Raw genomic sequence first — 100,360 nt, forward strand, 5'->3', positions numbered from 1 at the left:
GCAAATAAACTCACCACCCAAATCTGCTTTTTTAAGCACTATATTCAATCGATAGTGTTTACCAGATTCAACTTTGTCTGTGTGTGGTGCTATTTCACTTCCTTGTGGGAATTTAAGCAAATATGTATCAAATTAAATTGGCCACGTAGCACCACAAATCAACATTTTATCGTAGCCTGATTTTTGTCGGCCTCGCTCCCAACAAAATAATTTACTCAAAAAAAACATACAATCCCTCGAAACAGCTAACAAGCTGCAGGTTAACTCGTTTTTTATTTTTATTGATAAACAAACCATAGCCGAGTTCATATTTTGATTCAATCGATTATTGTATTTTACGTGGGATATAAAAGAGAGTTTTAATGGTGTTTTGATTGGCGTTTTAAAAGACATTATGGTGGCTATAATTACCTAGCAAATCAAAATATAGCCACCCGTTTTACTTTAATGCTTATTTAAAGCTTATTTAATCGTTACCTTTGCATCACTTACCCATGTTTCAGTTATAGCTTCATCATTTTTATCAACTAAATACGCGCGTATGTTCACCGGATTGTTGTTAGCTTGTTTGTAGTCAAACGCTAATCGCCATTGGTTTGTACCAACTACCGGATAAACTCCAATAGGTTCTAGTATTTCACCGTTGCTGGCTTCAACTATCGGCTTTATACCACTTTTGTTATCTAAGCCTTTAAATACTGGACCTTCAAAATCAATCACCATTTTGTTAACGCCTTCAGGAATTGGCTGGCCGGGAATTCCGCCTAAGCCTTGGCGAGTATTTACAACGCTTGCAAGGTTTTTTGATTTTGGATCGAGTGGACGCCACTCAATATCATAAGAAAAGGTAAACTCATCACCTTTGCGCGCCTCTTTTTCGGGCACCCAATAGGCCACAATGTTGTCAAACGTTTCATCTTTTGTAGGAATTTCGATTAACTGTACTGCGCCTTTGCCCCAATCGTCAGTAGGTTTAATCCACGCTGATGAACGCTTATTGTAAAATACGCCGTCGTCTTGGTAGTTATTAAAGTCACGATCTCTTTGGATTAAACCAAACCCTTTTGGGTTCTCATCAATAAAGCTATTGGTCGACACCGACTGAGGATTATTTAATGGGCGCCAAACGTATTGACCCGATCCTGTGTGAATAGCTAAGCCATCGCTATCGTGAATTTCAGGGCGCCAGTCTTTAGCTTCTGTTTTATCTTTTTGTGAGTACCAATACATACTAGTTAGCGGTGCTACACCTAAGCGTTCAACATCGGCGCGCATATACAAATTTGCCGTTACAGAGGTAATATGGCCTTTAGCTTCTTTGTTATCTTTGCTTAAACCAAATCGATAAGCACCAGTGATAGAAGGCCCTTCAAGCAATGCCCAAACAGACACACTTTCACCTTTTTTCTCTGCGGGGCCAATCCAAAATGCAGAAAAGCGCGGGAATTCTTCTGGCTGATTCATACCCGTATTAATTGCAATACCTCGGGCTGACAGTCCATATTGCCCCTCTGGCCCGTCGGTACGAAAATAAGACGCACCTAAAAAAGATATCCAATCTGGTTTCATATCTGGGCGCATTATTCTAAAGCCTGCAAATCCAAACCCTTCTGGGAGATCGTGAGCAGGGCTGTCATCAGGCATATTAAAAACGTCATTACTAAAAGGTACATTTTGAACCTGATTTTTATCGTCTCTGATGTAAATACTTACTGGCTCTGGAAAATATCGGCCAGGGTAAAATAATTGTACGGGCGCCTTTTTTCCACTTGGATATAAGGTTTCATCTTCTTTAAAGCGTATTTTCCAGTGTTCGTCATAGGTAATTTTATCGATTAACTCCGGCGCTGGCACCTTAGTTGGCGTATAGGGCTTTTCGGCTGAGGCTTTTGCCAGCGCTTTTAAGTCTTCGAATGAAAACTGCGTTTTATCTACTGCTTCTGTCGCGTAAGACGACATCGAAGTGCTAAAAATAATTGCGATAAATAACTTTAATTTCATAAAAAGAATGTCCAATAAATTGAGTCAAATAAAAATGGGAACGCTGCACGAACGTATGTTTAACTTAAAGTTCTGTATGGATATTACGTGACGTAATATGAACTAGCGTTTACTAAGGTATTGTTATTTGACTACAGGACCTCCCATAATTAATTTGTTTTTACGGGAATTAATTTTAAGGGCGATTGCGCGCGTTTAATGATATCGCTGAAGTGAAAATAAACGGAAATAGCGCAGTTTATTGGACGAAGCCGTCAAGAGGTATGGATATATTTAGATTTTAGTTGCCCACTATTCCAAGGCAAATACTTGTAGAGTGGCTGGTTTTTCTATTCGTTGTAGTTACATAGTTGATTTGGGCTAAAGCGTATTATAAGCAGTAAAAAGTGAAGGGTAAGCCTATATAGAACTGTGGTATTTAAATTGATAAGGATTACATTTAAGTGTTGAAAAACAAAGAGGCTCACCACTTTTAAAATTTGCAATTAATAGCTAAATTTGACTAGTCGTCCACCTCAGGGCGTGTTGTTACGTGTTTGTTCATCGTAGCTAAAAGATCTTCTTTACATTTATCAGGTTTCAACGACTCAGGGTTGAAAATTATGGCAAGTACTTTATCAACATATACATAGATTGAACCATTAACTTCTTCGATATGCTCTACAACATCCCAGTCATAAAAGTTATAACCATATTGGTGGATTTCTTTTATACCATCAGCGCTTATTTCAAACTCTTTAGGACCAATCATTATTCCATTTTCATTTGGTGTAAAACATTGTGCAATTTTCACTTCCATAAATTTACTGAGAGCGACGTAAATAAAAAATAAAATGGATAATGTGAAAACAGAAAAGAACAACTTATTTTCTATTCCGCCAGACTGAAACTGAAAGAAGGACATAAAACTAAAAGTTAGCACCAACCAAAGACACACATTTTTAAGCATGGGTATCCATGTATAGGATTTCAACACCTTAGATGCTGTGTGAGCGTAAAAAGCGTCATAGTCGGCTTTAGATGTTTTAATTTTAAGATTCAAAAGATTCTCCATAATCTGAGATACGTATAATTAGCCTGTAGATTAACTCGTTTTTTATTTTTTATTGATAAACAAACCATAGCTGAGTTCCTATCAACTTAAAATCAATTTACCCATGCATTTATTGACCGTAATATTCCGCTTTTTATTTTAAAGAGAATCAGGCTTAATAAAGCCAAGTTGTTTACCATTCTATAATTGATAATTTCCGTAACGGTTAGAATAAGGTCACCCTAACTGCCCTTCATCATTAGTCATTCAAAACGCCTTTAACTGTATTATTTTTTTAAGACGTTTTTTAATGACCTTTTGCTCGCAATAAAGCCCGATAAAACCACCAACAGCAATTGAAGCCACAACCAACAACCAATATAAAGAGCTGTTAGATTCCTGAATACCCGAAATATAAAGGTATAAGTTGAACGGGATAATAAAAAATAAGCTACCTAGTACTTTAATGAATTCCCTAAAAAGCTCTGTATCAGACTTTGCTTTGTCGATATGAGAGTTAATAGTTTCATTTGATATCTCATTTAGCTCTGGGTATGTTTTTTGTAACCAATTTAAATAATTCAATTATGCATCCTTGTATTTTTATATCTAGTACTGCCTTAAATAGGCAAAATATATTTGCTAAAGTAAGCGACATAGCAGTAAAAACCAGATTTTTTTTGTTCTGCTTTACGACTTGTTATACGTTTTTACTACTCACTATTAGATTACAAGCTATCACCACATCAGATCGGTAATACTCTACAATTTCAGCTAACTCTTTATCTGATTTAACTAAGAACTCAGCGGAACATCTTTCTCTAACATGAATTAAAGGTAAATGATCTGTATCAGATGAAATTACACCAAATACATGAAACTCAGTATTCCAGCATTGACCATACTTTTTATTTCCAATTTGACAAAGATTCATAACTATATTTAAGTAATCATCATCGCTTTCAAGTAATTTGGTAGCAAGTCTAATTGCATCATCAAACATTTTATTTACACCGAGCTTTAGAAGCGTATAACGAGGCTGTAGAATAGCTCTAACAGCCAAATAATAGTAAGTTAAAATAGAGACGCAGAAAAATGTTATTTGTCCTAGTTTATTACTTGTTATAAACCATTAACTACCAAATTCTCGGCTAACAATTGCTGCGGGGACGATATCTTCTGGTAGATCACTAGAAGCCTTTTGAGCAAAGTCACCAGCCATACCAAATACTTTGTCAACTGGATCGACTTTCACTCCGTTTTCGACAGCTAACTCCAGAAGTTTCTTGCCGATATCGTTACAAGAACTAACCCAGTTTTTTGGTAATTTCCCCACAGTGATTTTAGGCTGACAAACTAGTTTAAAAGTTTCTTTACCTTCTTGTGTTTGAATTGAAACATCAACGAACCCACTTTTATATGGGTTAGCGAATACACTAGAACTAACCAGAATTATTGCTCCGACAAATATTTTTTTCATGACACTTCCTTATGGTTTATAACGGGCCTATAGATTGGCTCGTTTTTTATTTGTTTTTATTGATAAACAAACCATAGCTGAGTTCCTATTTTGGTTCAATCTTTTACTGTATTTTACTGTATTTTACTGTATTTTACTGTATTTTACGTGGAATATAAAAAGAGTTTGGTGTTGTTTTAATTGACGTTTTGGAAGGAATTACTGGAAAATTTGGTGTGGGTGTTTTTTTACTCTGATGGGCAAAATATATTTGTTAAAATAAGTGATGCAGCAGAAAAAACCTAGCAGTTGAGGATCATCATAACGTTGGTAATATTCCACTTTTATTTTAAAGGAAGTTAGGCTCAATGAAGCCGAGTTATTTACCATTTTTTAATAAAAATTGTTGTCGTCTATCGGGCTACCAATTACTACTTTCATCTTGTCAATACAGCTCAGACTTTTGCGTGATGCACTTTCATGGATGTAACCTAACTCACTGCTATAATTGATAATTAACGTAAAATTTTGAATGGGTGTCATCCTAACTTTGTGCCACCTCACGTAGAAATTTTTAATAAAAACAAACCTAACCCGCCGAATAAAGTTAAAAATACCACCAACATTATAATCAGCGTTTTGGATTCACCTAATGATTGCATTAATCCCATTTCAGTCGGTAATACTTGCTCAAGCAGACTTGGCTGTTTAATTTTGTTTTTTTGACCTCTATCCATAATACACATTCCATATAGAATTAATACTGCTAACGAGCCTGTAAATTAACTCGTTTTTTATTTGTTTTTATTGATAAACAAACCATAGCTGAGTTCCTATTTTGGTTCAATCTTTTACTGTATTTCACGTGGAATATAAAAAGAGTTAGCTGTTGTTTTAATTGGTGTTTTGGAAGGTATTACGGGAAAGTTTAGTGTGGTTGGCTTTTTACTCTTTCTTTCATTGTAGCTCAGCTTTTTGCGTGATTCATTTTTATAAAACTCACTTAACCCGCTGCTTTAATTTATTATTTATGTAAAAGCTAGAATGAATCTCATCCTAACTCTTTAGCTTTTTTTAACTCTATTTTTGAAACGTAAAATACAATACCAGCAACAAGGCCTACTATAGAAAATAAAAACAATTGTAAAAAGCTATATCCATAACCTATTAACGTAATTGAACCATTTTCGACCAATACCTTACCATTAATAATTGAGCTATCTAAACCTGAAGGGAAAACAAAAAAGAAAGAAACTAAGCAAGTAGATACAACTGAAGATTTGAGCACTGTATTTAGCGAATAACCACAGCTTTTAGTGATAAATTTATAAATGGGAAATGCTGTTACTAGAACCAAAATTAGAACAACTATTAACGTCCAAATAAATATACCAAAAGGAATAATAGTAAATTTCATTTCAATTGCCATTGGCGCTAAAAATGCAACAACTAAAGAGGCTAAAATAAAGCTAAATATTGTTCTCAACTCGAAACCTTCTTAGAAAGCTAACGCCTGCCATAACCGATTTGTGGCGCTCTTGCACAAATCCGGTTAATGGTTTTGTTATGTAACGTCACCGTCAAGTCCAAATTTTTTCCTGTTCAAAACTAGCGCTGCCAGCACAGTTACTCCTAACACTGTACCAACAGGGAACATGAAGAGTAACAATGTTGAATATATTATTAGTGCCCAAAAAAGCCACTCAGTTCGATAGTTTAAGCCCACAACGGAAAATGTTAAAAAGCAAAGCGCAACTAAAAATAAGATGACCCCTGTTACTGTAGACAAAGCTGTTGATGACATTTCTTCTTGTGATATTTTAGGTTCATTATTTCCAAACAGCGTTATCTCTTGAAATGAAGAGGACATAATTAAATACGAATCAACAATTCCCCAAAGTGGTGCCCAGAAAAGCAATAATCCCAAAACTGCGACGTATTTCCCTATAGTTTCCTTGTTCATCATCTCTCCTCACGTAGTTACATAACGAGCCTGTAGATTAACTCGTTTTTTATTTGTTTTTATTGATAAATAAACCATAGCTGAGTTCCTATTTTGGTTCAATCTATTACTGTATTTTTACGCAGAATATAAAAGAGTTAGCTGTTGTTTTAATTGGCGTTTTGGAAGGTATTACTGGAAATTTAGTATGGTTGTCTTTTTTACTCTTTCTTTTCATCGGCTAGTCGCGGCAGGAAAACCTAAAAAAGTGGCTATTATTGCCTGTATAAGAAAGCTTATAGTGATCATAAATTGTATGGTGAAGAATGGTGTCATGTGGGTTCCTAAAATGGTTTGAAATTAGAAATTGACACCATCGTCACTTGTTATGATAATTTTTCCATAAGCAATAAAAACTGATCAGATAACTCTCTTCGTGAAATACTTTCCGAAGCAGAGATGCTCCAGCTCGTCCCAAGTACAGTATCTATAACAGGGTATGCATATGTATACCCATCCGGATTTTTCCTAGCTGGTTCAAACTTTGCTAGAGGAACACGCAACCGTTCAAATTTATGCTTAAGTATCCGAATTTCTTCTTTAAATGGTACTAAATCAACATCATCTCCACTATCCGAAAACTGAGACAAGGTTCTTATAATCTCATATGCACCTAGTACCCATAGATAAGATTGAGCTAAATGAGGGCCTAAATCCCCCATAAAAGCAGATGGTTTTCCATTAACAATATTTTTATCTTCCACAACTAACTGTGCATCAATTAATGCGATACCTTGATATGGAACTATCATAAGTTTATGAATACGATCTAATGTGTTTTGGCACTTTATCCATTTGTTTTTTCTGACTAAATCCGTACTTTTCTGAATGTCTAGAAGCTGTTTAAGCTCATTATTACTAAGATCCATAATTTACTCCGCAATTATCATAACAGCTTATTGACAACACTCTGGGGGTTATAACACCCAAAATGGCGTATATTACATTGTTTAATAATTCCACTAAATAACTTTAATGTAAACAAGTGATTAGGCATGTTATAAAAAGGTCTTTGTTATTTTTCACCAAAACGATTTTTAATGATGTTATCGGACTATATTAAAATAGCTATTTATATAAACAGTTGGTTCTGTCAGTTAGCTTTATTTATGTAGTTACCTTTACAACCATAAGTAACATACGTACGAATACCAAACGCTACACAAAAGCTTATTGAGGCTTACTTATACTGGTTTAGCATTGCTATACGCTTTAATAGTTGGCGTTTAGCCTTATCTGGTGGAAAAACTCGATTATAAAACAGAGGAAAAAGTAATAGGAAGATTTTGGCTTTATGTATTTAGCGCGTAATTAGCTAAAGCATTGGTTAGATAAGCGAGCCATAAACATATTGATTGATACAGGCTCGCTGAGGTGTTTATAATAAAACGAATGAGTCAGGTGTTTACTTTACATCAAAGTTCACGTGGTCAAAGTATGGATTTTTCTCACGCGCTTTAAGTATACTAATTGTAGTGAGCACAATGAGTTGCAGCTCGCTATTTACGTTAACAACTATGCATTCGTCTCTATTAGCATTGCGTTTTGTGTCAGTTGCTATCCCGCATACACCATCGCCATTTTTTAATATAAGCTCAATGCTTAAATGGTGCATACAGGCAATTTCGATGTAATCGTATTGGTTGCAACTGATCATAACGTCCTCTTTATTTAGTCGGTTTAAATAGCATTAAAAAAGCAATAACAACAAGGTTGGCTATATACCAAAGATCTTTAATTACAAACTGCCCTAGGCGCTCCAATAAAGTGGAAGAACTAAATGCACCGGTTGCGGTAATTAAGAATGTTTGGGTCATCATAAATACGCTTAAACACGCTAAGCCACTTACAATAATTAGCTTTTTATTCTTTAAAAATAGCCCTAAGCCCAATAACACAGCAAATAATACATCAAACCCGCCAATCACGTTAGATGTACCTTGTACGCTAAATACCGTGTATAACCACGACATAAACGGTGAGGTTTCTACTAAACTTACAATGCCTTTTGCTTCAAACTCGTAAAACTTCATGCCGCCGATCCACAGTAAAACCATAGCAACCGGTATAAAGTTTAAAAGTACGTGTTGTTTGTCGGTAAGTTTGTCTTTATAAAATAAAAACAAATATAAAGGCACTACAGCAAAGTATTTAATTATACCCTGCCCGCTACCAATGATTGGAAAGCCGCCTAGTTGCGCCATCCAACGGTTGCTGGCAAATAAGGTAAGTAATGCAACTAAACTTATAATTGCTGCAAGTAAAAGTGCTGGCGTAGGTTTCATTAGTTTAAAACGAGCGAGCACGGTGGCAAACGCTAAAGCAATCATAAATGAGCCACTAATTAAACCTAACGCAGATACAGACATTAGCGAATCAACGCCGTAAAAACTAAACGTAGCCGTTAACGTATTAGGGTTTGCTCCTAACGCAAACGACAAGCCAAGTAACAAAAAGCTACTCGCTAATAAAAAAGTAATCACGTTGTTGGTTAGTTTTAAGTTCATTGTATTTCCAAGTATTCGTTAAGACTTACAAAGACCTTACTAGTCGATAAAACAATTCAAGCTAACTCTTAAAAATATAAGAGTTGATTAAGCACAACGTAAGCTCTCATAGGGTAATGTGATCAATCACTTTAGTTTATGATTTATTACCTCTTTATTAATAAAATCAAATAAGTCTAATATTCATATGATGTGCGTCATCTTTTTTATTATTAAATGAAGTAGAATAACGTCGCCTTTTCAATAAACAGAATGCATGTATTTCTAAAACTTAGGGACATTTTAATGAAAGGTACTGATATTCGAATTACCTCTGGACTGATTTCTATAGCCATTGTTTTATTACTTTGGTTTGCTGTACCGCCTCCGCAAGGTGTTACCGAAAACGCATGGCATTTGCTCGCTTTATTTATTGGTACTGTAGTTGCCATTATTGGTAAAGCAATGCCTATCGGCGCCATTGCTATTTTAGCTATAACCTCTGTTGCGTTAACTGGCGTAACTAATGACAGTCCATCTGGTGCTATTAAAGATGCATTAAGTGGTTTTTCTAACTCATTAATTTGGCTGATTGGTATTGCTATTATTATATCTCGGGGGTTAGCTAAAACCGGTTTGGGAAATCGTATTGGCTATAATTTTATTTCTTTTTTTGGTAAAAAAACTATTGGTATTGGCTATGCCCTCGCGCTGTCTGAACTTGTTATAGCGCCTGTGACGCCAAGTAATACCGCGCGAGGCGGCGCTATTATTCACCCAATTATGAAGTCGATAGCAACAAGCTTTGGCTCGTCTCCTGAGGAAGGCACATCTCGTAAAATTGGGCACTACCTTGCTTTAGTTAGCTACCATATAAACCCTATTACATCAGCTATGTTTATTACCGCCACGGCTCCTAACCCTCTAATTGTAAAGCTTATTGCAGATGCTACTGGTGCAAATATTAGTATTACTTGGGGTACGTGGGCGCTGGCAGCGCTTGTTCCTGGTTTGCTATGTATTGCCCTTGTGCCTTTGGTTGTTTATGCCATTTACCCACCTGAAGTGAAAAGTACACCCGATGCTAAAACCTACGCAGAATCTAAATTAACTGAAATGGGCCCAATGAGTTACGGCGAAAAAATAATGGTGGGTGTTTTTGCTATGCTGCTTATTTTATGGGCCGGCGTGCCTGCAATGATTTTAGGGGCTGACTACGCAGTTAACACAACCGCAGTGGCCTTTTTAGGTTTATCGGTTTTATTAGTGACTGGTGTATTAAGTTGGGACGATGTACTTAAAGAAAAGTCTGCGTGGGATACCGTTGTTTGGTTTTCAGCATTAGTAATGATGGCCACTTTTTTAAATAAACTAGGTTTGGTAACGTGGTTTTCAACACTTGTTGAGAGCAATATTGCGCAACTGGGTTTTGACTGGATTGTATCGGCTATTATATTGGTAGCTGTGTATTTTTATGCTCATTACTTCTTTGCCAGTACTACAGCACATATTACTGCTATGTTTGCCGCATTTTACGCCGCAGGTTTAGCGCTTGGCGCTCCACCTTTATTTTTAGGTTTACTGTTAGCTGGCGCTTCATCACTCATGATGTCGTTAACACATTACGCAACTGGCACATCTCCCATAGTGTTTGGCTCAGGCTATGTATCATTAAAAGATTGGTGGGTAATGGGCCTTATAATGAGTATTATTAATTTAAGTGTATGGGGAATTATCGGCGGGCTTTGGTGGAAAGCACTTGGGTATTGGTAGTGCTGTGTATAGGTAGTAATGTCTTTGTTAGCTTAACCAGCATGTTTAACTCTATGCGCTTGTTTTAGTCGTACCTAATTAAAAGCGTTATAGCCCTAAAAATATAAACTTTAGGGCTATAATAAGGAAGCATTAAAGCTTTAGAAATGACTCGTAATTACCATTATTGATAAAGATAATTACGAGTACTACATGCAAACGCGGGCTACTCGTAGCTAAAATTAGTCGCTTTGATCTCTGAAGTCTTTTTTTCTGAAAATAGTTAAATGCCAACCCCAATGCAAAGAGCCTAATCTTAAAAAGATAGTCGTGAAAAATGATCCTAAAATACACCAAATGTAATCTACATTAAGGCTAAATAAAGCGGCATAAACTGCACCACCCGCTAAACACGCAGAGGCGTAAGGTTCGCTGCGCATAACCGTTGGCACCTCACGGCAAATTACATCACGTATTAAACCACCAAATATGCCTGTAGTAATACCCATGGTAATCGCGACCACCATGCCGGAGCCATTAATGAGTGCTTTCTCTATCCCCATAATATTAAATAGCGCCATACCAACAGCGTCTACCAATAAAAAGTAGTAGTTATTAACGCGCGGTAAGTATCGAATAAATGCAATTGTTGCTATAACGGCCCCGTAGGTCGAATATAAATACTCTGGAGTGGCAATCCAAAATACCGGTTTGTTTAAAAGTATATCTCTGAGGGTTCCGCCCCCTAGTGCTGTAACGGTTGCAACCACTACTACGCCAAAACCACTAATGTTTTTTTCATACCCAAGCAATGCCCCTGCAACAGCAAAAAATGCGACACCGAGTAACCCTAGTACCATAAAGTATTCAGCAGTCATGGTAATTCCTTTTTAAAATTTATAAGGAGTTGTATCAACTTACGTGCCAAAAAAACGAGTGAATACAAATAAATTTATAATTTAAGCAATTGAAATTTATAAACTTATTATATGTATTAAAAAACATTAGCTATGTGATATTTAGAGAAGGCTTAACAAGAGTAATTATTTTAATTATGGGTAGTTTTTACACGTTAAAGTACAGAGGGATTTTGTTACAAAGTTGCAGTCGAGCACTTTTAAATCTTAAGCAAAAATTAAATGAGCAATAAAGCTATTACCAATATCACAAAAATAATAGGCAATATTGTATGTTGCCAGTTTTGCTCTTTATTTTGATTATAGAGTGTTTGCATTGAGCTTTTATCATTGTTAGTAAAACTATGCTGGCACTGCTTACAGTTTTGGGCTTTTATGCTCACCCAAGTACCACATTTAATACATGCGTAACGCCTTGACAGTTTATCAAACTCGTTTGTTTTTATAAACATTCTCATGTATCACCTCATTGATTTTCGCTGCGGTAAGAAAACCAATGAATAATATATATGTTGAGTAACAAATTAAAGAAGCCGCTAGTGCTAAAATTAGCTGTGTGTTGTTTTTCATAATCATCCTTGGTTACTAGTCAAAAAACAATCGGTAAGGTTTTTTTAATTATATTACCAATTTAGTGAAATACGCCATTTTGTAACTTTTGCTAATCAAACTTAAATCCGGGTCATTTTTTTGCCTAGGCAAAGCTGCCATAATTAATATCCTGATTAATCTACATAACTCACTTTTGTTCCCGCTAAATGATCATGTAAACATCGTTTATCTTTTCCAAATATAAATAATGGATTAACAAAACCAGCTATAAACTGACCTACCGAAGGGACTAGTGATAATAGTTGCATAGAAAGCATGCGTTTAAAGTAAATTGTAGTAAAGCTTGCTTGTGTACCGTCTAAATTTTCAATACGGATAGACATTAAAGATTTACCAATTGTTTGTCCGCGTTGGTACATAAGGTAACCATGAAGCACTAACGTGCTTAATATGCCATAACCTAGCAAACCTGCAGATAAAGTAAGTGTTGGTTGGCTTAAACTACCAAACCCTACGAGCATGAATACAGGTACAAAACAAACAACACCTAAAACGCCATCAACAATAGCAGCTACTAGCCTATCTGAGCGCGTTGCTTTTTCTCCTGCTACTTTTGATACAATATTTTCAGATGGGCTCTGTGCTTCTCGCGTTTTAATTAAGTCGTCTATTTCTTTTGCTCGTTCTGGGTAGGCTTCGCGATCTATAGCTCTCGCTGATGAGTAAAGCTCATCTAAAGTGTAGGTAGAAAAATCTATTTCAGAGTCCATGAAAAAAATCCATATAGCGTTATTAAAAAGTAATCTAACACAATTAATTTAAGCTATTCAATTATTTAAGATTATCAAATAAAAAAGCTACTAAAAAGTAGCCTTTAATTATTAATTAAATACCATTCAATTTGCTGTTAAAAATGCCATTTAACTAGCAAGTTTGGATTATGTTCGGTTTGACCATCTACACCAAATTTATTTTTCCAATAAACATACTCAATACCAACATCAAGACGAGTGGTATCGAAGCCGAGCATAGGTGCAATATTGTATTTAATCTGTGAGGTAAAGTTAAAGCCGCCTTCACTTTTACCAAACATTGTGTCGGTGCTATCTACAATATCTAAAAAGCCATCGTATCTAAAGTTACCTTTGTTATAGCCCCACGTGACTGTTATTTGGTTATTATCTTCACGTTGAATGCCTATATCATCTTGAAAACGACGATAATAAGCCACATTAAAATATTGAAAGCCAGGTACATCAAGTGATACACCGCCCCCTAATAAATAGTTATTTTGATCCGTATCTCCCGAGCCATACTCTGTTTGTAGGCCTAAAAACACCTCTTTAACAAAGCTGTTTTGTGGCTTGTAAAGGGTTGGGTTTATGTTTAGCTCCCCATACACTTCATCGGGATTACTTAGTCTATCCATAAAAAAGAACGTACTACCCCAAGTATGTCCCGACGCATGTTCTATAGTAACAACACTTCTATCGTCTTCCTCCCCTGAAAATGGCTCTAGGTAGTCGGCCCCTTTCATTGCGGTAATACTAAAATCAGACCAAAGCTCTTTAGCCGAAACACCTGTTGAGCACATTGTAATTGCAGTTATAAGTGCTAGTTTTTTTATTGTTTTAGTGTTCATTTTAATTCCTTTATTTTTATGAATCTTAGTTTAGTTAAGATGATCCGTACTTGCTGAGTAATTTTCTGGTAGTACCAACGTCATTATTATTGCGGTGATACCCGACACCGTCACTGCGCTACCGAATATGGCAGTAACCAACTTAGGTGCGTTTGTAAACAACTCTGGTACAAAACTAACACCTAGCCCTAGTCCCAAACTCACCGCAATAATAAGTAAGCTTCTGCGATTTATTTTTTCGCTGGCTAGTATTTTGACCCCTGCGGCTGCTACGGTGCCAAACATTACAAGCGTTGCACCGCCCAAAACGGGTTTAGGTATATTTTGTAATACAGCGCCAATCACAGGAAACAAACCAAGGATGATTAAAATACCGCCGATCCACAGGCCTATGTACCTGCTGGCAACACCTGTTAGCTGAATAACCCCGTTGTTTTGACTAAAAGTAGTATTTGGAAAAGTGTTAAATAAGGCCGCAATCATCGAGTTAACGCCATCACCTAGAATACCACCGCGTATGCGTGCTAAGTAAGTAGGCCCTCTAACAGGTAACTTAGAAACAGCACAATTGGCAGTAATATCGCCTGTCGATTCAATTGCAGTAATAAGGTATAAAAAGCCAAAGGCTATAAGCGCACCAAAATCTACACTAAAACCGTACTTAAACGGTATTGGCATGGCGATTAAATCAAACTCGCCGACTTCAAATTTGGCTATTCCTAATATAACGGCCAGTATCCAACCTACTATCATGGCTACAACCACGGCAGTTAGCCTTACCCATTGATTTTTACTTGCATTAAGCAGCACCACTAGAGCAACAACCGAAAAACCAACAATTAGGTTACTTGGTGAGGCAAACTCGTCAGGCTTATTAGTTAATAGCCACTGGCCGCCGCCTATGTCGGTCATACCCACTTTTATAAGGTAGACGCCTATAGTGGTAATAACCACGCCGGTAACAACAGGCTTAATTACTTTGCCGAGTTTTTCTATAAAAAAACTAATAAATATCTCTACAAAGGCCGCTAAAAAACACACAGCAAAAATAGTAGCGAGTACTTCATCGTTATTGCCACCCGTAGCTTTAACAGTAAAGCCTGTGGCCAAAATAGTGCCTAAAAAAGCAAAACTGGTGCCTTGCACACATATAAGTCCGGAACCAACAGGCCCTACTCTGCGCGCTTGTATAAACGTACCAACACCCGATACAAACAACGCCATACTAATTAAATATGGTATTTCAGCAGCTAGGCCAAGCACCCCACCAATAATAAGTGTGGGTGTAATAATGCCTACAAAGCTTGCGAGTACGTGCTGTAGTGCAGCAAAAAATGATTCAGTTAGCCCTGGTTTATCATCTACCGCGTAAATTATGTCTTCTGAAATAGCTTCTTGGTTTGACATGGTCAATATCCTTTTAGCGCTTAAACTTGGGCAAGGTATTAACGCCCTGCCCTATTTTAATTCAAATACGTCTGCGTTTATTTAAGCTGCCCTTCTACGCCTTCAACGTAAAAGTCCATGCCGAGTAAGGTTTTATCATCAATAGTCTGCCCAGCTTTTGTAACCAGCTCACCTTGCTGATTTTTTATAGGGCCAGTAAATGGATGAAATTCACCTTTACCAATTTTCTCTGAAATAGCATTTACTTCACTTACTACATCACTTGGAATATCTTTACTTAGCGGCGCTAAGCGAGTCATCCCTGAGCCTATCCCTTTCCATATATCTTGCGATTGCCATTTATCGTCAAGTACTTGCTGTACGCGCTCTGCATAAAATTCATCCCAGTGATGAACCGCTGCCGTTAAATGTGCTTTTTTACCGTATCCGCTCATATCTGAGTGGTAGCCAATAGCGTAAATACCAGCGGCTTGCGCAGCTTGCAGTGGTGCAGGCGAATCAGTATGTTGGGTAATAATATCAACGCCTTGATCTATTAGGCTATCGGCAGCTTCGCGCTCTTTACCCGGATCAAACCAGCTATTAACCCACACTACTTTTACTTTTGCATTAGGCTTTACTGAGCGCAAGCCAAGCGTAAATGCATTTATACCGCGTATTACCTCCGGAATAGGAAACGCAGCAATATAACCAATGCTGTCGGTTTTACTCATGTGCCCTGCAATAACACCTGTTAGGTAGCGTCCTTCGTAAATGCGATCAAAGTAAGTGCTTACGTTTTTTGCACGTTTATAGCCTGTGGCATGCTCAAACTTTACATTAGGAAATCGTTTAGCCACTTTAAGTGTTGGGTTCATGTAGCCAAACGACGTGGTAAATATTAAATCGTGCCCGCTTTTAGCTAGTTGCGTAATAACACGCTCAGCATCGGCCCCTTCTGGTACGCTTTCGACAAAAGTAGTTTCTATTTTGTCGCCAAACTTTTCTTCTAGGTAGTGGCGGCTAGAGTCATGTGTATAAGTCCAACCGGCCTCACCTATGGGGCTTACATATACAAAGCCAACTTTTACGCTATCTTTTGCAATAGCAGATGCGCTTATGCCTAAGCTCAATGCAACCCCGAGTGCTGTTATAAGTTTTTTCATTGTTATTCTCCGTGTTATATTTTTAATATCCTGTTGAAGCAGGTGATTTGCCTTATTGATTTTGTAATTAATTTAATGACCCTTGTGCCAAGGTTTACCTAGCCACATGGGTTCGTACATTTTTAATTTTTGTTTATTTTTACTGAGCATAATCAGTACTATAAGCGTTGCACCATAAGGCAACATGGCTAATAAGTTAGACTCCACAGCCCACCCAAAAGCCTGTGCCACTAAGTGCATAATGCTGGCAAAGCCAAATAAATAAGCGCCAAGCATTACGCGCTCAATACGCCAGCTTGCAAACACCACTAAAGCAAGAGCTATCCAACCTCGCCCTGCCGTCATGTTTTGAGTCCAAAGTGGTGTATAAGCCAACGACAAGTATGCGCCCGCAATGCCAGCCAGTGCGCCGCCAAACATTACGGCTAAATAACGTGTACGCATTACAGGTAATCCTAAGTTATTACCCACACTTGGGTTTTCGCCAATAGCTCGTACTGCAAGCCCTGCTCTGTGGTATTTAAAAAACAAATACGCACCAAGCACTAAACCCCAACTTAAATACACAATGGCGTCTTGCGAAAATAGCGCTTTGCCTAAAACTGGAATATGCTCAAACCCTGCAATTGCTAAAGTAGGTAACGCGTTAATAGTTTTTCCCTCATAGTCGGCACCTAAAAATGCCGAAAGGCCTGTGCCAAAAATAGTCAGCGCCAAACCTGCCGCTACTTGGCTAGCATTTAAATTAAGTGCTACAAAAGCAAAAATAAGTGAGGCCATAACCCCGACCAAAGCTGCTACCGTAAAACCAATAAATAGGTTGTCGCATTGATACATAGTTATAAACCCTGCCACTGCCCCAAGTAGCATCATGCCTTCTTGCCCTAAATTTAAGGTACCGCTTTTTTCGCATACCATTTCACCCAGCGCCACCAGCAATAAGGGGGTGCCTGTACGAATAGTGGCGTATAAAATATTAGTAATTACATCTAATTCCATGATTTAAGACTCCTGTGCAATATGTATTGGCTGCGCTTTTTGTTGTTTAAATGGCAGCGAAAATCTAAGGCGATAAGTAATAAGCACATCGCACGAGAGTAAATAAAACAGCATTAACCCCTGAAAAATACCGGTTATAGCGTTAGGTAATCCCATGTTAATTTGCGCAAGTTCACCTCCCATATAAATAAGCCCCATTAATAAGCCCGCAAACGTAATTCCTACTGGGTGGAGTCGCCCTAAAAAAGCAACAATAATGGCGGCATAGCCATAACCGGGTGATATTTGCGGAACCAACTGCCCAATAGGCCCAGCTACTTCTCCCGCTCCAGCAAGCCCCGCCAAGCCCCCGCTAATAACTAGCACTCCGGCAATTAATAATGCTCGCTTGTAACCCGCCATTTTGGCCGCGGATGCATCAAGCCCAAGTACTTGTATTTGAAAGCCTATAAAGGTTTTACTAATAAAAACCCATGTGGCGCATAGCGCTAATAACGCAAACGCCAGGCCTAAGTGCAATCGAGTACCGTCGAATAAAACAGGTAATAACGTACTATCGCCAAACAATGCACTTTCAGGAAAGTTATAACCGTGAGGATCTTTGAGTGGCCCATGAACAGCCCACAGCAATACATTTACTGCTATGTAGTTGAGCATTATGGTGACTAAAATTTCATTGGTGTTTAAACGCAGCTTCATAAAAGCAGCAAGCCCCGCCCACAACATCCCACCTGCAATACCAGCGAGTAATGTAAGTGGCATTGCAAAAGCACTTGTTGAATCAACAAAGTTAACGGCTACAGCACTTGCACATACACCACCAATAAGCAGTTGCCCTTCTGCGCCTATATTCCAAACCGATGCTCTATAACAAAGCGCTAAGCCATAGGCGCATAGCAAAATAGGAATGGTCATTACAAGTAGCTCAGTTACACCATACCAATCGGCAACAGGTGCTATAAGCAATGTATACAGGGCATTTAGAGGATCATGCCCTAATAAGGCAAACACCACGTAACCGGTTATTAATGTGAGTAAAATAGCTAAAACAGGAGAGAGATAACTCCAAGCCGGTGAGCGTTCAACACGTGGTTCTAACTTAATCATGCGAGTGCCCCTTGTGGTGTGTGTACTTTAGGCTGGTTATTAAAAACATCGCTAAAGTCGCCAGCCATCCACTGCCCTAACTGCACAAGCGGTACGGTATCGGTATTTAAAATAGGAGACAGTTTGCCATCACAAATTGCGCCAATGCGGTCGCAAATTTTATAAAGTTCATCTAAATCTTCTGAAATAACGAGTACCGCACACCCTTCGTCGCGAAGCTTTAAAATAGCTTCATGTATCGCCACTTGTGCGCCTATATCTACTCCCCAAGTAGGGTGCGACATAACGAGTAGTTTTGGGCTTTGCTCTACCTCCCGACCAATAATAAATTTTTGTAAATTACCGCCCGAAAGACTTGCTGCATGAGTGCGAAAACTTGGCGTTTTAACCTTGTATTTTGTAATGATTTTATTAGCAAGCTCAGTAATTTTTTGTTTTACTAAAAAGCCATTTTTAACCAGCCCATTATCAAAACTAGTAAGCAGTGCATTTTGTGCTAAATCCATAGTGGGCACGGCTCCCCGCCCAAGCCTGTCCTCTGGCACACATGCAAGCCCAAGGCGGCGCCTTTTTAGCGGGCACAGTGCATCAACAACGGTATTTTTAAATTTGATGGCGCTGCTACTAGCTTGAATTTGCTCCCCCGAAAGCACTTTTAATAACTCTTCTTGTCCGTTGCCAGCAACACCCGCAATCCCCACTATTTCGCCTTGCTGTACTGCAAAGTTAATATTTTTAAGGGGTGTTTCAAATAACGCTTGTGCGGCGGTGGTTAGATTATTAACGGTTAAAAAATCCGCAGCCCCCAAAGCTCTGCGAGTTTGGTTACTGATTGGCGTGTTGTCGCCTACCATCAGCCTGGCAATTGACTCACTAGTTTCGTTTTTAGGAATACAATGCCCGCTTACTTTCCCGCCTCTCAAAATGGTCGCACTGTCACATAACTCAATCACTTCGTGCAGTTTATGGCTAATAAACAGCACAGAGCAGCCTTCTTTTTTAAGTGACTTTAGGGTTTTAAATAATGCATCGACTTCTTGTGGAGTCAGTACTGAAGTGGGTTCGTCTAAAATAAGTAACTGAATATCTAATAATAAGCATCTAACAATTTCTACTCGTTGGCGCTCGCCAGTTGAAAGTGTTGATACCAGTCTATGGGGGTCTAATGGCATACCATAACGTGTTGATGTTTTTGTAATTCGACCCGCAAGCGTGCTGCTATGCCCTGCTAAATCACCTAACGCTAGTTCAATATTTTGGGCGACCGTAAGTGTTTCAAATAACGAAAAATGCTGAAAGACCATTCCAATGCCTAAATCACGCGCATCAGCAGGCTCTTTTATATTCATTATACGGCCATTAAAAAACATGTCCCCTTGGTCAGGTTTAACCACACCATAAAGCATTTTCATTAATGTGCTTTTACCTGCACCGTTTTCACCTAATAAGGCATGCACTTCACCATGCTTAATTTTTAAGGTTACGTCATTATTGGCTATACATCCGGGATACTGCTTTGTCATTCCCTGCATAGTAAGGCGGTATTTATTATTCATTATTAGGGCCTATTTGTACTTAATGAGCAATTTAGCCTACTCAAAACATCAACTGACCAACCGGTCAACAATGGCATGGTAACTGCAATATACTTACCAAGATGAAAAAGTATTTTTCTTACCCGTGCGCAAACAACAAGAAAAAACATACGCCAAGCCTTTATGTATCAGGGCTTTATAAAAATTAAGGGGGTCTGTGTGATTCAATTTTTATTAAATAACACGCCAATTGAAGTACAAGAATGTTCGCCAAGTCTCACCATTTTGGACTGGCTACGCACCAAAAAAGGGAAAGTGGGCACCAAAGAAGGGTGTGCAACTGGCGACTGTGGCGCGTGCACAATTTTAGTGGGTGAAGAGCGTATAAATGCAAACGGGCAAACTAGTTGGCAATACAAAACAATGAACAGCTGTTTATTGTTATTAGGTAATGCGCATGCAAAACATATAGTAACGGTAGAGGCTGTGACTACTGGCTTATACCCAAACTTAACCGATTTACACCCCGTACAACGTGCACTGGTGGAGTGCCATGGTTCGCAATGTGGTTTTTGCACGCCCGGTATAATAATGAGTTTGTTGGCTCTTTATATTAATGAGCCAACGTACCCTGGTAAAAAAGCGGTTATTCATGCACTTGGCGGTAACTTATGCCGTTGTACAGGTTATAGCCCTATATTACTTGCAGCCGAAAAAGCCTATAGCTATGAGCGTAAAGCTGAACCTTACTCAGCAATGGCCGCTCAATTTAAAGCATCACTTAATACGCAATATGATGACGATATTCCATTTTTAAAAAATGGTCCTCGCAAATTTTACTTACCACAAACTGCCCAACAGCTTGTTGAGCTAAAAGCGCTTTATCCTTATGTACATTTAGTTGCTGGTGGCACCGACTTTGCCATTGAGCTTAGCCAAAACATGCTCTTACCAGATGTAATTATCTCCCTTAGCCAAGTAAAGGAGCTTTGCACCTTGGCAGATAATAACGGTGAGCTACACATTGGTGCAGCACTACCTTATAGCCAATTTGTTGAGGTGTTTTATAACCATTACCCAGAGTCAAAAGAGCTATTTGAACGCTTAGGATCAAGCCAAGTACGTAACAGCGGCACGCTTGGTGGCAGCATAGGGAATGCCTCTCCTATTGGCGATCCAGCTCCTCTTTTAATCGCTCTTAATGCATCAATGGATTTATTAAGCAGCGCTGGTACGCGCACTATTAAAGTTGCCGACTACTTTATTGATTACAAAAAAACGGTTCTTAAAAGCGATGAAGTAATTAGCAAGTTCACCATCCCAAAGCGCCCAGAGTCACTAAAACTGGCATGTCATAAAATATCAAAACGCTTTGAAGACGATATATCTACCGTTTGTTTGGTACTTGCTATAGAGCATTCACAAAACATGATTACTCAAGCCCGCTGCGCTATGGGCGGTATGGCAGCTATTCCTAAGCGCGCGCAGCATATTGAGCAAAAGCTGATATCTCAATCATTACAAGTGAGCACTTTTATAGACGCAGCAACGGCTATTAACGATGACTTTACGCCCATGAGCGATGTAAGAAGCAGTGCGCATTACCGCACCACGGTAAGCAAAAACTTATTACAACGCATTGGTATTGAGTTTTGTGAGCCGCAAGCACGCAACAATAACAACATTGCCATTACGAGGATCTCACATGCGTCACTTTGAAATGGATAAACTAAAAGCGCAAGGTGGTAGCGTTGGACAATCTAAATATCACGAAAGCGCTATTAAACAAGTTTGTGGAAGTGCAAATTTTGCCGACGATAATCCTGAGCCTTACGGTTGCCTGCATGCCTACCCAGTGCTCGCCCCTGTTACAAGCGGCTTTATTAAATCAATTGATACAAGTCTCGCACTGGCAGTTAAAGGCGTTAAACGTATTTTATCGGCAGAAGATGTACCGGGTAAATTAGATATTGGCCCGGTATTTCCTGGTGATGTATTACTCACTAGCCATGAGATTCAATACCACGGACAACCTGTATTAATTGTCGTTGCCGACACCTATGAAATAGCGCGTCGCGCTGCACGCTTAGTGGTTATTGAGTGCGAGCAAACTACACCCATACTTGATATTAAAGAAGCCATTAGCAAAGAGCATTGGGTAAGGCCGCCCCATTCACTTAACCGTGGTAACAGCGAAAACGCCATTAATAACGCTGCCCACCAGCTTAAAGGCGAAATAAACATAGGCGGGCAAGAACACTTTTACCTTGAGGGGCAAATAGCGCTGGCGCAACCTGATAACGACGGGGGCATTCATGTTCAGTGCTCTACGCAACACCCTACTGAGGTTCAACACTTAGTTGCTAAAATTTTAAAAAAGCCATTTAGCTTTGTAAACGTAGAAACCCGCCGTATGGGCGGTGCTTTTGGCGGCAAAGAAACCCAAGGCGCACCATGGGCATGCCTTGCAGCTCTTGCAGTTTACCACCTTGGCTGCGCAGTAAAAATGCGCCTAGCCCGCAGCGACGATTTTAAATTAACCGGTAAGCGCCACCCTTTTTATAATCACTATCATGTCGGTTTTGACGAAAATGGCTTAATAGAAGGTGCCGACATTACCGTAAATGGGTTTTGTGGCTACTCCCCCGATTTATCAGATGCAATTGTAGACCGTGCCATGTTTCATGCCGATAACGCCTACTACTACCCAGCCGCCACAATTAAGGGTAATCGCTGTAAAGTAAATACCGTAAGCCATACCGCATTTAGAGGATTTGGTGGCCCGCAAGGAATGATTATGGGCGAGCTAATAATGGACGATATAGCCGCCAAATTAGGTAAAGATCCGCTTGAGATCCGAAAACTCAATTTATATAAAAAAGGCCGCGACACCACGCCGTATCATCAAACCGTAGAGCAACATATTTTAATAGATTTGATAAACCAGCTTGAGCAGTCGGGTGATTACTGGGCACGTAAAGAGGCCATTAAAGCCTTTAATGCCACATCGCCTATTATCAAAAAAGGCCTTGCGATGACGCCGGTTAAATACGGTATTTCGTTTACGGTACAACACTTAAATCAAGCTGGTGCATTAGTGCATGTATACAGCGATGGCTCAATACATTTAAACCATGGCGGCACCGAAATGGGCCAGGGGCTAAACACCAAAATTGCGCAAATTGTAGCCCATGGCTTTGGGGTCGATTTTAACGCGGTAAGTATTAGTGCTACGCGTACCGACAAGGTACCAAACACTTCACCAACAGCGGCCTCAAGCGGTACCGACTTAAACGGTATGGCGGCGCTAAATGCAGTAAACACAATAAAAGAGCGCTTAATTGATTTTATTACCGAGCACTTTGAAGTAGACAGCAACACTGTTGTATTTAAAGATAACCTCATTACTTTTAGTAAAGGGGAAATTAGCTTTAGCGAACTTGCAAATCTTGCTTACATGAATCGTATATCGCTTTCATCTACCGGTTATTACGCCACACCAAAAATTCATTACGATAGAGCCAAAGGCGAAGGCCGTCCGTTTTTTTACTACGCTCACGGCGTAGCACTCAGCGAAGTAGAAGTAGATACCCTAACTGGCGAAAACACGGTAACTCGCGTTGATATACTGCACGATGTAGGCAGTTCAATTAATCCAGCTCTTGATATAGGCCAAATTGAAGGCGCCTTTGTGCAGGGTATGGGCTGGCTAACAACCGAAGACTTACAATGGAATGATAAAGGCCAGCTTGCAAGCTTTGGCCCAGCCAACTACAAAATACCAGCCATTGGCGATACACCTGCCGAATTTAACGTCAATCTTTATAACTCAGCAAATCCAGAAACCACCGTGTTTAGATCAAAAGCCGTAGGCGAGCCGCCATTTATGCTGGCCTTTAGTGTATGGAGCGCGATTCGTAATGCCATAAGCAGTGTGGCTGATTACAAATACACCGCCCCATTGGATACACCCGCAACCCCAGAGCGAGTATTGAGTGCAATTGAGCAAACCGCTAGTTGGTTTAAGGAGCATCAACATGACTAATTTAAATGAGTCGTTTCAGGGTTTTCATACTCAAAACTGGGCGCAGGCTATAAACGAGCACGAACAAAGCGGCACTAATTATGTAATTGCCACGGTACTTGGCACAAATGGCTCAACCCCTCGCGGCACAGGCTCAAAAATGGTAATAGGCGGCGAGCATATTTACGACACCCTTGGCGGTGGCCACCTTGAATACGTAGTAATAGAAAAAGCTCGCGAACTACTTGCCAAAGGCGAAGCCGCCCAAGTAATAGAGCAATTTAACCTAGGTGCAAATTTAGGCCAGTGCTGCGGCGGGGCTGCCACCGTTATGCTTGAATGCATGCAATGCGAGCGCTTTACTTTAGATATTTACGGCGCAGGCCACGTAGCACAAGCGCTTATTGGTATATTGGCACAACTGCCTATTCGCATACGCTGGATAGATAGCCGCGCAGATGTATTCCCACAGGCTATGCCAACTAATGTAGTAAAAGTGGTTGATGAAGAGCCAACAGAACAAGTAAAGCGTGCGCCTAAAGCTAATAACTACTTAATACTTACCCATAACCACCAGCTCGACTTTGCACTCACCCAAGCCATTATTAAACGCGCTGATGCCAATTGGCTGGGCGTTATTGGCTCTGACACTAAAGCAAAACGTTTTAAACAACGCCTAGCACATCGCGATTTTACAGCCGATCAAATACAGCAAATGACCTGCCCTGTTGGGCTAAAAAATATTACGGGCAAATTACCAATGGAAGTGGCTATTTCGATTAGTGGACAGCTAATTGCCCTTTATCAGGCTATGCAAACCCAAGCGCCAAAACGCCAAGGCTTGCAGTGGCGCACACTAAAAAATGCCTTAATTAGCACCACGCAGGAGGAAGTAGGCGCATGAGTAGCTTACAAATAAATACGCTAAATGATGCACAAGCAAAACAAGCACTTGAGCATTGCTGCGCGGCCCCTAACTGGGTGGCAGCCATGGTAAAAGCAATGCCATTTAAAAGTGCTCAGCAGCTGTTTGAATGCGCAAAAAACATATGGGATAGCCTTGGCGAGAGCGACTATTTAGCTGCCTTCGAAGGCCACCCGCAAATAGGCGACTTATCAACCCTTGGCAAAAAATACGCTGCTACCGCACAAAAAGCGGGCCATGAGCAATCGGGTATGAGCAAAGCAAACGAAGCCGTACTTACCAAAATGATTGCCCTTAATAAAGAGTACCTGAGCAAGTTTGGCTTTATTTTTATTGTGTGCGCCACCGGTAAAACGGCCGAACAAATGCTTGAACTCATAGAGCAGCGCATACACAACACCCGCAGCACAGAGCTTGCTATAGCCGCGGGCGAACAAGCCAAAATAACAAAAATAAGATTGGAGTCATTGCTATGAATAAAAGTATGAACAAAAGCCCTATTACCACCCATATACTTGATACCTGCACCGGAAAACCTGCGGCAAACGTTGCTGTTAAGCTATTTAAACTTACAAATAACGAATGGGTACAACTAACCCAAGGCACAACCGATACCGATGGGCGAATTACCGACTGGCTAAATACAGAAGTAGAATTTGCAACCTATAAGCTAGTATTTGATTTAGATAGCTACTACCAAAATCAACCTACCCCTGCGTTTTACCCAGAGGCGCAAATAACGTTTAGATTACAAGATACTAAACATCACCATATCCCATTGTTGCTTAGCCCGTTTGGCTACTCTACATACAGAGGTAGCTAACTATGAGCACACAAAACAATAATAACTTAACAGTAATTTGTGCCGATATACTCGACTTTGTTGACGACCCTGCCATTGCTGGCGAAAGCGCCCATCGTTTTTTTGAAAAAGGCGCATTAGTTATCAAGCACGGCAAAGTAGTTAAACTTGGTTACGAGCACGACATACTGCCAACAATTGATAAATCAGCGCGTGTTATCCGCCACGATGGTAAGCTCGTTATGCCTGGTATGATTGACACCCACATACACTTACCACAAACCGAAATGGTGGGTGCGTACGGCGAGCAACTGCTAAGTTGGTTAACCGAATACGCGTTTCCGACAGAGAAAAAATTTACGTGTAAGCATTATTCAAAAGAGATCTCTAATCGCTTTTTAGACGAGCTGCTGCGTAATGGCACAACCACAGCCCTTGTATTTGGCACTGTGCACCCGCAATCGGTTGATGCGTTTTTTAAAGAATCACAAAAACGCAATTTACGGATGATTGCCGGTAAAGTAATGATGGACCGTAACTGTCCTGACGACTTATCTGATTGCGCGCAAACAAGCTATGACGAATCCAAAGCCCTAATAGAGAAATGGCACAATGTTGACAGGTTAAGCTACGCAGTTACACCGCGTTTTGCCCCCACATCAACCCCTGAGCAACTTCAAAAATGTACTCAGTTATTAGAAGAATACCCAGACACCTACCTGCATACACACTTATCTGAAAACAAAGACGAGTGCGAATGGGTAAAAGGGCTATTTCCAGAAGCCGAAGATTACTTAGGCGTGTACGAGCAAGCAAAAATGGTACGTAAACGCTCGGTATTTGCCCATAGCATTCATTTATCTGAGCGCGAGCTTTGCTGCCTTGCAGATAACAATGCAGCAATATCGCACTGCCCTACCTCAAACCTATTTTTAGGATCAGGACTTTTAAATTTAAAAGCCTGTGAAGAGCACGGCATAAACGTAGGCATGGGTACCGATGTAGGCGCAGGAACAAGCTTTTCTATGCTACAAACAGGTAACGAAGCGTACAAAATCCAGCAATTACAAGGTCAAAAGTTTTCAGCATTTAAAGGGCTGTATTTAGCAACTCTCGGCGGTGCCAGAGCACTTGATTTAGAAGGGACAATTGGTAATTTTGAAGCCGGCTGTGAAGCCGATTTTATTGTAATGGATTGTTCGGCAACTTCGTTTTTAAAATTTAGAATACAACATGCCAAAACCCTGCATGAAAAACTATTTGCAATGATGATGTTAGGCGACGACCGCTGCGTTGAGCAAACCTACATTATGGGTAAAAGCGTGTATAAGCGCGATGATAGCAATCAATTTTCAGACACCCGCTCACCGGTATTAGCAGAGGCTTAACTGTTATGGAAAACTATTTATTTGAGCTTGCTCATTTAGTACTGCGTTATTTTCATGTTATTGCTGGTATAGCCTGGATTGGCGCTTCATTTTATTTTGCATGGCTTGATAACAACCTACAAACACCACCGCAATGGAAAATAGATAAAGGCATAAAAGGCGATTTATGGGCCGTGCATGGCGGTGGCTTTTACGAAGTGGCTAAGTATCAAAATGGCCCTGAACAAATGCCTCATACCCTGCATTGGTTTAAGTGGGAAGCGTACACAACCTGGATCACCGGTATATTACTATTTAGCTTACTTTATTATGTTGGCGCCGATGTGTACTTAATTGATAACAGCAAAAGTGAGCTAAGTAAATTTGTAGCTATTGGCGCATCACTTGGTTTTATTGGCTTAGGTTATGGTGTTTATCGTTTATTGTGTAAAACCCCGCTGGTTGAAAACGGCAAAGTGTTTATTGCTGTAGTTATTGGTTTATTAGCTCTGTGGACTTTTGGGGTTGATCAATTATTTAGCGACCGCGCTGTGTATATTCATGTAGGTGCGCTTATTGGTACTTGTATGGTTGGCAATGTGTATCACATTATTATGCCAGGGCAACGCTATATGGTAAGTGAAGTAGAAGCCGGCCGTATTCCCGAGTCGCTCCCAGGACTAAAAGCCAAGCAATGCTCGATACATAATAACTACGCCACGTTACCTGTGGTATTTATTATGCTTAGCAATCACTTTCCTTACACGTATAGCCACAATTTTGGCTGGCTTATTTTAATTGCGCTGTTTGGTATTGGTATGTGGATACGCCATTACTTTAACTTAAAACATCAAGGCGTTAATAAACCTTCAGTACTTATAAGTGGTATTGCAGCATTTTTTGCCCTTATGCTAGCAATAGCACCTTGGCCCAGCAGTACAACAAATGCAGACGAAAACGCGCCTTTACAAGCAAGTATTACCGACGCACAAGCGTGGGATATAATCAGCAAACACTGTACGCAGTGCCACAGCGAAACACCTACCTCTGAGCTTTTTCAAACAGCGCCACTTGGCTTTAAACTCGACTCAATTGAACAGGTGAAAAAGTCGCAAGTACTTGTGCATACTCGCGCAGTAATAACTAAAGACATGCCACTGGCTAATATGACAAAAATGACAGACGCAGAGCGCGAAGCGCTAGGCTCTTGGCTCGCAGCGCTTAAAAAGGAGCAATAAAATGAGCGAGCAATTTAAAAACTACCCGCGCGATTTAATTGGTTATGGCCCAGATGTACCCCATGCAAATTGGCCCAATAAAGCACGTATTGCCGTGCAAGTGGTATTAAATTACGAAGAAGGCGGCGAAAACTGTGTATTACATGGTGATGCAGCGGCCGAAACGTTTTTATCAGAAATAGTCAGTGCTCCCCATGTAGAAGACCGCCATATAAGCATGGAGTCTATTTACGAATATGGCTCGCGCGCGGGCGTGTGGAGGCTACTGCGTTTATTTAAAAAATACGATATACCGGTCACCATTTTTGCAGTGGCGATGGCCCTTGAGCGCCACCCCGATGTAGCTAAAGCCTTTGTTGAAGCAAGGCACGAGATTGCAAGCCATGGCCTGCGCTGGATTAATTATCAAAATATAGATAAACAAACCGAGCGCGAACATATGCAACAAGCCATTGACGTCATTAAAAAGCTTACAGGTAAAAAGCCCAAAGGCTGGTATACCGGCCGAACTAGCCCAAATACCGCAGCCCTTGTAGTTGAGAATGGCACATTTTTATATGACGCCGACGATTACAGCGACGATTTGCCCTTTTACAGTATTAAGGAAGGTAAGCCACAACTCATTGTGCCCTACACGCTCGATGTAAACGACATGCGCTTTGCTGCCGTACAGGGTTTTAATGCAGGGGATCAGTTTTATAATTATTTAAAAGATGCCTTTGATATGCTTTATGAAGAAGGTGACCCAGAAGGTGAAAACACCCCAAAAATGATGTCGATAGGTTTGCATTGCCGCTTAATTGGTCGCCCAGGAAGAATAAAAGCATTAGCACGGTTTTTAGAATATGCCCGATCGCATGAGCAGGTTTGGTTTGCCACGCGTGAACAAATAGCCGAGCACTGGCTTAAAACTCACCCGTATAAAAAGCATAGTTTATATTTTTAAAACATAAAAAAGCCCAGCAAAGCTGGGCTTAAATTACTTTAGGAGTAGTGAAATTTATTCAAAAGAAACGGTGATGATATTCGAACACACATTTTCTGTTACACATAATTGGTAATCGTACGATGGTAATGTAGCTCCACGTACGTAATCACGGTAGCGTCCATTATCTGCAGTGGTATCAACTAACTCACCATTACGGTAAACGCTTAATGACTCTGCACCAACTTCTTCCCAGCTAAGTTCTACACGCATCGTACCTAGGCGTGTTTTGTTAGCGCGTTTTAAGTTCAGTTCAAGGGTCACGTCACTTACAACAACGGTTTGGGTAAATGTATCTGTATTACCTTCACTGTCAGTAACAGTTAGTTCTACATCGTAACTACCCGATTGCGCATATGCATGCACAGGGCTTGAATCTGTTGATGTAGCGCCATCGCCAAAGCTCCAGCTCCATTGTGTAATGTCGTTATTGGCATCATTGCTTGTATCTACAAACGAGGCTGTTAAACCTTGCGTATCAACAGTAAAGCCTGCACGTGGCGGTTGTGCACTTACTTCGCCTATAGCGCTAAGCGTAAGTGACCAGCCATTAATATTACCTGTGTCTGCACCCGCTGTATCCACAGCATTTAACGTCCAGTCGCCTGTTGCTACTTCACTGTTAAATACGCTTGATGTAAATGTTTTAACAATATCATCTTCGCTGCCACCTTCATTACTCTGTAAAGTTACCTCAGAGCCTTGTGGTGAAATTAGCGTAAGGACTATATCGCCAGACCAAGTATGCGTAATATTTACATCAACAGAAGTACCAAAAACAGTTAAATCATCTGAAATTGTAATTACCGAATTAGCACCTTGTGGATCATTATCAGGAATCGCCACATTTTCTTCGCTAGTATAGGTGTAGTCATTTAAACCAGCAGGTTGAAGCATTAAGCTTACTGTTTTTTCTTTAACAATATCATCTGATGTTGCTGTAACAGTAAACTCATAATTACCCCATGGCGTATTTCCATTGGTCTCAACACTAAGCTGTACTGTTTCGCCAGGGCTTGCAGTTAGCTCTGATAAATATGCACCAGTAAGGCTAGATTCTAGTTCAAGCGTTACTTCACCATCCCACTGAGCAATAGAACCAATTTCAAACGTATAAGTTGCAGACTCACCAACTGTTATTTGTTGTAACGCTGGCGTCACAGACATTTTAAAGCTTGGCGTTGGATCGGCATCTAATAACGCCTGATTTGCGTTTAGGCGCGTGCCCGCAAGCGTTTTACCTTGAAGTGCAGCATTAGCGTCACCGCTACTCATTAGTAACGCTTTAAGCTCTGATGTTGTTAAATCAGGGTTTACTGACAACACAAGAGCAGCAACACCGGCAACATGAGGTGTTGCCATTGAAGTACCTGAGTAATTTGCATAGCCATTACCCGGAACTGTTGACAAAATACCAGAGCCTGGTGCTCCCATGTCAACACTTGTCGCGCCCCATTGTGAAAAGTCTGATAAGTTATCATTGCTATCAGTACTGGCAATTGCTAATACACTCTCGTGTTCATAACTTGATGGATAGTGAGGGTTTGCATCATTATCAACTTCGTCATTACCAGCAGCAGCAACAAATAATATGTCAGCTTGCTCACTAACAGTCATAGCATCCGCTAACGCTTGGCTATAACCGCCACCGCCCCAGCTATTGTTTAAAACACGTAAGTTTACACCTGAGTTTTTAAGATTAACCATATAGTCGATACATTTTATTGCATCTGATGTTGAACCATTACCAGCGGCATCTAAAAACTTACAACCAACAATAGAAACTTCATGGTTTACACCCACAACACCTGTAGAATTATTACCGCTTGCACCAATAGTGCCTGATACGTGGGTACCGTGACCTTGGTCATCCATTGGGTCGCCAGCATCCGTAATTGCATTAATACCGTGAATGTCGTCTATGTAACCATTGCCGTCATTATCAATACCATCGCCTGCAATTTCGCCAGTGTTAACCCACGCATTGTCAGCTAAATCAGGGTGACTGTAGTCAACACCAGTATCAATAACACCAACTACAACATCGCGACTACCAATTGAGATTTCCCATGCTTCTGGCGCATCAATATCTGCATCGGCAATGCCGCCTGTTTGCCCTTCATTATTTAGGCCCCAAAGTTCATCAAAACGTGGATCGTTAGGTGTATTGGCAGCAATACTAACGCGGTAATCTGGCTCAACATATTCAATTGCTTGATGAGACTTTAAACGCTCAATAGCTTCTTTAGTACTCATGCCAGATACTTTAAATTTAGCAAGGCGACCTGAGAATAATGATGTGAAGTTATCATCAACTTCATCATTATTTAAATCTGTAATTTTTGCTTTAACCAAGCTTCGTGCTTGTTTACGCATTTGAGGTGTTGCATTTTTTTTATATTTAACAATAACAGAGTCACTACTTGCAGCTGCTTGTGGAAGAGCTCCTGCATCAGGTAATTTAGCCGAAGCCAAACAAGGTAGTAAAGCAAGCGTAATAATAGATAATTTTGTTTTCATTGTTCTATCCATAGTTGGGTTAGCTTAGAAGCACTAAGCGGGTTTGTTCACTATTTCAAGTACAAGGGATCACGTGGCAAGTTATAAGCAAACTAGTAAATACGATATTTGACAAGTTAAAAAGTTAAAAAGAATTAAAAATCATAAATTTTGACCAGTTTGGCTATAAAAAAAACACTAAACACAGTCATTTTAATGAACTGCCCCATTACAACCTTACCTATTATAGGGTCAAACTTTTTTACTGCTTTTGCTTGCTATTATATTAAAACCCACCAGTTACACACATAATCCAATGATAATAAAAGGTTAATTATTTGGTAAAAAATGATGATTTAAGAAAATGAAATAGGGGAATACAGTTAATGGGTGATTATGAATTTGAGCTTAAACTTTGTTAGTTCAATATTTATGACAAATTAAAACTTAATTATTTATAGTCACATATTACGCTTCACCTATTTCTAAAGTTACGCAAGCGGATCACAAAAAATATATCGGCACGGCATGCTGAAACAACAAATACCTTATTAAAACCTATAACATTTAGGGTATTTGATTTTAATATTTCAAGGAGAAAATAATGAAGTTGAATAAATCACTTTTAAGTTGTGCTGTTGCAATAGCAATGGGTACCAGCTTTGCCTCATATGCAGATACCGACAACAAATCAGCATCAAACTCAGAACTTAGTACAAAAATATCTATACTTAGCACCGCTAATTCAATGACATTGGCGCAATCGCAAAATAATAACACCGCGATTTTAATGCAAGAGGGAGATAGTAATACTATTGAGGTTTCGACTACTGGAAACGAGAACACAACAGAAGTTACTCAATTACAATCAGGTAATTATGTTGGCGTAACAACAATTGGTAACAACAACGAGCAAGTATATGCCCAAGATGGCGTTGCCAACGGTGTAATTACCGAAGTTACTGGTAATAATAATTACCTAAATGTTTTGCAAAGTGGCCAAGGCTTCTTTGTAAACAATGAAGCTGTCAACATGATTGTTGGTGACGACAATATCGTTGATGTAGAGCAAGGCACTGGTGGTCATTGGTTTTACAACTTAGATATGAAAGGTAATGGCAACGAAATCAGTTCATTACAAACAGGTGAGTGGCATGAAGCTGAATTAACCTCTGTAATGGGCGATCAGAATAGCCTGAGTCTTGAGCAAAACGGTTACTGGAATACTTTTAAGGTGAGTTCTTTACAAGGCAACGATAACGAGCTTGATATTGAACAAGACGGCGATCGTAATACTGTTACCTTCACTGATATTTTAGGCGATGCAAATGAGCTTTCAATTGAACAAGAAGGCAATACTAACGCAGTAACATTTGTAGCTGTATTAGGCGATGAAAACGAAATTGATTTAGACCAAGAAGGTTCTTTAAATACTATCGAATCAAACTTATTCGAAGGTCAAAACAACGAAGTTACAGTAACTCAGGTTGATTTAAGCAACTCAACAACTGTTGATATTATTGGTGACGATAATGAATTAACGGCTACACAAGTTGGCTTATTAAATGATGCTTACATGGGCGTTTTAGGTACCGATAACGAATTTATGATTAACCAAGTAGGTGAATCAAATTCAGCACACGTTGTTAACTTTAATGGGTCTGAAAATGACGTTAACGTTATTCAATCTGGCCAAGAAAACACTGCTGTTGTTGAGTCTTCATACCCTGATATATCTCTAACATCAAACGACAACGATATCGATATTATGCAAAATGGTTCTCAAAACGAAGCCATGGTTACACTTGCAGGTATTTTAGATAGCAACATGAACCAAATTGACCTAGCTCAAACAGGTGAAATGAACGTAGTTGATATGATGGTTGAAGGTAATGGCCACAGCATTGATATTTCACAAACTGGCGAAGGTAACTGGGTAGTTGGAATGGATCAACCTGCATTTTTAGTAGGTGGTGAAAACGTTTCGTTTAGCGTAACTCAAATGGGTAACGATAACATTGTTGAAGGCGCCGTAATTGGTTTCAACAGCACTGTTTCAGTGACCCAAATTGGTGACGGTAACGTGACTTCTATTACTCAAATGTAATTATTGAGGTTGGGGAGAGCAACTCTCCCCATTTAGTTATGCATAATAATAAAAACCATTACCAAGTATTATTACTTACGTTTTCTCTGTTATTAATGCCCGCATCTTATGCCGCTGAAGAGTTGGAGATTGACGGCCTACTACTTGATAGGAGTATTAGCCGCTTTGGTCATCAGTTCTATTTTGAGTTTTCTAATTACTGGCGAGATCTCCCTTCAACTGCAGGTTTTAACATTGAAATTAAAGAAACGGTCATTCCAAAAGCAGGCACAAAGCTGTCGTTAATAATGAATAACCAACTTGTTTACGCAACTTACTTAGGTAGACGATTAGAGCCTTTAAATGAGCGTGTGGAGCAGGCTGTTTATACAGTGATAGATGCAATGGCTCGCGAAAACATGGCAGTGTCAACACCCGATATGGCTAAAGATGGATGGTAAAATGAAAAATATAGCCCTTATAATAATAACAACATTAAGCTTTTCAGCAGCAGCAACTGAAATAATTTACACCCCAATTAACCCAAGCTTTGGTGGTAACCCACTCAATGCAAATATGCTGCTGAGTAAAGCCCAAGCTCAAAACAAGCATAAAGCACCGGTAGTAGAAAAAGGTTACGCTGAACAATTTCAAGAAACTCTAGAGCGCACCTATTTAAATCGTATGGTAAGAGAAATTACCGATATGGCATTTGGTGAGGACATAGAAGATAGCCTTTTCAATCAAGACTCCATATTTATGAGTGGCGATTATCAAATTGAAGTTATAACCAGCACAACCGATTCTATTACAGTAAGAATAACAAATATAATTGATGACACCGTGGTGATCATTGAAGTACCGAGGTTTGGATAATGTATAAACTACTAATAACAATAATATTAATAGGATTGAGCGGTTGTGCGAGCCTAGGGAACTTAATCCCACCATCGCAACAAAAAGCAGTTAGTTTAGAGCCAACCGAATTATTCGCAGATCTGAAAAACTTACCTAAACCGGTCGGGAGTATTCCTGTATCAGTGTACTCATTTAGAGATCAAACAGGTCAATATAAGCCACAAACTAACGTTAGCTCATTCTCGACTGCCGTTACTCAAGGTGCTAACTCAATACTCATACAAGCATTACATGAATCTGATTGGTTTACGCCGGTAGAGCGTGAAGGTTTACAAAACATTTTAACTGAGCGAAAAATTATTCGTGCAGGCCAAGCCGATAATCCTAACCAAGCTGATTTACCTCCACTAACAACCGCTAAAATCATTTTAGAGGGCGGTATCATAAGCTACGACACTAATGTAAAAACAGGTGGTTTGGGTATGGAATACTTTGGTATAGGCGCATCAGAGCTTTACCGCGAAGATGCTATTTCAATATACTTACGCGCTGTTGATGTTCGTACAGGACAAGTACTACTGAGTGTAGCCACCAGCAAAAAAGTACTTAGCCAAGAAATGCGTGCAGGCTTTTTTAGATACGTGAGCTACAAACGACTAGCAGAAGCAGAAGCAGGCTTTAGCGACAATGAACCTATGAGTATTTGTGTTACCCAAGCAATAGAAAAAGCACTCACAGATCTCATAACAAAAGGTATTGATAAAGGCTTATGGGCTAAAAAACCAGCATAAACTGACTTCCTAAATTAAATAAAGGCTACATATTGTAGCCTTTATAGGTTGTGTGATTAGTAAGTTGAAAGTACTTCGCTAACCCAACCCTTATAAAAAATCTAGAGGATAAATTTTTTACTTTAATAACTTTAATAATGTATTGGTGGCTTTACTCTTATTTAGCCATTGGCAGCAAAACCGATATATAGCGCTGCGCCCAATTAGCAAGCTCCACCCTGTTGCGTGAGTTAGTTTTTTTAAACGCACTGTATAAATGTGTTTTTACAGTGTGGTCGCTAATGTTAAGTTTATCAGCGATTGTATTGTTACTCGCCCCCTGTGCAATTAAATGAATAACAGACTTTTCTCGTTTTGTTAAATGATCGTAATCGTCCTGCTTTAATTCAATGTCGTCGTGTAAGCTATTAAACGACGATGCCACGGCTAAAATATCGTTAAAAGCTTTTGAAATCACTTTACGCGTAAACCACAGCTCGCCAGTATTAACACGAAGTAACCCTTTAAAAATATCTTCAGGTGGATCAGATTTATAAAAAACACCATTAAAATGGTTAAGCAATAAGTTTTGCTCGCACACATCTTCTTTATCAACATTAAAAATGACAACGCTATAGTGTTTAGCTAAACAAATAAGGTCAGTCGGAATAAGGTCTTGCCATTTGCTTTTAGCACCATCTATTAAAAACAAATCATAATTTGTGCGCTGCTCAGCTTTAGGAATAACCTCGTCCATTTTAATATCACCAAACAAAGCTTGTAGTGTTCTTAAAATAGCGGTGTAGTTGTGTGAATGAAAAGATGATTGAAACGTTGTTTTTACAAATACCGAGTTTTTATGGGGCATAAATTTCGTCCTTGAAACATTTACACTACATTACCTAAATCAAATACAACTTACAATGGGATTTTGATATTAAAATAAAGTTATCGTCTCTCATCCTAAAATAGATAAAAATCAATTAAATCAATGCAAAACCTTCATCAATTTTATTTTTAAAATTGCTTTTATAAGATAAATAACAGATCGGATTAGTGGCTTAATAACTTAAAAAGCCTTAAATATGCATTAGCCTAAACTAACTTTTAGGATCAATTATTCTATACTCGCTTTTAGTTTATTTAGCGCATCAACCGAAAAACCTCGATCATAAAAATATAAAATTTCGCCGCTGTTATTTATAAGTACCACACGTGAGTTATTTGGGCTTTGATTACCTGTAAACTTTTGTACCGCTTCACCATCTTTATAAATAGTGATTACCCCACCCCATAATTCTTTAGGGATGCCTTTGCGCATACCGCTGTCTATAAATGTACTAAACATGCGTGGTGCCATGCCGGCAATGGTTGGTAGTTCGTATGTAGGGAGCGTTACACCCGCCATATCTAAACCAATTAACCAACGGTCTATATCAAACTGACTATCTTGCTTGTACCCAATAAGCAGTAGTGTTTTATCTGCTTTAAAATCGCTGGGTATAGTCACCATGCTTTGCTCTAAACTTTCGCCGCTAATGCTTGGGAACTGCTTACCTGTTAATTGTTGGTTTGGGTACTGTGTTGTACATGCACTAAGTAATAAAAATGCAAAAGCACTTAATGTTAATTTGATCATAATAAACCTAATATTTATAAATTTCATAACGATACGTTTAGTATGGCAGCTGAGATCTAAAAATGCTGATTAGTTATATAATTTTTAAATTTAGACGCCGTCATGGGCTTACCATACTTCCAACCCTGTCCATAATGCACACCCGCCATTTTTAAAATAGCTTCTTGCTCAGTGGTTTCAATCCCTTCTGCCACACAGGTATAATTAAACTTATGCACAAGTTCCATAATATTTGGGATCATAGAGGCTTTTAAGCCCTCAGTTGCTATATCTTGAACAAACGTACGATCAATTTTAAGTTGATGAAAGCTCAAGTTTTGTAAGTTTCTTAAATTCGAATAACCCGTACCAAAGTCATCTAATGATAAGTTAAATCCCGATTCAACTAAGGTTCTAAAATGAGCATGCGCAATGCTTGTATCAAGGTACTCGTCTTCAGTTATCTCTAAACAAATAATAAAGCGTGAGTTGGTAAGCTCTGTAATTTGCGGCAGTAACGACACATTACCCAGCTCTACATCACACGGAAATATATTAAGCGACACTTTAAAGCCTTCTGGCAATAACTCTATAGAGGTTAACTCTTTTATTGTGGTAGCAATCATTGCCTCAGTAAAAGTCCAGGTTAAATTATTTTTTCTAATAACCGGAATAAACTCATCTGGAAATAAAGCACCGTACTTATCTTCAAAACGTGCAAGTACCTCGCAACCAATCAGCTTGCCACTTTGCAAACAAATAATGGGCTGGTAAGTCCAATAAAATGATCCCTTTTTAAGCCCTTTACGAATACGCTGATTAGTAGAGCGTCGTGCAGCAATTCTCGCATCAACTATTAACGCACTCGATATGCCCGCTAAACAGGTTAAAATTAACGAAATTATTAATAATAAGTGATTATTAGAAAAAAACAGACTCCAAGGCAAGTGCACTACTACACAATATTGACTACTTGTAGAACTGCAAACTGAGTTAGTTTCGTAAGGAAAGAAAACGCTGTTTTTTACCTGCTGGTACAGCCCCTCTTTACCTGCTAAATGATGCAAAGCATTTGGTGTTTTATAAATAACTTCCCAATCTGGCGCAGTAATTCCGATGTTGGTAAAGGGCGTGCTCTGCATAATTAAATTATAATCCCCTTGTCTGACTATAATTACCTCCATAGGGCGCTCACTAAATAATAATAGATAAAGCTCTGGCTCAAAACGAACCCTGACCTTCTCACCATCTCGAATAAAGTCAGGCTGTTTGTCGTTAATTGGTTTACTTAATAAGCCTGCACCAGTAGTGCAAACTAGCTGGTTACCTTTAAAAAAGCCTATATCAATTACATATTTTGCATCAAATAAAGCGCGGCGCATCTCAAGAAGGGTTGTGTTGTCACACTGCTTAAACGCAAGCTTATTTAATGGGGTAAGAATTCGACGCCTCTCTGCAATTGCACCTTCTACATGACCGAGAATATATTCAGCGTCTGACTTTGTTTGTGCTGTTAACTGCTGCGCTGCAAAATTGAGCAAAATAAAACAGCCAATTACAAAAACTAACCCTCCGGTTAAAACGGCTATAATAGATTTTTGTTGGTACTTTTTCATAGCATCTCGAAGTTGTTAATTTATATCACTACTTTATTAGATGATTGCATAAGTCGCATTAAATTCAAACAGATCGATTCAAGAATTATTGAACGAATTTTGAATAAACTGAGTGATTTTAGCGCTTACCGTTAAATGCTGATTACTTTCAAAGTGAATCCCATCACCGGCTGTTACATTAATAAATGTAGTAAAATCAATAAAAGTACATTTATGAGTAGCCGCAACGCTTTTGAATGCACTAGAGAGCTCTGTTGCTTTTATATCTGCACCTTCGTAAATACGCGAATACTGCTCGGTGATTCTTATTTTAGGTGGGCTAGCAATAATAATTTTAGGAAATTTTAAAGTACTACCTTGCTGATAATAAATATGTATTGAGTTAATTAAATCATTTAAGCCACCTGCTATTAAACTAGGTGTTAAATTAAAACGTTTTTTAAGATCGTTTGTACCAAGGGCAATAATAATAAAGGCGAGCTCATGCTTATCCAAATAAGGCTTTAGATAACTAACACCATTAAGCACGCCATCAAACGGTGGATTATGCACTAACGTGCGGTTAGGCTGCCCTGCCTCTATTACGTTAAAGCCACACCCTAAGTTTTTATTTAATAACGATGTCCAACGGGTATTTTCATCAAAGCGTTTTCCCGTTACAGGGTTTAAACCCCACGTATTAGAATCACCAAAGCAGAGAATATTTTTTGTCATGTTAATTATTAAAATGGATTGAGTGTATAACCCTGCTGTTGCAGCTGGGCATGTGCTGTCATCGCCGAAAGTGACATTTGCACACCTTCAATTAGTTGTTCTGGTGCTACTTTATAATGCGTAGCCGATTGCCCACATACATAAACCACGGTGTTATTGGCCAACAATTGCTTTATTAAACTTTGATTTTTGTTATCTGCTTTAAAACGTTCTTTATATTCACTATTAGCCAATACATCAACGCTAGCACTACCATGTACCACTAACGCTAATTGAATGTTATCTGGCTTTACACCGTGTGCTACATGCATATTAATAAAACGTGCAAGTGAGTTTATTGAATTGTTCTGCTCACCTTTTTTAGCGCCATCACCAACATCAAAGGCTATTTTGAATACCGTAGAGTCATTTATCTGAACATGCTCCGGGACACTATAAAAGTAACCAAAGTCTTTAATAAGGTTTTCATCCGCTTGCGAAAATGGGCTTATAAATAAAAGCAATAATAGGTATTTCATAAACAATCCTGTGTTTTAAATAAGTTAACCTATTTATAAAACTAACAGAAGCAAAGAAAAAAGGGCAGCTTATCATGCTGCCGATTGAGTGTTTTTATGATGGTGGTTAATAAACTGCATACCTAAATAGCTAAATGTTCGTTTAAACATTTCTACAAAAATATCAGGCGCTTCAAGCGATGATGCGTTTGATAACAACGAAAAATCTTTATTACGTAAAGCCCGTAACTTCGGCTTCAAGGTTTCGTCATCCATGTAATCTGTGATCCTATCTATAAATGACTTCATTTGTACCGTAGTGTTATACCAATAAACAGGAGACGCGAACACCCAATGGTCGTACTTTAAAAGTGCTTCAAATAGCGCGTAAAAGTCATCATTTTTATAGTTTTTGTCATAACAATACGGCGCAATTTTATAATCATCCAGACAAATTACGCGCACATCATTTTGCTCGGCAAAGCTATTAACATGGGCTGTGGTATTGCCGTTTTTTCGTGCGCTTGAATAAATAATAACAGTATTACGCTCAAGTTTTTGTTGCATTTAGTTAGCTCCTTTTTTAATGTGGTAGAAGCTTAAAACCTCAAGTTATATTGAGGTCAACTGAAGGATTAAAATAATGCCACTAGGACAAAAAAAATTAACCGAAGCTAACCTAACCGTTGGCTATGTAGCAAAAAGAAGTGGTGTAAAAGTATCTACTCTTCACTTTTACGAAACTAAGTTTTTAATTAAGAGCTGGCGAAATAATGGTAATCAGCGACGTTATAAACCTGATGTATTACGCCGTGTAGCTGTAATAAAAGCAGCTCAAGCGATGGGAATTACGCTCGATGAGATTAAAAACACCTTAGCTACCCTACCCGACAACCGCACACCAACAAAACAAGACTGGTCAGCACTTTCAAAACATTGGCAAGCGCAACTTGATGAGCGAATTGCGCATATGCAACGCCTGCGCGACAAAGTAGACGGTTGTATAGGATGTGGTTGCTTATCACTTAAAAGTTGCCCAATTTACAATAAAGATGATCATTTAGGCGAAAATAAAAGCGGCGCTGTGCTTTTAAATACATAGTCTTTGCCTGTATAAAAAGTTCTTCACTTTTGTATAACAAAAATAAATACCCCTCTTAGGCGTTGGGCCAACAACGCCTTAAATATAAAGGCTAACTACGCCTCATTATTGAGTTATTAAAGAAGGTTTTTTTAGTCCGTTTATTGGTAATACGTTACTTTGCTAACAAAATAGCCTCAGGTACTACAAAAACTCTCTATTCATTAATATAGAGCCATGCATATTGAGCCATGAACTCGCGTTTAACTTTTTCGCTAGATGATTTAATTAGACAGTTTAAAATAGCTTAAGTACCCTCTTTATTAAGTATTTAAGCTAAGCCATACTTAAGTGACTACTTGTAGATATAGGTAAATACATTAAAAGTATATTCAATACGAGTGGCTATATTGCTAACTGGTTAATTTTTAAGTATTCTTGTACGCCTAAAAAGGAAGCAATTATTCAAGGAACGAGCTGTTGGAACCAACTAGTCACATCCCAGAAAACAATAAAAAACCACCTATAGTTACTCAAAAATTTTCGCAAGCCCTTAAAACAGCTGATCATAAAGAACTGAAAAGCACTGGCTTTTGGTTAAATCAATTTTTTATGGTTATTTCTACTGTCTTTGGTGTTTATTTGGCGGCTCAAAGCGGCTTAGAGCAAGCACTTAAGTTTGATTCATTTAGCAAAATGGAAGATAACTACTATTTACGTACATCGCTCTATGACGAAGTTAATGATAACGCAAACACGGTAGCTGAGTATGCAGAACGCTTAGCGAAGAACCCACCAAAATCAGAAATGGAATTTTTTAAACCCACACTTGAGCAGTACATATGGAAAACCATGCAGTTTTCTCCTACTACGCTTGAAACACCGAGTAAATTTTTAACTAGAATACGTCGATTTTATTCTCGAGCTGATTTTGTCATAAATGCCGCAATAGATCGAAAAATATCAGCTAAACAGGCTTCTATCGAATTAGCAAAAATAACAAACTTAATTAAAACTCAAACACTCCCTGCATTAAAAAATAGCGCAAAACAATTAAAAATGGAATTACAGCAGAATGATATTTCTGTTGGTTCGTTAAAGGAACTTACAAATGCCAACTAAAAGCTGTCCACATTGTAAAGATCATCCACTAGAAGTAACCAATTATCAGGGTGAAGAAATAGATATTTGCCGTGAATGTGGTGGCTTATGGTTCGAAAAAAATGAAGTAAATCGCATGATTTCCGAGATAAATGACGGCCCAGAAGGTGATAAATTTGAAACTCACTTTGGTGAGCCATTGGGCGTTTCTGAGCTTGACTGCCCGGATTGTAAAAAAAATTTAGAACGTTTTCACTTACTGGAAGCTTTTCATACCGAAATTGATGTTTGTAGACACTGCGATGGTACTTGGATTGATAAAGACGAACTTGAAAGTGTTGAAAAAAGCCCTGAAATAAAAGCGAGTTTAGGCGAGCTAAATCAAAAAGTGAGTTGGAAAACCTACTTGTTCCAATTTTTAACGCAAATGCCTGTTGAATATAATATTAAACCACAAAAGACTCCTTGGGTAACTCGCGGCCTTATTGTTTTAAATACATTGATTTTTGCACTTTATTTTTTAAACCCGAGCTCGTTCAGCTATGTCATTGATAACTTTGCCATGACACCTGCAGATTTAAGCAAAGGTAATGAGCTATGGACTGTATTAACTTGCGTATTTTTACATGGTTCAATAATGCATTTAGTTGGCAATATGTACTTTTTATACATCGTTGGCGATAACTTAGAAGACGTGTTAGGCCATAAACGCTTTTTGTTATGGTATTTAGCCTGTGGACTACTCGCATCGTTTGCAAGCTACATTGTAAGCCCAATGTCTACAATTCCAGGCGTGGGTGCAAGTGGCGCTATAGCCGGTTTATTTGGCATGTATTTAATGTGGTTCAGACACGCAAGTCTTACTTTTATATTTATAATTTATCAGAAGAAGCTTTCTGCAGTATGGTTTTTTGCTATTTGGTTAGGATTTAACATTTTTGGTGCAATAACAGGCCCAGATGGCATTGATTATGGTGCGCATATTGGTGGTTTTATAGCAGGACTGATTATTGGTTATATTTTAAAAAGTAAAATATTAGAGCAAAACCCTATAATTCGTTTACTAAACCAAAAAGAAGCGCAACTTAAACGTTAATTAATTTAATAAAGTCATCAATAATAAATTGGTGACTTTATTAAATCTCACTACATAAACTTATAACTTACAGCGAGTATATACGGTAAAAAAATGTCCTGTGTTTTTAATCGGTATATCGTATGTTATTGGTTCTTTGGTAAGTTCACATTCTAAATCAATCAATTTATCAGCAAGTAAGTCCTGTTGCTCTGTAAAAACAGTACTTAAAATCCATAATACTGAATCATCAGCATTTTTATTTTTTATATGAATACTTTGCATTAAAGAGCTATTAAAAAACATGTTTGAAGGCTTTGAACTACGTATTGTTTTATTATCGAAATAAAAGTAACCATTGTTATCACTTTTGGCTTCATCAATATAAGTATCACCGTAAATCAGCTCTCTTGTCACTGTAACGCCTTGTTGAGGCTCACCATTGCTTAATAATCTGCCTTTAATAGACAACGACAACGTAACGTCTTGCTTGTTAAAAAGGCTAAACATATCTGCACATCCCTGCATTGGTATTAATAAAATAAGTGTTAAAGTTACACCAACCAACCTTGTAGTGATCATAAAAATCCCTTTCGTATTTATATTTGTACACATTTAGCTGCTTTGTGAGTGGTATTAGTTAATCGTTTGAGTGTTTAACGTTTATTCAAACGTAGTAAAAGATAAATATGGCATATGCTCCAGATTACTTTACAGAATTAAAAGCACTTTAATTCTACTATGCGATTAACTCATCGTTGATATATGACGTATAGGACGCGGCTGCTTAGCATGCAGGTTAACGATGCATAAGCAGGCGACTATTTAAGAGGAGAATATTACGCAGTAATACTTTTAATTATCAATCGTAAAACGGATATGAATTAGTAAAAAGCATAACGGTCGGTAATAACTAGCCGTATAATTTACTAAATAGTATTTTAATTTAATCTAAACCATTTAGGCCATCTTTCGCGGCGCGGTATAAAGCTTTTAAAGTGTCATCAAAAACACTTCTTATAAAGTTGTAAGTGAGCTCAACAGCACCCGTAATAACTTTACCTACAAACGCTAACATGTGCCCAAGTAACCCTAATGTTTGAGCCGCAAACGAAGCCGAAGCCTTTGCGATTTGACTAACTGTGCGAGAAAGCATGTCGTAGAATGTTAAGCTTGTTCCAATTGCAGCTTGAGCTGCAACTGCGCTGTAGTACCCTGCATCTTTTAATAACGTAATTAGAGCTGCATTTAGCTTATCAGCCCACTGAGATCCAAATGAAGCTTGATTTCTATCTTCAAACTTTAAGCGTACTGGAGTACTCAAAAAGTGGTTTGCTTTTACTGTTAAGTTATTCCAATCATTACTATTTGCTGTATTAATATAACCTGGTGTGCCGTTAAGCTTGTGAGCAGCGCCTTTTAAACCTTGCCCGTTATCAAGCCGAATTTCTTGCCCATTATAAGGTGCATGCGAAAACGGCCATAAAGGCACTTTAGCTACAGGATCTGCGCCGTGGGTACAACGATATATTTTATCGAGTCTTGATGTCGTCGCCCTTGAGAAAGGTTCTAAACCAACCCGAGGAGAGCCAAACGTATAAAGCTTTACGGGTAGAGAATATTCAGCTTTGATCCAATCTGCCGACAATGCGGCTAAAGCTCCACCTAAACTATGGCCAACCACATGTACACAGCCTGTCATTTTATCTCGGACATTTGCTGATACAAATTCTTGTATTGCAGGCTTCATAGAATAAAACGTTTTATTAAAACCCGCATGCACCATACTGCCGTTTGAACCACCACTTAAACCAAAGTTAGCATCCGTTAAACCATCACGTAAAGACGCTGTACCTCTTATAGTTATTACAGAATCACCTTGAAAATCCCCCTGCCCATGCCCCAATAACCCAAACCCAGTGCTCAAGCCAAACAGGTGAGAAAAAAAACCACCTGATATGCCTTGTACGGCGTCTTGATTTACACCAAAGTTAAAGTTACCACGTAAGGATGGATGTAAAGAGTTGTTTAGCAGCTTTGTGCTTTTAATACTTTTTGCTTTATAAGCAAGAGTGGCTATTTGTACAGCTTGTGTAGGTGTTAAAGTATTCATAAAATTCCCTTTAAATGAGTATGCTAAAAGTTAAATTTTACATGCGCCATAAATTGTAAAAACATGCTCTGGCGCCTCTTTAATAGGTATATCGTACGTTTGGGGTTCTTTAGAAATATCGCAAACTAAACCTTTAAGTAGCTCACTTAATGTATCGCTATCTTCATGTAGCGAAATAGTGACATACCAAAGAACAACGCCTTCAGGTGTCCCATTTTCTAAATAAACATGCTGAACCAATGATTCGTTATCAAACATGTTTGAAGGTTTAGATGTTTTAATTGTTTTTTCAGGAAAAGAAAAATGCCCATTATCGTCTGTTGTTGCTTCATCAGTATATTCATCGCCGTAAGTTAGCGTTCGCGTCACAACGGTATTAGCAACTGGCTGACCGTTATTTAATAGCTCACCATTTAATGATGCTGACAAAATAAAATTATGCTTTTTCGAAAAGCCAAACATATCTGCAAAAGCCTGTGTAGTAGTAAAAAAAACTAAGGTAATCGTCACTATTACCAATAAAAAAACCTTTAAACGCGATAAAAACAAAGCAAATACTCTCCCAAGCCTTAGCTATACATTACTTCAAGTATATGGCTATTTAATTACACTAATCATGCTCATACTAAAAAGTAAGTAAACATACTAAATACTGCATGTTTTTCAATCAAAAAACAATCGGTAATTTAATTATAAAATAGCGTATATATTAATTTACCAATACTACTAAACGCGATACCGCCCACAAGCAAAAAACCATATATAAAACTAATAGCACCAGCTGAAGGATCGCTCTTTTTATCAATTTCTATACATGCCGTGCACACAACAAAAAATATAAAAAAGTTAGCAATAACGCCTAAAATAAAAGCATTACCGAACAACGGCGATACGCCTACAAAAACGGCACTCAATAATATAAACGAGCCTGAAAGTGAATGTTTATTAAACCGGCTTTCTATTATTTTTATAGCTAATGTGGCTAGCATAAAAAGTAAAAAGTATAACGTTGGCCAAAACTGATAATATAAATAGTCCCAGTTAAAAAGATCACCTGAAGTTGATGAATAAGCTTGCTGGCCTAAGTCGGCCGGTGTGGCATTCGATGCATTTTCGGTAAAAAGATACGCTACCCCACCAATAATCCATTTTATAATCCAAAAAAATACAAAGCTGGCAACAGTAAACCCAATAGCGTCACCCCTTGTTAATCGCTTTTTAGCTTTGTGCTTTACAATAATAGCAAGCATTAAACCTAACAGGCATACACCTCCTAAATAAAGTACTGCCTGCCAAAAATTATCAGAGTAAAAAACAGCTAAACCTGGCGCGATAAATAGATACATAGCATCTTCATTATCTAGTGAACGGCTTGAAGTACTCTGCTCTGATTCTTTAAAAAGAGCTAAATATACAAATAAAGGCTGCAAAAACAGCATTAAAATACTCGTGGTAATAAGGCTCATACATCATCCTTAATGAGAAAAAACTAATGCAGCACACGTGCTGCATTAATATTAAAAATTGAGTGTGTAATTATGAAGGGTGTTATAAGTTTATTTTTTGAAAATATGTTTTAAGCTTTAAAAGCCCCGACTCAAGTTCAAATTTTTGTATTTTAGGATTTTTAAATTTAAACCCATTAGAAATATGGGTATTAATCATCGCTGCCATGCCCTCAAACCCAGCTGGCGCTGTGGCAACTAAATCGCTCAACAAAGGGTTTATAAGCACTTGATGCTCTTCTATTAAAGTTGGGTCTTCATATATATCGTAAACAAGGTTAGTTAGTGTTTGTTGGCTTTGTTGTTCCATATCATTTCTATAGCGCCTTAGCTTAGGCGTTTATAGCTCCTTTAAAAGTGCAATAACTTTAATGGTTTGTACTAATTATAAATAGTTTAAGTAAATGCTAATTTCTTAATTATCTAAAGAAATACCCGAATCCTTAAGTTGCTTTTCAAATATTTCTTTTCTAATTTCGTCATAATTACTTTCATCTAAAAAGCGTTTATGTTCAGCAGCCTTTTCTGAGTTGCCTAGCTCAGTGTAAATTAAATAAAGATCTTTATGAGTCCTTTGCACTCTCATTTTCTCTTTAACTTTATTAATATTATCAGTGAGGTAGCGATTATAAAGGTTTATAGACTGTGTTAGATCTTTAGTAACAAAACGTCCAGTACTGTATACATACGCTAAAGCTAAAATACCATCAGGATCGCCTTCTTCGGCATGCTTTTTTGCCTCAGCAACATAGCGGCTTCCATCACCTGTATGAAGACCTACCAATTCAAGAGCTTGCCAATTTCCCATTTTATAAGCTTTTTCACACCAAGCATCAAGTTCTTGAGGCGCATGCATTAAGCTTTTTTGACATTGGCGCATGACTTTATCTTGGGATAAGTTAGGATCATTAATATCAAGTTTAGGAAAAAGAGTCCCTGCCATCGCACCAAAACATATTACGGTAGTAAAAAGGAAAGTAGCTATTGTTTTCACCATTATAGCCCTTTCATATGAGCTGAATTTTCAGGTAAGTGAACCTGATAAGTTGTCACTGCAGATTTAAACGGGAAGCCCTCTCGGTAAAAGTACTTTTGCTTAAGCGCTTCTTTTTCATCAGAGTAACCCTCACAATCAGTTTGTGAGTAACAAACTGACCCACCAATAAAGTCGATAAATTTAATTTTTAAAATACCTTGCGCTTTTATCAGTGTGTCTAGGCCTTCTTGATAATTAGTAGATCTCACAGCGTGCCATCTATGCATAAAAGCAATAATTTTATTCTGCTTAGACGTATTTAAAATATTACTAATATTTTGTGTCCAGACCATATTTCTTATTGTATGGCTATTAAAACAATTTTCTGCGACTGAATTATTGTAACTACATGAAGCGTCAATCAAATCCATTTCATCTAAAGTTAAATCCAAAGCAATAATTTTTAATCCTAACTCTCTAGCCGCTTTAACTAGTTCACCATAACTATTTGGTACGCCGTAGCCCCAACCCCAGTTATCATTAAAATATTGCTGAATAACATTAAAGCCTTTACCAGTACGTTGATAAAAATCTATTTTCTCCTGCATAGATCTTGGTAGCATTTCGATTGCAAAGTGAGTAAACCCAAAAGCTTTCAATTGTCTAAGTGCTTTAATAGCCTCAAATTTATAAATAGCTGGGTTATGGCTAGATTCACCAAGCATCACTAAGCGTGCATTAGCGGCCATTGTTTTATAATTTACATCCGTGTTTATTTTATTCATTACCTATCCTTGTTTTTCATTTAAATTTTCAAAACACCATCTATAAAATTCAATAGCGTCATTATTTTCAGAGCTGTAGGGAGCAACTGCATATTCGTAGCTCATTGCAAATAAAAGCTCTTGTGCAGTGAAATTACAAACTTCACTTTTTAAATAACATTCCTTAACTCCACGCCATAATTGCATTGCGCGACTTACGTAGTCATCACCCCACTTTTCTTTAAATTGCTTGCTGGGGTTGTTTTTTAAAGTAAACGAAGCTACGTCTTGAAGTGTTAAGTGGGTCGTGTTTATACACATCATAATAAATAATCAGAACGCCTCTGTAAGGTATTTACTATTAAATTAATCGATTACGTCAATCTCTGTGCCAAATGGAACCATTAATGCTTTCTCCACCATATGCTCTACTTTTTCGTCATTTAGCCCCGACAATGAATCAAATAGAGTCTGACTAAACAGCAACGGTTTTTTAGCCTCATCCCTACTAAAATCTGCAAAAGGTGAATTGTCATAATTCTCTGACACTTTAAACCCTTTCAATTTACTTACTTGAAATTCAAGGCTTTTCAAATCACCTAGCTTTTTAACGTAGTCAGTTATCTCTTCATCATCTTCCGGAAAATGGTATAAAAAAACACCACCTTCTGGTAAGCGGTACTTTTTAACGCATTCATCGCAGTACCAAGTTAAATCATAACTATCATCTAGGAAATCGATTGCATATGGAATTGGCTTTATCTTCCTTTTGCTTGTCATGCTTTTTGCTAAATGACTACACACCTTTTGTGCTGTAATAAATTTATTTATCTCTTCTTTTGTAGGCATTATTTCTCCGTTATTGTCTAAGCAAAATATTAAAGCATCTTTTAAAATCGATTGAATGTTTTACTCTTCTATTAACACTACGATAGATTTATTCTGCTCAGCGGCGTCTCTAAACGTAACAAAGTAGCGATCGCGAACTATTTCATAAGCTTGCGGGTCGAGCTCACCAGCCCTATGCTCAACATCATCTACTAGGCCTTTACTTTCACTATTATCTATATCAACCTCAAAATACTTTTTTAGCAAAGGAAATAGGTCTTGCACCATCTCACTTGAAAAAAAGCCAAAAGAACCACTTATGTTAGCATCGGGGCCAATTAATTGATGAGGAAAATAGTTAAATGTACAAACTGGCAACAACCCTTGGCCACCTACCACTGCATCAAGTAACTCAATAGCAGGAATAAAGCCACGCATGTTTAGCTCTATAGATTGCCATCTAGTAGCTTCATCTTGGGTTATATCTAACAACTCTTGGTATTTTTGCTCATCACTTAAATTCAATGTTCTGGGATAAACATCTTCATCAACAATAAAAAGATTAATTACACTACTCATCATTACCTCTTAAAATTGGTGGGATAGATTTAATCATTAATTAGATATAACGGTAAATAAAGTGAATCAGTTTTACACTGCCAGCCATGCATATCTTTACCCAATTTAGCCATACTGAGCGCATTTAATGACATAACCGCATTTCCATCTTCTTTGAAGTCACCGTATTTACACTCATCAATGTGCCACGCAATTACTTTGTCAATGCTTGATTGCCATAATAAATCATCGCCAATGGTAAGACCTTTAATGGCCTCAATAAGAGGAACAATGCATTGTTGTACATCTTTATCTTTAGTTGATTTAGCCTCAGTAAGCGCATTTTCAATTTCTTCTTCCGGCAGTACTTGACCTGTGCCTATTTTAATTAATAGATGATCATATAAAAAAATAGCTTTCTTAGTCACGCTGCTGGTTGTAAAGCCATCTGCATGTTCACGTAATTTGCTTATTATTGATTCATCACCAAACAACAAAGCAACATTTAACTCACCTTGAATTGTCCACTCATTGTTGTGTCCTTTTAATTCAGGATCAAAGCCTGTTAAATACGCGAATGGCGCTGCTTTTTTTAAATAACACTTAGCTTCTTCATAATCTTCTAAAACGTAGTGTGCATATGCCAACTCTTGGTACTCTTCAGAAAGTATTTGTGCTGCTTCTTCTTTATCTTCTTGAGAAGCTAACGGATCGTTAATATCAGCAAGCCTGACCTCTATTACCATAGGTGAATCTTCAAAAAGTTCTTCAAATTCGAAATCATAATTATTAAGTTTTAACATTCTTTTTTTCCTTAGGAAGAGACTGTGATACACCGCCAACAATTCTACCGTCGACCTCTTCAGCTTCAATAACTAGTTTGGTAACTTTTGGTTTCTTTAGTTTTATAGCTTTCAAAAGATCTTTACCTAATTTATTCTTACCTTCGTATTTTTTAGATTTACTCATCGATTTCAAGCTATTTTTAACCCATTTATTCGTCATCTGGTCGCCTTTTTTTGCACCAGTTAACAATTTAGCACCAGGGCCTTTAGCTTCAACAACAAAGTACTCAATGACTTTGTTGTTTTCGTCTCGTTTAGCCCAGACCTGATCGACTCCTGGACCTGGTCCAAAGCCCATTTCCATTTTTGCTGGAGGTGGAGGGTCTGAAAACTCTTTTTCCATATACATGGAAGCACCGAGTTCACCTTTAGCCTCTGTAATCTTGGCTTTAAAAGCACCTTGCCTTCTCTTAGAATCACCTTTATCTATCGATTCAGCCAGTCGATCTTCGTAACGCTTTTTATAATCAGCAACTGCTTCTACATGCTTTTCAAGTGTTGTTTTTTCAGGCACCTTTTTTTCAGGTGGTCCAATTTTCCCTTTCATTAGTTTTTTTGTAAATAACAGAACTTTTCGATCTTCAATGTCAGAGTTATCAGGAACGTTCTCAATACCTCCAGCTTTCAACACATCAAATACATGCGTTAAACAACTTTGATTAACAGGATCATATAATGGTGTGTCCAAATTCTCTGGATTCCAATCAGCTCTATCGAGCGCCATGTCGCCTTCTCTAAGTAGCTGCCTTTGTAAGTCACTTGCTGCTAAAGCATTTGGTAATCTAATAGTCGTTTTTTCAATCGATTGCCCTGCAAAGTCTTCCTCATCGAAACCGATGATAAGTGTATTAGTTCTTGTGCCATCCTCTTCAATGCCACCATGCTGATGAGTTTTAGTGGTATCGAATTTTGTTTTAACTTGAATCGCAAAATGCATGTTTTTACCATGCCCAATTTTTATAATTGTGGCAGTCCCTTCCTTACAACTCAACCCAAACGGGTCCACCCAATTCACCGGGTTAGGTGCATATTGATAATGGTTTATCCCACCCACTAACCCTATTGGGTCTTGGTTTATAAAGCGCTGCTGTTTGGGGCTGTAGTAGCGATAACGGTTGTAATGTAAGCCGCTCTCTTCGTCTAAATACTGCCCCTGAAAACGAATTGGCTGAGTGAAGCTGTTTTTAGTATCGGCTTCTGGCTCTTGATTGGGCTCTTCGTAGCCATACACATCGGCTTGATTTTCCCACACCACTTCTGCTTTGTTGTTTGTTACAAAACGTGGGGTGTTAAGTTGGTCTAGGTGGTAGTAGTACACCTCACCTTGTTTAATTAGTGCTACTGGGTGAAATTGATTTGGCAGGTTGATATACCAGGTATATTCACCGTGTTGGCATTCGCCGATTAACTGGTCGTTATCCCAAATGTAGTCAATTTTACCGTGTTCAGTGTGCTTGGCAATTCGGCGACCTAATGGGTCGTAGTCGTATTGCGTGAGCGTGCCGTTGTTGTTAAAACATCTTAACTGATTAAACGCGTTATATTCGCGGCGAGTTTTAATGCCTTTACCAGTTTCGCGTATTTGGTTACCGAATTCGTCGTAGTAAAAGTCGCTGTCGCCAAAGTGTGTTAGGCGGTCGGCGTCGGTAGCACTGTTTATTGTGGTGTTGTTAGTGCCTTCATTGTTTACTACTGAGTCTGCGTTGCTACTATTTTCACTACTATTTGGCGCTAACTCATTGTATTCGCTATGGGTGGCGTGTGTTAAATCAATAGAAGAACTGGCTGTATGCTCATTACTGGCTGCATCATGTTCTATACCCTGCTCGCCTGTATCTCTAAGGTCTGCATCGCTTGTGTTTGATTGCACTGTTTGACTTTGCGGGTTACCAAAGCTATCCCACTGGTAGTGTGTGGTTGTATCAGCACCTGTTCTTGCCAGTGTTTGTTGTATTAACTGCCCGAGGCTGTTGTATTCAAAATTGATATTTTGGCTGCTTACGCCTTCGTTTTTACGGGCAATGAGCTGGTTTACGCTGTCGTAGTTATACGTACAGGTATCAAATAATGCTTGCGCTGGGTGAGTAAGCTGTTGCTGCGTTAAGCGGTTAAATACATCAAACTGTTGAGTAAGGGTAATGCTGTTACCAAACTGCTGGGTTTTAATATTACCTTGGCTGTCGTAACTTAATGTTACAAGCGGCTTTGCGAGCTCAACCTCTTTGCTGTTAGTTTGGAGTAAGTTAATACCGCTTAGCTGGCCAAACTGGTTGTAGCTGTATTTAAGCGTGGTTGAATCTGGCAGTGTCAGGGTTTGCCTTCTACCGTATTCGTCGTAGCTGTACTTTAGGGTATGTGCTTGCTGCTGGTTATTAACTTGCTCAGCGCACAATAGCCTGCCGCCTTTATCAAAGCGTTGTTTTAGTGTTGATTGCGCGTTGTGGGCGCGGGCAATTTTACCTTGCTTTGTGTAGCGGTAGTAATTGGCGTTATTAACGATATGAGCGTCGCTTGCAAGGCTTGCATGCTGCGCAGTTACACGGCCTAGGCTGTCGCGCTCTATTTTTACATGGCGTTTGTTGCTTTGTGTTACTGAGGCTAAGCGGTTACAGGCATCGTATTTATACTGCTGTAGCGTCCCATCAAACCCAGTTACTTGCGTTGGGTTTTCGTTAGCGTCGTAACTTATGCGGTATACGTGGCCGTCGCTTCGCTCAATGGCCGTTAAGTTTCGCTCTTTGTCGTATGTTAAATGCAGTGCGCTGCCATCGGGCTGAATAACACAATGCGGTTGGCTTAACCCTTCAAAGTGTTGCTCTGTGGTGTCGCCTTTGCTATTTTGCGAGCTAATTAATCGCCCAGCTTCATCGTAGCTAAAGTATTGATACTGTTTATTTTCAGGCTCTTTTTCATCAAAGGCAATTGTTTGTGTAAGCTGGCCGTGCTCATTGTATTTATATTGAGTGAGTAAGCCTGCGTTATTAAGTGTGGCATTTACGCGGCCTAGGCTGTCGTAGCTGTAACGTATTAGCTCATCGTTGTGGTGTTTTGCTAATAGCTCGCCTTGCTCGTTCCAAATAAACTTAGTGATTTGGCCGTTTTTATTAATATGCTGGGTTAACTGGCCGAGCTTATCGTAGCTGTATAACGTAGTGCGGCCATCGCCAAAGGTTTCGCTTTGTAATAAGCCAGCCACGCTGTATTTGCGCGTAATGGTTTGGCCATCAGGTAAGGTAGTTAATACACGTTGCCCAAGTTGGTTGTAGGCAAAATGTGTTTGGCTACCATCTGGCTGCGTTAGTGTTTCTAATTGGCCATAAGGTGTGTAGTTATAGCGCGTTGTACTGCTATCTGGCTTTATTTCACTGAGCTTTTGCCCTTGCGCATTGTATGTATATTGCCAAACATTGCCGTTAGGATCGGTATGTTTTACCAGTTTACCTTGTGCGTTATGTACAAAGTGCTCTTTATGACCGCGTGAGTCTATACAGGTTGTTTCGCCGCGCTCAAGGTTGTATTCAAACTGGTAAGTATAAGTGTTGTTATCGCCCCATTGTTTTATACATTTAGCACTCGGTGAATAGCTATCCCACTCAAAATGGTGGCTAAAGCCACTGGCTCGGGTACGCTTTGTTAATAAATTAGCGGCGTTGTAGGCGTAGCGCTCAGTTTCGTTTTGCTGATTAGTTGACTGAACAAGGTTTTTGTTTTCATCATACTCGTAGCTTGCAAGCAATGGCGAAAGTAATTGCTGTTTGTTATTTTTGTCAGTGTGGTACGCTGCTATTTTGCATAATAAACCTTGCGCGTTGTAGCTAATAATACAGCCACGTACTTTGTTTACTTCTATACGGTGTAGCCGCTCTTTTGCATCGTAATAAAACGCGATGCTTTGGCCTTTTTCGTTAATTATTTTTTCAAGCAACCACGCGCTTTCGCCTGGTTTAAAGGTAAGGTGTTGATCGTCTGGCGTTACAAGTACTTGCTTACCATTTGTTTGGTAATGTAGCGCAAGGTTACTACTTAACTGATAGCTTGATTGGCCAGGTTTTACCTTTTCAAATTTATGTTTAGCACCATGCTCGTCTTGGTACTCTAACCAGTAAGTCCCTTTTTGCTTAGGGCCTACTTTTGGTGGCGACAAGTAATGCTCACTAAGGCTTGCCATAAAATCATGGCGCCAACCATTACCCATTGTTGTGCACACATCAGCATGTGATGAGCGATACAAACGTCGCCACACTAATTGGCGACTGCCTGCTAGGGTAAAATCTATAAGCGGTAGGATTTCTTCGCCAGAGAGCATTGATACCGGATCTGAACGGCACTCTTGATTTGTAATTGACTCTTCGCTTGCAGTGCTATTACTTGCTCCACCCGTATTTTTAGCGGGCGCTTGAGAGGCGTTTTTACCTGAGGCTGTAGCGTTATTTTTATTGTTTGATTTTTTATTTCCAGCCCCACTGTTAGTGTTATCATTGACTTGAATTGAAGACTTAACTTTTTCACGGAAACATTTGATAGAACCAGCAGCAATCGCGACTATAAGTGAATTAGCAGTTTTACGTTGTCCGTCAGCTTTTGTTGCATCAGCACCTATACTTATAAGTAATTTAATAGCATCAAGACGTTTAGAGGGATCGTTTGTAAGCGTTTCACTTATCTGATCGACTAAATTACTTGCACTTACTGTATTATTAGTTACAACAGCTTCATAACCTGAAGGCGCCTTTGCAGCACCAGCAGTCAGGCAAATTGAGTAACTTGTTCCTTGTAAAACAACTGGATTACTTTGCATTAGTTGTGTACTTCCTCACTTATCCATAAGTATGATGCAGCCCCTTGGTGCTTTGCTTGTTCTTGCGAAATTATCAATGCATTTTTGCAATGACTTTCGATAGTGGGGCTGGTTGTTAATTGATACAATACCACTAACCCTTCAAGTGCACCTATTTGACCTAGCTTGTAACAAGGTAGCTCATATTGTGTATTCTCATTAATTAAATTACTGAGCAATTGTAACTCGTTTAACCATACTTCACTTTCTGGGTTAACACCGTTTCCTGGGGCGAAGATAATATCAATGGGCTGCTGGCTTTGATCAGCTAACCGAGTAAACATACCATTTAATTGATTATGTTTAATAAAGTCTACCGAGGGCACTATTTCATTGCTTATTTGCGCCCAACCTGTTGCTTGCTGCTCAAGGGTTGTAACTGCTCCACCAATACCCTGGTAACTATATTGCCCTTGCTTATTCGCTTTATAGATTGTATCAATCGCAATTACATTCACTTTTACCCATTCATTTTTTTTAGCCAAACCAACAGCAAAGTGCACACTAGACGCACCATAAAACAAAAAGTGTTGAGCATGCTCTGGATATAATTGCTGTAAACTACTTTGGAGCACCTGTTTAAGCTCACTCTGATACGACAACGCAGGTAAAAGCCAAATTAAGGGGGCATTTAAATTTTTTACTTGGCCCATCAACTCTTTTGATTTAACGATACAATCGTAAATACACACTTCCCAAGATTGCCAATTAACTTCACTCAAGCTACTTGTTTCGTCACCGTATAATAAATCGTCAACACTTTGAGCTGTTGGAAACGAAAAGTAATCAACCATTAAACTAAAAGCGTTCATACCGGTGCTCCAACGTTTACTCTTTTAGCATTAACATATTGATTATATGTGTATAAGTTAAAAACTGCTTGGCTGTATGAATCCATAGCAGACATTTGTATCGCATTTAAATGTTCATTCAATGCTTTACCAGCGAGTAACCTTTTTGACGATAATTCATTTTCGTAAGCTGGCCAGTTAAGCTGCAATTGTTGCTGAAAAGCTGTGAATGCTTGTAGATCACCGCTACAAGCTTGCATTTGTATTTCAAAGTTGACAAGTAAGTCTAACTTTTCACCTAAAGTACGTTTCATTAGCGCAACTATTTGCTCTGGCTTTTCTACTGTATGCAAGGCTGTATTAGCAAGCGGTATGAATTTTACAAAACCACTTTGCAGTAGCACTTGTAAAGTGCCAGCTACAGATAATATATTGCTTGCATGATTACTGACGGCGTTAACTTGTTCTGAACTAAGAGATAATAAAAAAAGTGACATTAACGGTGAGTTAACAAGCTCACATTGGTTAAGGTTATCAAAAATACCGATTAGTTTTTTTGTATCAGATTTACTGGTTACAACTAAAATATTCTTTATAGAATCGAGTGCCTGTTTTGATACTTTCGCTTTGGGGGTGTGCGCTAAAAGTAAAATAGTTATATCAATTAGAGGTATTAAATTAAGGCTATGTTGCTGAAGTAAAACCTTACATATGATAGATTTTTCTAATACGCTTAATTTGGGTTCATCAAGTAAGTCATTGATAAAATTAATATTTACGTTTTGCGGTAGGTTTGCCATTATTTCAACACAACCTTGCGCAATAACATTTTCACTGTAGCCGTCTTGAACAAAGTCAATAAGCTGCTCTAAAGTCGGTATTATAAATTCATGGCTTAAATTATTACGTTTAGCCTTTAACCAAGATGATTCTAACAGCCTTTTTTTTAACGATTTAACATACCCTACAGAAGTAAACGGACAAAGTTGAGCATTACTAATAATGAGTAATTGATCTTGGTGATTACTTATATAGTTAAACAGCAAATTAGCCACCGATCAAAACGGTAGGATTTCCAACAACAATTTTTCCGCCATGAGAGCTATCATCTCCCATTCTTGCTGCTGGTTTACCATTAATTTTAACTGAGCCAGAGCCTGTTTTAATACTGTCAGGTGGCCCTATACATACCATCATATCGCCTTTACGCGCTGCTGGCATACTTCCTATCAATACATTGGTCGAGCCTAAAACAATAGGGCCGCCAACATGAGGCACAGTACCTGTTGTTTTAGGACACACATGCATGTGACCAATTGTAGCTGCGGGCTTACCCATTTAGACTCCTTGTCTAGTTATATTTGATTAATGCTATTCGTATAATGGGATGATTAATAATTTACTTTGTTTTACTAAAAGCGATAACTCTTCAATTAATTCACTCTTAGTATAATCTGAAAGCGCCACCATACTTTGCATTGCATATTGATATAATACTGAAGTAACATTTTCACTGTTTAATGATGTATGCAAGTATATAAAAAACTGTTGAGCGTAATAGCCATCCATCGCCTTTAAATGATTTAATGCAGGATTTAGCAATGGATCATTTGGCTTGTTAATTGGTAAACATATTAAATGAGGCAAGCCATAACGACAGTATACAACGTGCCCGTTGTTATTTATGCCATTCCTAAGACCACTTTGAAAACTACTTATTATTTCCATAATCACACTAATTTAATTTAATTACACCAGCAGATAAAGTAATAGCACTGCCATCAACTTTTATATTACTACCTTTAATGTCTATATTAGTGCCTTCGATAGTTATATTGCCACTGCTACTCATTTTAATTTGTGCTGAGCCTGTTTTAATAACAATCTCATCGCCTGCTTCTATATTTAAAGTTTTGCCTACTTTTAAAGTATCGCCTTCACCAATATCAGCAAGACGGTTTTTAGCTACTTTTAGACTATCATTATTAGCAATTTCTGCTTTACGGTCATTACCTATTTCAATATTATGATCGTGATCGGTTTTGTCATTTTGATCATTTTTGACATAAAGCTGTTTATCTTTTTCGGCCTGTATATATACAAGCTCACTGCCTTTTTTGTCTTCAAACCTAAGTTCGTTAAAGTTATCTGCGCCACCTTCTTTAGTTGAACGCGTTTTAATACCGCTTTGCGTTTTCTCTGCAGGCAATGCATATGGAGGCATTAAATCAGCGTTATAAATTGCACCACTTATAATAGGCTGATCTGGGTCACCATTTATAAAATCAACTAATACTTCTTGGCCTACTCGGGGAAAGAAAAATGCCCCCCATTTTTTCCCGGCCCAGTTTTGTGATACTCGAATCCAACATGAACTCTTTGAATCTTTTTTACCTTCTCTGTCCCAATCAAATTGAACTTTTACACGGCCAAATTGATCTATCATTATTTCGTCGGCGCTATCACCGGTTACTATTGCAGTTTGCACACCATTTATTACAGGCTTTTTCTTATTAATTTGTGCTCTGTAAGGTATTTCTTTTGGTACACATTCAAAGTGATTTGAGTAAACTTCTTCTGCGGAGCCTTGTTGGGCGCCAGACTGATTTGGTACTGTTATTGATGTCATCATTGACGTAATAACAAATGTTTTACCTTCAAGCCTTGGGTCTTCATGCTTTTTAAAAGCAAATAGTTTACCAACGGTAAATGAACGACAATCGCTTTTACCACTAGATAACTTCATATCTCTTTGAAGCGACTCCAATTGCACCGACGCCATACTTGCTGCACGAGGGTGGCATTCAGATTCACCAGTATATTCAAATATTTCAGATACTGATTGAGTTGGCAATTCAGGGTTTGCTTGTTCGCCGTCAGGATATCTTGATGGCTGTTTAAAGTCATAACCTACACGTCTAAAGCTGCCTGGCGCTATGCTTAAACCACCTTGCCAGCGCGACACATGCGATTCACTAAGGTGACCTGTTGAATAAACTACTTTCGCCTCACCACACACTTCATAAGCTGTAATATCGTCAGCTAAAACTAATGTATGGTTACTTTTTGTGTGATCAAAAAAGTAAAAAATACCTTCGTGCTGAAGTAAGCGTTGAATAAAATCAAAATCAGATTCTTGATATTGAACACAATATTCATATTTAGGATAGGTTTTGCTCGTTTTATCTGAAAAGGCAACGTTATGTTGGCCAAATAAGTCAGCAAAAATATCTTTAATTGTTTTCTTTTGAAAAATGCGGCTGTTTTTACGATTTCGCATAGACGCTGCGAAAGGAACAATAGTCGCTTGATAATCTATATAATTTTTTTGCTCGTCAACATCAGCTGTACGACTACCATTTGAAACCAAATGACTAACAATACCGTGATAATAACGCTCACCACCGCCTTCTGCATTTCTTACTTTAATAGATACAGGTTTACCAACTAAATCTTCATGCGCTATTTGCTTTCCAATAGTGTACATATTGGCAGACATTACAAATAGATCTGACATTGCCTCTTGGGCAACAAAACGAGTTAAATAGAGGGCATCTTTACCAGCAGGGGTGCTAATTTGAATTACGTTTTTGTCTTGTGTTGCTTTTTGCATTCCTTGCTTTTCCTGTCCTAAAGATCAAAAAAAGCTCTGAGCAATGCCCAGAGCTACTATCAGGCAACAAATATTACATTTGTTGACCTTTAACACCGCTGTAACCGTATACAAGTGGAGCAGTAATGTTATTTTTGTCGTCTGTAGGAGTAACAGTCATCATCATTTCTGTGTAGCTGATAGTGATTGTTTCGATTGGACGATCGTTCTGTACTGATACAGAGTAGCTAGAAATCATTGCATCTGTTAGTTCGATTTTCATGATTTCTTCAACTTTATCACCTTGTTTAGTGATATGGAAAATAGCAGGTAAACCCTTACCAATTGTAGCTTCTTTGAAAAGATCCGGAGATGCTTTATCTTGAAGTTTAGTAATTGTTACGTCGCCTAAACGAGTCGAGCTAGATTCACGGTCCATTGCTGTACCAGTCGCTGAGCTAATTTCACGGCTAATATTCCAATCAAGAGATAATACTGTGATTAAATCTTTGAATGACTCAGCTGTAGTTTCGCCTTTGATTGAACCGTATTTTAAATATGTATTTGCTTGCATTTGATAATGCTCCTTTTAATTAAACAATGTTATCCATTAATACTGGATTATTTACTTTGGTTTCCCAAAATTCCTTTGAAATCATTATCTTTATAACAGCAATGAAAAGGTCTTCAGAATTCCTTTCCCTAGATGAAGACAATGTCTCAAAAATTCCATGTAGTTACCTAAGACGACAAAATTATAATGCCCTAAAACTAAAGAAACAACCTATAACTTGGTTATATTTTAATAAACTTTAATTTAGCTCAACTTCAAATTCATTATCTTTAACTAATAACGATATACTATTAACTTTATTACCTTCTACAACACTCGATAACAATACTTCTGATAATAAAGGCAATACTTTATTTTGCAATATAGTATGTATATTACGTGCACCAGAACCTGCATTGTGACAGTTAGCAATAATATACTCAATCACGTCATCTTTATAAGTAAGCTCTGCATCATAATGCTTTTTAACACGCTTAATTATTTTATTTATTTGAAGAGCAGCAATTTGTGTCAGAATATCATCACTTAATGGGATGTAAGGTATTACGTTTATTCGCCCTAAAAATGCAGGTTTAAATGATCCTAACAAGTCATCTTGTAATGCTTTTAATAAACCTTTAATACTTGGCTTACTTTCTTCATCTTCAAATAGGCTCATAGTGGTATCGGTACCCACGTTCGAGGTCATAATAATTATTGTGTTTTTAAAATCGATGTCTCGGCCTTCACCATCTTTAATTGTACCTTTATCAAACACTTGGTAAAAAATATCTTGAACGCCAGGATGTGCTTTTTCCATTTCATCTAGAAGTACAACACTATAAGGTTTTCTTCTTACGGCTTCGGTTAAAATTCCGCCTTCACCATAACCTACGTAACCTGGAGGCGAGCCAAGTAATAAAGAAACTTTATGCTCTTCTTTAAACTCCGACATGTTAATAATTGTTACGTTATCTTCGCTTCCATAAACCTCTTGGGCTAGTGAAAGTGCTGTTTCAGTTTTACCGACACCACTAGGTCCGGCAAGCATAAATATACCGTTTGGACGGCTTTCATCAGCTAATTGAGCACGAGACGTTTGTACAACCTTAGCAATTAAGTCCAGTGCATGATCTTGCCCTACTACACGCTGCTTCATTTGATTTGCTAGATTTAAAATGCCATGAATTTCATCTTCATGCATTTTACCTACAGGTATACCTGTCCAATCCGAAATTACTTGTGCAATTAACTCTTCATCAACCTGCCAATGCACCATATTGTGCTCAAAAGAAGCTAGCTTCTGTTTGCTCTCCTTTAATTTTTCTAGCATTTCAGTTGATGAGTCGTCACTTTGAGAATTAATAGACTCAAGCGCTTTATTTAATTCGGTAACAATTTCTTTTTCTACGATAAACTGCTCATTTAGCGGCTGTAGTTGCTTTTCAATATCCACTAACTCGACTTTTAAAAAGTCTAGCTGTTCTGAGTGATCTAATCCTGTTTTCTGTTCACGCTTTAACATCAACACTTGAGTTTCTATCTCGCTCAAACGGTTAACTAGTTGTTCAATCGTACTTGGCGTAGATGCTTGACTCATTGCAACACGTGCACAGGCTGTATCAAGCAAAGCGACTGCTTTATCTGGTAACTGCCTTGCTGTTATATAGCGATGCGATAAGTGAACGGCACTCTCTAGTGCTTGCTCAGAAATAAATACTTTATGATGATGCTCCATTACTGGAACTAGCCCACGCAACATTGCTACCGCTTTTTCTGGTGTTGGCTCTTCAACCTTAACAACTTGGAAGCGACGCGTTAACGCGGCATCCTTTTCAAAAAACTTTTTATATTCAGCCCATGTTGTAGCTGCAATTGTTCGTAATTCGCCACGCGCTAAAGCTGGCTTTAATAAGTTTGCCGCGTCGTTTTGACCAGCCGCACCACCACTACCAATCATGGTATGCGCTTCATCAATAAACAAAATCACTGGGTTAACTGCGTTTTTAACTTCATTAATTAAAGATTTTAAGCGGTTTTCAAACTCGCCTTTCATACCTGCACCAGCTTGTAATAAAGCTAAGTCGAGGCTATGAATTTTTACATTCTGAAGCACAGCTGGCACATCTTTTTGAGCGATTCTAAGTGCCAAACCTTCTACAACAGCTGTTTTACCAACACCCGCTTCACCTGTAAGTATTGGATTATTTTGACGGCGTCTTGTTAAAATATCGACCATCTGGCGAATTTCAAAGTCTCGCCCAAGGATAGGGTCTATTTTGCCAGCGAGTGCTTGCGCTGTTAAATCGACAGTAAATTGATCTAGACTCGGCGTTTTAGAATTTAAATTTGTTTGCGTTGTTGCACCTTGAGCCGATTGATTTCGCTCTTCTGACTGGGCGACAATTTCAGGCCAAGCATGTAATAACTGCCCTGGTTCTATTTTATTAAAAAGCTTACTACAACGAGTTACTAAACTAGAGAGCGTATCATCTTTAGTCAGTGTATAAATAACGTACGCACTACGTATTTGATTGTCAGTAAATTCAATACTTGTGCTCAACCATGATTGCTTTAATAAGCTAGTCACGTGAACTGATAAACTAGGTGAAGATTCACTGCCTGTTTTTAAAGACTCTAGTGAGTGATTCAGATCTTGTTGAACTTTGTCGATATCTATATCGAATGATCCAAATATAAGCCTAACGTCATCAAGTTTTTGTTCAATCATAGCAAGCAACCAATGCTCTAATTCAACTGTAAAATGACTTCTGCTATTACAAATTGCAACAGCCGCTTCTAGACTTTTTCTACAATCAGGACTCAATTTTTCAACTAATTTATTCAGTGTCATCGAAGACATACGCTGTTCCTTTTAATTTTAATTATCCTTTAAACGATAACTTAGTAGGGTTAGTGTTTAATGTATTTTTACGGGCGCCTAAAAAGCTATTTGCGCCAAGTTGGCAATCATTCTTAGATAGTGTTGCAGCTTCTAGCTCGTCAAAGTTAGATTCAATCACTAAACGAAATTGAACTGCATTTCCTACATAATCTTTAATTATTTTATTTGTTAATTCGAACAATGTTCCTTTTGGTAACAATGCTCTGGCTTTGCTCGGATCATTTGAAGAAATGTGAACCTCTATATTTGACGAAATATCCCAGACTTTATTTCCAATAACAGTATCAACACCTAGGCATGCATGTTGCCCTTCATAAAGAGTCTGACTTGCCAAACGTGTTTGTTCTTGTGGATTGAGATCGTGCCATTGACCAATCATTTGCTTAATCGTTACGTCACAGCCTAAATAAGAAGATAAAATACTTTTTAAATCAGAGGCATTTCTTATTTTACGACTATACAAGCCCGAAAAGTGAAGTTGGTGTTCGTTATAGCCACCGCTTAAAAGCCCTAGTATTTGTGTATAGGGGTCTTTGTTTTTATCTTTATTTACATGATTAAGAGATGGCTTATACTTTTTCCACGCTCTGTAATACAACGAAATTAGACGATGATTAAACATGTCATAAAAGTCACGCATCGTTGTGTCTTTGTAGCGAAGTCGCTGCATTACTAGTTCGCTATAAAACTGAGGTAAAGCGCCTGAGCATCCCGTTAATCCCATAAATGAGACCTGCATGTTTACTTTATGTAATCCATCTTCAAAACTTGTCTCTTCTAACTTGGTAATTGCATTACCTGGGTAGCCAAATTTTTGTGTTGCAGTAAACCTAATAAGCTCCTGCTTTGGATTGCTATCGTAACCAACATGTCTATGTTCTAAGCCATGCTTTTTAAGCTGGTTTTCTATTATAAAAACAGCCTTGTAAAAATCTATTTGTGATGCTTGAGAAATAATATGCTTAATCATAAAAGAGGACTATCGCCTACTCTAGCTGGCCATTGATAATATAATTCCTCTTGTTCTTTCAGTCTCAAGCTCACACGAGTAAAGCTATTAATTGCAGAAAACTGTGCAAAGAAATGATCAAGTATAGTCGCGAAGAAAAACATACCACTGCCAGAAAAATCATCATTAGCAAACGTTATTTCAATATCGCTTCCTGTTGCAAAACTTACTCTGCCACTTTGTACCACTCTTGCTGTTGATGGTTTAATTAAAACCCTATATATGTTATCAATCATGCCCTTAGTTTGTGGTGATGCTCTAAAATCATATAGTCGAAGTACTTCCTTCAACTTTTTACACGCGTCATCACCACTAAAAGCATCTAGTGTTAAATGATTCACTAATTGCCACCGGGTTGCATCAGCTAATATAGGTCTAACGGCATGAGTAAATGGAATTAAACACCGTATTTTTTTAATTACATCACCACGTTCAGGCATCAGTAAGCCCAACTCGTCATCACCAAAAGGCATACTGGCTGGTAAGTTTCTGTTGCTACAATTTGCACGTACGGTTAAAACTGTATTGCCTTCTCCGTAAGCCATTGCGCTATTCTCAAACGTAGCATCAACAAGTGACAAAAATGTTTCTGTGCCCGACTCAACATAGCCGCCTGCCCATGACGCCGTTTCTCTGCGAATATGCCAAAATAAATCATCGTGTCCGTGATATTTAGGGTGTGTTTGCCCGTAAAAAGGCGATACGACCTGCTTGTTACCTTTATGGTCAAAAGCGATAACTTCTGAAAGACCGATAACCTCTGAAATTTCTGAGTCCATGTAGCGCGGTGTTAATTTATACTCGTATTCACTTATTTCTGGACGTATTGGCTCTAACTCTTGCTCAAACATGTTAATAATTGGCGTACAGCCGAGTAAAAACATGCTCTTATCAACCTGCTTTTCAAGCTCTGCAGACTCAGTATCTAGATAAAAATATAAGGTACATTGATTCGATTTTTTTGGTAGTGAGGATTTAATTCCGTCTAATTCAAAAAACCTGAATTTTTCTGGGAAAGTAAAATTTTCAACCAATAAGCGATAACCCGCAGACGAACGCTTAGAGTAAGGGACAACAGCTTCATTCACATCAAAACCAACGGCTTTAAGTTGATTTTTGGATAAGTACTTAATCCCTTCTTCACCGTTATCAATAGCAATTCCGATACAATGCTTAAATAAAAGCTCGTAAACTTTTAAAGTATGATGCCATTGACCATTAATAAAAATGCGTAATTTTTCCAGCCCTGTTTCAGCAAGAGATACACCTTTGTACTCCCCTGTTAGCTCAAGTTTAAATATTGATTTAGCTTTTTCATGCCACCTTGGTTTTGGCGCCACAAATGGGCTGTTATCAAATTGAGCACTTGTGATTTCTACAGGCCATAAATATGTTTCATAACACGTCTGAAATTTACACTGCTTCATTGACTCCACGTTAGTTTCTACTTCACTGGCTCTGGGAATAACTATCCCTGTAGTAGATAGGTTTTCAGCTTCTAGCTTAACAATCGACATTGAAGGAATTGGAGCTTGATAATCAGGCAGCATTTGTCCTAGTAAAGCATCTGTTAGCTCTGGAAAACTGTCATCTAATTTTTGCCTGATGTTTGCTGTCAAAAAAGCGAATGATTCAATTAATCTTGATACATGAGGGTCTTCAATATGATCTTCACTAAGCTTTAAGCGCCCAGCTACCTTTGGATATTTATCGGCAAAATCTTTACCTAGATGACGCACAAATGCTAATTCACGATTATAATATTTTAATAATTCATCGTTCATAAAGATGCCTCAATAATTTTCATACCCAAATTAACGGGTTCAACTTCAGAGTCAAAACTAATAAATTCAGGCTCAGGGTCTGCGTATAAAAGTGCGTTTATTCTAAGGTTTAGTACGCGATTAATGGGGACTTCGTCGTCAGTAAATACTTCGACCTCAAGAAACCTAGGTTCAAACTTTAAAATTGTATTTCTAACTGTTTCACACAACAAAGTCCGCCCTTCATGAGAGCTCACTGACATACTAGAAAAATCTGGCAAACCATACGACAAGCAAGACGTTGCTAACTCGTCGTATTGTGATGGCCATGTATGCCATTGAATCCGAGCATTAAGCAGTGCTTCAATATCTCTTCGTACATTTTTCCTCAGTTCACTAATTGTTATTCCCTCTGTACGAGAAGGTGCATCTTGAAAGTCAGGCTCATCATCAATGAGCCTGTCTAAAATAGATGCTTGAAGCTGTTGTTTATGCTCAATCATAATTAATCAAATCAGACTATGCTGTTTCTAAAACGTTTATTTTTAAGTTCGGGATTGTAATTGCTTCGTCATCAACGAATAACATTTTCATTCCTTTACCAATAATAAATTCATCTTGTAATTCTTCCCAGTCAGATACTTGACCTAGCTTTTCTAGTTCACTATTTGAATTAGCGTATACAAGTGGTAAGTGCGCAGTACCTGAGGGACCACCATCTTTAATTGTAATTTCAACTCTTAGCCAAATACTTTCAAGTAGTGATTCATTAGGCTCAACTTTTAATGTTTCAATTTCATTAAAGTTAGCTAAATAAAATTCACCATTAGTCCCTAATACTTCTAAGTAAGGACCTAAACTGTCATCAAGGTCTCTAATTACTGAAGTACCACTTTGTGACGCTTGAACTCTCAATTCTTCCATTTCTTTTGCTAATTTTGCAGCTTCATCAACTTCATTTTCAAGTAGAGCAACGTGCATTCTCAAGAATATAGTATCTAACGCATCTGCATCATGAAACAACTTAGGAATGCCTTTACCTTGGTAAAAATCAACTCTTGATTGTTGCGCACGAATTAAATGGCGAAGATTTACAGCTCCCACAGCAAATTCAGGGTTCTTTTGAACCATGAAATCTAATTGTTTATCGGCTTTTTCAAGTTCGCCATTAATGCAAAGTAGTTCTGCATAAACACTTCTAATATCAAAATTTAGAGGTTCATCTTGAAGCTCCGTAGCGCAACAAGACAGTGCATCAGTGAGTTTCCCCTCACGAATTAAGTTATGTATTTTTTTCATTACTATTCCTTTATTTTATGATGAGGACTGAGCTCAGTAATTAATTTTATACTAGAGACCATCTGATCTAATTGAAAGTGTGGCTGTAACTGTAAAACAGAAAAATAATGACCTGGGTTGGCCTTGTTCTCACTCACTTTTATTCTTGCGTTACTTAATGGGTATTTACTTCGAATATGCTCTGAAGCTGAATCTGATGCTGTTGTGTAATTATTTATCCAAGCTTGTAAATCTCTCTCGCAAGCTTGTGCTGAAATGTAAGAACCAACACGGTCACGCGCTAATAATTTCAAATAATGGGCAAAACGCGATACGCATAAAATATATTGCAGCATTGATGATAAGCGAGCATTAATATTCGCAGCACTAGAGTCATAGTTTTTTGTTTTTTGCACTGATGCATTGCTATAAAAAACAACATGTTCAGTGTTAGTCACTGATGAAGCTGGAATAAAACCAAGTTCAGAAAACTGTTTTTCAAACTTACTTGTAACTAGTAAATTTAAAGGAGGCTTAGCCTCTTTTTGATATATATCATTTGCAAAACTATCGCGAGCAAGCCCTGTTACTAACCCTTTGGATATTTTTCCTGGTTCAATTCCTCGAATATGACCAAACCATCCACTTTCACAGTAAGCTCTTATTATTGTTGATACAAACTGATATGAGGCATTTCCCCAAAGCATATCGGTCTCAGGGTCGATAATTTGTTCTTTAAAATAAAAATCTTGATGGCGCTTACCATCATTACTATATGGTGGTCTAACTAATATGTGCGGCAACGTAAAGCCAACAAACCGAGCCTCTTCCATCTTTCGAAAGCTTTGCCATTTTACATATTCTGGTTGTTCAAAGTGATTAAAAAGATCTGAGTAATACCCTAAATCAGAAAAGTAATCAGCTCCAAACAAGTTAGGTGAAGCAGAACAAATAAATGGGGCAAATGCGGCGGCAGCTGTTCTGGATATTTCTTTAATCGTATCTATATCGTTATAGACAGTTCCTGCAGAACATGCATTTGTTATTTCGTAGTCACCTATTACAACTCCAAATGGCTCTCCACCGGCGCTGTCAAATTCGCTTTGATAAAGTACTTGAAAAAACAAGCTCTGGTCAAAGTCAATCGCTTTGTTAACATCTTTAGACAATGTTGCCCAATCACAATTAAGCACCTTAACTTTAACTTTATTTTCTTTATCGTATTGTTCGCTTTGCAGTAACAACCACCATAAATTACGCCAAGTGGCTTCTAATTTTTGAAAGCGGTTATCATGAATAATGATATTCAATTGATTTGATATGAGTTGGTCTAGTTCTACGATTACACGTTGTAGATACGGACCTAGGGATTCTTTATTCCAAGATATAGGAGAATCAGAAGAGCCTTCAAGCCATAATAATAATGCTTTATCAAGGTTTTTTTCATTTAAAAACCTGTCGAGCAAAGCTTCATTATCACTTATTCGAGACTGCGACTTTTGTTGAAAAGCGAAGTCTTGATTTATAAATGAAAACTCTTCGTGATTCATTCTACTGCATTATCCTTAACGCTTAAGATTGGTTAATTAACCAATCTCTGGAATTTTAGCTACAAGACGTAAAGAAGAAGTTAACTCTTCCATTTGCAGCCATGGTTTCAACCAAGCTACAGCATTGTAAGCACCAGGTTGCCCCGGGATCTCTTTAACAGATACTTTTGCATCAGCCAAAGGGTAACGTGCTCTGATGTCCTGGCCACCGCCTTCTGTCGCATTTACATACGATAGAATCCAACGGTTTAACCAAGATTCAACATCTTCTGCTTCCATGAAGCTACCGATTTTGTCGCGAGCCATAACTTTAAGGTAATGAGCAAAACGAGATGTTGCCATTAAGTAAGGTAGGCGTGCAGAAATTGCGGCGTTAGCTGTTGCATCCGGCGTAGAATAAATTTGTGGTTTTTGACAGCTTTGACCACCAAAGAACACTGCATAATCAGTATTTTTATAGTGACACAGAGGTAAGAAACCTAGTTTGCTTAACTCAGCTTCACGACGATCCGTAATACCAATTTCAGTAGGACATTTTAGATCTGGGTCGCCATCATCGCTAGTGAAAATATGTGTAGGAAGACCTTCAACTTTACCACCGCCTTCAGCACCACGAATTGCTGTACAGAAACCGTATTGAGCAAAAGCTTTTGTCATATTTGTAGCCATTGCGTATGCAGCGTTACTCCAACAATAATCATTATTATCAGTACTTACTGAACGACCATCTTTAGGCTCAACTTCAAATTCTTCGTAGTTAAACTCTTCGACAGGCTTAGAAGCTGCGCCGTATGGAAGGCGTGATAAGAAACGAGGCATTGTTAATGATACGAAACGAGAATCATCGCTGTCTCTAAACGAGCGCCATTTAGTGTATTCTAATGATTCAAATACTTTTTCTAAATCACGAGGTTTAGTTAGCTCTTCCCAGTTATCGAAACCAAATAACGAAGGTGAAGATGCTGCAATAAATGGACAAAAGCCAGCAGCAGCAACATTAGACATTAAGCTTAATGCTTCAACATCTTCTGGGTGGTTAGTGAATTCGAAATCACCAACTATAGTTCCATAAGGTTCGCCACCAGGTGTACCAAATTCAGATTCGTATATTTTCTTAAACGTTTGGCTTTGATCAAATTCAACGGCTTTACTTAAATCTTTATGAAGCTCTTTTTTCTTCATGTTTAAAACACGGATTTTAAGTGTGCCACTTGTTTCTGAGTTCATCACTAGGTGATGTAAACCACGCCATGAGCCTTCAAGCTTCTGAAATTGCTCACTGTGCATAACAACGCTTAATTGCTTTGATATTTTTTGATCGATTAATTGAATTGCTTCATTAAACGTCACAGTCATATTTTTGTTCCACTGAACTGTACCTTTTAAGGCTTCTTCAGTCAGTGTTTTAAGTAATTCTTCAGCTCGGCTTGCATCAGTCTGTTTTGTTGCACCAATGGCTTGCTCTAGTAAAGATGAACTTACTTCAGTAGTTGACTCTAACTCTGTACTTAATTGTTCTGTACTCATTTTTCAGTCTCCTCTAATTTAAGTTCCTTAGCAATAGAGTCTAAACTTGCAGTATTACTTAGCACTTCTTCTAAAACGTTTTCAAGCTCTTCTGAACGGTCAATTTTTGTCATTAAGTCGCGAAGCTTGTTGCGCGTTTCCATTAGCTTACGTAATGGCTCAACCTGGTTTACAACTGCTGCCGGCTCAAAGTCATCTATTGATTTAAAGTTAAGTTTAACGTCAAACTGAGAACCATCATCATTTAATGTATTGTCGACTAATAAATTAAGAGAAGGGCTCATGCGCTTTAAAACATCATTAAAGTTTTCACGATCTATCTGAATGAATCGTCTGTCTTTAAGTGGTTTTAAGGCATCAGCATTATCTCCTGAAAAGTCCCCCATCACACCAACAACAAATGGTAATTCTTTTTTAACCGCTGCACCTTCAGTTTCCACATCATAAGTGATATGTACTCTAGGCTTACGAACTCGTTTTAATTTATCATGGATACTCATTGAGAACTCCTTTTACTTATGTTTCAGTTTCGCTGATTTTAATGCCAGACAACTTAAAGTACCCAGTCCTAGCATCACTATCTGTAATTAATTCATTTAATAACTCAGGTAGCGACAATTCGCTCCATCGAATTACTTGTTCAATCGTGTATGACATTGGTGAATGAGGTTCTGTTTTTCTAAAAAAAGTAGCGATTTCTTTTAATTTTTTAATCGCACTTTCTCTAGAGTTAATCTCATTACTACTCGATTTTTCGATTAACACTTCAACCGAATTATCATCTCCGCCTGTATCAGTATCTTCTTCTTCCGCATTTTTTTCTGCTAAAGCAATTTCAGCAGCTTCCAATTTATCAGCTGCTATATGTTTAACTGCTGCAAGTGCAACTTCGAGCGCTTTTTTTATATTAGAAGTAGGCTGAGGTTGATCTGTAACTTTATCCATAACATCACTAAGTATCGAAAACTCCTCGATTGAGTCTTCAATATCTTGTTTTAGAGAAAGAAAAAATTCAGTACTCGTTTCTGCTGCGCTTTTTTCTATTAATTCAAAATCAACAGAACCTTGCGCTATTTTTTTCTCTCTTTTTTCCTCGTTTAAACGAGAAATGTCATAGCCTTGCTGGTATTCCCAAAAAGAAAAAGCATCTAAACTAACACTGTCAGTTAGGTAAATACTTTTGATCGGTATTATTAAAGTCCCTTCCCCAGCGGTTCCATTTAAACCAACTAGCGCTGAAACTTTATCTGAAATATCATCATCAGTATCTAAAGTTGGATATAAAGACTCAAAATGGTTTTCTAATAAGCTATAAGCAACTTTAAAACCAAATGCTAAACCCTTAAATCCATGAATACGACACAAGGCTTCTATAAGCCATGCTAAATATTCGATATCTTTGCTTTCAGTTTTTATAGCTTCGCTGCATTGTTCTAAAAGCGGTAACCAATCGCGTGAAAGCGATGAGATACCTTGCTCGTCAACCAAAGCATTACGTTCAGCAGCTCGTAACTGATTGCGTAAATCTTTTAAGGCATAATAAGTAGACGTAGGAGAGACATCTGAGCGAGGATCAATACCTGCAATCTCTGTGTCTGAAATAGGGGAGATATATTCTTCTAATAAAAACATTCCGTCGTCCTAATAATTATCCATAAAACTCTAATAAAGCAGAGCGGATTTCATATTACATTCTTTATATTAAATTACAAGCCCAGTTACAATTGTGTTTATACATTAGTTATTACAAATGTATAAACACAATTAGGGCATGAATACTTTAAACATAAAACTTTTAAATAGTGCTAATAAAACAAAAAACTAACTAGACCCTATTTTGTAAATAAGGGAATGGTTGCCTCATCTTGTATATTAAGTATTTCGCCATGGAGATTGTTTTTTGTTTCGTCATACTTAACTAAAATGCACGTTACATTATCTCTAGCGCCTCTAACTAACGATGAATGCATTAAAGCCATACCTGAGTCTATAATACTACTTGGCTCTAATGATAAGCGTATATCGTCATCTGACAATTCACCTGTAAGGCCATCCGAACATAAAAGAAATATATCACCTGTTTTAAGTTCGTTTTTAATTACGTCTACTTTAACTTCATCCATTACGCCGACTGCGCGAGTAATTACATTTGAAAGAGGGTGATCTTTTGCCTCTTCGATTGAGATTATTCCCTCATCAATTAAATCATTTACTTGACTATGATCGCGTGAAACTTGTTCAAACTTCCCATTACGTAATAAATAAGCCCGACTATCACCAACCCAAATCACATAGTACACTCCGCCCTTTATAAAAAGAGCCGTCACGGTACTACCAGCGGTTTTGTTATCTAAATATTGCGAACTATAGTTATTTAGTTGTTTATTAGCGTTCTCTATAGCGCTAACGATGTGAGATACATCAAGATCAACTAAATCAAGTTCCTGAACTTTAGCCCTAATAACATCAACAACTAATTGACTAGCGACTTCTCCGGCCTCATGCCCACCCATACCATCAGCAACAACCCATACGTTGTGACTATTAATTTCAACGTGAGCATCTTCATTTAATTGCCTAACAACACCTCGATGGGTAATAGCATAACTTGTACTAAATTTATTACTTATCACTGTTTTTTACCTGTGTATAATTCCATTCCCAGTGTTTCCATCGTCCATCTAACATAGCAGCGACCTGATTAACCGGTGGCAAGGCGGAAGTTATAACCACCATCGGCTTTATATTACATGACCCATGTGTCCACCAAACGCTATAATCGCCATGCTTTTTGTAGAATATGGCATGCATCGCATCTTGCAAAATGGTGTTGGTAAGCTCTGTGCCAGAAAACTCAAATGCTTCACCTTGTTTATTTTTGTCTAGAGAGTCAAAAAAATTAACTTGTTTCTTTTCAGAAGGAGCCATTTTGATAGTTTTTGCGAGCTCTTTTCTCCAAGAAAAAAGATCGACAGATCCATCTAGTACTTTTAAAACAGCGTCTTCATACTCTAAAGAAAATACACCAGAGTTTAGAACTTCAATCGGTGCATGGTCTGTATAACTCAATACAGTAAAAGGATAGTGCCTGCCAACGGCATCCATGCTTGGAATAAGTGTTCCCATCACTCCAGTATCACCAACTATATTTGAGCTCAAAGCAAAGTGCCATACAGGGCCAGTTAGATAATTATCCTGCCATATATCACCAAGCTGCTCCTTGCTGACAGCAATGGCAGCTTGTAGCCATTGCTCCCAGTGTTCAGAAAACTCTTTAGAAACATTATCTTGTACAAAATCCCCTAAGCATGGGACTTTGCCAAGGTAACCAATATTTATAATCGCGTCGGACATGAAAACTTCTCTACACTTGTATTCCAAAATGGGTGTCTAATTGACTTAGGCAATAACTCTACTTTTGCATTATTTCCCATAAGTGCAAAATGTAGCTGTAAGTCTTCTCGCGTTTTACTTCGTGTCGCACTCAGCTCATCTAGCATACGATAAAGTGACCACTCTCCAAGGTAAGTTGTATTCATAGAACGGCCACCGTTAGGAGGGGTAAATACAACACGAGTTTTGCTCTGCCCCGTTGCTCCAGGCCAAATAAAGTTAGTCACTTTCAGTGGACCATGACGATAAGTCATAGACTGTCCATCAATTTCTATCATTAAACTAGATACTGTACGGTCAAGTTCAAGTGGTCGTAACCCAAATTCAATTCTTGGTGTATCACTACCACGGTCAAAAAATGCAGTTTGGATCTGATAAGCATGCTCAAACATTTTTAGTGTTTCATTGCTGATACCAATGTCTTTTTCAAATTTCCATGGGCTTGAACTTATATCTACACTAGGTGCAACATAACTGTTGAAAAAGCTGTCTATCGTTCCATTTGGCCCAAAGAAGCGAGTAAAGTCTTTCATGTTAACTTCTTTATCTGCTTGTGGAGAAAATGGGTACCTTCCTACAATCGCTGCATTGTATTCTCGTAGAACTTTGCTTTTCCAAATTTCATTTAAGTGTCTGTTTGCACTATTTTTTGTGATATTACTCGTATCTCGGCTTATATCTAATAACCAGCTATTAAACGGGTAAGGTAAGTCACGGCTCTGAAACTCTAATTGACGGATAAAACTTGGCTTACTCTTTCCACTAATTTGATCTTTTATTGAGTATTTAAGTTGATCGCCTCTATCTAGTTTTGTTAAATAAATATTCAGTTCTCTCAAGTTTTTCTGAATATTATCTAACTGCTGTGCATCAATATTAATAACATCTTCAAATGCTTCTTCTACTTGATGACCAGGTAATTTAATATCAAACTTAGGGGCTTCATTAGGTAAAAAACGTTTAATTCTATTAGCCTTCGTTTGCATTGCTATTTCTGCAGCGTTAGCAGCAACTTTACCGGCTGCTTTTTGGTTTTCAGATACAGGTAGCTTTGTTAACTGAACATTTTTTTGCACGGCACTTATAATGTTTTTGATTGGAGCTTCTGAACCCGCTAATACATCAGTAATATTTACACCTTCCGATGGAGAGCTATATTGGTTAAGACTTAAATCATCCAAAAACGATTGCCAATAATATATATAATCTTGAAAATAACGTTGCTCTAATTTCTTCTCAATTTCATCTTTTGAAATATCATAAGTTCCCGAAGCTTCCTCACCATATACCCAACTACTGGCCATTAAATTACCAAGCATTTTACTTTTTTCTACATTGAAAATGCCGTGGAAGCCATTAAATGTATATAAGCCAGGAATACTTCTTGTTAACTCCCCATTATTTCTAAAAGTAAATTTTTGCGCACTTTCAAAACTAATAATATCAGTTAATCTAAATGGTGGAATACTACTATTTAAAAAGTCAGCTTGAAGACGTTGATATGCTCTTTCAGCAATAGGAAGTTTAGTTAATTCAGTACGCGCATTACGTACTGCCTGATTATCAATCTCGCTCTGATTTATACCGTTCCCTAATAATGCAGTAATGTGACCCATTAATTCATTTCTGGTTTGAATGCTCTTATCACCAGGTAAACTTCTTTCTAAGTAAGCACTAAACCAAACAGTAATATCTTCGCTATCAAAATACTCAGGCTGAAATAACATTAAATAACACTTTAACGTTTCATATAAATAACTTAAATGCTCAGGATGAGCCTCCATCTCTTTAATCAGCGTGTTACTTATAAATGGTTCTAAATATGTTTGCAACGAACGGTCATATGCATTAACAGATGATTCTCTAATTTCATTTAGTTTGTTAAAACCAAATGAAGGAGAGTCTTGCACATTAAATAAATCTGAATTGCTCGCTGGTAAGTCTCTTAATGCATTTAGCCTATCGTTTAACACTAATAAGTTATTTCTATCAAATGAAGCTGAATCTAGCTCTTGGTATGTTGTAACTGCTTCCTCTGTTGCAGAAATTAAATTGCTATTCCAAGCAAAACTAAAATACCATGAAATTGAAAAGCCAAACAAAGCAACACAAGCAAGTGAGATACTCGCGATACGTAACCATTTATTTTGTTTATCATGGTGTTTGTTAGTACTTGCTAAGTTTTGCTCCGGAAAAATAACGCTTTCCAAAACATTTTTTATAAAAAAACTTTTTGATTGGTTTATATAATCTGTTTTTCCGGCATTAACATCATTCAAGAAACTTGATGGTGTACCTTCTTGGGTCGCACTTGTTAAATATACGCCCCTGAACATTGGTAATTCTTCATATGCATTAGGAGTAAAAATTTCTTTTAAAAACCCATCAGCTACTCCTTGCAACACTCTAAGCTGCCTAGGGAACTCAAAAATCTTAGCTCGTATAGCTTGATTACGCTCGTTAATAAGTCGACGATTAAGCATTTCGGTTAATTTAGAAATTAAAGAATGAAACTCTTTATTAAAAGCTTCAACCTGCGTATCTTTTGCCAAATCCAGCTCAAAAGTTACGCCCCAAACCTGCTCACATTCTTCTTCTGTTAATTCGCCAAAGAACTCTCTAAACCCTTCTATTAAATCAACTTTTGAAAAAATAACATATACAGGAAATGTCATTCCTAGTTGATTTTGAAGTTCTTGAAGCCTCTGTTTAATTGCACGTGCATGCAGGTTTCGCTCAGTTTTGGTTTGACTCATCAACTCTGAGATACCCATACTGATCATCACACCATTAATTGGTCTCAAAGGACGGTACTTTCTCAGTAAGCCTAAAAAGCCTTCCCACGCTCTAGAGTCATGTTTTGCATGGCTATTTTGAGTCGTGTACCTTCCTGCGGTATCAATTAATACAGCTTTATTAGTAAACCACCAATCACAATTTCGAGTTCCACCAATACCATGAACTAAATCTACACCAAGCTTATCCTTCAAAGGATAATCTAGACCAGAGTTATGTATTACGGTGGTCTTGCCAGCTCCAGGTGGCCCAATCATTATATACCACGGTAACTGGTAAATATTTTTACCTTTAAACAGTTTTACGTCTTTTAACAAGTCTATTGCTTCATTCATTCTTGTTTTTAAAGTCGTAATTTCTTCATTTACTTCATTACTGTTTGAGTCATCACTATCAATTAACTCATCAGCCATTTTTTCGTCTCTTTTACTTTGCTGAACTAGACGATATATTTTTGAAACTGAGAATATTAGTAGTACAAATAAAATAGTAAGCAGCCGGGAAGCTATACTCGCTAGAGGCACATAATCTGCAACCGCAATTAAAGGGCCGCCAAACCAAATTAATAATGATAAAGCAATAAACCCAATGATCAGCATTGCAGTGCGTGATGTAAGCGCGTAAGTCATTTTTTTAAATTTTTGTGAGAAACTCATTTCAGCCTCATTAAAATAATAGATCGATTTCAATTCGTCGGTTTAATGACCGAGAAGCTGAATCTGAATTACTGGCAATTGGCTCTGCAGCGCCTTTTCCTTCAGGCCATAAACGGCCGCTAAGGTTCGTGCTTTTTGCCATAGAATTAGCTACCTGAGTAGCTCTAGCAAGAGAAAGGTGCCAATTGGATGGATATCTATCTGTACTAATTGGAGTATCGTCTGTATGACCAGTAATTAATATACGTCCTTTTGTACCTTCTAAACTAAGCGCTAGCTTTTCTAATATAGGTTGAAATGATGGTAATAATTTTGAGTCACCTTGGTTAAACAAGCTTTCACTGTTTATAGTAATTCTGATTCGATCATGAGTTTTGTTTATTTCAACAATCCCCATTTTTATTTCAGTTTGTAATAACTGCTCTAAAACTAATAATTGCTGATCTTTTTTATCAACAGTCTGATCATTAGCTAAAGGGTGAATTATTGACAATTTTTCATTCACTGAAAAAACTTCATCATTTAATTTCATGTTAATAAATAAGTAAACAGCTAATAGCACTAGCCCTAAAACTGAAAAAATAACCCAAAGTGGTATTTGATTTCTAAGCTCAACACCTGCGGCTACTCTTTGTTTCCAATTTGGTGAAAGCTTGTTATTTATAGGTCCATTGAGTTGATTCAATAAATGGTAAATCTGCGAACGATACTCTTCTACTTTGTTATCGCCGATTGTATCTAGCCTATACTTACCTTTAAAACCTAGATTTAAACAATGATATTGTAACTCTAAAAATTGTTCATTTTTTTCTGGTTGGGAAAGTGAGTCATCTAAAAGAGTATAAAAATATTCACCACCAAACGTTTCTTTATGAAAGGTAGACAACAAGCTTTCATCAGCCCATTCCATTGAACTCCATTTTGAATTTAATACAGACTCGTCGAGTATTGCGCACAAGCAGTAACGTGCATTGTTAATCACATCTTTAGATAAATGTTGATTACGCACTTCCATTTCAAAACGTTTTATTGCTTCTACGCAGCGATGTTTTAAAGCAGCTAAATTAGTCATTTCTACAGATTGACTAATAGAGATAACAATAGAGAAGCAATCTGTTGCAGCTTCTAAAAGTGGATTTTTAAATATAGATATTTTTGTATTACTTGGCAGTTTAGTCGATGCTGACTCAACCGACATAACCGTTTTATCTGCATCACTATTAATATTTGTATTATTTGATGTCTCACGCCCTCGTCTACCAGGGCGTGGTTTGATAATGGTTTCGTCCATTGAAACTCTTCCTTTTAAAAGTTAAGTTCTGATAGCCCAAAGGCTCAATTGAAGTTCTGGGTAGCTACCTGACAAGTGAATAGCAATACCTCCGCTCGAACGAAGTTTTTCCCAATGTTCCCCATGTTTGTTTAATTCAAAATAATGAAAACCTGCATGGTAAGGAATTTGTCTCGGGGCTGTTGGCAAGCTACTAATTGTTATGCCGGGAATTTGATTGTTTACCAAATCGCGTATTGTTTCTACACTGCCAATTTTGATCTGTGAAGGTAGTATCTTACGAAGTTCTTCATGCGGAACACTTGCTTTGATAGCTAAAATAAACTGGGCTGAGTTAAGCACTGATTTATCTTTTAGCGCTCCAAATGAAATACCAAACTTACTTTGCTCAAGCTTAATTTCAGTTGCAGTTTGCTCAATTACATGACTTAAGGATTGATATAAAAAGCTAACGACTTCACTAAAGACTTGTCCTAAATTTTTATGATCATATTTAGGAAGTTTAGGAACTCGCTTATTAACTGTACTGAAGGTAGATAACTCACCAGCAAGCTCAATAAGTCTAATATAAAGCACATTAGGATGTAGATTGTTAACTGATAATAAATTATCAAAAACAGCGTCATACTTATTTAGCGTCTGAAGCATAATAAAGTCAGCAACAGAAGTACTACCAGCATAACCTTGGCATAACCGCACAGCGATACTTTCTGAGCGCTGCTTTATCATAGAGCCTATTTCACGAACTAACCCAAGAAGGGGCTTGCATTGCCCTACTTTCAAAGAAGCTGGGATATATTTGCTATCTAATTTGATTTGGCCTTCGCTACTTACTTCTAAAATTCTTGCTAAAGGAAGTAGTATGTAACCAGAATGATCGTCTGAAGATAAAACTAATTTGCTATATATTTTTGCTACTTGAATAATTTCTTGTGATTGCGCACCAATAAAGTCATCGCTTACCGACAAGTCATTTAACTTATAACGAGTGACAATATTTTCTTCGGGCGCTGAAATATTAATCCCGCTATTTTTTAAAGCAGGTATTGCCAAATAAACAATCTCATCATACACATCTTTTCCAACAACTAATGGTTCAGGAAGAGATGTAGACTGTGGCATGTCAATAGGCATTAAATCAGGTGTTATGGCTGATAAAGCTTCAATTGCAAACTGACCTGAATTTAATAACTCTGTATCAATAGCAATTTCAAGTATTCCCCACGGATCAGCAAGGTTACCGCTGCAAACTTGCTTAATAACATTAGAAATATGTTTATCTGATTGTTGGAAGTGTTGAGGCCTTAAGAACATCCCTTCAGTCCATGCAACACGAGTGTTATCACCCATTTTAAAATCCTTTTTTATTGCTCTCTCATGTATGTAGCAATTGCTTCTACATTAACATCAATATCATCATAGCCTGTTGGATCAACTTCTATTACAGCTCTCCACCTTGCTTGATCAATATTTCTATATGCGACAACTACGCCTACGTAACGAGTATTTCGATTCAGACTCATTTTATATTTTTGTACTGAGTTTGGTTGTAATTCAAGCTCATCTTTTTTAAGTAAATCGGGGCCAAGTATTTTTTCAGGTGTATCGTATAAGCTGAAGAAATCTTGTGTATCAAAAATGGTTCTGGAACTAAGCTCAAATATTTTCATCACTACTGGTGATGGTCTATCAGATGTGTCCGGATTTACATTTTTAGAAACATTGATTTTTAAATCTGTAGATGCTGGAACAATTCTATTAACTGTTGAACATCCTAATACTAAAAATAATAAACTAAAACTCATTAAGTAGAGCTTAACTTTATGCATTATTTCATTCCTTCCTAGTGCGTATCTTTAATTTTATCATTATATGCATTTAAGAAATCATCCGACAGAGCCAGCGCCCCCTTTGAATTAACTTCTTGCGAAAGATCATCATGTAAACTCTGATATAACTTCCAACATTTAGACTCGAGTTGACCGGGGATAATTTTAAGTACATTGGAGCTTTCATTTGCCTGGCGACTAATGTGCTGAGGAGAAACTTGAGCTAACATCCCTTTAAGAACACCATCAGCACCTGCTAGTAAAGCATGCTCATGTCTACGTGTATCTATAAAGCTTTCTTTTATAGATTCCTTAGATGAAAGGAAGCTTGCACTATTCCTGATGAATAAATTCTGAATAACATCATCTATATCGGCAGAAAATTTCAATGGATTATTTTGTTGCGTCTGAAACATTGTATGGTTTAATCTTAATTGACTTTTAACATGCGCTCTTTGACGCAGAGACTCCATAAGCTCATTAAGCATTAGATTCAAACCTTGGCCCATTTCATACCAAAGCTCTTTTGTATTAAGTGAGCTTTGTAATTCAGCTTTAACTCCTAGCCCTTTCAAAAATGCATCAGATAAAGACGAATCACTCTGTGGCTCTGTTTGTTGTACACGTTGGGGCGTAGGTTCGATATGCCTTACTTCTGGTATTGCTTTTTCAGACGAGGGAGCAATCGGCATTTCTAATTTTTCTGTGATTACATCATTTTTATTTTCGGTAACATGATGCTCACTATTCATCAAACGAGATAAGTCATCCCAATCTTCAGGTATTTGGTTCCCTGAATTTGAAAAATCACTTTGAACCATAGAAACAGTAGGCATCGACTCATCTAAAATAGAGTCATTTAAAAAGCTATGTGATTGTGAAAAAGAATCAGCCTGTGTTTCTAATTGCTTATCATCATTTCGGTTACTAGGTATAACTTTATGGCTTTGTGAAGGGGCAACTGTTTGTTGCTCAACTAATTTAACTTCAATCTGGAAGTCACCTATTGTAAGCACATCATTGTCTGAAAGGCGTTGTTTATTGCCTTGGCCTAGGGGAGACACACCAAAATTTATATAAATACCATTAGTAGAATTATCGTAAATAGAGAACGAATCACCTTCTTTTTCTATTTTACCATGCCTACTAGATATAATTTTTTCAGGATCGGGAAGATGCCATTCACATGACTCAGAGCGGCCGAATGTAAGCGTATCTTTTACTGTCTTAGAAGCTTCAATTTCAGGTGAGAGTCTATGATAACTAGTTATGTTTAGTATCAGTTCCATTTGATATGTTAGTCCCATAAATCTACAATTTCGCTAGGATAAAGTACAAGCGAAACTATTGTCAACATTGAAATTAATATATAAACAGAGACTTAATTCCCTTTAATCTTAAAAGCAGCTAATAAATAGCGCTAATAATGATTTTATAGTGCGCCTTGTTTAACTCATGTTATCGACTTTTATGCTTTTAATACGTGCCTTCCACTTTTTTCTTTCCATATAACTCTGCATAGCTCTAAAACCGGATAACCCCTTTAATTTACATTCTATCTAATCGTTCTTTTATTTTAGTTTAGTATTTAAATTATAAAAGCATAGAGAAAATCATATCGAAGTAAAAAGGTGTTGGGCTGTGAGTATAGATGTAAATATTCAACAATTGAAACATTGCTATAATAAGCATTTTTTGTAAAAATACATGCGAATATCAGAGGGAAAATTGATAATAACCACAAAAACACCTTTGCAATTATTTAAATTAACACAATAAAAGGATTTATAATGAGCGGTACTAATAATTCTAACGATAAAACCCAGATTGCTTCACTTGCTTCTAGTTCAAAAAAAGCATTACCTAAAAATAAAATAAATCTACTTGGTAAGAAAATATCTAATCGCTACTTAGTTGAAGAGCTTATTGGTCAAGGTGGAATGTGCTACATATACCGTGCTAGAGATACTTTTTTAGAAAACGCAGGCCGCTCTGAAGCATTTGTTGCAATCAAAGTATTGCAGGAAGAGTTTTCAAATTCGGAAGAAGCAATTTCACTCTTAAAAGATGAGACAGCTAAAACGCAGCAACTTTCCCACCCTAGTATCGTTAAAGTATTTTCAGCCGATTCAGATGGCGATTTATATTATGTGACAATGGAACTCATCGAAGGTGAAACTTTAGAGCAAATAATAAAAAGAAATAAGCCCTCTGGTATGGCGTTCAAAAAAGCCAAAGTGATTATGGAACAGTTATCAGATGCGCTTATCTATGCTCACTCTAGAGGCGTTATACATAATGACCTTAAACCATCTAATATAATATTCGATAGTAATGGTAATCTTAAGGTACTCGACTTCGGAATAGCGAAACATAAAAGCATAGAAGATGCTTACGCAGTTAATAGTAATACAGACCTAGGTACAATTGGTGGGTATACCCCAACTTATGCAAGCCCAGAGCAACTAAGTGGCGCTGAAGCATCTGTTAAAGATGATGTGTTTTCATTTGCATGTATCGCATTTGAGCTACTTAGCAGTAAGCACCCTTTTAACCGAGTTTCTGCCGATAAGCTTTCGAAAAACACTTCAGCTTCACGTCCTAGTCATTGTCCTATTTGGCTTTGGAAAAGTTTAAAAAAGGCATTATCACTAGAGTCATCACAACGTGAGAGTTCCTTACTACCAATTCAAAATAAACTTAAATCTAATTTAAAACCGACTATTACCTTAGTTGCTATTTCAGTTGTCTTAGCTGTACTTGCAGGCCAATACCATGTTTCGAATAATGGCAGCACAAAACAATTACAGGCAAAACTTGATAACGCGAATGCTATCAACCAACAAGTTGAAACTTGGATGTCATGGAGTGGACCTGAAATATTAGATAAGCTAGGAGAAATCCCTCCACAATACGAAGTCTTAAAACAAGGTTTATTGAGAGTTAATCAAACTAGTATATTAGATAGCTTCGACACTAGGGCGAGTAGAACAAATAATAGCGCTAATAAATTTAAAGATTTTGATAAAACTATTGAAGTCTATTCTAAAGCTTTGGAGTACTACCCAGATTCAGAAACGCTTTCTGTGCAATTAGAAAGTGTTCTTAGAGAACGCCAGTCTATAATTTTTGATATAACATCAAGAATTAATCTACTGCTGGAGCAATCCCGTTATAACGAAGTTGACAACAATAGTATCCCCCAACTAATTAAAGACCTTAACGAAGTTGATAGCACATATGTATATCAACCTTCACCAGAGCATTTTGAAAATTTCAAATTAACACTTAATCAAGCAGTTGAAAGTGATGATGTAGTTTCGCAAAAAGCGCTACTGAGTGTAGGTAAAGCGATATTTACTGACAGCCAAAAAGCAGAGCTTCTTTTTAGCGATTTATTAAAAAGAGAATCAGCTATTGATGCATTAACTGCATACAAAGAGATAATAGATAAAGGTGAACAAGTAAACTTTCCTACATCTGATGCTGTTGTATTTTATCAACCAAGATTTCAACGCTATAGCGCGCAACTAGATAAAATAGAAGACTATAAAGAGTTACTTGAATTTGAAGAACTAGTTAACTTAGAATCGAATGAATTACCTGCAGATTTCTCCCTTTTGGTTGAGTTAAAACAGGAGCTATCAAGAAGATACATAACGATGGCAAATACATTAATGAAACGAAAAATGTATAGAACTGCTGAGCAACTAGTAGAGAGAAGCGAAGCCATAACGCAATCTTTAGATAGTATGCTCTAATATATAATTTTATATCAATGAGTTAAAATCCCCTTTTAGCTACTTATAGAAAGGTGCTTTAAGATATTAGAATTACGGCAATTGAATACAGGGCGGATACATATTAAACTATCCGCCAGTTTATTTTAAAACGAAGGTCAAGGACGACGAGTTAGATATACTCTCCCCAGATTTTTCGTGACACTCAACACTTTTACAATGATCTAATGGAGTACCGATGAAAAATTTAAGCGCACTTGCAGCAATATTATTACTAGCTGGTTGTTCAACAACGTCAACTGATAAAACAGAACAAGTTGTTGAGGAAGTTGTTACTGAGACTCAAGTTGTAGTAGAGGAAGTAGCTGCACCAATTTCATTAACAGTTATTACTAACCCTGCTGATGCTCGCGTTCGTATTATGAATATCAACCCTGTTTACAAAGCTGGTATTGAGCTTAAAGAAGGTAAATACGATATTGAAGTAAGCAAAGCAGGATACCTTACTTACAGAAAATGGGTTTCAGTTGATAAAAAAACAATACTAACTGTTGAACTCGATACAATGGAAGCAAGCCAATCGGCTCAATAAGCTTCTCAGTACGTTTTAGTTTATATGTCTTAGCCTGGTTAATTTAATAACTGGCCTAAGGCATATTAAATCCTTCATAAAGCCACAAATATCCTACTGCGAAATAACTACCAATATTAATTAAAATACATAACCACAACACAATAATAAAACGTCGCTTTTGCGATTTATGACGAAGTAATTGTTGAGCAAGTAATGCCCCCGGCCATCCTCCAAATAATGCAAGTAGTTGCAGTGTGCGCTCTGGCGTGCGGTTTACTTTTTTATGTGAAGAGCGCTTAGCTTGTCGCTTATCCCACGCGTACATTAAAAAAGTGATAGCACTTAATACACTTATATAACCAGGTACATATATTGGTATATAAACAGGTAAGTATTGCAGCGGGTAAGCTAACCAAATGGCAGCTAAATAAAGCAATGAGAACGAGATTAATATTTTCTTTATCAATTAATTGTCACCTATACTGGGCTTATAAGAGCCTAACAACGAGAGCCAAATTATGACATATTTTAAATCGCTATTCTTAGCATTATGTTTATGCACATTTAGTAGCTTTGCTAATGAAACTGCCAGTAACCTTGATAAAGAGCTAGAAGTGTTTAAACCTTACTTAGGAACGTGGCAAGCAGACTTTAAAGTACCAGAAGGCGCTAAAAAAATACAAGATGTTGGCCGTTGGGAACGCGCTTTAAACGGTAAAGCTATTCGTACCATGCACTCGATTAACGAGGGTGAGTATGGCGGTGAGTCGATGATTTTTTATGATAGCAAAAAGAAGTCACTCGTATTTTATTATTTCACTACGGCAGGATTTTACACTAAAGGCACAATAACGGTATTAAGCCCTACTCAGTTTGTAGCCTATGAGGAAGTAACAGGCAGTAAAGAGGGAGTGACTAAGGTTAAATCTACTAGTGATTTAAAAGACGATAAGTTTATTGTATCGACCTCTTATCTTAAAAAGGGTGAATGGACTAAGCCCGAAAGCAGAAGTTATACACGCAGTACAAAAACGGTTAAATTTAAATAGCCGCGATTTATAAACACAAAAAAGGCAGCCTAGGCTGCCTTTTGTCATTTATAAAATCGTATTTATTTTACATATTTTTTAAATGCAGCGTCTACTGGTGTATCAGCAAGGTGATTAGTGTAGTTGCTCATTACTTTTTGAGACAAGCCTACAATAATTTCAAGTAGTTGTTGCTTACCGTAACCTGCTGCAAAGAATTTTTCGATTTGCTCATCGCTGATCACGCCACGTTCACGTGTCATTGCGAGTGTAGTTTCACGAAGAGTTTCTAGCTTAGTGTTTTCAAGTGGTGTTTTGTTTACAAGTGCATCAACAACACCTTGATCAACTTTCATTGCCGCTGCAATACCACTGTGTGCAGGAACACAGTAATGACATGCGTGCTCAACGTTAATTGATTGCCATACTACTGTTAGCTCTTCTGCATTGAATGATGTTTTTTGAAACAGCTCATGCAGTACTTGGTAACCTTTAAGTAATGTTGGTGCTTCAGCCATTACTGCATGTAAGTTAGGAAGCATACCAAATGCTGCTACTGAATCAGCTAGTAACGGTTTTGCTTCTTCTGGTGCGTTTTCTTGAGTGTATAAAGTAAATTCGGCCATGGTTAGCTCCTAATAATTAATAGTTTTAAGTAACTTCGAGACACATAGTATTTGATTTTGAGCGACTGTTCAAGTTAAAATTGAGCAAATGTTCAAATTGATTGAGAATGATATGGCTAATAAGGTTAAATTTGAACGCGATAATGTAGTTCGCGTTGCAAGCCAGCTATTTTGGCAAAAAGGTTTTCATGCAACCTCAACGCGTGACTTACAAGAAGCCGTTAATATGCGCCCGGGTAGTATTTACTCTGCGTTTGGCTCTAAAGAAGGGCTATACTGCGAATCGCTGAAAGATTACACAGTACAAATGAAAACCCAAATAGAGGGGTTTCTATCAAGTGCAGATACAGTACTTGGTGGGTTACGTGCATTTGTTGAAAACGTGGTAATTAAAACAAAAGATTGCAGCCCAAGCGCTATTTGTATGCTGGTTAAAGCAAACAGCGAGTTTGCAGAAAAAGACTCAAACCTATACGAGTTAAGCTTAGATTTAACCGCTCAATTTGAAGCTTATTTAACGCAGTTGTTTACACAAGCAATAAACAAAGGTGAGTTAAGTAATACGTTGACCGCTGTTGAATATGCGCGCTTTTTTCAGGTGCAATTTACAGGTTTACGCGGTTATTTTAATCGTCCTAATGTAGAGCAATTTGCTGAGCCAATGATCAACCAAATGTTTATGTTGATTAAAAAGTTATAAATAGCAGTTATCGAGCATTCTCAACAAGTTATACTTATTTTACTAAATAAAAATGGCCAGTATTAACTGGCCATTTTTTTGTGCTTAAAACTTAATTTATAAGTTACGTTTTAAGCTTATTTAGCTCATTATCTTGCTGGGCAACAAGTGCATTAAGCGCTTCGCTGCTATCCCCTGCTTGTGTAGATAAGTCAGCAAGTTGCGATGCGGCATCAGATATAAGCGTTAAATTACGGTTTATTTCTTCAGTCACTAAGCTTTGCTCTTCGGCAGCGGTGGCAATATGTGTAATTTGATTGGTTATTTCATCAACTTTAACAACAACACTGTGCAGAGCATCAAAAGCTACTGATGTTTCATCAACGGCATTTTGTGCACGTACTACGCCTTTTTCAATAACGGTAGATGCATTACCTACTTCAGATAATAAACTATCAATTAACTGGCTTATGTCATCTGTTGATGAACGCGTTTTAGAAGCAAGTGCACGTACTTCATCAGCAACAACGGCAAAGCCTCGCCCATGCTCACCAGCGCGCGCAGCTTCAATGGCTGCGTTAAGTGCAAGTAAGTTTGTTTGTTCTGAAATAGTACGAATTACATCTAATATTTGCGTAATGTCTTTACTACGCGAAGCGACTTTTTCAACTGCTTGGTTAGCTTCTTTAATTTCTTCAGACATCGTTTTAACTTGTGTCATCGCTGACGATAAGCTCGACTCACTGCTTACTACCAAGCTATTTATTTCATCGGCTTGTTGGGCTGATTGCTCTGATGCTCTGGCGACTTCGAGTGCTGTTGCGCTCATTTCGTTCATAGCCGTTACCACACTTTCAATTTCTTGAAATTGAGATTGAACATTATGCTTAGTATCAATAGCGATGTGTTGTGCTATTTCGCCTTGCTGTTTAGTTTGCTCAGACACCGCTTTTAGTTCAGAAATTAAATCACGTAGTTTTGCTAAAAATCGATTAAACCCACCAGCTAATGCAATAAGTTCTGCGTGGCTATCAACATGCAATGTATGCGTTAAATCACCCTCAGAACTTGCGAGGTTATCAACCCGCTGTTGAATTTGTTGTAGCGGCGCTATTACACCTGCAATTACTAATTTCATAATAACAAAAGCAACCACAGCAATTATTAAGCCTGTAATTAAAATAATAAACCCGAGTGATGCTGCTGTTTCTTGCATGTTTTTTTCTAGCGCTTCAGGCCCTGCAAGTGCTAGATCTGTAGGTACTTCTATGATTAATGACCACTGAGTATTTGCTAGTTTTATATCAATTGGATAATTTACTAAATATTCACTATTTGTTTTAAAAATACCGCTTTGCCCTTTAGACTTTTCAATATCATTAAATATAGTAGAACTAACAGCCTCTTTAATTGGGCGCCCTAATTTAGATTTATAATGACTGCTGCCTACAACTAAACCTAAATCACTTAATAAGGTTACTTTAGCTTGACCATTGTAAAGCTGCTTAGAAAGCTGCTCAGTCATTACTTGAAAGGTTGGTAGAGTTAAATCAACGCCTGCTAAACCAATAAACTGGCCTGACTTTAAAATAGGCACGGTTAACGAAGTTAGCATTACCGAATCGCCCGATGGAATTTCGTATAAATACGGTTCCATAATACAAGGCTTAAGTGTGTCTTTTGCGCACAAATACCACTGCGCTTCACGAATACCAAATTCATTTAAAGAGGTAATATATTTATCGGCGGCATTCGCTACTTTTTGTTGTTCAATTATGCCTTTTTGATCGCGAGTTATGTATACCTCTAACGTACCAGCACTATCTACTGAATGCTTATACCCTTGTTGATATTGAGAATCTTGCCCATCAAAAGCGTTTGGTTCAAATTGAGAATAAATAGATGATAAGAGAGTGTTTTGTTCTAAAACCGCTTTATTTATACTGACAACTGTATCTCGGTCTAAAGTGTTTTGTTTTGCTGCATCGCCAAGTAGTGCCGCTAATGAATAAGGGACACGGTAAGCTTCATTAATAAAGCCAGCAATTTTTTCTCCGTATCCAGCCGCATGAGCATTAAGCTTTTCTTCTACTTCTACAATAATGTACTCTTCGGATTTGGTCGCTAACTGCTTATTACTTGATGATAACTGCCACCACAAAATGCCTGATAGCACTAGTACAGTTATAAATATACTACCGACACTTAGCCAGAGTAACTTTTTTGCTAACGATATTTCTCGCATTCATCACACCCTTTAAATTAAAACTACTGATACAGTTTAGTAGATCTAACCAACGAAGCTATGAATATCGTTAAACAAATTGAATTTAATACAATACGTTGGGTTTTTTAAAGTTTAGCTAACCGTGCTGTTGTAATTGCGGCTAAAACTAATAAACACACACTTACCCATAAACACGCACTAAGCCCATATACTTGAAAAACCCAACCAGAAAGCACCGTACCAAGCAAACGCCCTATCGCATTGGCCATATAATAAAAGCCAACGTCGAGCGACACCCCATCGTTTTTAGCAAAACTTACTATTAAGTAACTGTGCAGCGATGAATTTACAGCAAATACACCACCAAAAATAAGTAAGCCTATTACAAGCGTAAAATGTACCGCTATATCCAATTGCATCAACAACGCTAAAATGCCAGTTACGCCACTCAATAAAGCAACCCACCAGTATGCTTTTTTGACCGAATGTGAAGTTGAATCGCCTTGCCCAGTTATACGCGGTGCTTGCGACTGCACCAATCCGTACGCAATTACCCACAGCGCCATAAAGCCGCTGACCCACCAGTGATCCCAGTTAAACTGAGCGGCTAAGTAAACAGGTAGTGCAACTACAAACCATACATCGCGCGCCGCAAACAAGCATAAACGCGCTGCACTAAGTAAGTTAATTGCCCGCGATTTAGAAAATAATTCTTTAAACTTAGGTTTGTTTTTAGCTTTACCAATATCGCCTTTTAAAAAAATTAAACTAATAACCCACGCAACACTAAGTAAAATAATTAGACTTATTAATGCCCCCACAAAACCAAATACAGTTAGTAATAAGCCGCCTAAAAAAAAGCCCACCCCTTTTAAAGCATTTTTAGAGCCGGTAAGTATGGCAATCCATTTATATAATTGGCTTTGCCCTGCATCGTTTTGTGGTACTAAATACTTAATGGCGCTCTTTGCACTCATTTTATTTAAGTCTTTTGCTATGCCACTCAGTGCTTGCGCTGCCATAACATAGGCAACGGTTAGCCAATCCCCTGGCACGCAAAGCATGGCTAAAGCGACAAGTTGTAGCCCAAGCCCTACATTCATGGTTTTGTTCAACCCTAAATGCGCGCCAAGCCAACCACCTACTAAATTGGTGATCACCCCAAATATTTCATAAAACAAAAACAACATGGCTATCGCAAATGCACCATAACCCAACTGATGAAAATACAGCACCACCAACATGCGTAGCGCACCATCAGTTAAAGTAAATGCCCAATAGTTACCAGTAATTATTAAATATTGTTTTATAGAGCTCGGTAAGTTAGCCAACTGCGCAAACATAGCGTTAAACCTTTTTAAACGAGATTAAACCAAATCACTTTGTGCAACTTTAAGCATTAGCTCAGCAGTACGGTTTGCATAACCCCACTCGTTATCGTACCAAGCGTATAGTTTAAGTTGAGTGTTGTTAATTACCATGGTTGAAAGCGCATCAATAGTGCAGCTGCGCGGATCTGTTTTGTAATCTATAGATACAAGCGGCTTTTCTTCGTAGCCTAAAATACCTTGTAGCTCGTTATTTGCAGCGTCTTTAAACCACGTGTTTACTTCGTCTTGTGTAACACCTCGCTCGAGCTCAAAAACACAATCGGTAATTGATGCGTTAGTAAGAGGTACACGCACGGCATGGCCGTTTAATTTACCTTTAAGCTCAGGAAAAATATGCGTAATAGCCGTTGCACTACCGGTTGTAGTAGGTATTAAACTTGTACCGCACGAACGCGCACGGCGTAAATCTTTATGAGGGGCATCAATAATCGTTTGAGTATTAGTAATGTCGTGAATAGTGGTCATTGAGCCGTGCTTAATGCCCACTTTTTCTTGCAAAACCTTTACTATTGGCGCTAAACAGTTAGTTGTGCAAGAAGCCGCAGTAACAACTTTATGCTCACTTGGGTTATAAAGATCATCGTTTACACCCATTACTACATTTAAAATACCGTCTTCTTTTACAGGTGCGGTTACCACAACACGCTTAACGCCTTGTGCTAAATATTGATTTAACAGCTCAGTGGTTTTCATTTTACCGCTGGCTTCTATTACTACATCGCAATCTGACCAATCAGTTTCGTTTATGGTTTTGTTGTTGGTAACTGCAATCGTATGCTTACCCACACTAAAGCTATTATCATCACTAGAAACCTGTTGTGCTAAGCGCCCATGTACTGAGTCAAACTCAATTAAATGTGCGTGGGTTTTAGCATCGCCCGCTACATCATTTACTTTAATAAACTCTATTTCTGGCCAATCAACTGCTGCACGCAGAGTTAAACGTCCCATACGGCCAAAACCGTTAATACCTACTTTAATAGTCATAATTAAATACCTTTAATAAGTTAGTTACAGCAGCTAGTAATACGTTCAGGGCGATTACCCATAGCGTTTAAGCGCGTTAAATCATTTTCATAAAATGAAGGGTTAGCAGTAAGCGTTTGCGTTAATACATTTTTAGCCCACTCTGGCAGGGCTTTATTAATACTGTAATAAACCCATTGATTTTGTTTACGGTCGCTCAATAATCCGCATTGTCTTAACTGTGCTAAATGGCGAGACACTTTAGGCTGGCTTAGCTCAAGTGCAGCAACCAGTTCGCATACACATAGCTCTTCTTGGTCGCTAATGAGCAGCATTGCTTTTAAACGCGTATCGTCCGCTAGGCATTTATAAAATTGAAGTGGGTTGAATTGTTCCATATTGTCCTCGCAGTTTTATTGCACATACAATAAAACAAAAACAGAATATATGGAATAGTGAATATATGATTTTTTGTATATTTATTTAACGACTCATTTATTAAACTCCACGCACAAAAAAGCCCAGTGGCAAAACCACTGGGCTATTACAGTATTAGTTAACTTAGCAATTAATTAAATAACTGAAAGCTCTACTTCAATATTGCCACGTGTTGCGTTTGAATATGGGCATACTTGGTGTGCTTTATCTACAAGCGTTTGCGCTGCAGCTTTATCCATATCACCTAGTGATACAGCTAGTTTTACCGCAATACCAAAACCGCCTTCAATAGCACCAATAGACACTTCAGAATTAATATGTGTGTCGCTTGGTAAATCTATTTTTTCGCTACCTGCTACAAATTTAAGTGCGCCAATAAAACATGCTGCATAACCTGCGGCAAATAATTGCTCTGGGTTAGTGCCTTGTCCGTCGTCGCCGCCTAAGCCTTTAGGTGTTGATAAATTTACATCTAAACGACCATCATCAGATTTAGCTACGCCTTCACGGCCGCCAGTTGCAGTTGCTTTTGCTGTGTAAGCTACGTTTTGTAATACATTCATAATGAACTCCAAAGTTTTAAAATATCAATCAATTTAGTTTGTGTGCAAAATAATAGATCAAGTAATTAGAGATTGCAAATACTTTGCATGCAAATTAAAATAGCATGTATTGAAATGAAGGATAACGTTATGCCGTTTGAGCAATTAAAGTTAAAAAATCAGTTATGCCACCGGTTATATATGGCATCTAACAGCATTGCGCGTGCGTATCGCGAGCCTTTAAACGAGCTAAATTTAACTTACCCGCAATACGTAGTAATGATGGCGCTGTGGGAGCAAGACGAAATAACAATTGCAGAGCTAATAGATAAAACCGCGATAGACGGCGGTGCTATGACCCAAATACTCAAAAAAATGAGCGAAAAATCATTACTGGCTGTTATTAAAGATGAGCACGACAAACGCAAACGCCTAGTGAAGCTAACCCAGCATGGCCAATCACTTAAGTTAAAAGCAGCCGATATTCCTAAAAATATTTTATGTAAATTTGATAGTGTAAATGCAACACAAGCGAAGCAGTTGATGCAGCTGCTCGATTTAGTAGTAAACGACTTAGCCGATTAGGCTCTTAATTTTTAAACAATAAACGTGTTTTAAAAGGTTTTAAAAATGACTCATATTAAAAAATTACTATTAGCTGCGGCGTGTAGCACGGCACTTTTAAGTAGCAACGCCGTATCTGCCAATACTGCTAATACTGCTGGCCAAAATGCTGATTTAAAAACAGTAGCCACTTTTGATGCGCAGCACCCACCGGGTAACATTGCTATTACCCCATCGGGCAGAAAGTTTTTATCTGTGCACGGTTTTTTTGGCCAAAAGCAAAAAATTATGGAGCTTTTAAGCGATGGTACAACTAAGCCCTACCCTAATGAAGAATGGGCATACGCGTACAATAACGGTAAAGGTTTTTACGATGTACTTGGTATAAACGTATCAAGCGATGGCGTTTTATGGATGCTCGACACTTCAGGGCCCGATCACGCTGGGCGCTTAGTGGGTTGGGATACAAATAAAGAGCAACTACATAAAATTATTTATCTGGCTAAACCTACCATTACCGACACCTCATTTTTAAACGATTTAGTCATCGATAATAAGCATGGCGTTGTATACATTGCCGACACAGCCCAAGGCAGACAAGCCGCTATTATTACGGTTAACCTTAAAACAGGTGTCGCACGCAGAGTGTTACAAAATAGCCATTACACCACTGCCGAAAATATCGATATGGTTATTGATGGGCGCACAATGAGCCTTGGCGGACAACCTGCCCGCTTAGGTGTTAACCCAATTACGCTTGACCCTAACGAAGACTGGCTTTACTTTGGCTCTATGTCGGGCACGTCGGTTTACCGCATTGCCACCAGCGATATAAATAACAAGAGCCTTTCGGCTAAAGCGCTTGAAGACAAAGTTACGCGTTACGGCACTAAGCCAATTTCAGATGGTATTATTGTTGATGGCGGCGGTAACGTATATGTAACCGACATAACCAATGGCGCAATTGGCGTAGTTAAACCCACTGGCGACTACGAAGTATTATTTAAAGACGAACGTTTGAGCTGGCCTGATGGTTTTAGTTACGGAGCCGATCATAAAATATACTTTACCGTTGACGATTTACATAATTCGCCTGTACTTAATAATGGCAAAAATCAAAGCCACGGTAAGTTTAAAGTAATGTCGTTCGAGCCTTTAGTAAAAGGAAAAGTAGGCCGTTAATTTACTTTTTGAGTGACTGTATTTTTTAAAAAGCCTTGCACATTTAAGTGACCTAATAGTTGCAGGGCTTTTTGTTAAAAACACACCACGTTGGTGCATCTTTTAGTAATACTTCACCTCTTTGGTGCTAATCCTTAAGTATGTATTTACACTTAAATACTAAACACCTGATTTCTATTCATAAAATATTCAAGTTAATGTTGGCATACTTCTTCCTATAAACTGATGTGTTCAGTGAAAATACCAAGGAAAAACCATGTTCAATTTATACCATACCCTTTACCTTTTATGGCGTTTAGACATTAGCGTTTGGCAAGTTAATGATCCAACAAATACCCGCACTACCGCTGATAAAGAACGCGCCTATGTTAAGTAGCATCGTATTGTGTAAAGGCTTGGCATAAAGCTTAAATGTATAAACCTACTTTAGGCTAAGCTTTTGCACACTATGAAATTTATGTGTACATTTTAATTAAACTTCAAATTAATCGTTCAATATAAAAACAACCCCCTTGTAGTAAACTCCACATTTAAAAACATCAAAAAAATTAGTAAAAACACTGCGTTTATAACTTTGCAAGCAACCCTATTGCGTTGTATTGTTGCACCCTATTGATAATTTTTAGTTGGAACGTGTATGCACGCTTTGGAAGTTAATTTTGATGGCTTAGTTGGCCCTACTCACAACTACGCTGGTTTATCGTATGGTAATGTTGCCTCGTTAAATAACGCAGCAAGCTTTTCAAATCCTCAAGAGGCTGTGCTTCAAGGCCTTGAAAAAATGAAAGCCATGCACGACAAAGGCCTAACTCAAGGTGTATTTGCCCCTCATGCGCGCCCCGACTTAAACGTACTGCGCCGCTTAGGCTTTACCGGTAACGATGCACAAGTAATTCATAAAGCATTTAAAGCTGATCCTATTTTATTACGCGCGTGTTATTCAGCGTCAGCAATGTGGACAGCCAATGCCGCTACGGTATCGCCATCTCCTGATACAACCGACGGCAAAGTACATTTTACTTCAGCTAATTTAAATAATAAGTTTCATCGTTCATTAGAGCCTGCAACCACTACACGCTTATTAAAAGCGATGTTTAATAACGACAAATACTTTGCGCACCATACCCATTTACCCGACCAAGGCTTTTTTGGCGACGAAGGTGCAGCAAACCATACTCGTTTTTGTGACAGCCACGGCGAGCAAGGCCTTGAAATGTTTGTATTTGGTGCCAGCGCGTTTAATAGCCAATTACCAAAACCAGCTAAATTTCCTGCAAGGCAAACACTCGAAGCCTCAGAAGCAATTTGTCGCTTACATAACTTAAAAGATTCAAGCCAAATTTTACTACAGCAAAATCCAGACGTAATAGACCAAGGTGTGTTTCATAACGATGTAATTGCAGTAGGTAACGCCAACGTATTACTGTGCCACCAGCAAGCATTTTTAAACCAAGCTTTGGCACTGCAAGATATTCGCGAAGCGTATGTGGGCAATAAAGAATTTTATATTATTGAAGTACCTACCGATAAAGTAAGCATTACCGACGCTGTAAGTAGCTATTTATTTAACAGCCAGCTAGTGAGCCTTGATGATGGTTCAATGCTGTTAGTGGCACCACAAGAGTGTAAACGCAACAGCGCAGTTAACGCCTACATTGAAGAAATGATTATGGCTGATAACCCAGTAAACCAAGTACAGTTTTTTGATTTACGCCAAAGTATGCAAAATGGCGGCGGCCCTGCTTGTTTGCGTTTACGTGTAGCCCTTAACGAGCAAGAACTTGCTGCAGTAAACCCTGAGGTTATTTTAACTGATACTAAATACACACAACTGTGTGACTGGGCAAAACGTAACTACCGCGACAAATTAGGCGCAAGTGACTTTGCAGACTCAGCCCTACTCACCGAAAGCTACCAAGCACTTGATGAGCTTACACAACTACTTAATTTAGGCTCAGTGTACGACTTTCAACTAGAAGGTTAATACCTCAGTTAACACAAAGGCTAATACTACGGCTAATATAAAAATAGCGAGCCAAGGCTCGCTATTTTTACTCTTTATTCTACTTAACGTCTTTATTATACCAATTCGCTTAATTAAGTGATCTATTTTGAGGCTGGAAAAACGTGTTGATAACTAGGCAAAAAATTCGCTATTTAGTTGTTCTAAATGAGAATTTTTTAACGCAGGTAGCGACACGTTTAGCCCCGTAAAATGATTAAGTATTATTGCGGGTTGGTATTAACCGTTATTGCCGACGCCATAGACTCAGATATATGCAGCGTACGCTGCGGAAATGGAATACTCAGCCCAGCATCTTCAATAGCTTCTTTAACACGTTTATTTAAATCCCACACGGTTTGCCAATAATCACCATTAACAGCCCACGCACGTAATTGAATGTTTACTGCGCTTTCGCCTATTGATGTCACCATTACTTTAGGTGCAGGCTCTGCGAGTAATCGGCTCTCTGATGCAGCTAATTCTTTAAGTACATTTAAGCCAACGTCAATTGAGTCGGCATACGAAATACCCACCACTATGTCCATTCGTCTTTTTCCATTACGGGTAAAGTTTTTAATATTTCCACCCCACACTTTGCCGTTAGGCGATGCTATATAAAGACCGTCGGTGGTTTTAAAAATAGTGGTAAACAAGTTTATTTCACTCACAGTACCAAGCGTGCCACTGGCATCAACAAAGTCGCCTATTTTAAAAGGTCTAAGTATTAACAGCATAATACCCGCAGCAATATTGCTCAGCGTATTTTTAAGGGCTAAACCAATCGCTAAACCTGCAGCGCCCATTAGCGCAATTAAGCTTGCCGTATTAACGCCAAAAATATCTAAAATAAATAGCCCGCCAATTATATAAACTAAATACCCAGCAATACTCGATAAAAGCGGGAGTAGCGTACTATCTACTCTTTTTAATGGCGATTTAGAGTTTTTAATCGCTTTTTTAACCGAGCGTGCAATTAAGGCACTCGCAACTAAAATCACCAACGCTAAAATCACTTTGTACCCTAAAGTGATGATTGTTTCTGAATGGCTTTGCCAAAACGCTAAAAGTTTATCTTTCATGTTTGTTCCGATAAATGTGGCTGAAACTCAGCAAAATAATGGTTAAATCTAATAAAAACCGACTTCAAAAGAAGTGGCGCGAGTATATAGTAAAAAACGATTAAATCGATGAAATTAAAAACGTTTTAAAACAGCATGTTAAAAGTTATAACTTCTCATATTTTTAATTCAATTTAGGTTAAGGATTAAATACATACACTTAACAAATCAAATAAGAGGAAACAACCATGAACTTCAAATCAACAATATTAAGTAGTGCTATTATTTTTGCCTTAGCAGGCTGCGGCTCATCAAATGACGATGCTGAAACAACCCCACCCCAAACAAGTGATAAAGCAACTTTTAGCTTGGGTATTTCCGACGCTCCAGTCTCTGGTTTAAAACAAGTTAACGTTGTATTTGATTCAATAACAATTAAAGCCCAAGAAGGTGAAGAAGTTAGCTTTGAAACTCGCTCTAAAAACGATTCCACCTTAGCGCAAATGGTCAATTTGCTAGACTATACGGGCGACGATATTTTTCAACTACTTGACGATCAAGAAGTACCTGCAGGTGATTATTCGTGGATCCGCGCACAAGTAATAAACGGCGACACAAACAACCTTAGCTTAACATCTCACGTAGTTTATGAAGACGGCAGCATTGCACCGCTTATCGTAAAAAGAAAAGGTAATGATGGCGTGGGTGAAATACAGCTAGATGGCTTTACACTCAATCAAACCGACAACGAGTTTGTATTAGAGTTTGATTTAAAAAAATCATTGGTTGATCCACAAAATAATAACGAAGTATTTTTAAAACCTCGCGGTGTGCGTTTACAAAATCTCTCTGAATCACAAGATATTGAAGGCACTGTAAGCCAAACACTTATAAACAATTGCGAGACTGATAACATTGGTCTTGCCGCTGATGATTCATCATTTGGCCATGCTGTTTACCTTTACTCTGCGCAGGCACAAACCCCAACAGATATTCATGAAATAGATGACCAAACGCCTGATAACGCTCCGTTAGCTACCGCCAATGTTGTATTTGATGCAGACGATAATGAATACGAATTTGAACTCGCATTCATAACACCAGGAGACTATCAACTTGCTTATACGTGTAGCGCACACATAGACGATGCAGAGCAAGTAGATGCTGATTTTAATATTTATCAACTAAAACAAATTAGCCTAACGCAAGCTGACGATTTATCAGTCAATTTTGACATAGCGCAATAACCGCATGGCGCACATTGAGCTGCGCCTTTATACATTTGTTAATAAGGAAAAAACCATGGCAAAAGAGAAAATAGTACTCATAACCGGCGCTTCTAGTGGCATTGGTGAAGCAACGGCAAAAACCTTAGTAAACAACGGTCATAAAGTTATATTAACCGCCCGTAGAGAAGAGCAACTTAACCAACTTGTTGCCGAGCTAGGATCAGATAACGCACTGAGCGTAGCCGCAGATGCAACCGACTTTACCGCACTTGAAAACGTAGTTACTAAAGGCATTGAAAAGTTTGGCCGATTAGATGTAGCCTTTGCTAATGCAGGCATGGGCGTTTCAACCGCAGGCACCGAAAAAGGCGACCCCGATGAGTGGTCAACTATGATCGACATAAATATTAAAGCCCTACTGTGGACTGCAAAATTAACACTGCCGCATTTACGCCAAAACAAAGGTCACTTTATATTAACCAGCTCAGCTGCTGGTCGTAAGCCACTAGGAGGCTCTATTTACGGGGCAACTAAATGGTTTGCTTATGGCTTTGGGCAAAACTTAGCTGAGGAAATGAGCCAGTGGAACGGACGCTGCACAACCATAGCACCAGGGATGGTAAACACCCCGTTTTTTGATGAAGCTAAACCCGACAAACTCGACCCGCAAGATGTAGCCGACGCGGTATTGTTTGCTATTGAAGCAAACCAGCGCAACAGCGTACGCGAGATTTATTTAATGCCGACTAATTAACGTTGATTGGTTGAGTTCGGGCTGTCAGGTTTAATGCTAATGGTGTTAAACCTGATGGTTATTAGTACTTAGTTTGGGTTAGGTGTTAGTAGGTAAGAATGAATTAAAGGTATTACGCATTTAAAGTCTTATTAATTGCCAATGCTGCCCTTAAACCATATGTAAGCAAAATATAAGACAACGGCAATATATCCAAAAGAAATAATTAGGTTTACTTTCCAAAGGTTTAGCCAAAAATTGCCTCTGAAATAAGTGCGTACTCTTACTTCGTGGTTGAACAATGCTACTGAAGAGGGCACTAATATTAACGCAGACCAACCAAGTATAGGTAACACCATAAACATAATGCCTATGCCTGTACCTCCTGCTGAAGCGTCGGATGCTTCACCATCAATTGGGGCTAGGATCACGTAGCCTAAAATAAACCCAACAATCGCAAGTATAAAACCTAAAAGCTGAAATGTTCTCATTATTATCCTTGGCAACTAACGAGACTGTAAAATAACTCCAACAGCCAAATTCAATTAAAAAATGAGCTCCTTTAATTAACTCTAAGCGTTTTTAAAGCATTACAAGATTTAGGTTGGGTGATGAGATGGACGCTCCCCAAAACGGCGTCAATGCGCCAAACTGGTAATTGAACTCACTCAGTTAAAAGGGAACGTCCGTCATGAAAATTAGCACATTATCAATTGATTTGGCAAA

94 protein-coding genes and 2 pseudogenes (1 of these 96 only partly in view) are annotated in these 100,360 nt (G+C 38.1%); 26 read left to right on the forward strand and 70 right to left on the reverse strand.

Features of this window, described 5'->3' with window-relative positions; genetic code table 11:
* The 9 genes and pseudogenes from I6E82_RS19825 to I6E82_RS06720 form a co-directional block, all read right to left on the reverse strand.
* Window positions 1-228: pseudogene (locus I6E82_RS19825) on the reverse strand (2OG-Fe(II) oxygenase) (it extends 135 nt beyond the left edge of the window).
* Between the two features lie 234 nt (window positions 229-462).
* Entirely contained in the window at window positions 463-2,001 is a 1,539-nt protein-coding gene (locus I6E82_RS06685) for a glucan biosynthesis protein (RefSeq protein WP_197117236.1), read from the reverse strand.
* 502 nt (window positions 2,002-2,503) lie between these two features.
* Window positions 2,504-2,800 (reverse strand): YcxB family protein, encoded by a 297-nt coding sequence (locus I6E82_RS06690; protein WP_007584346.1) that lies wholly within the window; start codon window positions 2,798-2,800, stop codon window positions 2,504-2,506.
* A 501-nt stretch (window positions 2,801-3,301) separates the two neighbouring features.
* Window positions 3,302-3,619 (reverse strand): hypothetical protein, encoded by a 318-nt coding sequence (locus tag I6E82_RS06695; RefSeq protein ID WP_165721719.1) that lies wholly within the window; start codon window positions 3,617-3,619, stop codon window positions 3,302-3,304.
* A 115-nt stretch (window positions 3,620-3,734) separates the two neighbouring features.
* The gene (locus tag I6E82_RS06700) at window positions 3,735-4,037 is read right to left on the reverse strand and encodes a hypothetical protein (RefSeq protein WP_165721720.1); all 303 of its coding nucleotides are present in this window, start codon (window positions 4,035-4,037) and stop codon (window positions 3,735-3,737) included.
* 129 nt (window positions 4,038-4,166) lie between these two features.
* The gene (locus tag I6E82_RS06705; protein ID WP_024593237.1) at window positions 4,167-4,514 is read right to left on the reverse strand and encodes a hypothetical protein; all 348 of its coding nucleotides are present in this window, start codon (window positions 4,512-4,514) and stop codon (window positions 4,167-4,169) included.
* Between the two features lie 539 nt (window positions 4,515-5,053).
* Window positions 5,054-5,230, reverse strand: a complete 177-nt coding sequence (locus I6E82_RS06710) for a hypothetical protein (RefSeq protein ID WP_171972314.1) — start codon at window positions 5,228-5,230, stop codon at window positions 5,054-5,056.
* Window positions 5,231-5,544: 314 nt separating this feature from the next.
* Window positions 5,545-5,979: a hypothetical protein gene (locus I6E82_RS06715; protein WP_197117238.1), complete on the reverse strand. Its 435-nt coding sequence runs from the start codon at window positions 5,977-5,979 to the stop codon at window positions 5,545-5,547.
* A 78-nt stretch (window positions 5,980-6,057) separates the two neighbouring features.
* Complete coding sequence (locus tag I6E82_RS06720; protein ID WP_197117240.1) at window positions 6,058-6,456, reverse strand: hypothetical protein; 399 nt, start codon at window positions 6,454-6,456, stop codon at window positions 6,058-6,060.
* A 214-nt stretch (window positions 6,457-6,670) separates the two neighbouring features.
* Between I6E82_RS06720 and I6E82_RS06725 the strand changes: the two are divergent.
* Window positions 6,671-6,793, forward strand: a pseudogene (locus I6E82_RS06725) (IS110 family transposase); the annotation flags it as partial.
* Window positions 6,794-6,821: 28 nt separating this feature from the next.
* On the opposite strand, the gene I6E82_RS06730 reads toward I6E82_RS06725, so the two are convergent.
* The 3 genes from I6E82_RS06730 to I6E82_RS06740 form a co-directional block, all read right to left on the reverse strand.
* Complete coding sequence (locus I6E82_RS06730) at window positions 6,822-7,364, reverse strand: hypothetical protein (protein ID WP_008133486.1); 543 nt, start codon at window positions 7,362-7,364, stop codon at window positions 6,822-6,824.
* Between the two features lie 536 nt (window positions 7,365-7,900).
* Window positions 7,901-8,152 (reverse strand): Rho-binding antiterminator, encoded by a 252-nt coding sequence (locus I6E82_RS06735; protein WP_182716230.1) that lies wholly within the window; start codon window positions 8,150-8,152, stop codon window positions 7,901-7,903.
* A gap of 10 nt (window positions 8,153-8,162) precedes the next feature.
* Window positions 8,163-9,002, reverse strand: coding sequence for a DUF417 family protein (locus tag I6E82_RS06740; protein WP_182716231.1), 840 nt, complete (start codon window positions 9,000-9,002; stop codon window positions 8,163-8,165).
* Between the two features lie 285 nt (window positions 9,003-9,287).
* Between I6E82_RS06740 and I6E82_RS06745 the strand changes: the two genes are divergently transcribed.
* Window positions 9,288-10,754, forward strand: a complete 1,467-nt coding sequence (locus I6E82_RS06745) for a DASS family sodium-coupled anion symporter (protein WP_197117242.1) — start codon at window positions 9,288-9,290, stop codon at window positions 10,752-10,754.
* Between the two features lie 221 nt (window positions 10,755-10,975).
* Here the strand turns inward: I6E82_RS06745 and I6E82_RS06750 are convergent, their stop codons facing one another.
* The 8 genes from I6E82_RS06750 to I6E82_RS06785 all read right to left on the reverse strand — a co-directional run bounded on the left by I6E82_RS06750 (window position 10,976) and on the right by I6E82_RS06785 (window position 20,058).
* Complete coding sequence (locus I6E82_RS06750) at window positions 10,976-11,611, reverse strand: trimeric intracellular cation channel family protein (RefSeq protein ID WP_004334621.1); 636 nt, start codon at window positions 11,609-11,611, stop codon at window positions 10,976-10,978.
* A 764-nt stretch (window positions 11,612-12,375) separates the two neighbouring features.
* A complete protein-coding gene (locus I6E82_RS06755; protein WP_197117243.1) occupies window positions 12,376-12,972 on the reverse strand; it encodes an RDD family protein in 597 nt (198 codons plus the stop codon).
* Window positions 12,973-13,109: 137 nt separating this feature from the next.
* Window positions 13,110-13,844 carry a DUF5020 family protein gene (locus I6E82_RS06760; RefSeq protein WP_197117244.1) on the reverse strand — a complete coding sequence of 245 codons (735 nt, stop codon included), beginning with the start codon at window positions 13,842-13,844 and terminating at the stop codon, window positions 13,110-13,112.
* A 30-nt stretch (window positions 13,845-13,874) separates the two neighbouring features.
* Entirely contained in the window at window positions 13,875-15,251 is a 1,377-nt protein-coding gene (locus tag I6E82_RS06765) for a uracil-xanthine permease family protein (RefSeq protein ID WP_024591975.1), read from the reverse strand.
* Window positions 15,252-15,328: 77 nt separating this feature from the next.
* The gene (locus I6E82_RS06770) at window positions 15,329-16,396 is read right to left on the reverse strand and encodes a BMP family ABC transporter substrate-binding protein (protein ID WP_004334591.1); all 1,068 of its coding nucleotides are present in this window, start codon (window positions 16,394-16,396) and stop codon (window positions 15,329-15,331) included.
* Window positions 16,397-16,468: 72 nt separating this feature from the next.
* Entirely contained in the window at window positions 16,469-17,395 is a 927-nt protein-coding gene (locus I6E82_RS06775; RefSeq protein ID WP_024591976.1) for an ABC transporter permease, read from the reverse strand.
* 3 nt (window positions 17,396-17,398) lie between these two features.
* Window positions 17,399-18,502, reverse strand: coding sequence for an ABC transporter permease (locus tag I6E82_RS06780; protein WP_024591977.1), 1,104 nt, complete (start codon window positions 18,500-18,502; stop codon window positions 17,399-17,401).
* Complete coding sequence (locus I6E82_RS06785; RefSeq protein WP_197117245.1) at window positions 18,499-20,058, reverse strand: ABC transporter ATP-binding protein; 1,560 nt, start codon at window positions 20,056-20,058, stop codon at window positions 18,499-18,501. The genes I6E82_RS06780 and I6E82_RS06785 overlap by 4 nt, the downstream gene beginning before the upstream one ends.
* Window positions 20,059-20,256: 198 nt before the next feature.
* Here I6E82_RS06785 and xdhA point away from each other — a divergent pair, with 198 nt between their 5' ends.
* Genes xdhA through puuE form a run of 8 tightly spaced genes read left to right on the forward strand, consistent with a single transcriptional unit; the run spans window position 20,257 to window position 29,339 of the window.
* Window positions 20,257-21,756: a xanthine dehydrogenase small subunit gene (gene xdhA, locus I6E82_RS06790; protein ID WP_197117246.1), complete on the forward strand. Its 1,500-nt coding sequence runs from the start codon at window positions 20,257-20,259 to the stop codon at window positions 21,754-21,756.
* Entirely contained in the window at window positions 21,743-24,082 is a 2,340-nt protein-coding gene (gene xdhB / locus I6E82_RS06795; protein WP_197117247.1) for a xanthine dehydrogenase molybdopterin binding subunit, read from the forward strand. Before xdhA ends, xdhB begins: the two co-directional genes overlap by 14 nt.
* The gene (gene xdhC, locus I6E82_RS06800) at window positions 24,075-24,965 is read left to right on the forward strand and encodes a xanthine dehydrogenase accessory protein XdhC (RefSeq protein WP_197117248.1); all 891 of its coding nucleotides are present in this window, start codon (window positions 24,075-24,077) and stop codon (window positions 24,963-24,965) included. Before xdhB ends, xdhC begins: the two co-directional genes overlap by 8 nt.
* Window positions 24,962-25,462, forward strand: coding sequence for a 2-oxo-4-hydroxy-4-carboxy-5-ureidoimidazoline decarboxylase (gene uraD, locus I6E82_RS06805; protein ID WP_197117249.1), 501 nt, complete (start codon window positions 24,962-24,964; stop codon window positions 25,460-25,462). Before xdhC ends, uraD begins: the two co-directional genes overlap by 4 nt.
* A complete protein-coding gene (gene uraH / locus I6E82_RS06810; RefSeq protein ID WP_231616879.1) occupies window positions 25,459-25,809 on the forward strand; it encodes a hydroxyisourate hydrolase in 351 nt (116 codons plus the stop codon). The genes uraD and uraH overlap by 4 nt, the downstream gene beginning before the upstream one ends.
* A gap of 2 nt (window positions 25,810-25,811) precedes the next feature.
* On the forward strand, window positions 25,812-27,176 hold the full coding sequence (guaD, locus tag I6E82_RS06815) for a guanine deaminase (protein WP_197117251.1): 1,365 nt from the start codon (window positions 25,812-25,814) through the stop codon (window positions 27,174-27,176).
* 5 nt (window positions 27,177-27,181) lie between these two features.
* Window positions 27,182-28,393, forward strand: coding sequence for a urate hydroxylase PuuD (locus tag I6E82_RS06820; protein WP_197117252.1), 1,212 nt, complete (start codon window positions 27,182-27,184; stop codon window positions 28,391-28,393).
* Between the two features lies 1 nt (window position 28,394).
* Window positions 28,395-29,339, forward strand: coding sequence for an allantoinase PuuE (gene puuE, locus I6E82_RS06825; protein ID WP_197117253.1), 945 nt, complete (start codon window positions 28,395-28,397; stop codon window positions 29,337-29,339).
* A 54-nt stretch (window positions 29,340-29,393) separates the two neighbouring features.
* On the opposite strand, the gene I6E82_RS06830 is transcribed toward puuE, so the two are convergent.
* Entirely contained in the window at window positions 29,394-31,898 is a 2,505-nt protein-coding gene (locus I6E82_RS06830; RefSeq protein ID WP_197117254.1) for a S8 family serine peptidase, read from the reverse strand.
* 583 nt (window positions 31,899-32,481) lie between these two features.
* Here I6E82_RS06830 and I6E82_RS06835 point away from each other — a divergent pair.
* Genes I6E82_RS06835 through I6E82_RS06850 form a run of 4 tightly spaced genes read left to right on the forward strand, consistent with a single transcriptional unit; the run spans window position 32,482 to window position 35,612 of the window.
* Complete coding sequence (locus I6E82_RS06835) at window positions 32,482-33,984, forward strand: curlin (protein ID WP_024607312.1); 1,503 nt, start codon at window positions 32,482-32,484, stop codon at window positions 33,982-33,984.
* A gap of 38 nt (window positions 33,985-34,022) precedes the next feature.
* A complete protein-coding gene (locus I6E82_RS06840; RefSeq protein WP_024607313.1) occupies window positions 34,023-34,424 on the forward strand; it encodes a curli production assembly/transport protein CsgE in 402 nt (133 codons plus the stop codon).
* Entirely contained in the window at window positions 34,414-34,839 is a 426-nt protein-coding gene (locus I6E82_RS06845) for a curli assembly protein CsgF (protein WP_007584408.1), read from the forward strand. The genes I6E82_RS06840 and I6E82_RS06845 overlap by 11 nt, the downstream gene beginning before the upstream one ends.
* Window positions 34,839-35,612: a CsgG/HfaB family protein gene (locus I6E82_RS06850; RefSeq protein WP_101163525.1), complete on the forward strand. Its 774-nt coding sequence runs from the start codon at window positions 34,839-34,841 to the stop codon at window positions 35,610-35,612. Before I6E82_RS06845 ends, I6E82_RS06850 begins: the two co-directional genes overlap by 1 nt.
* Before the next feature lie 157 nt (window positions 35,613-35,769).
* Here the strand turns inward: I6E82_RS06850 and I6E82_RS06855 are convergent, their stop codons facing one another.
* The 6 genes from I6E82_RS06855 to I6E82_RS06880 all read right to left on the reverse strand — a co-directional run bounded on the left by I6E82_RS06855 (window position 35,770) and on the right by I6E82_RS06880 (window position 40,603).
* Entirely contained in the window at window positions 35,770-36,459 is a 690-nt protein-coding gene (locus tag I6E82_RS06855; RefSeq protein WP_007584415.1) for a response regulator transcription factor, read from the reverse strand.
* Window positions 36,460-36,708: 249 nt separating this feature from the next.
* Entirely contained in the window at window positions 36,709-37,230 is a 522-nt protein-coding gene (locus tag I6E82_RS06860; RefSeq protein WP_169044721.1) for a hypothetical protein, read from the reverse strand.
* 56 nt (window positions 37,231-37,286) lie between these two features.
* A complete protein-coding gene (locus tag I6E82_RS06865; protein ID WP_197117256.1) occupies window positions 37,287-38,825 on the reverse strand; it encodes an EAL domain-containing protein in 1,539 nt (512 codons plus the stop codon).
* 78 nt (window positions 38,826-38,903) lie between these two features.
* Window positions 38,904-39,539, reverse strand: coding sequence for an SGNH/GDSL hydrolase family protein (locus tag I6E82_RS06870; protein ID WP_197117258.1), 636 nt, complete (start codon window positions 39,537-39,539; stop codon window positions 38,904-38,906).
* 8 nt (window positions 39,540-39,547) lie between these two features.
* A complete protein-coding gene (locus I6E82_RS06875; protein ID WP_197117260.1) occupies window positions 39,548-40,057 on the reverse strand; it encodes a DsrE family protein in 510 nt (169 codons plus the stop codon).
* Between the two features lie 72 nt (window positions 40,058-40,129).
* A complete protein-coding gene (locus I6E82_RS06880; RefSeq protein WP_197112995.1) occupies window positions 40,130-40,603 on the reverse strand; it encodes a flavodoxin family protein in 474 nt (157 codons plus the stop codon).
* Between the two features lie 76 nt (window positions 40,604-40,679).
* Here I6E82_RS06880 and soxR point away from each other — a divergent pair, with 76 nt between their 5' ends.
* From soxR to I6E82_RS06895, 3 genes are all read left to right on the forward strand, one after another.
* Window positions 40,680-41,138 carry a redox-sensitive transcriptional activator SoxR gene (gene soxR, locus I6E82_RS06885; RefSeq protein ID WP_024607319.1) on the forward strand — a complete coding sequence of 153 codons (459 nt, stop codon included), beginning with the start codon at window positions 40,680-40,682 and terminating at the stop codon, window positions 41,136-41,138.
* Window positions 41,139-41,597: 459 nt separating this feature from the next.
* Window positions 41,598-42,239, forward strand: a complete 642-nt coding sequence (locus I6E82_RS06890; RefSeq protein WP_197117262.1) for a hypothetical protein — start codon at window positions 41,598-41,600, stop codon at window positions 42,237-42,239.
* Complete coding sequence (locus tag I6E82_RS06895; protein ID WP_197112991.1) at window positions 42,229-43,314, forward strand: rhomboid family intramembrane serine protease; 1,086 nt, start codon at window positions 42,229-42,231, stop codon at window positions 43,312-43,314. The genes I6E82_RS06890 and I6E82_RS06895 overlap by 11 nt, the downstream gene beginning before the upstream one ends.
* A gap of 60 nt (window positions 43,315-43,374) precedes the next feature.
* Here I6E82_RS06895 and I6E82_RS06900 read toward each other — a convergent pair whose 3' ends face one another.
* From I6E82_RS06900 to tagH, 34 genes are all read right to left on the reverse strand, one after another.
* The gene (locus I6E82_RS06900; protein WP_231616880.1) at window positions 43,375-43,875 is read right to left on the reverse strand and encodes a transthyretin-like family protein; all 501 of its coding nucleotides are present in this window, start codon (window positions 43,873-43,875) and stop codon (window positions 43,375-43,377) included.
* 364 nt (window positions 43,876-44,239) lie between these two features.
* On the reverse strand, window positions 44,240-45,406 hold the full coding sequence (locus I6E82_RS06905; RefSeq protein WP_101216324.1) for a lipase family protein: 1,167 nt from the start codon (window positions 45,404-45,406) through the stop codon (window positions 44,240-44,242).
* A gap of 30 nt (window positions 45,407-45,436) precedes the next feature.
* Window positions 45,437-45,955 carry a DUF6795 domain-containing protein gene (locus tag I6E82_RS06910; protein WP_197112983.1) on the reverse strand — a complete coding sequence of 173 codons (519 nt, stop codon included), beginning with the start codon at window positions 45,953-45,955 and terminating at the stop codon, window positions 45,437-45,439.
* Window positions 45,956-46,092: 137 nt separating this feature from the next.
* On the reverse strand, window positions 46,093-46,872 hold the full coding sequence (locus I6E82_RS06915; protein WP_197112981.1) for a hypothetical protein: 780 nt from the start codon (window positions 46,870-46,872) through the stop codon (window positions 46,093-46,095).
* A gap of 82 nt (window positions 46,873-46,954) precedes the next feature.
* The gene (locus tag I6E82_RS06920) at window positions 46,955-47,221 is read right to left on the reverse strand and encodes a hypothetical protein (protein WP_197117264.1); all 267 of its coding nucleotides are present in this window, start codon (window positions 47,219-47,221) and stop codon (window positions 46,955-46,957) included.
* A 105-nt stretch (window positions 47,222-47,326) separates the two neighbouring features.
* Window positions 47,327-47,908 carry a hypothetical protein gene (locus tag I6E82_RS06925; protein ID WP_197117266.1) on the reverse strand — a complete coding sequence of 194 codons (582 nt, stop codon included), beginning with the start codon at window positions 47,906-47,908 and terminating at the stop codon, window positions 47,327-47,329.
* Window positions 47,908-48,672 carry a ChaN family lipoprotein gene (locus tag I6E82_RS06930; RefSeq protein WP_197117268.1) on the reverse strand — a complete coding sequence of 255 codons (765 nt, stop codon included), beginning with the start codon at window positions 48,670-48,672 and terminating at the stop codon, window positions 47,908-47,910. Before I6E82_RS06930 ends, I6E82_RS06925 begins: the two co-directional genes overlap by 1 nt.
* Before the next feature lie 3 nt (window positions 48,673-48,675).
* The gene (locus I6E82_RS06935; protein WP_197117270.1) at window positions 48,676-48,975 is read right to left on the reverse strand and encodes a hypothetical protein; all 300 of its coding nucleotides are present in this window, start codon (window positions 48,973-48,975) and stop codon (window positions 48,676-48,678) included.
* A gap of 42 nt (window positions 48,976-49,017) precedes the next feature.
* Window positions 49,018-49,500 carry a hypothetical protein gene (locus tag I6E82_RS06940; protein ID WP_197117272.1) on the reverse strand — a complete coding sequence of 161 codons (483 nt, stop codon included), beginning with the start codon at window positions 49,498-49,500 and terminating at the stop codon, window positions 49,018-49,020.
* Window positions 49,501-49,560: 60 nt separating this feature from the next.
* Window positions 49,561-50,058 carry a hypothetical protein gene (locus I6E82_RS06945; protein ID WP_197117274.1) on the reverse strand — a complete coding sequence of 166 codons (498 nt, stop codon included), beginning with the start codon at window positions 50,056-50,058 and terminating at the stop codon, window positions 49,561-49,563.
* A gap of 29 nt (window positions 50,059-50,087) precedes the next feature.
* Window positions 50,088-50,840, reverse strand: a complete 753-nt coding sequence (locus I6E82_RS06950) for an immunity 49 family protein (protein WP_197117276.1) — start codon at window positions 50,838-50,840, stop codon at window positions 50,088-50,090.
* Window positions 50,827-55,680: an RHS repeat-associated core domain-containing protein gene (locus tag I6E82_RS06960; protein WP_231616882.1), complete on the reverse strand. Its 4,854-nt coding sequence runs from the start codon at window positions 55,678-55,680 to the stop codon at window positions 50,827-50,829. Before I6E82_RS06960 ends, I6E82_RS06950 begins: the two co-directional genes overlap by 14 nt.
* Window positions 55,680-56,531 carry a hypothetical protein gene (locus I6E82_RS06965; protein WP_197117278.1) on the reverse strand — a complete coding sequence of 284 codons (852 nt, stop codon included), beginning with the start codon at window positions 56,529-56,531 and terminating at the stop codon, window positions 55,680-55,682. The genes I6E82_RS06960 and I6E82_RS06965 overlap by 1 nt, the downstream gene beginning before the upstream one ends.
* Window positions 56,528-57,556 carry a hypothetical protein gene (locus I6E82_RS06970; protein ID WP_197117280.1) on the reverse strand — a complete coding sequence of 343 codons (1,029 nt, stop codon included), beginning with the start codon at window positions 57,554-57,556 and terminating at the stop codon, window positions 56,528-56,530. Before I6E82_RS06970 ends, I6E82_RS06965 begins: the two co-directional genes overlap by 4 nt.
* A gap of 1 nt (window position 57,557) precedes the next feature.
* The gene (locus I6E82_RS06975; RefSeq protein ID WP_024607335.1) at window positions 57,558-57,848 is read right to left on the reverse strand and encodes a PAAR domain-containing protein; all 291 of its coding nucleotides are present in this window, start codon (window positions 57,846-57,848) and stop codon (window positions 57,558-57,560) included.
* Between the two features lie 33 nt (window positions 57,849-57,881).
* Window positions 57,882-58,238: a hypothetical protein gene (locus I6E82_RS06980; RefSeq protein ID WP_024607336.1), complete on the reverse strand. Its 357-nt coding sequence runs from the start codon at window positions 58,236-58,238 to the stop codon at window positions 57,882-57,884.
* 7 nt (window positions 58,239-58,245) lie between these two features.
* A complete protein-coding gene (locus I6E82_RS06985; protein ID WP_197117282.1) occupies window positions 58,246-60,123 on the reverse strand; it encodes a type VI secretion system Vgr family protein in 1,878 nt (625 codons plus the stop codon).
* Between the two features lie 73 nt (window positions 60,124-60,196).
* The gene (locus tag I6E82_RS06990) at window positions 60,197-60,676 is read right to left on the reverse strand and encodes an Hcp family type VI secretion system effector (RefSeq protein WP_024607338.1); all 480 of its coding nucleotides are present in this window, start codon (window positions 60,674-60,676) and stop codon (window positions 60,197-60,199) included.
* Window positions 60,677-60,914: 238 nt separating this feature from the next.
* Window positions 60,915-63,518, reverse strand: coding sequence for a type VI secretion system ATPase TssH (gene tssH / locus I6E82_RS06995; RefSeq protein ID WP_197117284.1), 2,604 nt, complete (start codon window positions 63,516-63,518; stop codon window positions 60,915-60,917).
* A gap of 22 nt (window positions 63,519-63,540) precedes the next feature.
* On the reverse strand, window positions 63,541-64,530 hold the full coding sequence (gene tssG / locus I6E82_RS07000; protein WP_024607340.1) for a type VI secretion system baseplate subunit TssG: 990 nt from the start codon (window positions 64,528-64,530) through the stop codon (window positions 63,541-63,543).
* Complete coding sequence (gene tssF / locus I6E82_RS07005; protein WP_024607341.1) at window positions 64,527-66,353, reverse strand: type VI secretion system baseplate subunit TssF; 1,827 nt, start codon at window positions 66,351-66,353, stop codon at window positions 64,527-64,529. The genes tssG and tssF overlap by 4 nt, the downstream gene beginning before the upstream one ends.
* Entirely contained in the window at window positions 66,350-66,835 is a 486-nt protein-coding gene (tssE, locus tag I6E82_RS07010; RefSeq protein WP_024607342.1) for a type VI secretion system baseplate subunit TssE, read from the reverse strand. Before tssE ends, tssF begins: the two co-directional genes overlap by 4 nt.
* A gap of 16 nt (window positions 66,836-66,851) precedes the next feature.
* A complete protein-coding gene (locus I6E82_RS07015) occupies window positions 66,852-67,631 on the reverse strand; it encodes a type VI secretion system accessory protein TagJ (RefSeq protein WP_024607343.1) in 780 nt (259 codons plus the stop codon).
* Window positions 67,632-67,633: 2 nt separating this feature from the next.
* Entirely contained in the window at window positions 67,634-69,160 is a 1,527-nt protein-coding gene (gene tssC, locus I6E82_RS07020) for a type VI secretion system contractile sheath large subunit (protein ID WP_024607344.1), read from the reverse strand.
* Window positions 69,161-69,196: 36 nt separating this feature from the next.
* Window positions 69,197-70,687: a type VI secretion system contractile sheath large subunit gene (gene tssC, locus I6E82_RS07025; RefSeq protein ID WP_024607345.1), complete on the reverse strand. Its 1,491-nt coding sequence runs from the start codon at window positions 70,685-70,687 to the stop codon at window positions 69,197-69,199.
* On the reverse strand, window positions 70,684-71,187 hold the full coding sequence (gene tssB / locus I6E82_RS07030; RefSeq protein WP_024607346.1) for a type VI secretion system contractile sheath small subunit: 504 nt from the start codon (window positions 71,185-71,187) through the stop codon (window positions 70,684-70,686). Before tssB ends, tssC (I6E82_RS07025) begins: the two co-directional genes overlap by 4 nt.
* A gap of 16 nt (window positions 71,188-71,203) precedes the next feature.
* Entirely contained in the window at window positions 71,204-72,319 is a 1,116-nt protein-coding gene (gene tssA / locus I6E82_RS07035) for a type VI secretion system protein TssA (RefSeq protein WP_101216313.1), read from the reverse strand.
* 200 nt (window positions 72,320-72,519) lie between these two features.
* A complete protein-coding gene (locus tag I6E82_RS07040) occupies window positions 72,520-73,320 on the reverse strand; it encodes a PP2C family protein-serine/threonine phosphatase (RefSeq protein ID WP_225305707.1) in 801 nt (266 codons plus the stop codon).
* Window positions 73,310-74,041, reverse strand: a complete 732-nt coding sequence (gene tagF / locus I6E82_RS07045; RefSeq protein WP_197117286.1) for a type VI secretion system-associated protein TagF — start codon at window positions 74,039-74,041, stop codon at window positions 73,310-73,312. The genes I6E82_RS07040 and tagF overlap by 11 nt, the downstream gene beginning before the upstream one ends.
* Entirely contained in the window at window positions 74,023-77,532 is a 3,510-nt protein-coding gene (gene tssM, locus I6E82_RS07050; protein ID WP_197112962.1) for a type VI secretion system membrane subunit TssM, read from the reverse strand. The genes tagF and tssM overlap by 19 nt, the downstream gene beginning before the upstream one ends.
* A 10-nt stretch (window positions 77,533-77,542) precedes the next feature.
* Window positions 77,543-78,823 carry a type VI secretion system protein TssL, long form gene (tssL, locus tag I6E82_RS07055; protein WP_197112959.1) on the reverse strand — a complete coding sequence of 427 codons (1,281 nt, stop codon included), beginning with the start codon at window positions 78,821-78,823 and terminating at the stop codon, window positions 77,543-77,545.
* A 21-nt stretch (window positions 78,824-78,844) separates the two neighbouring features.
* Window positions 78,845-80,173: a type VI secretion system baseplate subunit TssK gene (tssK, locus tag I6E82_RS07060; protein ID WP_101216309.1), complete on the reverse strand. Its 1,329-nt coding sequence runs from the start codon at window positions 80,171-80,173 to the stop codon at window positions 78,845-78,847.
* Between the two features lie 14 nt (window positions 80,174-80,187).
* Window positions 80,188-80,652 carry a type VI secretion system lipoprotein TssJ gene (gene tssJ / locus I6E82_RS07065; RefSeq protein WP_024607353.1) on the reverse strand — a complete coding sequence of 155 codons (465 nt, stop codon included), beginning with the start codon at window positions 80,650-80,652 and terminating at the stop codon, window positions 80,188-80,190.
* A gap of 14 nt (window positions 80,653-80,666) precedes the next feature.
* Entirely contained in the window at window positions 80,667-81,941 is a 1,275-nt protein-coding gene (gene tagH, locus I6E82_RS07070; RefSeq protein WP_101216308.1) for a type VI secretion system-associated FHA domain protein TagH, read from the reverse strand.
* A 501-nt stretch (window positions 81,942-82,442) separates the two neighbouring features.
* Between tagH and I6E82_RS07075 the strand changes: the two genes are divergently transcribed.
* Both I6E82_RS07075 and I6E82_RS07080 read left to right on the forward strand, forming a co-directional pair.
* The gene (locus I6E82_RS07075) at window positions 82,443-84,413 is read left to right on the forward strand and encodes a serine/threonine-protein kinase (protein ID WP_197117288.1); all 1,971 of its coding nucleotides are present in this window, start codon (window positions 82,443-82,445) and stop codon (window positions 84,411-84,413) included.
* A 217-nt stretch (window positions 84,414-84,630) separates the two neighbouring features.
* Entirely contained in the window at window positions 84,631-84,984 is a 354-nt protein-coding gene (locus I6E82_RS07080) for a PEGA domain-containing protein (RefSeq protein WP_024607356.1), read from the forward strand.
* Window positions 84,985-85,039: 55 nt separating this feature from the next.
* Here I6E82_RS07080 and I6E82_RS07085 read toward each other — a convergent pair whose 3' ends face one another.
* Window positions 85,040-85,432: a DUF1294 domain-containing protein gene (locus I6E82_RS07085; RefSeq protein ID WP_197117290.1), complete on the reverse strand. Its 393-nt coding sequence runs from the start codon at window positions 85,430-85,432 to the stop codon at window positions 85,040-85,042.
* A gap of 52 nt (window positions 85,433-85,484) precedes the next feature.
* Here I6E82_RS07085 and I6E82_RS07090 point away from each other — a divergent pair, with 52 nt between their 5' ends.
* On the forward strand, window positions 85,485-86,015 hold the full coding sequence (locus tag I6E82_RS07090) for a hypothetical protein (RefSeq protein WP_024591507.1): 531 nt from the start codon (window positions 85,485-85,487) through the stop codon (window positions 86,013-86,015).
* A gap of 62 nt (window positions 86,016-86,077) precedes the next feature.
* Here I6E82_RS07090 and I6E82_RS07095 read toward each other — a convergent pair whose 3' ends face one another.
* Window positions 86,078-86,620 carry a carboxymuconolactone decarboxylase family protein gene (locus I6E82_RS07095; RefSeq protein ID WP_197117292.1) on the reverse strand — a complete coding sequence of 181 codons (543 nt, stop codon included), beginning with the start codon at window positions 86,618-86,620 and terminating at the stop codon, window positions 86,078-86,080.
* Between the two features lie 112 nt (window positions 86,621-86,732).
* On the opposite strand from I6E82_RS07095, the gene I6E82_RS07100 reads away from it, so the two are divergent.
* On the forward strand, window positions 86,733-87,320 hold the full coding sequence (locus tag I6E82_RS07100) for a TetR/AcrR family transcriptional regulator (protein WP_010553549.1): 588 nt from the start codon (window positions 86,733-86,735) through the stop codon (window positions 87,318-87,320).
* Between the two features lie 103 nt (window positions 87,321-87,423).
* Here I6E82_RS07100 and I6E82_RS07105 read toward each other — a convergent pair whose 3' ends face one another.
* The 5 genes from I6E82_RS07105 to I6E82_RS07125 all read right to left on the reverse strand — a co-directional run bounded on the left by I6E82_RS07105 (window position 87,424) and on the right by I6E82_RS07125 (window position 92,884).
* Entirely contained in the window at window positions 87,424-89,544 is a 2,121-nt protein-coding gene (locus tag I6E82_RS07105) for a methyl-accepting chemotaxis protein (RefSeq protein WP_197117294.1), read from the reverse strand.
* 107 nt (window positions 89,545-89,651) lie between these two features.
* On the reverse strand, window positions 89,652-90,869 hold the full coding sequence (arsJ, locus tag I6E82_RS07110) for an organoarsenical effux MFS transporter ArsJ (protein WP_197117296.1): 1,218 nt from the start codon (window positions 90,867-90,869) through the stop codon (window positions 89,652-89,654).
* Between the two features lie 24 nt (window positions 90,870-90,893).
* A complete protein-coding gene (locus I6E82_RS07115; RefSeq protein ID WP_197100891.1) occupies window positions 90,894-91,904 on the reverse strand; it encodes an ArsJ-associated glyceraldehyde-3-phosphate dehydrogenase in 1,011 nt (336 codons plus the stop codon).
* A 20-nt stretch (window positions 91,905-91,924) separates the two neighbouring features.
* Window positions 91,925-92,281 (reverse strand): metalloregulator ArsR/SmtB family transcription factor, encoded by a 357-nt coding sequence (locus tag I6E82_RS07120; protein WP_008137792.1) that lies wholly within the window; start codon window positions 92,279-92,281, stop codon window positions 91,925-91,927.
* Between the two features lie 174 nt (window positions 92,282-92,455).
* Window positions 92,456-92,884 carry an organic hydroperoxide resistance protein gene (locus I6E82_RS07125; RefSeq protein ID WP_024591541.1) on the reverse strand — a complete coding sequence of 143 codons (429 nt, stop codon included), beginning with the start codon at window positions 92,882-92,884 and terminating at the stop codon, window positions 92,456-92,458.
* Window positions 92,885-93,013: 129 nt separating this feature from the next.
* Between I6E82_RS07125 and I6E82_RS07130 the strand changes: the two genes are divergently transcribed.
* The 3 genes from I6E82_RS07130 (at window position 93,014) to astB (ending at window position 96,593) form a co-directional block, all read left to right on the forward strand.
* Window positions 93,014-93,448 carry a MarR family winged helix-turn-helix transcriptional regulator gene (locus I6E82_RS07130; protein ID WP_197117330.1) on the forward strand — a complete coding sequence of 145 codons (435 nt, stop codon included), beginning with the start codon at window positions 93,014-93,016 and terminating at the stop codon, window positions 93,446-93,448.
* A 45-nt stretch (window positions 93,449-93,493) separates the two neighbouring features.
* Complete coding sequence (locus I6E82_RS07135; RefSeq protein WP_197117298.1) at window positions 93,494-94,609, forward strand: L-dopachrome tautomerase-related protein; 1,116 nt, start codon at window positions 93,494-93,496, stop codon at window positions 94,607-94,609.
* Between the two features lie 637 nt (window positions 94,610-95,246).
* Entirely contained in the window at window positions 95,247-96,593 is a 1,347-nt protein-coding gene (gene astB, locus I6E82_RS07140; RefSeq protein WP_197117300.1) for an N-succinylarginine dihydrolase, read from the forward strand.
* 242 nt (window positions 96,594-96,835) lie between these two features.
* Here astB and I6E82_RS07145 read toward each other — a convergent pair whose 3' ends face one another.
* Window positions 96,836-97,693 carry a mechanosensitive ion channel family protein gene (locus I6E82_RS07145; RefSeq protein ID WP_197117302.1) on the reverse strand — a complete coding sequence of 286 codons (858 nt, stop codon included), beginning with the start codon at window positions 97,691-97,693 and terminating at the stop codon, window positions 96,836-96,838.
* Window positions 97,694-97,920: 227 nt separating this feature from the next.
* On the opposite strand from I6E82_RS07145, the gene I6E82_RS07150 reads away from it, so the two are divergent.
* Both I6E82_RS07150 and I6E82_RS07155 read left to right on the forward strand, forming a co-directional pair.
* Complete coding sequence (locus I6E82_RS07150; RefSeq protein WP_197117304.1) at window positions 97,921-98,919, forward strand: DUF4382 domain-containing protein; 999 nt, start codon at window positions 97,921-97,923, stop codon at window positions 98,917-98,919.
* 55 nt (window positions 98,920-98,974) lie between these two features.
* Entirely contained in the window at window positions 98,975-99,655 is a 681-nt protein-coding gene (locus I6E82_RS07155; protein WP_197112945.1) for an SDR family oxidoreductase, read from the forward strand.
* Window positions 99,656-99,786: 131 nt separating this feature from the next.
* Here the strand turns inward: I6E82_RS07155 and I6E82_RS07160 are convergent, their stop codons facing one another.
* A complete protein-coding gene (locus I6E82_RS07160) occupies window positions 99,787-100,125 on the reverse strand; it encodes a carbon starvation protein CstA (RefSeq protein WP_197100911.1) in 339 nt (112 codons plus the stop codon).
* Between the last annotated feature and the right edge of the window lie 235 nt (window positions 100,126-100,360).

The organism is Pseudoalteromonas sp. NZS11 (assembly GCF_015864765.1).
In the GTDB taxonomy this organism is placed as follows: domain Bacteria; phylum Pseudomonadota; class Gammaproteobacteria; order Enterobacterales; family Alteromonadaceae; genus Pseudoalteromonas; species Pseudoalteromonas arctica.

Bases quoted from the DNA above. Each gene is read 5' to 3' on its own strand.
- I6E82_RS06685 (WP_197117236.1), bottom strand. From the start codon at position 2,001: ATGAAATTAAAGTTATTTATCGCAATTATTTTTAGCACTTCGATGTCG.
- I6E82_RS06690 (WP_007584346.1), bottom strand. From the start codon at position 2,800: ATGGAAGTGAAAATTGCACAATGTTTTACACCAAATGAAAATGGAATA.
- I6E82_RS06700 (WP_165721720.1), bottom strand. From the start codon at position 4,037: ATGTTTGATGATGCAATTAGACTTGCTACCAAATTACTTGAAAGCGAT.
- I6E82_RS06705 (WP_024593237.1), bottom strand. From the start codon at position 4,514: ATGAAAAAAATATTTGTCGGAGCAATAATTCTGGTTAGTTCTAGTGTA.
- I6E82_RS06710 (WP_171972314.1), bottom strand. From the start codon at position 5,230: ATGGATAGAGGTCAAAAAAACAAAATTAAACAGCCAAGTCTGCTTGAG.
- I6E82_RS06720 (WP_197117240.1), bottom strand. From the start codon at position 6,456: ATGAACAAGGAAACTATAGGGAAATACGTCGCAGTTTTGGGATTATTG.
- I6E82_RS06730 (WP_008133486.1), bottom strand. From the start codon at position 7,364: ATGGATCTTAGTAATAATGAGCTTAAACAGCTTCTAGACATTCAGAAA.
- I6E82_RS06735 (WP_182716230.1), bottom strand. From the start codon at position 8,152: ATGATCAGTTGCAACCAATACGATTACATCGAAATTGCCTGTATGCAC.
- I6E82_RS06740 (WP_182716231.1), bottom strand. From the start codon at position 9,002: ATGAACTTAAAACTAACCAACAACGTGATTACTTTTTTATTAGCGAGT.
- I6E82_RS06745 (WP_197117242.1), top strand. From the start codon at position 9,288: ATGAAAGGTACTGATATTCGAATTACCTCTGGACTGATTTCTATAGCC.
- I6E82_RS06750 (WP_004334621.1), bottom strand. From the start codon at position 11,611: ATGACTGCTGAATACTTTATGGTACTAGGGTTACTCGGTGTCGCATTT.
- I6E82_RS06755 (WP_197117243.1), bottom strand. From the start codon at position 12,972: ATGGACTCTGAAATAGATTTTTCTACCTACACTTTAGATGAGCTTTAC.
- I6E82_RS06760 (WP_197117244.1), bottom strand. From the start codon at position 13,844: ATGAACACTAAAACAATAAAAAAACTAGCACTTATAACTGCAATTACA.
- I6E82_RS06765 (WP_024591975.1), bottom strand. From the start codon at position 15,251: ATGTCAAACCAAGAAGCTATTTCAGAAGACATAATTTACGCGGTAGAT.
- I6E82_RS06770 (WP_004334591.1), bottom strand. From the start codon at position 16,396: ATGAAAAAACTTATAACAGCACTCGGGGTTGCATTGAGCTTAGGCATA.
- I6E82_RS06775 (WP_024591976.1), bottom strand. From the start codon at position 17,395: ATGGAATTAGATGTAATTACTAATATTTTATACGCCACTATTCGTACA.
- I6E82_RS06780 (WP_024591977.1), bottom strand. From the start codon at position 18,502: ATGATTAAGTTAGAACCACGTGTTGAACGCTCACCGGCTTGGAGTTAT.
- I6E82_RS06785 (WP_197117245.1), bottom strand. From the start codon at position 20,058: ATGAATAATAAATACCGCCTTACTATGCAGGGAATGACAAAGCAGTAT.
- xdhB (WP_197117247.1), top strand. From the start codon at position 21,743: ATGCGTCACTTTGAAATGGATAAACTAAAAGCGCAAGGTGGTAGCGTT.
- xdhC (WP_197117248.1), top strand. From the start codon at position 24,075: ATGACTAATTTAAATGAGTCGTTTCAGGGTTTTCATACTCAAAACTGG.
- uraD (WP_197117249.1), top strand. From the start codon at position 24,962: ATGAGTAGCTTACAAATAAATACGCTAAATGATGCACAAGCAAAACAA.
- uraH (WP_231616879.1), top strand. From the start codon at position 25,459: ATGAATAAAAGTATGAACAAAAGCCCTATTACCACCCATATACTTGAT.
- guaD (WP_197117251.1), top strand. From the start codon at position 25,812: ATGAGCACACAAAACAATAATAACTTAACAGTAATTTGTGCCGATATA.
- I6E82_RS06820 (WP_197117252.1), top strand. From the start codon at position 27,182: ATGGAAAACTATTTATTTGAGCTTGCTCATTTAGTACTGCGTTATTTT.
- puuE (WP_197117253.1), top strand. From the start codon at position 28,395: ATGAGCGAGCAATTTAAAAACTACCCGCGCGATTTAATTGGTTATGGC.
- I6E82_RS06830 (WP_197117254.1), bottom strand. From the start codon at position 31,898: ATGAAAACAAAATTATCTATTATTACGCTTGCTTTACTACCTTGTTTG.
- I6E82_RS06835 (WP_024607312.1), top strand. From the start codon at position 32,482: ATGAAGTTGAATAAATCACTTTTAAGTTGTGCTGTTGCAATAGCAATG.
- I6E82_RS06840 (WP_024607313.1), top strand. From the start codon at position 34,023: ATGCATAATAATAAAAACCATTACCAAGTATTATTACTTACGTTTTCT.
- I6E82_RS06845 (WP_007584408.1), top strand. From the start codon at position 34,414: ATGGATGGTAAAATGAAAAATATAGCCCTTATAATAATAACAACATTA.
- I6E82_RS06850 (WP_101163525.1), top strand. From the start codon at position 34,839: ATGTATAAACTACTAATAACAATAATATTAATAGGATTGAGCGGTTGT.
- I6E82_RS06855 (WP_007584415.1), bottom strand. From the start codon at position 36,459: ATGCCCCATAAAAACTCGGTATTTGTAAAAACAACGTTTCAATCATCT.
- I6E82_RS06860 (WP_169044721.1), bottom strand. From the start codon at position 37,230: ATGATCAAATTAACATTAAGTGCTTTTGCATTTTTATTACTTAGTGCA.
- I6E82_RS06865 (WP_197117256.1), bottom strand. From the start codon at position 38,825: ATGAAAAAGTACCAACAAAAATCTATTATAGCCGTTTTAACCGGAGGG.
- I6E82_RS06870 (WP_197117258.1), bottom strand. From the start codon at position 39,539: ATGACAAAAAATATTCTCTGCTTTGGTGATTCTAATACGTGGGGTTTA.
- I6E82_RS06875 (WP_197117260.1), bottom strand. From the start codon at position 40,057: ATGAAATACCTATTATTGCTTTTATTTATAAGCCCATTTTCGCAAGCG.
- I6E82_RS06880 (WP_197112995.1), bottom strand. From the start codon at position 40,603: ATGCAACAAAAACTTGAGCGTAATACTGTTATTATTTATTCAAGCGCA.
- soxR (WP_024607319.1), top strand. From the start codon at position 40,680: ATGCCACTAGGACAAAAAAAATTAACCGAAGCTAACCTAACCGTTGGC.
- I6E82_RS06895 (WP_197112991.1), top strand. From the start codon at position 42,229: ATGCCAACTAAAAGCTGTCCACATTGTAAAGATCATCCACTAGAAGTA.
- I6E82_RS06900 (WP_231616880.1), bottom strand. From the start codon at position 43,875: ATGATCACTACAAGGTTGGTTGGTGTAACTTTAACACTTATTTTATTA.
- I6E82_RS06905 (WP_101216324.1), bottom strand. From the start codon at position 45,406: ATGAATACTTTAACACCTACACAAGCTGTACAAATAGCCACTCTTGCT.
- I6E82_RS06915 (WP_197112981.1), bottom strand. From the start codon at position 46,872: ATGAGCCTTATTACCACGAGTATTTTAATGCTGTTTTTGCAGCCTTTA.
- I6E82_RS06920 (WP_197117264.1), bottom strand. From the start codon at position 47,221: ATGGAACAACAAAGCCAACAAACACTAACTAACCTTGTTTACGATATA.
- I6E82_RS06925 (WP_197117266.1), bottom strand. From the start codon at position 47,908: ATGGTGAAAACAATAGCTACTTTCCTTTTTACTACCGTAATATGTTTT.
- I6E82_RS06930 (WP_197117268.1), bottom strand. From the start codon at position 48,672: ATGAATAAAATAAACACGGATGTAAATTATAAAACAATGGCCGCTAAT.
- I6E82_RS06935 (WP_197117270.1), bottom strand. From the start codon at position 48,975: ATGATGTGTATAAACACGACCCACTTAACACTTCAAGACGTAGCTTCG.
- I6E82_RS06940 (WP_197117272.1), bottom strand. From the start codon at position 49,500: ATGCCTACAAAAGAAGAGATAAATAAATTTATTACAGCACAAAAGGTG.
- I6E82_RS06945 (WP_197117274.1), bottom strand. From the start codon at position 50,058: ATGAGTAGTGTAATTAATCTTTTTATTGTTGATGAAGATGTTTATCCC.
- I6E82_RS06950 (WP_197117276.1), bottom strand. From the start codon at position 50,840: ATGTTAAAACTTAATAATTATGATTTCGAATTTGAAGAACTTTTTGAA.
- I6E82_RS06960 (WP_231616882.1), bottom strand. From the start codon at position 55,680: ATGCAAAGTAATCCAGTTGTTTTACAAGGAACAAGTTACTCAATTTGC.
- I6E82_RS06965 (WP_197117278.1), bottom strand. From the start codon at position 56,531: ATGAACGCTTTTAGTTTAATGGTTGATTACTTTTCGTTTCCAACAGCT.
- I6E82_RS06975 (WP_024607335.1), bottom strand. From the start codon at position 57,848: ATGGGTAAGCCCGCAGCTACAATTGGTCACATGCATGTGTGTCCTAAA.
- I6E82_RS06980 (WP_024607336.1), bottom strand. From the start codon at position 58,238: ATGGAAATAATAAGTAGTTTTCAAAGTGGTCTTAGGAATGGCATAAAT.
- I6E82_RS06985 (WP_197117282.1), bottom strand. From the start codon at position 60,123: ATGCAAAAAGCAACACAAGACAAAAACGTAATTCAAATTAGCACCCCT.
- I6E82_RS06990 (WP_024607338.1), bottom strand. From the start codon at position 60,676: ATGCAAGCAAATACATATTTAAAATACGGTTCAATCAAAGGCGAAACT.
- tssH (WP_197117284.1), bottom strand. From the start codon at position 63,518: ATGTCTTCGATGACACTGAATAAATTAGTTGAAAAATTGAGTCCTGAT.
- tssG (WP_024607340.1), bottom strand. From the start codon at position 64,530: ATGATTAAGCATATTATTTCTCAAGCATCACAAATAGATTTTTACAAG.
- tssF (WP_024607341.1), bottom strand. From the start codon at position 66,353: ATGAACGATGAATTATTAAAATATTATAATCGTGAATTAGCATTTGTG.
- tssE (WP_024607342.1), bottom strand. From the start codon at position 66,835: ATGATTGAGCATAAACAACAGCTTCAAGCATCTATTTTAGACAGGCTC.
- I6E82_RS07015 (WP_024607343.1), bottom strand. From the start codon at position 67,631: ATGAAAAAAATACATAACTTAATTCGTGAGGGGAAACTCACTGATGCA.
- tssC (WP_024607344.1), bottom strand. From the start codon at position 69,160: ATGAATCACGAAGAGTTTTCATTTATAAATCAAGACTTCGCTTTTCAA.
- tssC (WP_024607345.1), bottom strand. From the start codon at position 70,687: ATGAGTACAGAACAATTAAGTACAGAGTTAGAGTCAACTACTGAAGTA.
- tssB (WP_024607346.1), bottom strand. From the start codon at position 71,187: ATGAGTATCCATGATAAATTAAAACGAGTTCGTAAGCCTAGAGTACAT.
- tssA (WP_101216313.1), bottom strand. From the start codon at position 72,319: ATGTTTTTATTAGAAGAATATATCTCCCCTATTTCAGACACAGAGATT.
- tagF (WP_197117286.1), bottom strand. From the start codon at position 74,041: ATGTCCGACGCGATTATAAATATTGGTTACCTTGGCAAAGTCCCATGC.
- tssM (WP_197112962.1), bottom strand. From the start codon at position 77,532: ATGAGTTTCTCACAAAAATTTAAAAAAATGACTTACGCGCTTACATCA.
- tssL (WP_197112959.1), bottom strand. From the start codon at position 78,823: ATGGACGAAACCATTATCAAACCACGCCCTGGTAGACGAGGGCGTGAG.
- tssK (WP_101216309.1), bottom strand. From the start codon at position 80,173: ATGGGTGATAACACTCGTGTTGCATGGACTGAAGGGATGTTCTTAAGG.
- tssJ (WP_024607353.1), bottom strand. From the start codon at position 80,652: ATGCATAAAGTTAAGCTCTACTTAATGAGTTTTAGTTTATTATTTTTA.
- tagH (WP_101216308.1), bottom strand. From the start codon at position 81,941: ATGGAACTGATACTAAACATAACTAGTTATCATAGACTCTCACCTGAA.
- I6E82_RS07075 (WP_197117288.1), top strand. From the start codon at position 82,443: ATGAGCGGTACTAATAATTCTAACGATAAAACCCAGATTGCTTCACTT.
- I6E82_RS07080 (WP_024607356.1), top strand. From the start codon at position 84,631: ATGAAAAATTTAAGCGCACTTGCAGCAATATTATTACTAGCTGGTTGT.
- I6E82_RS07090 (WP_024591507.1), top strand. From the start codon at position 85,485: ATGACATATTTTAAATCGCTATTCTTAGCATTATGTTTATGCACATTT.
- I6E82_RS07095 (WP_197117292.1), bottom strand. From the start codon at position 86,620: ATGGCCGAATTTACTTTATACACTCAAGAAAACGCACCAGAAGAAGCA.
- I6E82_RS07100 (WP_010553549.1), top strand. From the start codon at position 86,733: ATGGCTAATAAGGTTAAATTTGAACGCGATAATGTAGTTCGCGTTGCA.
- I6E82_RS07105 (WP_197117294.1), bottom strand. From the start codon at position 89,544: ATGCGAGAAATATCGTTAGCAAAAAAGTTACTCTGGCTAAGTGTCGGT.
- arsJ (WP_197117296.1), bottom strand. From the start codon at position 90,869: ATGTTTGCGCAGTTGGCTAACTTACCGAGCTCTATAAAACAATATTTA.
- I6E82_RS07115 (WP_197100891.1), bottom strand. From the start codon at position 91,904: ATGACTATTAAAGTAGGTATTAACGGTTTTGGCCGTATGGGACGTTTA.
- I6E82_RS07120 (WP_008137792.1), bottom strand. From the start codon at position 92,281: ATGGAACAATTCAACCCACTTCAATTTTATAAATGCCTAGCGGACGAT.
- I6E82_RS07125 (WP_024591541.1), bottom strand. From the start codon at position 92,884: ATGAATGTATTACAAAACGTAGCTTACACAGCAAAAGCAACTGCAACT.
- I6E82_RS07130 (WP_197117330.1), top strand. From the start codon at position 93,014: ATGCCGTTTGAGCAATTAAAGTTAAAAAATCAGTTATGCCACCGGTTA.
- I6E82_RS07135 (WP_197117298.1), top strand. From the start codon at position 93,494: ATGACTCATATTAAAAAATTACTATTAGCTGCGGCGTGTAGCACGGCA.
- astB (WP_197117300.1), top strand. From the start codon at position 95,247: ATGCACGCTTTGGAAGTTAATTTTGATGGCTTAGTTGGCCCTACTCAC.
- I6E82_RS07145 (WP_197117302.1), bottom strand. From the start codon at position 97,693: ATGAAAGATAAACTTTTAGCGTTTTGGCAAAGCCATTCAGAAACAATC.
- I6E82_RS07150 (WP_197117304.1), top strand. From the start codon at position 97,921: ATGAACTTCAAATCAACAATATTAAGTAGTGCTATTATTTTTGCCTTA.
- I6E82_RS07155 (WP_197112945.1), top strand. From the start codon at position 98,975: ATGGCAAAAGAGAAAATAGTACTCATAACCGGCGCTTCTAGTGGCATT.
- I6E82_RS07160 (WP_197100911.1), bottom strand. From the start codon at position 100,125: ATGAGAACATTTCAGCTTTTAGGTTTTATACTTGCGATTGTTGGGTTT.